Consider the following 83,251-nt stretch of genomic DNA (forward strand, 5'->3'; position numbering starts at 1 on the left):
GGACTACGAAACACCAGCTGATAGATTTAATGCCTGTGTTGCGTCGACCGTTTGAATCCGCAGGGGAAAGCGGACCATTTTGGCATCAGCCGGCCCAGAATCGTGGGAATGTCCGCTTTTACATCAGAGCAATGGTCGCTAAGGGCAGGTGAAGCTGTAAACGCAAAACAGTATGTTACGCGTTACAGCTCCGTTGACCTAAAATTCCTATTGCTGTGGAATGAGCACCTGCAGCACGCTGATACCGGAGTGGTCATAGTATTCTCGTGGCACACCGTCCAGGAAACCTGTGTTTCCAGTGTAAAACATGCCACCACGCCCGCCGTCCGTCGAAGTCAATACTGTGCCCGTATAGCTCAGATTAGCGACCCCAGATTCAGGATAGTTTGCAGGGCTCTTCGTTCCACCGCCCCCGGGTAAGAATTCTTCATTGGGGAAGAACGGTGAAGTACCGCCGCCAATAATTCTGAATCTAGTGCCCCCTATGGTCACTTCGTAATAAATTGGCACATGATTCGTTCCTGCAATAGCGTAGGACTGCCAGTCCTGGCATATAAGCATCTCTCCCACTTCCGGACCACGTTCCTGATCCATCCTGCCGTTTCGTTGGATGATATCCACGGCGTATACTTTAACTTTCAGGAAGTAGTTAGGATTAATACCATAGAACTGTCTATCTGCTAACCACTTAATACCCCGCTCGCACTCTTTCTGTGCATCTGCATCCTCGATGATATTTGATCCGTCGGGTAGGCCAGTGAACACATAAGTTTTTTGCTCATAGATAGTTTGTGCAAACGCACTGCTAGCAACGGCCACCATAGCCATGCCAAGTATTATCTTTCTCATCTCTCACATCTCCATATGATTAACGGCAGCACACCAGTCACTGCCATTTTCATGAAAAAAAGCACAAGCCAAAAAGCCTGCTTAACTCTAGGTTAACCAGGACGTGGGAAATTCCCATGATGAAGGTCAATTATCCTTACTTTTTTTATGGGTATAAAGAGCAGGCCGCCGAAGCAGCCGCAAGCAGACGATTGGCCGAGATTCACCATCCTGCTGACGGGCTCAGGCAAATTCAGAATCGAGTCGCATGTCCGAGATAATCGACTGTAAAGATGCAGTTCGAAAGAGCAATCTGGGGGCCCAATTCCCTCAAAGTAGGCGAAAGCGCCCGTGACCGCCTCCACCTCCGAACAACATCCAGTTTTGCGGTGTTGATCAGGCTGACGACGTCGTCCCCAGTAGGATCTCATCGTGATAAGACAGATAGTCGCCCTGGTGAACCACTCCAGAACTAGGCCAGCACGTTCAGTGGTCGTACGATACGAATCGTGGAAGCATACGTCCTTGCTTCAGACAGATGCGCCTTTTTCCTTGCTGATTCCAATTGTTAAAAGTTGATTGGTGCCATTCGACGCCAGCGCGTAGACTGTTTACTGGATGGGTAGATAATCAGGCGACCGTGACAACCGGGATATTCCTTAAACTTCTCACTATGCTTCTGGCGAGCAATGGCGCGCCGATTCTTGCCGCCCGCCTGCTTGGTTCCCGTGCCAGCATCCCGGTGGATTTCAATAAACGTCTTGGTGACGGTAATGCCATCTTTGGCGTGTCAAAGACCTGGCGCGGTATCTGTGCCGCGTTGCTCACCGCGTGTATCCTGGCCGAGTTATTCGACTTCGGCCTGACTTTCGGTCTGTTGTTTGGCTGCAACGTGATGCTTGGCGACCTGATTTCGAGTTTTATGAAACGCCGCTGCGGCCTGAGGCCCAGCGATCGAAGCATAGGGCTGGATCAGCTGCCGGAATCGCTGTTACCCGCGCTCTACAGTTGTTTTTCAATGGAACTGGTGTGGTGGTGGGCGGTAGTCCTTAGCCTGGCGTTCATGCTCCTGCAGTTGCTGGTGTCCAAGCCGCTATTCCTGCTAAATATTCGCAAGCGCCCCTACTAGGAAGAAGGCCTGCGAATGCATGACTTAGCGAACCAGCCTCAGGCGGTGTAAGGTTAATTCGGGAGGACAGTTAAATCGTGCGGGAACCACAGAGCTGCCAGTTCCGGCAGACGTATAGCCCTGCATCAGATCAAAGGACCAGGCACCGGCGCCTGTAAATCTGGGTGCGGATGAGTTGTAGGCCAGAGCGACAGATCCAGGTAGGCATATCTGTCCAGCGTGGGTATGACCACACATCATGAAATCAAACCCGGTGTAAGCTGCATGGCGGTATATTTCGGGTGAATGCGCCAAAAGCAGGGACACAGCATCATCAGGAATAGAGTCATAGGCGCTTTCAAGATTATCCGCCGCGTAATAGTGGGGGTCGTCAATCCCCGCCAGGTGAATTGAAGACTTCGCTCGCTCCAGGGCAATGTTCTCGTTGAGTAAAAGCTGGATGCCCAGGGACTCTATACCCCGTGCCATCAGAATGCTGTCGTGGTTTCCCAGTATGGCGTAGGTATCCCGATTGATCTCCTTACATATTCGTTCCAGGCCATGAAGAGCTTTCTCGTGGGGACCGTGGGTAAGAAAACGATAGTCCCCAGTGAGAACGCAGATATCGTATTCCAGCCCTTTCAGTACCTGGGCCAGTGCATCGGGAAATTCAGGCAAAATGTCCAGGTGCAGGTCACTCAGTTGCAGAATCGTAAATCCATCAAACTCTATAGGCAGATGTGGTAAGTCAACCGTGTTTTGCCTAACGCAAAAGTCGGTCACATTGGCTTTGCCCCGCGCCGACATCCGGGTGATTTTCAGTAGGAAGTGGATCACGCTGGCGGCGGTACTCCAGTTCTCTATATGAAATAAGGTCCGGCCCTGGCCAAACTTGTCGGCTACATGTTCAGTTTCAATCCCCAGGCGCCGCCGTAGTTGCGACTTCCCTACCCTTTGAACCAGGTAATCGTGGAGATCGGGGTCTGTCTTCAACCCGTCTATGGCGGACATGCTGTGATCTTTACTCATCGCTTCTCTGAATTTCGTTTGTTGACCTGCTCAGAGTTACTACTTTCGCTTACTCGCTGTTTGAGCGCATTTCGCAAACACCTTCAGTCACTCTCTGAAGCCAATAACAACAAGCCAACATCGGTAAATAACCAGGAGATCATGACATGCCCGGGTGTTCCCGGGCGCCTGAAGCCTGAGGCGCCAGCTAAGCTTCCGGTTACTATGAACCTCCCATTGTAGCGCAATAGCCCTCTCCCAGGCGAAGCCCACCGTTGAATCGCCCGAGGCACCAACAAAAAGGGCCCATCCGAAGATGAGCCCTTAAGCAGTAGCCTTTTGGTACCAGGCTTACCAGCCTGTGACTTCGCCCAGGGCGGAACCAATCTCCGCGAGGGAGCGAACGGTCTTCACACCGGCATCTTCCAGCGCAGCAAACTTCTCGTCCGCTGTGCCTTTACCGCCGGAAATGATCGCCCCGGCATGGCCCATACGCTTGCCTTTGGGCGCCGTGACGCCGGCAATGTAGGAAACCACTGGCTTGGTAACGTTGGCCTTGATGAAGGCAGCTGCCTCCTCTTCCGCCGTACCACCGATCTCACCGATCATCACAATCGCCTCGGTAGCCGGGTCATTCTGGAACATTTCCAGAATGTCGATGAAGTTGGACCCGGGAATGGGGTCGCCACCAATACCAACACAGGTGGACTGGCCATAGCCGGCGTCAGTCGTTTGCTTGACCGCTTCGTAGGTGAGCGTACCGGAGCGGGAGACAATTCCCACCTTGCCGGGAAGATGTATGTGACCAGGCATGATGCCGATCTTACACTCTCCCGGAGTGATCACACCGGGGCAGTTAGGGCCGATAAGACGCACGCCCAGCTCATCACACTTGACCTTGGCTTCCAACATATCCAGCGTGGGAATGCCCTCAGTGATGCAGACGATCAGCTTGATTCCACCATTAGCCGCTTCCAGGATAGAGTCCTTGCAGAACGGTGCCGGAACATAGATCACTGATGCATCTGCGCCGGTGGCGGCGACTGCTTCACTCACCGTGTTGAATACGGGAAGCCCAAGGTGTTCCTGCCCGCCTTTTCCAGGCGTAACACCGCCTACCATCTGCGTGCCGTACTCAATGGCCTGTTCAGAGTGGAAGGTACCCTGGGAGCCAGTGAAACCCTGACAGATGACTTTGGTATTCTTGTCTATAAGAACGCTCATTATGCCGCCCCTCCTGCTGCTTTAACTGCCTGCTGTGCAGCATCGGTAAGGCTGGTCGCAGCAATGATATTCAATCCACTGTCCGCCAGCACCTTACGGCCCAGCTCGGCATTGTTTCCTTCCAGGCGCACCACAACCGGGACCTCTACGCCAATTTCTTCAACCGCGCCGATCACGCCCTCGGCGATCAGGTCGCAACGAACGATACCGCCGAATATGTTGATCAATACGGCTTTGACGTTATCGTCGGAAAGAATAATCTTGAACGCCTCGGATACACGCTCCTTGGTCGCACCGCCACCCACATCAAGGAAGTTGGCGGGGAAGCCACCGTGCAGGGCAACGATATCCATGGTACCCATGGCCAGGCCAGCGCCATTCACCATACAACCGATATTGCCGTCCAGTGCCACGTAGTTGAGCTCCCACTGGGCAGCATGAGACTCGCGCTCATCTTCCTGGGACGGGTCGTGCATTTCGCGCAAGGCGTTCTGGCGATACAGCGCATTGCTGTCTACACCGAGCTTGGCATCGAGACAATGCAGCTTGCCCTCTTCAGTGATCACCAGGGGGTTGATCTCGATAAGCGCCAGGTCCTTGTCTACGAACATCTGTGCAAGGCCCATGAAGATTTTCACGAACTGCTTGATCTGGTCGCCGGACAAACCCAGCTTGAAAGCCAGCTCACGCCCCTGATAGGGCTGAGGGCCCACCAGCGGGTCAATAATTGCCCTGAGAATTTTGTCCGGGGTTTCTTCGGCGACTTTTTCGATCTCGACACCGCCCTCTGTAGAGGCCATGAAGACAATTCGACGTGTAGAGCGGTCGACGACTGCGCCAAGATAAAGCTCTTCGGCTATGTCAGTACAGGACTCTACCAGAATCTTGCTGACGGGCTGGCCGTTCTCGTCTGTCTGGTAAGTCACCAGATTTTTGCCCAGCCAGTTTGTTGCGAATTCGCGGATCTCGTCCTTGGTCTTCACCAATTTCACGCCTCCGGCTTTGCCGCGGCCGCCGGCGTGCACCTGGGCTTTTACCACCCACATATCGCCGCCAATCAGGTCCGCCGCTTCTGCCGCTTCGGTGGGATTATCGACTGCATAACCCTTGGAAACCGGCAGTCCGTATTCGGCAAACAGCTGTTTGCCCTGGTACTCATGAAGGTTCATGTGTTGTCCTGCTCTTTTCTAGTTGCTGTTGCTGCTTGTTTTAGCTGGCCCTGATAAGTCGGTTCCAGCCCCTTATAACGCACGCCGGCGATTGGAGTTATTGTATGCGCGCGTCGAATTCTACTTGCGTTTCTTACGGTTGGCGATATGTATGGCCTGACCGTCTACCGCCAGTGCAGCCTCATGGACTGCCTCGGAGAGTGTCGGATGAGCAAAGACTGTCAGCGCCAGGTCTTCCGTGCTGGAGCCGAACTCCATGGCGATAACCACCTGCTGCACCAGGTCTGCGGCGGAGGGACCAACGATATGGCAACCCAGTACCCTGTCGGTCTCTTCGTGAGACAGCATCTTTACCAGGCCGTCCGAATCATTCGCTGCCAGTGCTCTACCGCTCGCGGCGAAAGGGAAGGTACCTGATTTATAGGGCACCCCTTCGGCCTTCAATTCTTGCTCTGTTTTGCCGACTGCGGCCACCTCCGGATGAGTATAGATAACAGAGGGAATACAGTCGTAGTTCATTTGTGCGGGCTTGCCATGGATACGCTCTGCTACCATAACGCCCTCCTCCGATCCCTTGTGCGCCAGCATGGGACCACGTACCACGTCACCAATAGCATATACATTAGGCGCCTCGGTCTCGCAGAAGTCATTGACGAATATGTAACCGCGCTCGTCAAGGGTGATACCACTGTCCGAAGAGAACAGTTCCCCGGAACGCGGCCGACGACCCACCGCGACAATCAGTTTGTCGAAGGTTTCGCTATGCTCACCATCGGTGCTGCTGTAGGAGACAACGACTTTCCCATCCTTTATCTCGGTGCCGGTGACCCGCGCACCCAGGCGAATGTCCAGTCCCTGCTTCTTGAAGATCTTGCCCGACTCCCTGGCGATCTGCTGATCCATCATCGGCAAGAACTCATCGAGCGCTTCCAGCATCACCACTTCGGCGCCAAGACGACTCCATACACTGCCCAGTTCCAGACCGATCACGCCGGCACCGATCACACCGAGCCGCTCCGGTACCTGACGAAACTCAAGCGCCCCGGTTGAATCGACAATATACTCATCATCCACTGGCGCCGGTGGTATCTCTACCGGCACGGAGCCCGCAGCGATGATCACTTTTCCGGCTTCCACGATCTGGACATTGCCGTCCTTGTCGGTCACTTCAACGTTCGCGCCGGCAAGCACTTTACCGCTGCCTGAGATGGCGGTGACGCCGTTATGCTTGAACAGGCCGTCAATACCCCCGGTCAGCTGGTTAACGATCTTGTCTTTTCGGCCCAGCATCGCAGGCACATCAATTGTTGTATCACCCACGGCAATGCCGTGCACATCCAGCTCGGCTTTGGCCTCGTGATACTTATGGCTGGAATCGAGCAAAGCCTTGGAGGGAATGCAGCCCACGTTGAGACAGGTCCCGCCCAGGCGGACCTTGCCTTTGTCATCCAGCCATTGCTCGACGCAGGCCGTGGACAGACCCAACTGCGCTGCTTTGATCGCGGCCACGTAGCCCGCTGGGCCCGCGCCGATGACTACTACATCGTACTTGTCAGACATGTTCTTTCCCGTATAAGCGTTAAAAGCTCGCCGCAAACATTGCTTACGGCTAAAAAGTACAACCTACAGTTGCAGCAGAATACGCGCCGGATCCTCGATGAGGTCCTTCACCGCAACAAGGAATTGCACTGCTGTCTTACCGTCTATCAAACGGTGATCGTAGGACAGGGCCAGGTACATCATTGGCAGGATAACCACCTCACCATCTACCGCCATTGGCCGTTCCTGGATCTTGTGCATACCCAGAATGCCGGTTTGTGGCGGGTTGAGAATTGGCGTGGACATCAACGAGCCGAATACGCCACCGTTGGTAACCGTAAACGTGCCACCGGTTATGTCCTCTATGGTCAGTTTGTTATCGCGGGCACGCAGTCCCAGGTCACGAACAGCTGCTTCAACGTCAGCGATGCTCATAAAATCGGCGTCGCGAAGTACCGGCACAACCAGTCCACCCGGTGTCGAGACAGCAACGCCGATATCCTGGTAGCCGTGATAGACGACATCATTACCATCGATAGACGCATTCACTTCGGGGAAACGCTTCAAGGCTTCACAGGCGGCCTTCACGAACATGCCCATAAAACCCAGGCGAGTGCCGTTATGGGTCTTCTCAAACTGCTCTTTGTACTTGCTGCGCAGCGCCATCATCGGCGCCATGTTCACCTCGTTAAAGGTGGTGAGCATCGCTGTCTGTTGCGTCGCATCAAGCAAACGTTCGGCAATTTTGGCACGCATCCGCGTCATCGGGACACGCCGCTCGATACGCTCACCGGTTGGCCCCACCTGCTCCGCCTCAGGCTGCGCCGGAGCGACAGGCGCTGCCGCAGGCGCGGCCTGGGCAGCTTTCATAAAGTTGACCACGTCTTCCTTGGTGATCCGCCTATTTTTACCGGTACCGGTTATTTTACCGACGTCCAGTTTGTGTTCCTCTACCAACTGGCGAGCCGCCGGACCCAGCAGTGCTGAGGCCTCGTCGGCAGCATCATCATCGCCGGAAGCAGCAGGTGCTTCTGGCGCTGCTGCAGGCGCGCTGGCTGCCGCCGCCCCCTGCTCCAGCGTGGCCAGTAGCTGCTCACTTAAAACGGTATCGCCTTGCTGGGCGTGAATGCTGGTTAGCACCCCGTCCTCCGGCGCAACCACTTCCATGACCACCTTGTCAGTTTCGATCTCGACGATAAGCTCGTCGCGTGAAACCGCCTCTCCTTCCTGTTTATGCCAGACAGCCACTTCGCCATCTGCGACCGACTCGGGGAAGGCGGGAGCCTTGATTTCAATAGCCATTTCTATTCCTTGCGCTATTACTGCCAGGGCTCTTCGGGAGCCAGGGCCTTGTTGATAAATGCTTCCAGTTGCTCGAGGTGCAGAGCCATGTAACCAGCCGCCGGCGACGCCGAACTGTCCCTGCCAACGTAGTGAAGATAGACATCATTCTTGTGATTAAACAGAACCCGTCGCATGTGATGCTGGCTGGAATACCAGGCACCCTGGTTCATGGGCTCTTCCTGACACCAGACTGCATCGGTAATGGCGGGGTATTGCTTGAGCACGGCCAGCAGATCTTCCTCGGGGAAGGGATACAACTGCTCTATGCGCACGATCGCCACGTCGTCGATCTCCCGCTCGCGCCGGGCGGCACGCAGGTCATAGTACACCTTGCCACTGCACAGAATGACCCGGCGCACCTTTGCCTTGTCAAGATCGTCAGACTCGTCGAGTACATTATGAAAGCGTCCCTGTGCCAGATCCTCCAGCGTAGAAACGGCCTCTTTATGGCGCAACAGGCTCTTGGGTGACATCACGACCAGCGGCTTACGCAGTGGACGTATCGCCTGCCGCCTCAGCATATGGAAGACCTGCGCAGGCGTTGTGGGTACGCAAACCTGAATATTATGCTCGGCGCACAATTGCAGGAAACGCTCAAGGCGCGCGGAAGAGTGCTCAGGACCCTGCCCTTCGTAGCCGTGTGGCAGCAACATGGTCAGCCCGCACAGGCGCTGCCATTTATGTTCGCCGCTGGTAATAAACTGGTCTATCACCACCTGGGCACCATTGGCGAAGTCACCAAATTGCGCTTCCCAGATAACCAGACCCTTGGGCATAGTGGTGGCATAGCCGTATTCAAACGCCAGCACTGCTTCTTCTGAAAGCAGTGAATCGTGAATAACAAATGGCGCCTGTTCATCGCTGATGTGCTGCAGGGGTATATAGCAGCCCTCATCCTTCTGGTTGTGCAGCACTGCATGGCGATGAGAAAAGGTCCCGCGACCCACGTCCTGCCCGGTCAGGCGCACAGGGTACTCCGCATCCAGCAGTGTGGCGTAGGCCATAGTTTCCGCAAAGCCCCAGTTGACGGGTGCAGCACCTGCTGCCATTTTTCTACGGTCTTCAAGAATCCTGGACACCGTGCGCTGCAACGGGAAATTATCGGGAGCGACGTTGATCTCTTGTGCCAGTGCCTGCAATTTCTGCAGGTCAATAGTGGTAGTGGCCTGATCGGTCCACTTGTGACCGATGTAGGGAGACCAGTCGACAAACAGCGTCTTGTTAGGCTCCGACACCAGGCTACTGACCAGCGGCTCGCCCCGGTCAAGCGATTCGCGGAAGGTGTCCACGAGAAAGGCGTCCTGCTCTTCGCTGAGCACACCCTGTGCGACCAACCGGGCAGCATAGAGATCGCGGGTCGTTTTATGCTTGCGAATCGCCTGGTACATCAGCGGCTGCGTGACCGAGGGTTCGTCCGCTTCATTGTGGCCGCGACGCCGATAACAGATCAGATCAATTACCACGTCCTTGCGGAACTCGGTGCGGTAATCCACCGCCATCTGCGTTACAAAGAGTACCGCCTCAGGGTCATCGGCATTCACGTGGAAGATAGGTGCCTGCACCATCTTCGCAACGTCGGTGCAGTATTCTGTAGAACGTGCATCCTCGCGCAGGCTGGTAGTGAAGCCCACCTGGTTATTGAGCACGATATGGACTGTGCCCCCTGTCTTGTAGGCGCGCGTCTGGGACATCTGGAATGTTTCCATGACCACGCCCTGCCCGGCAAACGCCGCGTCACCATGAATGACGACAGGTGTCACCAGTTCGCCGACATGGTCCTCGCGCCGCTCCTGCCTTGCCCGAACCGAACCCTCCACTACAGGGGCGACGATCTCGAGATGTGAGGGGTTAAACGCCAGTGCGAGGTGAACTTCCCCGCCGGGGGTCATCACATTGGAGGAGAAACCCTGGTGGTATTTCACGTCCCCGGAGCCGTCGTACTCGGCCCTGCCCTCAAACTCATCGAACAGTTCTGACGGGTTTTTGCCCAGGGTATTGACCAGCACGTTGAGACGCCCGCGGTGCGCCATACCAATGACGATTTCTTTCACGCCCTGGGAGCCGGACCGCTGAATCATTTCCGCGAGCATCGGAATCAGGCTTTCGCCGCCCTCGAGACCAAACCGCTTGGTACCCGGGTATTTGGAAGCCAGGGACTTTTCCAGGCCCTCTGCCCGAATCAGGCGACGCAGCAGCGTCAACTGCACCTCCTCGCCAAAATCCGGTGCCCCGCGCACCGATTCCATGCGCGTCATTATCCAGTGGCGCTCGTCGGTGTTGACGATGTGCATGAACTCGGCGCCGATCGATTTACAGTAGGTGCGCTCCAGCACATCGTGGATTTCGCCCAGTGTGGCGTCGGCCTTGCCAATGTGCAGGCTGCCGGTCTGGAATACCGTGTCGAAGTCGGCCCGGGATAATTCGTGAAAGGACAACTCCAGGTCACGCACGTGTTCGCGCCTGGCAATACCAAGAGGGTCAAGCTCCGCTTTCTGGTGGCCTCGCTGACGGTAGGCAGAGATCAACTGCACCACCCTAACCTGCTTGCGCTCGTATTCGGTGGCCTGGGAATCGTGGGCTATCGTCGCTTCGGTGCGCACCCGCATCTTGCTGATCTGGGCAAAGCGGTCGCGAATGACAGAATGGGGAATGTCCTCATTGTGGACGAAATCAGATTCCACCCGGGGCAACTTGTTGAAATAGTCGCGCCACTGCTCCGGGACACCGTTCGGGTCCTTGAGGTAGGACTCGTACAAGTCCTCGACGTAGGTGGCATTACCACCCGCGATATGGGAACTCCGCCATAGGAGTTCCATTGAGCTCTCTTGCATTGCAGCCCTTCCGGAAGGGGTTAGCGCCCGATTAGGGGCATGTATACCCGAATTCTAGCAGTGACCTGTCCCGAGTGCTGATAAAACCCCGGCCGCTGCGCCTGACGTTACGACGCCACTCCAAAAGGATGGCGCCATGTGTATTCTATATTCCTGTTTTTCAATAAGTTGCAGGAACTACTTAAAGAAAAACATCCTGTTATCAGGTCGCCCGGGCAAGGAGCATATTACGGATGTGACCGATAGCCCGGGTGGGATTGAGCCCCTTGGGACACACATTTATGCAATTCTGGATGCCATGACAGCGGAATACGCTAAAGGGGTCATCCAGCCTGGACAGCCTCTCGTCAGTGGCCAGGTCACGGCTGTCAGCAAGGAAGCGGTAGGCCTGCAACAGACCTGAGGGACCGATGAAGCGGTCCGGGTTCCACCAGAACGAGGGGCAGGCAGTAGAACAACAGGCACAAAGGATGCACTCGTAGAGGCCATCCAGCTTCTCCCGGTCTTCCGGGGACTGCAGTCGCTCGATCGCCGGCGCCGGCGTATCATTAATCAGGTAAGGCTGCACTTTCTCATACTGCGCGTAGAACATGCTCATGTCCACCACCAGATCGCGTATCACCGGCAGGCCCGGCAGGGGGCGCACGACGAGTTTGTTCCCCTTGACCGTCTCCGAGAGCGGCGTAATGCAGGCAAGACCGTTTTTACCGTTCATGTTCAGGCCGTCTGAACCGCATACGCCCTCACGACAGGAGCGGCGGTAGGAAACGGTGGTGTCCTGACTCTTGATCAGTTCCAGAACGTCAAGAACCATCAGGTCTTTACCGCCTGTATCGACCTGGAAGTCCTGCATCGAGGGCTCACTATCGGTCTCGGGGTTATAGCGGTAGATACTAACTTGCAACATGTGTCCTGCTCCTTAGTAAGTCCGAATTTTCGGCTGGAAGGTATCAACAGTTTTCGGCTCGAAGTTCACCGCACGCTTCCCGACCCGCTTGTCGGCAGGGTAATACATGGAGTGGCAAAGCCAGTTTTCGTCATCCCGCTCCTGGAAGTCCTCACGGGCATGGGCGCCACGGCTTTCATTGCGTGCCTCTGCTGTGATTGCAGTCGCTTCAGCAACTTCGAACAGGTTGTGCAGTTCCAGGGCTTCAATTCGCGCCGTATTGTAGGCCATGCTTTTGTCACTGAGGTTCGCACTGTCGATACGACCACGCAGGTCATCCAGCTTCTTGATGCCCTCACGCATGAATTCACCGTTGCGGAATACGCCAAAGTGATTCTGCATCGTGTTCTGCAGTTCCTTACGCAGCTCGGCGACGTTCTCGCCACCGGTGGAGCTATTCAATTTATCGAGGCGGGCCATTCCCTGCTCGATGTCGCTTTCCGATGCGTCACGCAGTTCGATGCCGTCTCGCAGTGCGTTCTCGATGTACAGGCCAGAGGCGCGGCCGAATACCACCAGGTCCAGCAGCGAATTACCGCCAAGACGGTTGGCGCCATGAACCGAAACACAGGCGACTTCACCACAGGCATACAGGCCCGGAATGATCTGGTCATTACCGCTGGCATCTACTGTCAACGCCTGGCCATGCACATTGGTGGGAATTCCGCCCATCATGTAATGACAGGTGGGCACCACCGGAATCGGCTCTTTTACCGGGTCAGCATGGGCAAATGTACGAGACAGCTCACAAATACCCGGAAGTCGGCTTTCCAGCACTTCCTCGCCGAGATGGTCCAACTTGAGGAATACATGATCACCTTCGGGGCCACAACCGCGCCCTTCGATGATCTCCAGGACCATGGAACGGGCAACCACGTCACGTCCTGCCAGGTCCTTGGCATTGGGCGCATAGCGCTCCATAAAGCGTTCGCCATCCTTGTTGATCAAGTAACCACCCTCGCCGCGGCAACCTTCTGTCACCAGGGTGCCAGCACCGTGTATGCCGGTGGGGTGAAACTGCCACATCTCGATGTCCTGCACCGGAAACCCGGCGCGCAGAGCCATGCCGACACCGTCACCGGTGTTGATGTGTGCATTCGTGGTAGAGGCGTAGATACGTCCCGCGCCACCTGTGGCAAATACGGTGGCCTTGGACTTCACATAAACCGTCTCGCCGGTTTCCATGCATATGGCGATAACGCCGACGACAGCGCCATCCTGATTCTTGACCAGGTCAGTGGCGTACCACTCATTGAAAAACACGGTATTGTTTTTCATGTTGCCCTGGTAAAGGGTGTGCAACAGGGCATGACCGGTGCGGTCTGCCGCGGCACAGGTTCTAGCCGCCTGGCCACCCTCGCCGAAGTTTTTCGATTGACCGCCAAAGGGGCGCTGATATATGCGCCCTTCTTCTGTACGCGAAAATGGCAGCCCCATGTGCTCCAGCTCGAATACCGCCTGGGGACCTTCGCTGCACATATATTCGATAGCGTCCTGGTCGCCGATGTAGTCGGAGCCCTTGACGGTGTCGTACATGTGCCAGCGCCAATCGTCATTGGGGTCATCACTGGCAATCGCGCAGGTTATTCCACCCTGGGCGGAGACAGTGTGCGAGCGCGTGGGGAAAACCTTGGATATAACTGCCGTCTTGTAACCGGACTGCGCCAGCTGCAGTGCTGCGCGCATACCGGCGCCGCCACCGCCGACGATGACACCATCGAACGATATAGTACGAATTCCACTCATAATGCTTTAACCCCAGAGGATCTGGACACCCCAGATCACGTAAACAAATATCACCAGGCTGCACGCAATCTGGAAGGCTATGCGCAGTACGTTGCCCTTCTTGCCCATCAGCCGTTCAGTCATATAGTCCGTGCTGACGGCCCACATGCCTATCCAGGCGTGCGCCGCCAAGGAAAGAATGGCCAGCAGCGTGAACACGCGCATGCCGGTCCCTTCAAACATGTCCCGCCAGGATAGATAATCAACCCCGCCGACCAGCGCCGAGCCGATGCACAGGAAGTAAGCCAGAAGAATGACGCCGCTGACCCGCTGGAGAAGCCAATCGGAAACGCCCGAACGGCCAAAACTGGTTACAGACCTTACCATATCCATATCCCCGCAATAAGAATGAGCACGACCGACAGCGCGATGACGATGCGCGCACCCAGCACGCCCCCTTCCATGGTTTCACCTATTCCGAAGTCCATGATGAGGTGCTTGACGCCGGCCAGTGCGTGATAGATCAGGGCGGAGACGACGCCCCAAATGATCAACTTGGCGAGTACACTGTCCAGGCATTCCTGCACAGCGGCGAACCCCTCGGGTCCAGACAAGCTGCCGTCTAACAGCCACAGCAAAACAGCCATTCCGACAAATAAGGCCACGCCGGTGGCGCGGTGAGTAATGGACGCCCATGCGGTTATGGGGAGCCGCATGGTTCCGATGTCCAGGTTTACAGGACGATTGTCTTTCACATTGGATACCATCGTTGACGCCAACAGGCGGTTAGAGTATACGGCGCAGGGCCCGTTTCGGATGCACACCTCTTCGAGACAAACTACCAAAACGCGCGAAATTATAAGGACTTAGCCGCCTGATTACAAACCTGAGGCCGGTTTTGTCGCGATAATTTCATTTGCACCGAACTTCGCCGAACGTGCAGGATCAGCATCAACGATTTTAGCGCCCAGTTAGCCTAAAGATAGGCGACTTTAGGCTAAGGTCGATTGACAAAAACAGCACAGACTCTATAGTGATCGACCCACTGGTTTATCAAGCAGGATCCCCTCTATGAGCGACAAAAAAGCCACTCTTTCTATCGACGGGATAGACGAGGCCATCGAGCTGCCGATCTATTCTGGGACCCTGGGGCCCGACGTCGTCGATGTAGGCAGCCTGACCGGCAAGGGCATGTTCACCTACGACCCTGGCTTTGTTTCCACCGCAGCATGCGAGTCCCAAATCACCTTTATCGACGGCGGCAAAGGTATCTTACTGCACCGCGGCTACCCCATCGAGCAACTGGCAGAGCACTCTGACTACCTGGAGACCTGCTACCTCCTGCTCTACGGTGAACTCCCCAACGCCGAAGAAAAGGCCGAGTTCGTCAATACCGTGACCAACCACACCATGGTCCATGAGCAGTTGGTACACTTCTTCAACGGTTTCCGCCGGGACTCACACCCCATGGCCATCATGTGCGGAGTTGTCGGTGCCCTCTCTGCCTTCTACCACGACTCCCTGGACATCGCAGACGAACACAGCCGCCAGGTCGCGGCCTTCCGCCTGATCGCCAAAATGCCCACGATCGCCGCAATGTGCTACAAGTTTTCCATCGGCCAGCCCTTCATGTACCCCGACAACAGCATGAGCTATGCGGAGAACTTCCTGCACATGATGTTCGGTGTGCCCTGCGAGCCCAGCAATGTCAGCCCCGTGCTGACTGACGCCATGGACAAGGTTTTCCTGTTGCACGCGGATCACGAACAGAATGCTTCCACGTCCACCGTGCGCCTGGCAGGCTCTTCCGGTGCCAACCCCTTCGCCTGCATCGCTGCCGGTATTGCGGCCTTGTGGGGGCCGTCACACGGCGGAGCCAATGAAGCCGTTCTCAACATGCTTGAGGAAATTGGTGATGAGTCGCGAATTGAAGAGTTCGTCGCACGCGCGAAGGATAGAGATGACCCCTTCCGCCTGATGGGCTTCGGTCACCGCGTGTACAAGAACTTCGACCCGCGTGCCAAAGTGATGAAAAAGGCGGCAGACGAGGTCCTGGCAGAGCTGGGCCTGGAAGACGACCCGCTGCTGAAGATCGCCAAGCGTCTTGAGCAGATCGCCCTGGAGGACGAATACTTCGTGGAGAAGAAGCTGTACCCGAACGTCGACTTCTACTCCGGCATTATCCTCAAGGCTATTGGTATCCCGACCAGCATGTTCACCGTTATCTTCGCAGTGGGCCGCACCATAGGCTGGATCGCCCATTGGCATGAGATGATCAGCGGCAGCTACCGCATCGGTCGACCCCGCCAGCTGTACACGGGGCATACCAAGCGCGATTTCGTCAGCCTGGACGACCGCTAGACGTTTGCGACAGTACCGGCCAACGGGGAGTAGCACCCGGCCTCCCCGGGGCCACAGGGAAATAACAAAGCCGCCACGCGGCTTTTTTTATTGAGTCGAACAAAAAGGAAGCGATGCGGACGTGGATGCAAAGCGCCGCGATGGCTAGAATAGACACCTTCAAACAAGCAGAGTTAAAGCACCCATGACCGAAATTGTCATCAGCGGGACAGGATTGTACACGCCCAGGGATTCCATCAGTAATGAAGAACTGGTCGAATCGTTTAATGCCTTCGTCGAGCTCTACAACGCTGACAACGCCGACGCGATTGCCGCTGGCGACATGCCGCCTCTACAGCCCTCCTCTGCGGAGTTCATTGAAAAGGCCTCTGGCATCAAGTCACGGTTTGTAATGAACAAGGACGGCATCCTCGATCCGCTGCGGATGACCCCCAACCTCGCGGAGCGCCCCAACGAAGCGCAGTCGATACAGTGTGAAATGGCAGTAGCCGCAGCCGCCGAGGCACTGGAACAGGCCGGGAAACGCCCTGAAGACATCGACGCGGTGATTGTTGCCGCCTCCAATATGCAACGCGCCTACCCTGCGATGGCAGTCGAAATCCAGGAGGCGCTGGGGATCACGGGATATGGCTTCGATATGAACGTGGCCTGCTCCTCTGCGACATTCGGCATACAACAAGCCCGCGATATGGTTGCTACAGGCAGCGCCCGGTGCGTACTGATGCTAAACCCGGAAATTTGCAGCGGCCACCTGAACTTTCGTGACCGGGACTCCCATTTTATCTTCGGAGACGTCTGCACCGCTGTGATCATCGAACCGGCAAGCTCAGCTACATCTGCTGAGCAATACACCATAATCGACAGCAAGCTGCAGACAGTTTACTCCAACAACATCCGCAATAATTTTGGTTTCCTTAACCGCTGTGACGAGTCCGGCGTAGGCCAACCAGACAAACTCTTCGTCCAGGAGGGCCGCAAGGTATTCAAGGAAGTATGCCCTGCAGTGGCCAGCCAGATATCAGAACAACTCGCGAGACTCGATATCGCGCCAGATCAACTCAAGCGAATGTGGCTGCACCAGGCTAACCTGAGCATGAACCAACTGATCTCCAGGCGTGTATTGGGGAGAGATGCAGCACCGGAAGAGGCGCCTACCATCCTGGACGAGTACGCCAACACCAGTTCGGCTGGCTCGGTGATCGCGTTCCACAAACATCGTGCGGATATGGTGACGGGCGACCTCGGTGTGCTTTGCTCTTTCGGCGCGGGCTATTCCATTGGCAGCGTCGTATTGAAGAAACGCTGAGCCTGCTACACCAGCAAGACCGGCTCAGGCCAGTATGTCCTGCAGCGCAGCCAGTAGAGCGTCCATATCTTCATCTGTGCCGATGCTGATGCGAAGAAACTGCTCGATTCTTGGCTTGTTGAAATAGCGCACGATCACCCCGCGTTCACGCAAAGCGGCAAACAAATCGGCCGCATGCTGATTTTTATGGCGTGCAAAGAGGAAGTTGGCAGCGGAAGGCAATACATCAAAACCCATCTGTTGCAGCGCACTGGCAGTGCGTTCTCTTGTTGCCACCACGCGCTTGCAGCATGAATCAATCCACTCCTCGTCGGCCAGCGATGCCAGCATGGCCTGCTGCGCTACCACATCCAGCGGGTAGGAATTAAACGAGTCCTTTACCCGTACGAGCCCTTGTATCAGCTCCCGCTGGCCAAAAGCGGCACCCACACGCATGCCTGCCATCGAACGCGACTTAGAGGCGGTCTGAATCACCAGCAGGTTGTTATGGTCAGCCACCAGCGCGGTAGCCGAGTGCCCGCCAAAATCGATATAGGCTTCATCGATCACCACCACACAGTCACGGTGAGCGGTCAACAGGCGAGACACATCGTCCAGTGGCATTATCCTGCCGGTGGGGGCATTGGGATTGGGAATGATGATCCCGCCGCAGGGAGTATTGTAGTCGTCCACCTGCACGGAGAAGTCGTCACGCAAAGGGACTGCTTGAAAAGGGACCTGGTAGAGTTCACACCATACCGGATAAAAACTGTAGCTGATGTCGGGAAACAACAGCGGCTGCTCGTGTTTGAGCAAGGCAGCAAAGGCGTGGGCGAGCACCTCGTCGGAACCGTTCCCCAGAAAAACCTGGTCGGCCTGCAACCCCTCCCGGGCCGCCCAGGCGGCGCCCAGCTCGCTGGACTCGGGGTCTGGATAGCGGCGCAACTGGTCGGCACTGATATTTGCCAACGCCGCGAGCACACCCGGCGCAGGCCCATAGGGGTTCTCGTTGGTATTGAGCTTGATCAGGCGCGTTCCCCGGGGCTGTTCGCCCGGGACATAGGGTGTCAGCCTGGTTGCGAGGTCGCTCCAAAAACGGCTCATAAACGCTGTAATCCTTCGCCAAATTCCGCCGGCCAGTGTAACCCATGGGAAACTGCAGGCGTAAAAAAACCCGGCAGAGCCGGGTTCAGAATATGGCATCCCGTAGGGGGTTCGAACCCCTGTTACCGCCGTGAAAGGGCGGTGTCCTAGACCACTAGACGAACGGGACACAGTGTCTGGCTTTGCCAGAAGCGCGCATTATAAGGAACATAACGTGCAATGCAACCGTTACGGGCGTTTTTCAAGGCAAAAAAGAAGAAGCGCTACGAGCGCTTCTTCCCGGCCTCTTTCCCACTGCAGAAAGGACCGCCAGATCAGGTCTAATACTTGAACTTGGTGTCGATCTGTATTCGATCGTAGTCGAGAGGGCCACCCTGGTCGGCCAGGTTTTTCTCGCCAGCTTCATTGCGCAGGAACATCCTCAGACCCAGGCTCCATTGCTTATTGACGCCGTAGCCCAGAGCAACAAGGTGCCCTTTACCGTCGGTACCACCGCCGGCGAAGTCGGAATCACTCAACAATCCAAGTACGGCATCCGCTTCGAGGTCCTGATACTGATAGCCTATCGACCATGTGCCCTTGCCACTGGTCTTACCTAACTTCACACCCGCCAGCCAGCCAGTGTCGTAGTCGTCAGCATCCTGGTTCTGGACATAGTTACCATAAAGGCTGAGGGGCATACCGAACATGTTCATGGCCAGGTCGCCGCCCAACTCCACCATCTCGTAGTTGTAGAGGTAGCGCAGGCCGTCATCCGTGCTGCTGTTGCCAAAGAAGTCCGGGTCGTCTTTGTCGCCAAAAAACGGGGTAGCCCCGGCAGTCGGGAAATCGTAATACGCCAGAGATGCGGTCAGGCGAGCTTCGCCCAGAGCCAACCGTGCTCCACCCTGAAAACCCCATGCGAACTCATCGTTACCGCCACGAGTGTCACTTTCCAACCAATTACCAATCGCATTGACGAACAGGTGCTCCGACTGCCAACCCGCACTAACGCCCTCTGGTCTCCAGTCGCCGTCCCACAGCAGTCCGCTCTTCTGTGGTCGGTACAGCGGGTTGCTGAACTTTCCAGCCTGCAGGTAAAAACCGTCAGTCAGGTTCCACTTGGCATAGGCTTTGTCCAGGCGCAGTTCCTTGGAGCTACCGCCACCTCCCAGCGTCTGGTTGGTGGATACCGGGTCGTCTCCCCCGGTAGCGACGCCCATACCCACCTCGACATCGTTCGGTAGCCTGGCGGTAGCGGCCAGTCTCGCCCGAACCCTGTTCCGCTCCCTGGAGTCTGCATCTTCAACGTCTATGTATTCATAGCGATACCGGAAGTCACCGGCAAGACTCAGTTTGTCCGTCCAGGAAGAAGCGCTGTTCTGCTCCTGCAGCTTCACCACGTCGGCCTGCAACTGACTCAGGTCATCCACCGGTACCGAGACCCCTGCCTGCCTGAGCCGGGCGTTCTCCGTCTCCAGCGCCTCTAAACGCGCCGCCATATCGGCAAACTGCGTCTTGAACTGCTCCCACTCAGCCTCGGACACGGCTCCTTGTGCAGACCCGGTCCCTGCTAACACAGCCGCGGCAATCGCAGCGCTTAATATCTGTTTCATTTATCCCCCTATATGACATTTTGTAACAAAAGATCTCAGTAACCCGGCGAAGAATACGAGCTTTGTATGACATTATTATGACATTCGCGTAATGCTAAAATGGATACAACCCCGGGAGACTACTGTAGACGATGCACCAACGGTCAAAGGCTGCTGACGATTGCAGACAGTCTGAGCCTACAGGTAGCGTTCCTGGATCTCACTGAGACTGAGGTGGCGCACGTCTGAGCCCTTGACGAGATAAACGACCTCTTCACAGATATTGACCGCGTGGTCCCCTATCCTCTCCAGGGCGCGAGCACACCAGTTTACCTTGAGCAGGCTCTTGACTGACGCTGGCTCCTCCATCATATGGGTAATAGACAAGCGCGTGAGCGCCTCGAATTCGTCATCGATCTCAGGGTCCTTGGCGGCCGTCGCAATGGCGGCCGCTACATCCATTCGAGCGAAGGCGTCAAGCGCGCCATTAAGGATGCTCAGCGCGCTCTTGCCCAGGTGCTTGGTCTCGCTGCGAAAGGTGGTGCGGTCGCGCCCCTTCTCCAGCGACTTCACCAGGCGGCCTATTTTCTCCGCTTCATCGCCTATCCTCTCCAGATCAGCCGCCATCCGAATAATCGACACTACCACCCTCAGGTCACTGGCGGCCGGCTGGCGCAGAGCCAGAATGTCCGTACAACGGGCATTAATGGCAACTTCCATATCGTTGACTTTATAGTCCGAGGTCGCTACCTCCTCCGCCAGATCGATATCGCTCTTTACCAGCGCCTTTAACGCCTTGCGGCACTGGGCCTCTACAAGACCACCCATTTCCAGGACACGGGAGCGGATATCTTCAAGCTCTTCGTTATACTTCTGTGACGTATGCTGATTGAGGTGCAAATTGTCGTCCATCACCTATTCTCCACGATTAACCAAAGCGGCCTGTAATGTAATTTTCAGTGAGCTCATGGCGAGGCATGGTAAAGATCTGCTTGGTGTCGCCCACCTCGATAAGCTTGCCGAGGTGGAAGTATGCCGTGCGCTGGGAGACCCTTGCTGCCTGCTGCATGGAGTGCGTCACAATGGCAATGGTGAAACGCTCTTTGAGTTCATCTATCAATTCCTCGATGCGCGCTGTGGCGATAGGGTCCAGCGCGGAGCAGGGCTCATCCATAAGGATAACCTCTGGGCTGACGGCGATGGCCCGGGCGATACACAGTCGTTGCTGCTGGCCGCCGGATAAGCCCGTGCCCGGCTGCTCCAGGACGTCTTTCACTTCGTCCCAGAGACTCGCCCGCCGCAGGCTGGTTTCCACTATCTCATCCATTTCTGCCTTGCTGTGCGCCAATCCGTGTATGCGTGGCCCATAGGCCACGTTTTCGTATATGGTTTTGGGAAAAGGGTTTGGCTTCTGAAAAACCATGCCGACACGCGCACGCAGGAGGACGGTGTCCTGGTCAGAGCCGTAGATATCTTCCCCGTCCAACCTGATATCCCCTTTAACTTCGCAGATGGGAATAATGTCGTTCATTCGGTTCAGTGAACGCAGGAACGTGGATTTGCCACAGCCAGAAGGCCCGATCATCGACAGCACTTCATTCTCACCGATGTCCAGCGACACATCCATGATCGCCTGCTTGTCGGCATAGTAAACATTGACGTTACGCGCGGACATCTTCGCGTTATCAACGTAGGGTTCGCCTATCGTCTCATAGTGAGCTACATCCACGTGATCCTGCACATCCAGCCCGACGGCTTCGTCGGGAACAGCTCCGTGTGCGTTGGCATCGGCTGTACTCATGATTTTCGTTCCTTGCGTCGCATCTGCTTGGTCTATTTCACTTCAAAGCGTCGGCGTAGATAGATCGCCAGCGCATTCATCACAATCAGGAATCCCATCAGCACCATAATCGCAGCCGACGTCTTTTCGGTAAAGCCCCGCTCGGGGCTGTCGGCCCAGAGAAAAATCTGTACCGGGAGGACTGTAGAGGGATCAGTCACACCACCCGGAACCTCCATAATAAATGCCACCATACCGATCATCAGCAGTGGCGCGGATTCACCCAGTGCCTGAGCCATACCAATAATTGACCCTGTCAGTATGCCCGGCATGGCGACTGGCAGCACATGGTGAAAAACCGTCTGTATCTTGGACGCGCCCACACCCAGCGCTGCTTCACGTATCGAGGGAGACACTGCCTGAATCGATGCCCTGGAGGTAATGATGATAGTCGGCAAGGTCATCAATGAAAGTACGATACCCCCTACCAGAGGTGCTGACCTCGGTAACTCAAAAAAGTTGATAAACACGGCCAGCCCCAGCAAGCCGAACACGATAGAGGGAACGGCAGCCAGATTGTTAATGTTTATTTCAATCAGGTCGGTAATGCGATTACGCGGCGCAAACTCTTCCAGATAGACAGCGGCAAACACGCCTATCGGAAAGGCCAGAAGGAAGGTCACCACAAGGGTAAAGAAAGATCCCTGCAGCGCCGCGCGTATACCCGCCAGTTCCGGCTCTCGTGAATCCCCCTCCAGGAAGAAAAGGGTATTGAAGGAGGATTTGGTAAGGCCCTTGTCGCGGAGCTGGTCTAGCCAGTCCATTTGTATATCCTTGACCTTACGCTCTACTTCGGGCAGCTCCCTGGAAATCTGGCCCTTGAGGTATCCAGCCGCCTCGGAATGCGCCAACAGCCAGAAATCCTTGCGCTGGCCTATCAGTGAGGGGTCCTCGATCACACGATCCCGCAGTGCGTATTCCGCACCGATACTGACCAGGCGATAAAGACGTTTCTTGTCTCCCCTGCTGGTCACCTCGGGAAACATATCCCGTAGCGAAGACTTGATCACTGCATTGAAGTTCGCCTGGCGTAGTTGCTCCGCACTGGCGCTCGCATCCACACCGAGCTTGTCGGGATCAAAGTCTACTGCTATCTGTAACTGCTTCTGGGTGAAGGCAGGCGTGCCCTTGCTGACAATATCGAACAGCAGGATGAACAGAAATACAAAGCCCAGCAATACCGCCAACTTACCGAATAACTGAAAGCGACGCTCGCGCGCATAGCGCTTTTTCAGCGAAGCCTGGATGAGTTCAGTATTCTTGAATGCGTCCTTACTCATACTGCTCCCGATACTTGCGCACCACGTAGAGCGCGATCACATTCAACAATAAGGTGACAAAAAACAGCACCAACCCAAGCGCGAAAGCCGCAAGGGTTTTGGGGCTGTCGAACTCCTGGTCACCCACCAGCAGGGTGACGATCTGAACGGTGATGGTGGTCACGGCCTCCAATGGGTTAATCGTGAGCTTGGCCGAAAGGCCCGCCGCCATCACCACGATCATGGTTTCGCCGATCGCCCGGGAAACGGCCAGTAAAATACCGCCCACGATACCCGGCAAAGCAGCGGGCAACAGCACTTTGCGAATGGTCTCGCTCATGGTGGCGCCCATTCCCAGCGACGCCTCACGCAGGGTATTTGGTACTGCGCTGATAATGTCGTCTGACAGGGACATCACGAAGGGAATGATCATAATACCCATCACCAGTCCCGCCGCCAGCGCACTCTCCGACGCCACCGACAAACCGATACTTTCGCCCAGATTGCGAATAAACGGGGCTACCGTCAGCGCAGCGAAAAAACCGTAAACGACCGTGGGGACGCCAGCGAGAATCTCCAGTACGGGCTTGGTGACGGCGCGAAAACGGCGGCTCGCATACTCGGATAAGTAAATAGCCGACATCAGTCCGATGGGCACAGCAATGAGCATGGCGACCATGGAGATCAGCAGCGTTCCGACCAACAGTGGGATGAACCCAAAGGAGCCGGACGCGCCCACCTGGTCAGCCCGAATGGCCATCTGCGGGCTCCATTGCAGACCAAACAGAAAGTCATTCATCGGTATCACCTGAAAAAACCGGACCGCTTCAAACAACACCGACAGCACGATACCCAGCGTCGTGAAAACAGCGATGGAGGAGCAGGCGAAAAGAACCCAGGTGAAGATATCTTCTACATGATTACGTGCACGTAAATCCGGCTTGACTCGCATGACCGCCAGTAATCCACCGATCACCGCAACCAGACTGACCAGCAACATCTTCAGGCCGCGGCTTGCGGTAAGAAGCTCATTATAGCGGTGTGCCGCGGTGACCTGGTTTGCATCCACCACGCCGACATCGACACTTCCCAGTGCGACGCCGACGACCTGGTTGTAGTAGAGCCCCAATTCGTCCAGGCTCAGGGCGAGTACCTCAGCCGGCAGCTCCGCGATGACCAGATTACGGATAACCGGGGCTTCGACACCCAGCCAGACAATGAACACCAACAACGCAGGCAGACCGGCCCAAAGTGCGGCCATATAGCCGTAGTGGACTGGTAAGGAGTGGAGGGTTTGCAGCCCCCCACCCGCCATCCCGATCAACCGGGATTTGTGGCGCCCTATAAAGAAACTGACGGCACAAAGTGCCACCAGGGTCAGGAATACAGTTGATGTCTGCATTGTGAACTCTTTAAAGAACATCGCGCCGCGGTGAGCGGTGCAACGGATACAACAGGGACGATGGCATCACCGCGCGTGATATTTTTACATTTCCAGGCGCTTGAGTGACGCCACGTCTGCCTGGACCTGCTTCAGTTCAACTTCGTCCAGTGGGATCAACCCCCTTTCTGTGAGGTAACCGTCTTCACCCATGGCACGGTCCGAGGCAAACTCGATAGCGTACTCCCGGATACCGGGGATACGACCAACGTGCGCGGACTTGATGTAAAAGTACAGAGGCCGCGATACCGGATAGTCACCATCGGCAATGGAATCAAAGCTTGGTTCTACTCCGTTGATGAGAGAGCCCTGGACCTTGTCCCCATTCTCGTCCAGGAAACTGAAACCAAAGATACCCAGGGCATTGGGGTTGGCTTCCAGCTTCTGCACGATCAGGTTGTCGTTTTCTCCGGCTTCGATATATGCACCATCCTCGCGAACTGAATAGGCAATGGCTTTGAAGATGTCCTTACCTTTGGGTGCCTTACCACTGCTTTGCGAATAGCTTTGGTAAAACCCTTCAGGAATACCCAGTGCAGCCACGGCTGCCTTGATTTCATCGACCTGGTCTGCACCCAGCTCACGCAAGCTCTTCAGTGCGGGAATCGCTTGTGCACCGCCGCCTAGCGCGAGTTCTGCAAAGGCATCGCGAGTACCGGATGTGGGGGGCGGCCCCAGCACTTCGATAGTGCTGGCTGGCAGCGCCGGGTTGATATCTTTCCATGTCTTGTTGGGATTGGGGATGAGCTTTCCATCCGGGCCGGGAACATCCTTGGCAAGTGCCAGATACAGGTCCTGCAGACTCAAGGTCAATTGCGGCGCCTGCCGTGAATTAGCGATCGCGATACCGTCAAAACCCACCAGTACTTCGACCACGTCGGTAACGCCATTTTCCTGGCACTGGTCGTATTCGCTCTTCTTTATCCTGCGGGAGGAATTGGTGATATCCGGGGTGTTCGCGCCGAGGCCTTTACAGAACAGTTTAAGACCGCCGCCTGATCCGGTCGATTCAATTTTGGGGGCTTTGAAGTCCGTGGAACGGCCGAAGCGCTCTGCCACCACAGTGGCGAAGGGATATACAGTGGAAGACCCGACGATGCTCACATTATCGCGGCCCTGAGCCTGGGCAACAGCAAGGTTGCCCAGTCCGACAGTTAACACAATTGCGCCCAAAACATGCTTTTTCACGTGGTTCAATCTCCCCTTGATTAGCAATTCCGCAGTCTATGAGCGGTTGCGATACGGACCAGTCTATGGGGGAATTGTTACGGGAATATTACAGCCTCAACACATTGATTTAAAAACACTTATTGCGATGAAAGAGCGTTTTGGGCCTCAGCGCTCACCGACTTTATCGATGAACTCCTGAATCGACTTCTGATGACGGACGTCCTGCCCGCGCACCAGGTAAATCACGTGCTCAGCTATATTGGCAGCATGGTCACCGATGCGTTCCAGGCTGCGCAGCGCCCACATCTCATTGAGAATAGCGCCGATGTCGCGGGGGTCTTCCATCATAAACGTGACCAGTGACCGCAGCGCGCTACCGTATTCCTTGTCCACGCCGGTGTCTTCTTTAACGACTTCTACCGCCAGGTCCAGGTCCAGCCGAGCAAAGGCATCCAGCGCCTTGCGCAGCATGGACTCGACATGACTGCCAATATGGCGAATCTCTACAAAATTGGTTGGTGAAGCGCTTTCCTCTGCCAGGCGAATACCCTGGCGCGCGATTTTCGCTGCCTCGTCACCTATGCGTTCGATATCTGTATTCACCTTGATCACGGTCATCACCAGGCGCAGGTCGCTGGCGGTGGGTTGCCGCCTGGCAATGATCGTAGAGCACTCATCGTCGATGCGGATTTCCATCTGATTAACCTCGTGATCCCGGTTGATGATTTCCTCAGCCTCACCGGTATCGCCGGCCACCAGCGCTGCCACTGCGGCGTTGAGTTGCCTTTCCACCTTGCCGCCCATCTCCAGCAGATGGTTCTTGATGCTTTCCAACTCAGCGTTGAACCGCTCAGATATGTGGTGTTTGTGATCGTCCTGCTTCAGCATGGCCCTGATCTCCTGAACTCTGTTCTGTGGCCGGGAAGCGCAAGCTGAACGTGCTGCCCTGCCCGAGTGTGCTGTCAATGCCGAGGTCTGCGTCATGAGCGGCTGCCACGTGCTTGACGATGGCCAGACCCAACCCGGTCCCTCCAGTGGAAGCGGAACGGCTGTCATCGACTCGATAAAAGCGCTCCGTCAGTCGTGGAAAATGCACCGGGTCAATGCCGACCCCCTGATCACGAATGTCGAGGCGACAATACTCTCCTTCCTTACGCCATGCCGCAATGACGGGGCTTCCCTCCTTGCTGTACTTCAGGGCGTTATAAACCAGGTTAGATACAGCGCTATAGAGTTCGCGGTGATCGCCGCGGATTGTATCACTGCAAAGTAGCTCCAGGTTCAGCTCGCGCCCAGGAAATGTACCGGATACTTCATCCTGCAGTTCATAAAGCAACGCAGCCATGTCGACCAGTTCATGCTTCTCCTGTCCCTGAGTGGCTTCGATACGCGAGAGCCACAACAGGTCTTTGAGCAGGTTCTCCATGCGCGCCGCCTGCCCTTGCATCTGCTCCAGTGCGCGAACATATGTTCGCGGCAATTTCTCCGGATCGGTCAATAGCGTCTCCAGGTAGCCCGTTATTACGGTCAGCGGCGTGCGCAGTTCATGGGACACATTGCCAACAAAATCCCGGCGCATTTGTTCGGTGCGCACGCGGTCCGTCACTTCGCGGATGAACAGTAGCGTATCGCCTTCCGCAAATTGCGTGACAATCAACTGCAGGTGACGCTTCACCAGACCGCTACTGGCATAGACCAGGGGCTCAGCGTAGTCCCCGGAATGGATATAATCGCTGAACTCCGGTTCGCGCACGAGATTGGTAATGGCCTGGCCAACATCGTCCGGGTAACGCAGCGCCAACAATGTTTGAGCCGCCTCATTGCACCAGCGAATTCCGCCACCTGCCTCAACAATCACCACGCCGTCGCGCATGGCCGCAAAAGACTGCAGCAAATAATCGACTGTAGACTGCAAACGCTCTTCGGACGCTTTCGCTTCACGTTGCTGTTTATAGATACGGGCGACGATATCGCCCCATACGCCATGCACGTCGGGTGGCGGCGTTGAGCTGTCTCGCAGCCAGTTCTCTACCCGCCAGATCTGCCAACTCCAAAACAGCAACACCAACACTGAAGCACCGGCAATACCTGCAAGAGCATCACCCAGGTACCAGCCGACAAGACCACCCGCTGCAACTACAGAAAAAATTCGCGATACCGCCGAGCGCCAGTCCATTGTCTTATCGATTATGCGCTGCTAGAGGCCACGGGATGAAAACCGGTAACCGGTGCCGCGGACGGTTTGAATCAGGCCGCTATAGTCTGCGGCCTCCGTTTGCAGCGCTTTGCGCAGGCGCCGGATGTGCACATCAACCGTGCGCTCCTCCACATAAACGTTGCCACCCCAGACATGGTCGAGCAACTGACCGCGGGTATAGGCACGCTCTGGATGGGACATGAAAAACTGCAGCAGGTTGAACTCCGTTGGGCCCATATCGATCGCATCGTCTCCAGCAATAATGCGCCTGCTCTCACCATCGAGGACCAGTCCGCCGACTTCCATGCGTCCCTGCTCTTCTCCACCGCTGGCGCGCCGCAGCAGTGCCCGTACTCTCGCAATAAGCTCCCTGGGGGCAAACGGTTTGGTCATGTAGTCATCTGCACCCACATCCAGGCCCTGAATAACGTTATCTTCAGCCGTCTTGGCGGTGAGCATAATGACCGGCACTTCACGAGTACTCTCTTCACGCTTGAGCCTGCGCATCAGTTCCAGACCGCTACCACCGGGAAGCATCCAGTCCAGGAGAATAATGTCAGGGCGCTCGTCGAAAATCAGTGCATGTGCCTGCTGTATATTTTCCGCCTCAATGCACCGATACCCGGCCATCTCCAACGCCATGCGCAGCATATCGCGTATGGCAAGCTCGTCATCTACTATTAAAACCGTGCGTTCGGACATGGGGACGGAACTTCCTCTGTGAAACGAATGCAGGTATTAGACGGTGAAATTATGACAAATTAATGACAAATGAGGAATGAGCGGTATTTTCTACAGCGCTGGCGGCGCTGACGGTGACCTGGGGGACTGCCCACGGGCGTGGGCAGTCCCGGTGCCCTTAGGGCCCGGGACTGTTTGAGGGACGATCAGCGTAGGCTGGCGTTGATATTTTTCAGCATCTGATTCCCGGGGCATAGGTCTTCGGCGCCCAGCGTATTGAGGGGCCGGCTGGACGTTTCCATCACATCGTGCAGGTCGCGTGAATCCTTGTCCATATAGATGAGCCCGGTGAGAATATCACCGGCAACACGATGCTTTTCCATCGAAATCAGCGCGGAGGTACGGTCAAACGGGTCAAGGTTCTCCTCCATCTTGTAAAGGTGAATGGAGGAACCGTCATGCAACGTCACCTCATGGCTGAAGCCGGCCTCGTAGTCTGTGGTTATCTCCTTTTGCATGGGCACAAAATCAACGGTACCTGTCGCTTCTGCGTGCTCACGCACGAACTCATAGCTCTTGGTGGAGCCTGGATTATTATTGAATGTGACGCAGGGTGACACCACATCAATAAAGGCGAAACCGCGATGCCGGGTCGCCGCCTTGATCAGGGGTACCAACTGCTCCTTGTCACCGGAGAAACTGCGGGCAACAAAGGTAGCCCCCATTTGCAGAGCGGTGGCGCAGAGGTCAATCGCACTGTAGATATTGGCGTCGCCTTTCTTGCTTACCGAGCCCTCATCGGCGGTAGCGGAATCCTGTCCCTTGGTCAGCCCGTAACAGCCATTATTCATGACGATATAGACCATATTGAGATTGCGTCGCGCAACGTGCGCGAACTGCCCCATACCGATGGACGCGGTGTCACCGTCGCCGGATACGCCGAGATAAAGCAGATCCCTGTTGGCCATAGCCGCCCCTGTTACTACCGAGGGCATGCGACCGTGAACAGAGTTAAAGCCATGGGATTTACCCAGGAAATAGGTAGGTGACTTGGAAGAGCAGCCAATCCCGGACAACTTGGCGATCTTATGCGGCTCGATAGACAACTCGTGGCAGGCACGCACAATAGCGCCGGAAATCGAGTCGTGACCACAGCCAGCGCACAACGTGGAGATGGAGCCTTCATAGTCTGCCCGGGTATAACCCAGGTCATTGACCGGCAAATCCGGATGGCGAAACTTTGGAATCTGGTAACTCATGGCTTATTCTCCGCCTGAACTGGCGACCTTGGTGCGATGCAGGGGTTCTACTGCCCCGCCGTCCAGGTGCTGATTAATCTGCTTCTTGATATTGCGAGCGCTGATCGGGGTACCGTCAAAACACAACACCGATTTCAATTTGTCCGGGCCGAATTCAAACTCTGCCATCAACAGGGTACGCAGCTGCGCATCACGATTCTGCTCGATCACAAATACCTGATCATGTTCTTCGATGAAGGCCTTCACCTCATGGTTAAAGGGGAATGCACGCACGCGCATCGCGTCCATGTGCACACCTTCCTCTGCCAGGTAATCCAGCGCTTCCCGCGAGGACTGCTCACTGGTGCCGAAATACAGTACCGCTATATCGGTTTCTTGCGCAGCTGAAATAGTCTCGGGGCCGGGAACGTATTCCTTGATGGTGTCCCACTTGCGCATCAGGCGCAGCATGTTCTCCTCATACTCTTCGCCTTTCTCCGTGTACACCGCCTTCTCGTCACGCGAAGTACCCCGCGTGAAGTATGCGCCGCGGCTTGGGTGCGTGGCGGGATAGGTGCGGTAACAGATGGCATCGCCATCCACATCGGTGTAACGGCCGAACTCCATTCCGGCCTCAAGCTGCTCCGCAGTCATCACCTTGCCACGGTCGTATTCCCGTCCGTCTTCCCATTCCAGCGGTGGGGACATGTTGTCATTCATGCCCAGGTCCAAGTCTGTCATCAGTATGATGGGCGTTTGCAGGCGTTCCGCCAGGTCAAAAGACTGTGCGCCGAAATCAAAACACTCTTTGGGCGTCGATGGAAACAGCAGAACTTGTTTGGTGTCACCGTGCGAGGCATAGGCCGTGGAAAGAATATCCGATTGCTGCGTCCGTGTCGGCATGCCTGTAGATGGGCCGGCGCGCTGAACATCGAAGAGCACCGTGGGTATCTCGGCAAAATAAGCCAGGCCCAGAAACTCGCTCATCAGTGAAATGCCGGGGCCGCTGGTAGCGGTGAAGGCACGCGCGCCATTCCAGCTGGCACCAATAACCATGCCAATCGCCGACAGTTCGTCCTCTGCCTGCACGATCGCATAGTTCTTTCGCCCCGTGCCCGGGTCGATGCGAATTCGACGAGCGTACTTTTCAAATGCATCCACCACAGACGTGGAGGGTGTGATCGGGTACCAGGCAGCGACAGTAGCTCCCCCGTATACCGCACCCAGACCCAACGCAGTGTTCCCGTCGAGCAAAATCTGGTCACCTACCGCATCGGCCGACTGCACACGAATGCCTATGGGGCACTCTACATTGTTACGCGCATACTGGTGGCCGAGTTCCAGGGCATGAATGTTCGGCAGTATCAGCTTTTCCTTACCCTTGAACTGGTCGGCGACCAGATCGGTGAGTACCTTGAAATCCATGTCCAACAGCGCTGCCAGGGCGCCTACATAGATCACGTTCTTGAACAGCTGTCGTTGCCGTGGATCCTTGTACTCATCATTACAAATACGCGTAAGCGGGATACCAATGATATTGACATCGTTGCGCACCAGTCGCAGGTCCAGCGGCTTGGTGTTGTCGTAGATGAAATAGCCGCCCGGCTCCACTTCCCGTATGTCCTGGGCCATGCTCTGCGGGTTCACCGACAACGCGATATCGATACCGCCGCGCCGCCCCAGGTAGCCCTTCTCACTAACGCGCACTTCGTACCACGTCGGCAGCCCCTGTATGTTCGAGGGGAAGATATTCTTGGGGCTGACGGGCAGACCCATGCGGAACAGCGCCTTGGCAAACATATTGTTGGCGCTGGCAGAACCGGTGCCATTAACGTTGGCAAATTTAATGACGAAGTCGTTGACGGATTCCAGTTTTTTCATTTGTTAGAGGCCCGCCTTGGTGACGTTATAGAGAAACTTCTGCATATCCCAGGCAGATGTGGGACAGCGCTCAGCGCAGAGCCCGCAGTGCAGGCAGACGTTCTCGTCCTTTACCATCACCCGGGAGGTAGGCAGAACGTCAGATACGTAGAGGTCCTGGGACAGGTTGCGCGCTGGTGCGGTCAGCCTGGTACGCAGGTCGTCTTCTTCGCTCTTCACAGTGAAGGTAATGCAGTCCGTGGGACAGATGTCGACACAGGCATCGCATTCAATGCACCGGGTCTCTTCAAATACTGTTTGCACATCGCAGTTGAGGCAGCGTTCCGCCTCCTTGAAGCCGGTAGCCCGGTCAAAGCCCAGTTCCACTTCCATCTTGCGGTCAGCGAGGGTTTTTTCCAGCGGCGCCAGCGGTACGATATAGCGCGGGTCATTTTCGACTGCGTTATCGTAGCTCCATTCATGCACGCCCATTTTCTGGCTGGCCAGCGTGACACCCGGCGCTGGACGATCACTCACAGCCTCGCCACGACAGTAAAGGTCAATACTGATGGCGGCCTGGTGACCGTGGGCTACGGCGGTAATGACGTTCTCGGGACCAAATGCAGCATCACCACCGAAGAACACTTTCTCATTAGTGGACTGGAACGTGACCGGGTCGACAACCGGCATGTCCCACTTGTCGAAGTCGATATTGAGGTCACGCTCTATCCACGGGAAAGAGTTTTCCTGGCCAATGGCCATCAACACCACATCCGCTTCCATGAATACCAGCGGTTCATCAGTAGGCACCAGTTTACGTTTGCCGTTCTCGTCATAAACCGCTTCTACTTTCTCGAAGTGCATCCCTTTGAACTCGCCGTCCTCGAGCACAAATTCCTTGGGAACGTGATTGTTATAAATTGGTATGCCCTCGTGCATGGCATCCTCTTTCTCCCAGGGTGATGCTTTCATGTCCTCGAAGGGACTGCGCACGACAACGCGCACGTCCTTACCACCCAGACGCATGGATGTTCGGCAGCAGTCCATTGCCGTGTTGCCGCCGCCAAGCACCAGCACCTTCTGTTGAATTTCATGGGTATGCTCAAAAGCGACACTGGCGAGCCAGTCAATGCCAAGATGCACGTGCTCCGCCGCCTCCTCCAGACCGGGCAGATTCAAGCCCTTGCCTTTGGGTGCGCCGGTACCGACAAACACTGCATCGTAACCCTTGGCCAGAACCTCTTTCAGGCTGTCTACCTGTATGTCGAAAGTTGCATTGATGTCCATATCGAGGATGTAATTCACTTCCTCGTTCAACACTTCTTCAGGCAAACGGAAGGAAGGAATCTGGCTGCGCATCATGCCGCCACCGGCAAACTGGTTGTCGTAGACATCGATGCTGTAGCCCAGCGGGGCGAGATCGCGGGCAACCGTGAGGGAAGCGGGACCCGCACCAATCAGCGCGATACGCTTGCCGTTTTTTTCGCTGGGAATCTGCGGCAGCAGGTGAGTAATATCGTCCTTGTTATCCGCCGCCACCCGCTTCAACCGACAGATCGCGACGGGTTCATCCTCTATTCGGCCACGCCGGCAAGCAGGCTCGCAGGGTCGATCACAGGTCCGGCCCAGAACACCGGGGAACACATTTGATTGCCAGTTGACCATGTAGGCATCGGTGTAGCGCTCGGCCGCAATCAGGCGGATGTACTCCGGCACTGGCGTGTGCGCGGGACATGCGTACTGGCAATCTACGACTTTGTGGAAATATTCGGGATCTTGAATGTCTGTCGGTTTCACGTTACGGCTCGCCTTCGGCTTGGGTGCAGCGGGAAATCACGCGGCACAAACGCCCCGAATTGTGGCACATGTCTACGACTTTTACATTAGGGTTGCAGTATAAAAACGTTACTTATCTGTTACTTATGCGCGTTTTCGGATAAACAGGCGCAATTCCCCAAATGTGTTCGGAGCTAACTTTCACCAGCCGAAGAACCAGCCTTTCTTTTTCAAAGAGCTTTCACAGCCCAAAAGCTGCTGGCGGTAATTGACCGCTCGTTGTTCAACCTTGCGCGCGACTCTACGCAGCCATTCTTTGGACCGATAGGTACCGCGACTATAGCCACCTTGCCCCTCGTGGTAAGCGAGATAGAGTCCGTAGCTATCCTGTTTACTGATGCCATTGCGCCGATTCGACTGATGGTTGTACCAGCCGATAAAGTCAATGGCGTCGGAAAAATCATCCCGATCAGCGCCGTAACGCCCGGCGCTGCGCTTGTACTCTTTCCAGGTAGACTTTTTAGCCTGACTGTAGCCGTAGGCATCAGAGGGCCGCGGGCCGGGAATAAAACCAAAAATCTTCTTGCGCGGCGGCCTTGCCTTGGCGACGAAGCGTGACTCCTGGTGCATGATCGCCATCATCACCGAGATAGGACTACCCCAGTCCTTCCGTGCGTCGGCGGCATCGTCATACCAGCCGCGCTTCTCTTCGAAAATGGCGCAGATATTGTCGACATTTACGGGTGGCGATGTGGTGCAGGCAGCAACAAGCAACAGCGGGGCCAGCAGGCCCAGCCGCTTCACAACTGCACACCGTAATCTCGTATTAGCTTGATAAACGCATCCTCGTCAATCACTTCAAGGCCCAACTCAGTCGCCCTGGTTAACTTCGAGCCGGCGCCGGGCCCGGCCACCACACAGTGAGTCCTGGCAGAGACACTTCCCGCCACTTTCGCTCCCAGCCCCTGCAATATCGCCTTGGCATCGTTGCGGCCCATCTGCTCCAGCTTACCGGTCACCACCCAGGTCTGCCCTGTCAACGGCAGAGCCACCTCCTCCTGCACTTCCAGGTCAGGCCAGTGCACGCCTGCATCACGCAGGGACTGCGCCACCGCCATACTGCTTTTGGAATCAAAGAACTGGCGCAAATGATCAGCGACAACAGGCCCCACATCGTCCACCGCCAATAGCTGCTCTTCTGACGCGGCGATTAGTTTTTCCCACGACCCGAAATGACGTGCCAGGTTCAGGGCCGTCGCCTCACCGACCTCTCGAATACCCAGCGCAAAAATAAACCGCGGCAAACTTGTCGCCTTGCTGTGCTCCAGTGCTTTGAGCAGCTTATCGGCAGACTTTTCGCCCATGCGTTCCAGCCCAAGAAGCTGCTCCTTACGCAGGTGGTAGAGGCCGGCTACGTTTTCTACCAGGCACTGGTCCACGAGTTGCTCTACCAACTTGTCGCCCAGACCATCCACGTCCATCGCCCGCCGCGACACAAAATGCCTGATTGCTGCCTTTTGCTGGGCTGCACATACCAGGCCGCCCATGCAACGAACAACCGCCTCCTCCTCCGCACGTTCTGTGGCAGAGCCACAGACAGGACACCTGCCCGGAAAAACTACCGGCCGCGCATCCGCCGGGCGCTTGCCGGACACCACCGAGACCACCTGTGGAATGACATCGCCGGCCCTGCGCACGATCACGGTATCACCAATCTGCACGCCCAGGCGTTCGATTTCATCGCTGTTGTGCAGAGTGGCATTACTTACCGTGACACCACCGACGAATACAGGTTCCAACCTGGCTACCGGAGTAATCGCCCCGGTGCGGCCCACCTGGAACTCAACATCCAGCAGTCGGGTCATTTGCTCCTGCGCGGGAAACTTGCGGGCGATTGCCCAGCGTGGTGCCCGGGAGACAAAGCCCAGTTTTTTCTGCAGCGCTATGCTGTTGACCTTGTAGACGATACCGTCGATGTCATACGCCAATGCGTCACGTTTGCCGGCAAGCAGATGATAGTAGTCCTCGCAGGCTGCAATGCCAGTAACGACCCGCGACTCACTGTTGATACGCAGACCCCATTCGTGAAGCCGCTGCAGAATCGCATCATGCTCCGCCGGCAGCTCTCCCTCCTCAACCAGGCCCACACCGTAGCAACACATCTCCAGATTGCGCTGCGCTGTGATCCGCGCGTCCAGCTGGCGCAGGCTGCCGGCTGCCGCATTGCGGGGGTTCACGAAAAGCTTGGAGCCCGCGTCACGCGCCTGCTGATTGAGCCGTTCAAAACCTTCCCGGGGCATGTAGATCTCCCCCCTGACCTCGAGCACCCGGGGATACCCCTCACCGCGCAGCTGCAGGGGGATTGAGGGAATGGTACGCACATTATGGGTGATGTCTTCACCGGTACGGCCATCACCGCGGGTCGCGCCACGCGTCAGTCGCCCTTCGCGATAAAGCAGGCTTACGGCAATACCGTCCAGTTTCGGTTCACAGCTGTACTCTACCGCACCTGTGTCCTCTCCCAGTCGATCAAGCACCCGCCGGTCAAACGCGGCCAACTCATCGGCGTCGAAGGCATTGTCCAGAGACAACATGGGGATTTCATGCGCTACCTGATTGAACTGCTCCAGGGGCGCTGCACCAACGCGCTGGGTAGGTGAATCAGCGGAAACCAACTCAGGATGCGTGCTTTCCAGTTCCTGCAGTTTACGCAGGGCGAGGTCATAGTCGGCATCGGGGACGCTGGGATCATCGAGAACGTAGTAACGATAGTTCCACTCCCGCAATTGCTCTCGCAGCTGCAGGACTTGTGCTGTTATCTCAGAAGCTGCCAAGAGCGAACCGCCGGAACATCAAGTCCTGGCCAGCAGGCGCCGCTCCAGGTCGCGAATTTGCTGCCGGCTATGATCCAGGGTCTGCTTGGTGAGAACACTACGAGACTCATCAAGCACATCGCCGCCAAGATTCCGGGACACCGCTTGCGCCGTTTCGAGCATGTAGTCGAAGGCCTTCATCATGTCTTCAGGGCCCGGTAACGTAAGAAAGAACACCAGGCCCGGGGTTGTGACACCTGACATGTTATCTATATCGAAAACGCCAGGCTGCATCATGTTGGCAACGCTGAACTGAATAGCGCCCTTTCCTGCCTCAAACTCGTGCCGGTGGAAAAAGTTCATATCGCCGAAACGCAGGTCGCAGGCAAGCAGGATGTGCAGAATATCTTCACCCTTGAAACCGCGAGGGTCCCGGGCAACCACATTGAGCATGAACACTTCCGGATCTATGTCCCGGGGCAGCACGCCGGGCGCTGCCGGATCGGGCTGTTCCGGCAACGTACGGTCAGCGCCCATGCCGTCCAGCCAATCCAGGTTTTCGGTGTTATCGTCCTCCGCTGAGAAGCTGGCCATCGCCGGCTCCCGCTCCTCATCACCCGCGGCATCGGCCTGATCCGCCACAGATGGTGCATCGACAGAAGCAGGTTCAGCAACCGCATCAGGTACATCGTGGCCGGCGGCCTTGAGCAGGTCTCCGCGCTGCACGACGCGCGCACCACCATTGGGCAACTCCTTGAGCCAGGAAATATCCTCCACTTCCGCTGGCGACACACTCTCTTCCTGGTCGGCCAACTTCACCTTGATCCGGGAATACTTGTCGCTGCGCACACGGCGCCATGCATCGAGCAGTACCGCCGTTATCAGCAGTACACCAATGATGACCATCCAGTCCCGTATAGTTAACTCCGACATCCCCTCGACCTATCAGCTTGCTGCCAGCTCTGCGGCTTCGTCCACATCGACAGTCACCAGGCGAGAAACGCCGGGCTCGTGCATGGTAACACCCATCAGTTGATCCGCCTGCTCCATGGTGATCTTGTTGTGGGTGATAAAGATAAACTGCACCTTCTCCGACATCTCCTTGACCATACGTGCGTAACGCCCCGTGTTGGCATCATCCAGCGGCGCGTCCACCTCGTCCAACATACAGAATGGCGCGGGGTTGAGCTGGAAGATGGAGAATACCAGGGCAATGGCCGTCAGGGCTTTCTCACCGCCCGATAGCAGGTGAATGGTGCTGTTCTTTTTGCCCGGCGGGCGCGCCATGATGGCGATGCCGGTATTGAGCAGGTCGTCGCCGGTCATCTCCAGGGAGGCGCTGCCACCGCCAAATACACGGGGGAACAGTTCCTGTAGGCCGCTGTTCACCTGGTCAAAGGTCTCCTGGAAGCGATTGCGCGTTTCCTTGTCGATTTTGCGGATCGCGTTCTCCAGGGTTTCCAGCGCGGTCACCAGGTCCTCGTTCTGCGCGTCAAGGTAGTTCTTGCGCTCCGACTGCAAACTGTACTCGTCAATCGCGGCGAGGTTGATCGGGCCCAGCCGCGCAATGCGGTTGGCGATCCGTTCCAGTTCAAGTTGCCAGGCGGACTCTGAGGCCTCTTCGGGCATGCTTTGCAATACTTCCTGCACGTCCTGGCCTGATTCCTGTAACTGCTTGTGTACGTTGTCCCGCTGTACTTGCAGCGTCTGGTTGCTGATGCGCTGGCGCTCAAGGTCACCCCGCACCGCCTCTGCACGATGCTCTATAGCTGCTCGCTGCTGCTCACACTCACGCAGCTTGTGCTCGACCTCTGCTACCGCCTGGCGGGCTGCGCCCAACTCGGATTCGGACTGCAGTCGCAACTCCAGCTGGGATTCCAGCTCCGCCTGCAGGCCGTCCAGGGGGTTGTCGTTATCATTCATGCTGCGCTGCAGGGCGTCCTTGCGTTCGCGCATCTGCGCCACCTGGCTATTGGTGCGGTCTATAGACGCGCGCATGGAGGCCAGCTGCGTTTGCAGGGACTGGTGACGCATCGCGCTCTGGTGTGCAGTGTCCTTGTCGTGACGCGCCTTTTGTCGGCAGCTATCCAGCGTGCCGCGGGTCTCATCACGCACGGAAAGCAGCTCTTCGCGGCGACGGGAGTCTGATTCCATACTCTCAATGGCCATGGATAAAAGCTGGCGCGCCTCGGCCACCGCTTCCTGCTCCTGCCGGAACTGCTCACGGGCCTCGTCCATGTCGGCATGAAGCCGTTCGCGACGCGCAGTAATCTGCTCTATCCGTGCCTGCAGTGCGGACATCTGCGAACTGTATTCCGCGTGCAGACGGGTGGCGGCCTGCAGCTCGCGCTGCGAAACCTGACGCTGTTCCTCCAGTTGCCGCAGCTGCTCCTGCGCCCGCTGCTGCTCCAGTTCAAGCGCCTGCTCACGGGCCACAGCTTGTTCCAAATCAGCTTCCAGTTGCTCCAGCTGCTGTTGGCGCTGGATCACACCACCCTGCTGATCTGCCAGCCGGGTGACACGCAGCCAGTTCGGGCCAAGCCAGACACCCTCGCGGGTAATGATTGATTCGTTGGGGGCGAGCGCGGCACGCATTGTCATGGCCTGTGAGAGGTCCTCTGCGACCTTTACACCCTGCAATAGCTGATCTGCCCGGCCCTGACTACGTACCTTGGCCGCCAGGAACTCCGGTGCTGCAGGCATCGCCTGCGTCGTCTCCACCAGCGCCAGCTGCCCCTGTTCCAGAGTGCCCAGCATGCCTCCCAGGGCGCCCAGGTTATCGACGCAGACCGCCTGCAAGTAGTCACCGAGTACTGTTTCCACCGCCAGCTGCCAACCGTCGTCAACCTGCAACTGCTCAAGCAATCGCGGCTTGTCGGCTAATTGCTGCGCTTGCAGCCACTCGCCCACGTCGGCACTGCCATCTTCCATGGCGGCTTGCTGCAGCGCTTCAAGCGAGGCCTGCCGACCACGCAGCTGCTGCAATGATGAACGCACTTCGTTCAGTTCTGCAGAAAGTTCACTGGTGCGTTCGCGAGTGGCAGATATCTGCTCCACTACCTGTTCCGCCCCACCTTCATGCTCCGCCATCACCATTTCGGTCTCGGCCAGCTGTTCGCCCAGTTCTTCCATCTCACCCTGGTCGGGGCCGGGAGCCAATGCCGCCTGCTCCTCCTCCAGCTGAACCGTGCGCGACTGGATGCGCTTAAGCACCTGTTCCAGATGCTGTATGCGCGACTGCTGGACCTCTGCCTGCTGGCGCGGCTCAGCGGCGTGCTGGTTGAACTCATCCCATTGCTGCTGCCAGGCATGCATGGCCTCCTCCGCCTGCAGCAAGGCCTCGGCACTGGACTCTTCCAGCTCCTGCAACATTTCCAGCTCGGGTGTCAGGGCTTCAACTTCCTGCTCCCAGGTCACCAGTTTGTCGCGGTCATCGCCAAGGTGGCTCTCCGCCTGGCTGAGCGCATCGCTGGTTTGCTGCAGATCATCAGCCAACTGACGGCTGCGTTCCTGCTGATGCTTGATCGTCTGCTCAATGCGCGCCACTTCCGAGCCAAGCGAGTAATAGGTGCCCTGCACGCGGTTGAAGGCATCGGTGCGGTCGGTGTGCTCGACACGATGCTGCTCGATTGCCGTGTCCACCTGCTGGTGCTCGGCGTGAACAGCTTCCAGCTTCACTTCCAGCTCACTGATTCCCTGGGTTACCGCTTTCACCTGCTGGTCCAACGCCTGCCATTGCAGGCCATGCAGCTGTGCTTTAAAGCGCCGCTCTTCCTCTTTATATTGACTGTACTTTTCAGCGGACTGGGCCTGGCGCTGCAAATGCTGCAGCTGACGCTCCAGCTCTTCACGCAGGTCAGTCAGTCGCTCGAGGTTCTCCAGCGTGCGCCGCATGCGGCTCTCGGTTTCCTTGCGCCGCTCCTTGTACTTGGAGATTCCCGCTGCCTCTTCAATAAAGACCCGCAGCTCTTCGGGCTTGGACTCAATCAAGCGCGAAATCATGCCCTGTTCAATAATGGCATAGCTGCGCGGCCCCAGGCCGGTGCCGAGAAAAATGTCAGTAATATCGCGGCGGCGGCAGCGCGTACCGTTGAGGAAGTACTCAGATTGCCCCTCGCGGGACACCAGGCGCTTGATAGAGATTTCTGCGTAGCTGGCATATTCGCCGCCTACACCGCCGTCAGCGTTGTCGAATACCAGCTCGATAAATGCCTGACCGACCGGCTGGCGATTGACCGAGCCATTGAAGATCACGTCGCTCATCGACTCACCGCGCAGATTCTTGGCGGAGCTCTCACCCATTACCCAGCGCACGGCATCAATTACGTTGGACTTGCCGCAGCCGTTGGGTCCAACGACGGCGCACATATTACTGGGGAAGTTGACGGTGGTCGGGTCAACAAATGACTTGAAACCGGCCAGCTTGATAGACTTTAGTCGCATTTAACTTTAACTACCCGCTATATCTTGCTGTTTTTTATAGGTTTATCCGGGATAAATGGCAAAAAGCCGTCACCTGGAAACACAAGATATAGTGTATAGACTTTGAACAGACAACACTATGCCCTGACTAAAAAAACCGCGAAATTTAGCTTTTGCTAGCGCCGCTCACGGGTGCCAGAACAATATTAACGATATCCCCGCCCTCGGTAGGGGCCAAAGGACCGGCACTGCCCAACCAGGTGGCATTCGCCTCGCCGGGGCGACCGTCGGGGGACACCTGCACCACGACCATTACCGACTCTGCCTGCGAGAGTTTCTGCCCCGCCATGGAATTACTGTCATCCAGGCGCAGGGTCAGGGGCAGGTCCGACCCGCGCAGACGCTGCACCGCTATAGGCATGCGGCTATCACTCTGGGCATTACGCGCAAGTACAAACACGGTATCGGCAGCGGCGATAGCCACACCAACAGGAAGGGCAACGGATATGGTGACCCCCGGCGTGGTGCCACTGACTGCCGCGGGTGCGGGTGCCGTTACAGTCGCGGCCACGGGTTCGCCCAGCCTTTCCCGGGCACTGTTGATAATACCCGAGATCATCTGCTGACTCTCAGATCCCGGCGGCTCGACCGCCAGCAAACGCTGCCAGTAGCCGATAGCGGCGCGATATTGTTCCTGTTCGAAAGCCGCCATGCCCAGCAATCCCAGCGCCGTGCGCTGATGAGGGTCGATTGCCAGGGCTTTCTCTGCACGCACTTTGGCACCGTCATCCAGTACGCGACCCGCAGCGAGATATCTCGCCTGCGCCGCGTAGGCCAGTCCAGCGGCATCTTCAGGGGCGGCGAGAGTCAATTCATCATAGACGCGTGCGGCCTTGGCATAGTCCTGGGAGCCCATGTAAAAACGACCCAGCATGGCGATATAGTGCAAATTATCCGGCCGCTGCGCTGCCCGCTTTTCAATCGTCCGCATGAGCGCGTCCATCTGCTGTGGTGTGCTGGTCTCATCCAGGGATTGCAGCTGCCGGGAGATCACCACATCTTGTGCACCGCCCAACTGGTAGTACATCGCAACACTGAAAAGCGCCACAAACGGCAGTAACAACCACGCCGGAAAGCCTCGTCCACTCGCCTGCCTGGCGTGAATAGACTCGGGCACCTGCTCATCTTCCAGTAATCGAAGTTGCGCATCGGCAGCCAGCGAGTCGTCACCCTCCTCCGCCAACTCCTGCTGACGCAGCTGATACCATTCCAGGTTCGCTCTCTCCAGGTCCTGGTCGGTACTGCCACCACGTTTCTTCATCGGTATCAGGAAGAAGACGCCGGCAAGCGCCAGTAGCAAGGCGCAAACGGCAATAAATACAGTCATGGTTTTTCAGCCTTAGCTATCAGGTCGCGCAAACGCTGTTGATCATGCTCCGTCAACGCCTGTTCACCTGTACCGGGTTTAGCCCGGCCACGCAGTGTCATCACCACGATCAGCAGGCCCAGAACAAGCAGAATGCCGGGTGCCAGCCACAGCAGTAAGGTGGCACCGCTGAAGCGCGGCCGATAGCGCACAAACTCGCCATAGCGATCGGTCATGTACTCGAGAATCTCGTCATCACTGGCACCTTTTTCCAACTGCTGGTGCAGCAGCTTGCGTAAGTCCTGGGCGATGGGTGCGTTGGAATCGGCAATATTCTGGTTCTGGCACTTGGGACAACGCAGCTCACCACTGAGGTCCTGGTAGCGTGCCTCCAACTGTGCGTCGCTGAATTCGTAGGTTTCAATAACTGCCTGGGCAGCAGTGGAAGCGAGCCCCCATGCAATAAACAGTAACACCGCGCATACCTGCCGCATTATCCTTCACCCCCATCCTGCAACTGTGCATAGATCGGCTGCAGTAAAGTAGTCCACACCCGTTCATCCACCACACCGACGTGACGATAGCGAACAACGCCCTGCGCATCGACCAGGTAGGTCTCCGGCGCACCGTAAACGCCCAGGTCCAGCCCGAGGGTGCCCTCCCTGTCAGCGATATTGGCAATATAAGGATCGCCCAATTGCTGCAGCCACTGCAGTGCGGCGGCATCTTCATCCTTGTAGTTAATGCCATAAATGGCCACACCCTGCTGCGCGAGCTCGGTCAGGTAGGGGTGCTCCACGCGACAGGACACACACCAGGTAGCCCAGACGTTGAACAATGCGACACGCCCACTGACCGCATCCTGGTTGAGCATCTGCTCAGTGCCCAGTGCGGGCAGTGAAAACGCGGGGAAAGGCTTGTCTATCAGCGCCGAGGGTAGTTCCTTGGGATCCAGCGACAGGCCGCGCAGGAGGAACAGCGCGAGGACGCCGAACAGTATCAGCGGTATGAAGAGTTTTAGCCTAGCGGGCATATTCAGCCCCATCTGCGGCACTGGCTGCACGGCTGCGCTGTCGGCGGTAGCGCTTGTCCAGAACCGTGGTGAAGGCACCAAACGCCATAAAGATCGCACCTACCCACATCCAGCGGATCATCGGCTTATAGTGCAGACGAATGGCCCAGGCGCCGCTGTCGCCTATAGGCTCGCCCATGGCAACGAACAGGTCGCGAAATACACCGGGATCAATCGCGGCCTCGGTCATTATCGAACCACTCGCCAGGTAACGGCGCTTCTGCGGTGCCATGAAGGCGACAAACTCACCATCACGGGTGACTTCAAAGCGCGCCTCATCGGCAAGGAAATTAGGTCCGCGCACCGGTGCGACTTCAATAAAGCGGAAATCATAGCCGGCCAGTGAGTCAGTATCCCCCGGGCTCATCTTGAGATCGTGCTCAATCGCATACTGGCTGGTTGCCACGACACCGATAATACAGGCGGCAAATCCCAGGTGCGCCAGCACCATACCCCAGTAGCTTGGTGTGATACGACGCAGCCCCCTGGGGAAACCCGCGGCTCCGCCCATGCGGAACCAGGTATCCCGGAGCAGGCCAAAGACCAGCCATGCCGCGAGTAATACTGCCAGTGCCACCCACAGGTTGTAATCTGCCTGCAGCATGGGGAGTGTAATCGCGCACAGCACCGCAGCGACCCCCGGCAGCAGCAGTTCAGCTTTCCAGCGCTGTGTGCTGTCGCGCTTCCAACGGGAAATCGGACCAAACGCCATCACTGGCGCCAGCAGCGCCATCAGCGGCACAAAGACGGCGTTGAAATAAGGCGGGCCCACAGAATACTTGCCCATACCCAGTGCATCCACGATCAGTGGGAACAGCGTGCCGAAGAGCACGGTCAACGTAGCCACTGTGAACACCACATTATTGAAAAGCAGCAACGACTCTCGCGAAACCCAGGAAAAGCTCACGCGACTACTGACAGCGGGCGCACGCAACGCGTAGAGGACCAGGGATCCACCTACAACGATGGCGAGAAAAACCAGAATAAACATGCCTCGCGCAGGGTCCGTGGCGAACGCGTGAACCGAAGTCAACACGCCGGAGCGCACAAGGAATGTTCCCAGCAGACTCAGGGAAAACGCAAAAATCGCCAGCAGCACTGTCCAGCTCTTGAACAGGCCGCGTTTCTCGGTCACCGCCAGCGAGTGCACCAACGCAGTACCCGCCAGCCAGGGCATAAAAGAAGCATTTTCAACCGGGTCCCAGAACCACCAACCACCCCAGCCCAATTCGTAATAGGCCCACCAGCTACCCAGCATGATCCCCAGCGTAAGAAAGGCCCAGGCCACGTTAGTCCAGGGTCGCGACCAGCGTGCCCAGGATGCATCCATTCTGCCGCCCAGAAGCGCGGCAATAGCAAACGCAAACGCCACGGAAAAACCGACATACCCCATGTAGAGCAGCGGCGGGTGAATAATCAGGCCGGGGTCCTGTAACAGCGGATTCAGGTCGTTGCCGTCGGCCGGAATGCTGGGCAGCAAGCGAGCAAAAGGATTGGAGGTGAGCAGCGAGAAGGAGATGAAACCCACGCCTACGCCACCCATTACCGCCAGTACCCGCGAGAGTACCAGCAGGGGGAGCTGCGGACTGAAGATTGCGACCGCCGCGGTCCACATGCACAGAATCAGCGCCCAGAGCAGCAGGGAACCTTCATGATTGCCCCATACGGCAGAGAATTTATAGATCACCGGCAGCAGGGAGTTGCTGTTGGCCGCCACCACGGACACTGAGAAATCGTCCTGCAGAAAAGCAACAGTAAGACAGCCATAGCTGATCGCCACAAAGACCAGCAAACCGATCGCCAGTCGCGGCGCAAGGGCCATGGCATAGGTATTGCGCCGCCAGGCACCCCAGGCCGGGACGGTTGCCAGCAGGAAAGCCAGCGCAAGACCGATAATCAGGGCAAAATGACCCATTTCAGGAATCATTGTTTCACCCCTTTGTGATCGTAGCCTGATTGTTCCAGTGCATCCATTATCTCTGGGGGCATGTAGTTTTCATCGTGCTTGGCAAGCACTTCTGAGGCCTGCAGTACACCATTTGAATCGAGTTTTCCTGAGGCTACCGCCCCCTGGCCTTCATCAAACAGGTCGGGCAGGATTCCTACATAGACGACTGCCACCGACGCCTTGTAGTCGGTGACTTCAAAACGCGTCTCCAGACTGTCATCGGCACGCTTCACGCTACCTTCTACGACCATGCCACCTACACGGATGGGCTGCCCTGCAGGCGCCTTGCCCTCTGCAACTTCAGCGGGCGCGTAAAAAAGATTGATGTTACCGCGCATCGCATAAGTAACCAGGCCAACGGCAGCACTGGAAAATACGATAATAAAAAGAACCAGGTAGAGTCGTTGTTTACGTACCGGATGCATGACTGTCCTCTTCCTTAACGGATGGGCCCTGGCTTGGAGCGCCGCGGTTACGGCGAAGTTCCCCGGAGAGTTCGGTCAGCAGGCGGCGCTGGCGGCGCAGTGGCACCAACAATAACGCGCCCACTACCACCAGGGTAATGGCGTAGGCGGACCAGACGTAAGCACCGTGACCGTCCATACTCAACATCGCGGCAAAGCTGTCGAAATACATCAGCGCGCCTTGTCCTCCGCCAGTTTTCGCACCCACTTGGTGCGTCGTTCACGGGCCAGCATCTCCCCGCGCATATTCATCAACAGCGCGCAGGTAAACAGCGCATAAAAGCTGATGATCATCAATAACAGCGGATACAGCATGCTGGCATGAATTGTCGATTCGCCCGTAAACTTGATGGAAGCAGGCTGATGCAGGCTGTACCACCAGTCCACCGACTTATAAATAATGGGGATGTTCACCGTACCCACCAGGCTCAAAACCGCGCAGGCTTTAGCGGCGGCCTCCTTGTTGTCGTACGCTTCGTAAAGTGCAATCACGCCCAGGTAAAGGAAGAGCAGGATCAGCATGGAGGTGATACGCGCGTCCCACACCCACCAGGTACCCCAGGTGGGCTTACCCCAGACTGCCCCGGTCACCAGCGCAACGAAGGTGAGGGCTGCGCCAATGGGCGCACAGGCCTTCATGGCAATATCTGCCATTTTCATCTTCCAGATCAGGCTGACGGCACCCGCCGTTGCCATCACATAGTACCCCGCAAGTGCCACCACGGCCGCCGGCACATGAATATAAATAATCCGGTAGCTGTTGCCCTGGCGAAAATCGGGCGCAGTGAACAACAAGCCCCAGGTCACACCCACGGCAAGTCCAATCAGTGTCAGCGGCACCAGGTAGCGCAGGATGGTACCGGAGATACCATACAGCCAGGGGGGGGAGCCGAGTTTATGGAAGAAGGTCCACATAGCGGCGCCGATTATACAGTGACGCCACAGGCGAACAACCAGTTACGCTGTGGGGGAATAATTATCGCTAACACTTTCTCAGGCATCCACACTAATCCTCAGGCCGGCTGCGGTGGCTATCGGCGCCAGTGCCACGGCCAGTGACAGCATTGCACCCAGTATTGCCAGATATGGCGCGGCAGGACTGCCGCTCACTGCCGCCTTCACCGCCGCACTACCAAAAATAAGTACGGGCATATAAAGAGGAAGGATCAGCAGCGAAATCAGCATGCCACCGCGGCGCAGACCCACTGTCAATGCGGCGCCGATACCCCCGACCAGACTGAGCACCGCCGTCCCCAGCAAAAGACTGAAGAAAAGCGCGACTATGCCTGTCGCCGGCAGGTTGAGCATCAACGCAAAAACGGGCGATACCAGCGCCAACAGCAGCCCCGTCACCAGCCAGTGAGCGCAGACATAGGCAAGAACCGAGAGATACAACGGTTGAGGCGACAGCAACAACTGCTCCAGGCTGCCATCGTCAAAGTCGCTGCGAAACACGCCGTCAGATGTCAGCAGATTGGACAACAGGGCAACAATCCACAGAATTCCGGGGGCGAAGTCCGCCAGGGTATCCGGCGCTGGCCCGAGGCCCAGTGGGAACAGCGCCACCACCATGGCAAAAAACAACAGCGGATTACCAATGTCTACGGGACGACGCGCTGCCAGGACCAGTTGCCTGCGTAACAGGCGAGCACAGAACAATGCGGTGCCGGGCGTGTTCACGGCAGAACCCCGGCGCTCAGGTCCAGACGGCTAACCTGGTGATCTATATTCAGCGCCTGGTGTGATGTCAGCACCACCGCCCCGCCCTGCTTCACATGCGCAGCAAACAAAGACTGAAGTTCAGCAACGCCGCTGACGTCGATCGCGGTAAAGGGCTCATCCAGCAACCATAAGGGACTGCGCGAAAGATACAGCCTCGCCAGATTAACGCGACGATGCTGCCCAGCAGACAGGGTATGACTGAGCACGTCCTCGTAGCCGTGGAGGCCTACCCGGGACAGCGCCGCCTCAATCTCGTCGTCGGTGTACTGACTCTCTCCGGACACGTGCCAGGCCAGGTTTTCGCGCGGCGTGAGCAGGGCTTTCACCGCGCTGTGATGACCCAGGTAAAGCATTGGCCCATGGCGCGCCACCCTGCCTTCAAATCCATACCGGGACAATCCGGCGAGAATACGAATCAGGCTGGTCTTGCCAGCGCCGTTGGCTCCCTCTACCAGGATGACCTGCTGAGGACGCACGGCAAATGACAGGCCGGTAAACAGCTGGCGACCGCCCCGCTCCAGGGACAAATCCTCTGCCACCAGCAGCGGCGCACTGTCGCCAGAATCGGTCAGAGGTTCACCACGTTGACCACCGGGATGTGCAGGTCCTGGTCTACCTGGTCTGCGCGCAGGCTGTTAAAGTCGAACAGTGCGCCGTCGGCAAGCTGGGAAGGCGATACGTTGCAGATGCTGCGGAAAATTGTCTCGGTGCGCCCCGGGTACTCGCGCTCCCATTGCGTCAGCATATTCTTGATCTGCACACGCTGCAGGTTTTCCTGCGAGCCGCACAGGTTACAGGGAATAATCGGAAACTCTTTGTACTCGGCCAGGCGGGCAAGGTCTTTCTCCTTGCAGTATGCGAGCGGACGAATCACCACGTTCTTTTTGTCATCCGCAAGCAGTTTGGGGGGCATGGCCTTGAGCTTGCCGCCAAAAAACATATTCAGGAACAGGGTTTCAACGATATCGTCGCGGTGATGACCCAGCGCAATCTTGTTGGCTCCGATCTGTTGGGCAAAGCCATAGAGGTTACCGCGTCGCAGTCGTGAACACAGGCCACAGGTCGTCTTCCCCTCTGGAATGACTTCCTTGACGATGCTGTAAGTGTCTTTCTCGAGTATGTGGTAGGGAACATTAAGGCCCTCGAGGAACGCGGGCAGGACGCCTTCGGGGAAGCCGGGCTGCTTCTGGTCGAGATTGACCGCAACCAGCTCAAAGCTGATGGGGGCTGCTTGCTGCAGACTGAGAAGCACATCCAGCATGCCATAGGAGTCCTTGCCGCCGGACAGGCACACCATCACCTTGTCGCCCTCCTCGATCATATTGTAATCGACGATGGCATTGCCCACGTTACGCCGCAGTCGCTTCTGCAGCTTGTTGAACTCGGTTTTTTCCTTGCGGGACAGCTCGCGCACGTTATCCTGACCGTTAGTGCTTGATTTGGCGCGCATTTTACTTGCTTCTCGGGCTTACAGTCCACCTGTGTCGCCAGCTTTGGGGCCTTCTCTTTATGAATCCGGATTCGCCTGTGTTGATTGTTCCGGGGTTCACGGCCCCGTAACAGGCAGCTGCGGGCTGGAGAGCGCTAACCACAAGCGGTGCACAGACCCGCACCGCACCGGGCCAGCACCCCATTCAGCCAAGCGGGCCATTTCCCGGCCGTATGCCGACCATAGTCGAGCCACCCTTGTATTTTGTGTGGAATGCTAACAAAATGTCGGCCCCAAACGACCCCACTACACCGTCTACGAGGAACACACCGAGATGACTACACCTGTACGAGTGACCGTTACCGGCGCTGCGGGCCAGATTGGCTACGCACTGCTCTTCCGTATTGCTTCTGGCGCCATGCTGGGCGACGACCAACCAGTTATCCTGCAACTGCTGGACATCACTCCGGCCATGGACGCACTGCAGGGTGTGAAGATGGAACTGGAAGATTGTGCCTTCCCGCTGCTGGCTGACATTGTTTGCACCGATGACCCCAATGTGGGCTTCAAGGACACCGACTACGCATTGCTGGTTGGCGCACGCCCCCGTGGCCCCGGCATGGAACGCAAGGACCTGCTGGAAGCGAACGCGGCGATCTTCTCCGTGCAGGGCAAGGCCATCAACGACAACGCCAGCAAGGACATAAAAGTACTGGTCGTGGGCAACCCGGCCAACACCAACTCATTGATCGCCCAGCGCAACGCGCCGGACATCGATCCGCGCAACTTCACGGCGATGACCCGCCTGGACCACAACCGTGCCAAGACCCAGATTGCGCAGAAGACCAACAAAACAGTCAACGATGTCACCAACATGACTATCTGGGGAAATCACTCCGCAACACAATACCCCGACCTGTTCAATTGTAAGGTGAGCGGCGAGAGCGCAATCAGCCTGGTGGACCAGGAATGGTATGAAGGCGAGTTCATCCCCGTGGTACAACAGCGTGGTGCGGCAATTATCAAAGCACGCGGCGCTTCCTCTGCCGCCTCCGCTGCCAATGCGGCCATTGACCACATGCGCTCCTGGGCGCTGGGTACTGAAGGTGACGACTGGGTATCCATGGGCGTCTATTCCGATGGCTCCTACGGTATCACCGAAGGCCTGATTTACTCCTTCCCCTGCCGTTGTGCCAACGGCGACTGGAGCATCGTTCAGGGTGTTGAAGTCGGCGAGTTCAGCCAGGCGAAGATGTCTGCTACCGAGCAGGAACTCTGCGAGGAACGTGACGCGGTTCAGCACCTGCTTCCCTAAACTCACCAACCGCTACTTCACACAACGCCAGCCTGCCAGCTGGCGTTTTTTTACGCCCGGTGACGCGCAGTTCGTTTCGAGAGCTGTGGCTGTCCTGGTTCGACATTTCGCTGGGAATGCGGCCGGTGTTGAACACCATGTCAGGCGCGAACCCGAAGCGTGGTCGCCGTGGACCTGTCCCCGAATTACTGATCTAATGCCTTGCTATGACTGAAACCAATAACACTCCATCGCAAAAGTCCTACCACCACGGCAATCTGCGCGCGGAATTACTGGATACTGCCCTGGAGCAGTTGCGCAATACGGGTGCCGAGGAGTTGAGCCTGCGTGCACTGGCACGTGCAATCGGCGTGTCGCAAACCGCGCCCTACCGTCACTTCGCCGACAAAAGCGAGCTGCTGGCTGCCATGGCAACCCGCGGCTATCGCGGCCTGTTCCTGGCCCTGCGAGAGGCAGTTGCAGCAGCCGGCGATGACCCGGACGAACAGATGCTGGGGGTGGCTCACGCCTACGTGGACTATGCAGCGGAAAATCCACAGCTATTCAAATTGATGTTCGGTCCGGCAGTACAACCTGCCGCGCGCTACCCTGAGTTGCGCGAGGCCAGCCGGGAGACACTGCACCTGGTACAGGAAATCATTCAGCGCGGTATCGACATGGGACGCTACCAGACGGAAGAGAACGTGATTTACCTGGCCAATGCAGGCTGGTCGGGAATCTACGGCCTGGCAACGCTGCGCATTGATACACCGGAGCTGTTCGAACGCTATATCGACCTGCATAAGCAGGTTGAACTGGGTGCGCGCACCTTTCTTGCGGGCATTCGCAAGAGCGGCACCTAGACACTGACGGGCAGGCCAGAAAAACCTGGCACTGCAGACTTATAGCTCGCGCAACACGGCAACCGGCGGATGTGACACCACCCGCCGACAACTGAATACTCCCAGCCCCGCGATCAAAACCACGCCTGCACCAATCCCCAGGGGCCACAACCAGGGTGTTGGGGAGTACTGCATGTCCATGGCTGTTACCTGCAGTATCGCCACGGAGATTTCTGCCGCTATGGTTGCCAGCAGTCCGGCAAACAACCCCAGGGCGGCGAACTCAATCAAAAGCCCGCCCAGGATCAATTGCTTGCGTGCACCCAGCGCACGCAGGATAGAACTCTCGTGCAGGCGTTCATCCACACTGGCCTGCACTCCGGCGATCAGAACCAGCGCACCCGTGGCCAGGATCACCACGAGCACCAGTTCAATAGCGCCTGAAACCTGCTGGATGATGCTGCGGATCTGCTCGATAACCAGGTCCATCTCGATAACCGTGACCGTGGGAAACTCGCGGATAAAGTCGTTGAGAAACACCTTGTTATCCGGATCCAGGTGAAAGCTGGTCATAAACGTTGCCGGATAGCTGGCCAGCACCTCGGGCGGAAATACCATGAAGAAGTTTGGCCGCATGGACTGCCAGTCAAGGCTGCGCAGGCTACTCACCGTCACGTCCAGTGGCTGGGCACCCACCAGCATGGAGAGGCGGTCGCCGACCTCTATTCCCATGCGCTGGGCAAACTCGAGTTCCACCGAAACCATGGCGGCATCCGTACCCGGTTGCCACCAGTCACCGGCTACCAGTTCATTGCCCTCGGGCAGGGTTTCCGACCAGGTGAAGTTGACCTCACGTTGACGCGGGCCATCCATGTCGGCCTGGTCGCGCGTGGGCAGATCTACCCCCTGCACCGCCATGATACGGCCACGAATCATCGGATACAGCGCCTCACTGCTGATACCCTCCTCGCGCAACCTCTGGTCAACCGCCTGCACGTCGCCCGGACCAATGTTGATCATAAAGTGATTCGGTGCGTCCTCCGGTAGCTGGGTCTGCCATTCGTCTACCAGCGAAGTCCGCACCAGCACCAGAACCAGTAACAGCATTATCGCCATGGCAAAGATCACCACCTGCAGCGCATTGGCTGCGCCTCGCCGCTGCAGACCGGCCAGCGCCAGCCGCCAGATGCTGCCCGCACTCATCCCCACCAGGCGCCCACCCTTAAGCAGAGTCATCGCGAGGCCCATCCCGAGGGTGACGGTGACCGCAAGTCCCGCCAGCAATGCCAGCGTCAACCGCCAGTCTCCGCTGTACCACAGCATCAGCAATGACACCGCGACCAGGCCGAACAAATAATCGCCGGAGGTACCGCGGGTGAATACAGCGACATCTTTACGCAACACACGCAGCGGACTGGCCTGGCCCAGCCGGCGCAGCGGCGGCCAGGCAAAACTCAACAGACAGGTCAGGGCTGTCGCACTGCCGATCAGGTATGGTCGCGGCCCGCTGGGGCCCGGTTCAACCGGGAGCTGGTCGGCAAACAGGGTAAAAAATAAGGCCTGAATACCCCATCCCAGCAGACAACCGCAAACCGTGGCCACAGCGCCCAGCAGCAACAGACTTTTGCCATAGAGCTGGTTGATCGCGCCGGAGGTCGCCCCCAGGCTCTTCATCACCGCCACGTAATCATTGTGCCGCTCGCTGAACCGACGGGCCGCCAGTGCGATAGCAACGCCCGCCAGAACCACTCCCAGACTGCCGGCGAGCAGCAGAAAGCGTTCGGCCCTGTCCAGCGCGTTGCTGATACCGGGCTGCCCGTCACTGACCGTCATCAGTCGCTGGCCGGGGGCGAGCTGCGGTTCCAACCACTGGGTGAAATCCGTCATATCACCCACGTCTCCGGCATAAAGCTGCCTGAATTCGACGCGGCTGCCGGGCTGGATCACCTCCGTCGCGGCGATATCCTCGTAGTGCATAAGCAGACGCGGTCCATAACCGAACATGCCCGCCGCCTGGTCAGGCTCGCCGCGCACCGCCCCGGTTACCTTGAGCTGCGCTTCTCCGACCTGCACCGCGTCGCCCAGCGTGACATCCAGTAGCGGAAAGAGTCGTGAGTCCAGCCAGACCGTGCCGCGCCGCGGGCCATTGGTGATCGTTACTGCATCGCCAAACGGCTGCTCACTGAACTTGAGGTCCCCGCGCAATGGATACGCATCTGACACGGCCTTGATGGACGCCAACTGCATGGCGTCTCCCTGGGCATAGACCATGGACGGAAAGGTGAGAGTGGTGGCTACGCGCAGCCCCGACGCCTGCGCCTGCTGCAACCACTGAGCGGGCATCTCGCGCCCGCTGCGCACGACAGTGTCGGCGGCCAGAAAGCGATGGCTCTCCAGTTCCAGCGCGGCTTGCAGTCTGGTAGTGAACGCACTGATACCCGAAACCACGCCCACCGCCAGAATGAGGGCCATCATCAGAACACCCAGTTCACCGCCGCGCCAGTCCCTGGCGAGCATACGTGTGGCAGTGACAGACACGCTCAGTTCCCCTCTACCAATTCGCCCGCTTCCAGCACCAGTCGACGCTGGCAGCGCTGTGCCAGAGTCATGTCATGGGTTACCAGTACCAGGGTCGTCCCCTCCTGGTTGTTGATCTCAAACAGCAGGTCGATAATATGTCCGCCCGTGCGGGTATCGAGATTACCGGTGGGCTCATCTGCAAACAGGATGCGGGGTCGCGCTGCGAATGCCCTCGCGATCGCCACGCGCTGCTGTTCGCCGCCGGACATCTGGCGCGGATAGTGATCCATCCGCTCGCCCAGTTCCACACGCTCAAGGTAGTGCCGCGCCTGTTCTCGGGCATTTGCCTCACCCTTGAGCTCCAGTGGCAGCATCACGTTTTCCAGGGCCGTCAGTGCGGGCAATAACTGGAAGGATTGAAACACAAAGCCCACTTCCCTGCCCCGAAACAGCGCCCGGCCATCTTCGTCCAACTGGCCCAGGTCAGTATCATTGATAATGATACGTCCGGCGCTGGTCTCATCGAGTCCGGCTAGCAGTCCCAATAGCGTGGATTTGCCCGAGCCAGAGGCTCCGACAATGGCCACGGACTCTCCCGACTTGATTTCCAGTGAAATCCCTTTCAGTATCTCCAGCTCGCTCCCAGCCATCGGGACCCTTTTCTGGACATTTTCGGCTTTGATCATGCAACGATTCCTTTACCCCTTCCTACGCTATGCCGCGACGCTTGGTTTACTCGCCCTGTTTACATCGGCTCCCGTCCTGGCCATGGAGCAGCGGCTGCTGGTGCTGGGCGATAGTATCAGTGCGGCCTACGGTATGTCTTTGCAAGAGGGCTGGGTAGCCAAACTCGGTGAACAGCTCACGGCACGAGACCAACCGGTCGCCGTGATCAACGCCAGTATCAGCGGTGAAACCACAGCCGGCGCCCTGCGGCGGTTGCCGGAGCTGCTCAGTGAACACCGGCCTGACGTGGTATTGATAGAGCTGGGGGGCAACGACGGCCTGCGCGGCTTTCCGGTAACAGAATTTCGCACGAATCTGGCACAGCTGGCCACGCTGTCCGCCGACAGCGGCGCTCGCGTGATCATTGTGCCGATGGAGATACCGCCAAACTACGGAGCACGTTACACCGCCAGTTTCCGCGAGGCATTTCCCGAAGTCGCCCACGAAACCAATAGCCTGCTCAGTGCATTTATCCTCGATGGCGTGGCCACCGATCCGGGACTGATGCAGGCCGATGGCATTCACCCCACGGCAGACGCGCAAACCGCGATGCTGCAAAACCTGCTGCCCACCATAGAACGGGCACTGCAGTGAGCACACCGTCAATGTGGGACAAGTTGCTGGCGGAAGATCACGCCCATGTCTGGCACCCCTATGCAGCTGCCAGCGACCCGGGCGTTATCGTCCCTGTCACCAGTGCCAGCGGCGTTCGCCTGCAACTGGCGGACGGCCGTGAACTGATTGATGGCATGGCTTCCTGGTGGTGCGCAATACATGGCTACAATCACCCGGTGATTAACCGTGCCGTGTCTAAACAACTGGAAAAAATGTCACATGTGATGTTCGGTGGCATCACCCACCCGCCGGCAGTGAAACTGGCGAAGATGCTCACCGACCTCACGCCAGCCTCACTTAACCGTGTCTTTTTCAGCGACTCAGGGTCAGTGGCGGTCGAAGTCGCCCTGAAGATGGCCATACAGTACTGGCACGCCAGCGGCCGGCCGGAAAAACAGAAAATGGTTGCCCTGCGTAGTGGCTATCATGGTGACACCTTTGGTGCGATGTCTGTCTGTGACCCGGTAACCGGCATGCATCACCTGTTTGGCGACGTGCTGCCCAAACAGTTTTTTGTTGCCGCTCCCGATGCCGCCTTTGATGCCGAGTGCCCTGAATCCGAGCTGCACGAGATCGGTGACCTGCTCACCGAACACCACAATGACATTGCGGCGGTTATCGTCGAGCCCGTGGTGCAGGGTGCCGGGGGAATGCATTTTTACTCGCCTGACTACCTGCGAAAGCTACGGGCACTGTGTGACGCTTTCGATGTACTTCTGATATTCGACGAGATTGCCACTGGTTTTGGCCGCACCGGAAAGCTGTTTGCGCTGGAGCACGCGCAGGTAGAGCCGGATATTCTCTGCCTCGGCAAGTCACTCACCGGCGGCTACATGACCCTTGCTGCCACACTGTGTAATAGCCGGATAGCAGAGGGTATCAGCGACGGCGAAGCCGGGGCATTCATGCACGGGCCAACGTTCATGGGTAATCCGTTAGCCTGTGCCACCGCGATCGCCAGCATCAAACTGTTGCTGTCACAACCCTGGCAGCGCACCGTGGAGCGCATAGGCAGCGAACTGGCCGCCGGCCTGGCCCCCGCCAGGGAGCTGGACCAGGTCGCGCAGGTGCGCTCCCTGGGCGCCATCGGGGTGATCGAACTCAACAGTCCGGTAGATCTCAGGCAGGTTACGCCGATGTTCGTGGAGCGCGGCGTCTGGGTTCGCCCGTTCGGCAAGCTCATCTATGCCATGCCACCCTATGTCATGAACAGCGAAGATGTGGCCACCCTGACCGCGGCGATGGTCGACGTCGTCGCACAGCTTTAGCGAGGCCAGTGGACCTCCCCCTGCATGAACGTGACACAGCCACCGGTCATCAACACGCGCCCGGCCTTCAATTCACACTGCAGTTCACCACCACGCCTGGAAATCTGTCGGGCATCAAGCCGGGGGCGACCCAGCCGGCCGGCCCAGTAAGGCACCAGCGCACAGTGTGCCGACCCGGTGACCGGGTCTTCATCAACGCCCACAGCAGGCCCGAAAAAACGCGACACAAAGTCAACGCTGGTCCCCGGAGCAGTGACGATAATGCTCTGATCACAGGCCGCCAGCAGTGCTGCAAAATCAGGTGACAGCGCCGCCACCTCCTCTTCACTCTCGAACACATAGAGCCGCTTGGCCGCGCCCTCAACCTGCAGTGCCTGCTGCGGCACGGCACCCAGCGCGGCGCACACCGCCGCATCCACTTCCATTTCAGCGAGTGCGTAGGCTGGAAAATCCAGTGTATATGCACCGTTTTCTCGCCTCACCTGAAGATCACCGGACCGGGTGTTGAAGCGAACCGAGTCGTCGGCGTAGCCCAGATGCTGATAGAGGACGTGTGCACTGGCCAGGGTGGCGTGACCACAGAGATCAACCTCCACCTCCGGCGTAAACCAGCGCAGTGCATACCCCCCTTCGCCAGCGACCAGGTAGGCTGTCTCGGAAAGGTTGTTTTCGCTGGCGACAGCTTGCAGTAGATGGTCTTCGGGCCAGGCATCCAGGGGCATCACCGCGGCGGGATTACCGCGAAAAAGCTCAGTGGTGAAGGCATCGACCTGGTAAATGGGCATTTTCACGTTTCTGACTCCATGGTGGCGTTGTACCGCTTACAGCGCTCTAATATAGTGGTTACTGCGCTCAGCCGACAGGGATAACAATTAAAGAGCATGACCAAGCGAGAACTCACATCGCGGCAGGCCGTTTTTTATCGCGTCATTTTCGGCACGGAAACCAGCGCCGGCAAGTGGTTCGATATCTGCCTGATCCTTGTCATCCTGGCCAGCGTACTCATTGTCATGCTCGATTCTATCGAGTCCTACCATTTGCGCTACGGTGTCCTGCTGCTGCAGATTGAGTGGGGATTTACGCTGCTGTTTACGCTGGAGTATGCCGTTCGACTGTGGTGTTCTCCCAACCGCAAGGCCTATGCCCTCAGCCCCTATGGCGTCGTCGACCTGCTTGCGCTACTGCCGACTTATCTCTCCCTGTTGCTGCCACAGACGGCGCCACTGCTGATCATTCGCATGCTCCGGCTACTGCGCATTTTCCGTGTGCTACGCCTGCTCTCCCTGCTCAATGAAGCCAACATACTCGCCGAGGCCCTGCATCGGGCCGCACGTAAAATTCTCGTCTTCTTCATGATGATGATCATACTGGCAACGATATTCGGCTGCCTCCTGTACGTCGTCGAGGGCCCGGAACACGGATTCAAGAGCATTCCTCACAGCATTTACTGGGCCATTGTGACCATCACCACTGTCGGCTATGGAGACGTGGTACCCATGACAGCGATGGGGCAGTCGATTGCTGCTGTAGGCATGCTCATTGGCTACATGGTTATTGCCATACTGACCGGCATAGTCATTTTTGAGCTGAACAAGCGCGAGAGCCTGGAAGAGCAGACGGAGAAGGAAGAGGCCATAAGGAAGTCTCGCAACTGCACCACCTGCGCCACTGTTGAACACGACCCGAGTGCTCACTACTGCCGTCAGTGTGGCAGTTCACTGCCCGCTCCGGGTCATGCGCCAGAAGACGAGTAACCTCAACGACTCTCCTGCAAGGAAACGTGCAATGAAGCTGCATTCGCTATCACCCCTGCCACTCACCGTTGCCGGACTTTGCGTCGGACTGGCAGCTAACGGCTCCCTGGCACAGCAGGTCCTGGAAGAAGTTGTAGTGACCGCGCAGAAACGCGAACAGAACCTGCAGGACGTACCTGTCGCCGTTTCAGCCTTCAACCAGGCGATGCTGGAGCAATCCGGGGTCAAGGACATGTTCGACCTGCAGACCAACGCACCCAGCCTTGTCGTCACCCAGAGCCAGACCTCGACCACCACGACTTTTTCCATACGCGGCATTTTCACCAGCTCACAGAACTTCGGTCTTGAACCCTCTGTCGGCCTATACGTTGACGGCGTATACAGAGCGCGCCAGGGTTCGATGATCAATAACATGGTTGACGTGGCCAGCGTGGAAATTCTGCGCGGTCCCCAGGGCACGCTGTTCGGACGTAACACGCCGGCGGGCGCCGTCACACTTGCCACGGTCGCGCCTGATTTCGACGGCAGCGGCTTTATTGAGGGTACCGCAGGCAGTTACGGCTTATGGGGTATATCCGGCGGCCAGTCACTCACCGTCGCCGAAGACCGGCTGGCAATGCGCGCTACCGGCTTCATCATGGACCGCGACGGCTACGTGGACATTGTTAACGGCGATCACAACGTCATCAATGACAGGGATCGCTGGGGCGCACGGCTACAGGCGTTGTGGACCCCCTCTGACGACCTCTCCGTTCGCCTTATCGCTGACTATTCGGAGGTTGATGAAGTCTGCTGTGCTGCCGGTTCGTACAAGAATAACTTTGTCGCCCAGAATCTTCCCACCGGATCAGCGGAGAAGTTTGGCACCGATACCAATATCGTTAATCTGGGTGGCACGGTAGTCGATCAACGGGATTTCTTTGATTACGAAGTCAGCGTGGCACGACCACCCCGCTCCAGTAACGAAGACGGCGGACTGTCCATGCAGCTGGACTGGCAGACCAGCAATTTCCTGCTAACCAGCGTCACCGCGTGGCGCCAGCATGACGCTTTCGACGATGCCGATATCGCCTTCACTGACCTCGATGGTGCGTTTCGCATTAACGACGCGCAGCAGAGCCAGTTCACCCAGGAACTGCGTGTCAGTCACAGTTATGAAACCTTCAATTACGTTGCCGGGCTTTACTATTACCAGCAGGACCTGGACAACAACCGGCAGACGATCGTCGGCAGCGACCTGGTCGGCATTGTGGGGCTACCGGCCAATGCGTTTATCGATGGCAGCGGCGCGCTGGACGTCAATAGACAGGAGCACACCAGCTATGCCGCATTCGGGCAGGTGGACTATAACCTGTCCGAGTCACTGGTGCTGACCGCAGGCCTGCGCTGGACCTACGAAGACAAAGACCTGGCCAATACCTACACACAGGACGCGCCAGACGCCTTCAACCCGCTGCTACCCAACTGGGGCTTCTACCTGTTTCCGCCCCTTTCCCCGCAGCCAGACATCAGGGAGAGCTTCGACGACGACCAGGTTACCGGCACTGTCAAGCTGAGCTGGTTCGCCCGGGATGCACTGCTTTTCTACGCCTCCTACGGAACTGGATACAAGTCAGGCGGTATCAACAGCGATCGCATCTCATCGGAGTTTGATGTGGCCTTTGGAGCCGAGTCGTCGGCGTCCTACGAGTTGGGCATGAAAGCGGAATTTCCCCAGCAGGCACTGCGCCTGAATGTCGCCCTGCACAGGACCGATACTGACGACCTGCAAACCAACTCGTTCCAGGGCGGGGGGTTTTTCCTCAGCAATGCCGGAACGGCGGAGACCTATGGCGCCGAAATTGACCTTTTCTGGTTGCCCACGAACAGCACCACGCTGACCCTTGCCTATGCCTACAATCATGGGGAGTACGCGGACTTTGAGAACGGCCCCTGCTGGACGGGCACACCCTGGCACACTAACCAGGCAGACCCCGGACAACAGCAAGATGGCAGTTGCGACCGCAGCGGCGGCGATATCTCCACCAACCCTGAAAATGTGCTGGTACTCACCCTCAACCAGGACATTCGAGTCAGTGCAGACATCAGTGCCTTCCTCTACGGCGAGTATGTTTACACCGATGAGCGCATGACAGACGTCAACAATGACCCGGTGAAATACGACGATGCGTATCACACGCTGAACCTGAGGGCCGGGCTCCTGTTTGAGCAGTACGACACGCTACTGACGCTTTGGGGACGCAACCTGACCGACGAGGACTCCACCGACACCATTGCTGACGCTGTGGCCCAGTCCGGACGCTTTGTTGCCTATTACAAGGAGCCGTTGACCTGGGGAATCTCGTTGCGCAAAGACTTCTAAGCAGCGCCGCTGGCGCCAACTGTCTGAACCGCGGCGCTACTGCTATAATGCGCGCCCTTTTGAGTAGTTGACCGGCGGACGCCATGCCAACCCCAATACACAGTTATCGCAAATACTGGGCCGAGTGCTTCGGCCCGGCGCCGGAACTGCCCACTACCCGGGCGGAGATGGATGCGCTGGGATGGGACAGCTGTGACATCATCATTGTCACCGGTGACGCCTATGTGGACCATCCAAGCTTCGGTATGGCGGTCATTGGTCGCCTGCTGGAAGCACAGGGTTTTCGCGTGGGCATCATCGCCCAACCCGACTGGACCAGCGCCGAGGCGTTCCGGGCACTGGGCAAGCCCAACCTGTTCTTTGGCGTCTCTGCTGGCAACATGGACTCCATGATCAACCGCTATACGGCGGACCGCAAACGCCGCCATGACGACGCCTATACGCCCAATAACGAGGGAGGCAAACGCCCTGACCGGGCCGTGATCGTGTACAGCCAGAGAGTTAGAGAGGCCTACCGTGATGTTCCCCTGATTGTAGGAAGTATTGAAGCCAGTCTTCGACGTATCGCCCACTATGATTACTGGAGCGACAAGATTCGCCGCTCGATTCTCCTCGATAGTCGTGCGGATCTGCTGCTGTATGGCAATGCCGAGCGCGCCATCGTCGATGTCGCACACCGACTGGCGAAGGGAGAACCCGTACAACAGATACGCGACCTGCGCGGCACGGCTTTTGTCTGCAAACGCATTCCCGAGGATTGGAGAGAGATCGATTCCACCTCAATCGACCGCGTTGGTCCTGTGGACAAACTGGTCAGCCCCTATCAGCAGAACAGCCCCGCCGAATGCTCACCTGAGGAAGTGGTCGTCGAACAGGGCGAGGATGTTGTGCGCATCCTGGACCGCGTAGACGATACCCGACCTGCCGTCATACGCATCCCCTCCTATGAACAAGTCAAAAGTGACCCGGCCCTGTATGCACACGCCTCACGCATACTCCACAAGGAAACCAACCCACACAACGCCAGACCGCTGGTACAGGCCCATGGCGACCGGGAGGTGTGGTTGAACAGCCCGCCCATTCCCCTGGAGACGGATGAACTGGACTGGGTATTCGAACTGCCCTTCACCCGCCTGCCGCATAGCCGCTACGGTGATGCCCGCCTGCCGGCCTACGAGATGATTCGTCACTCGGTAAATATCATGCGCGGCTGCTTTGGCGGCTGTACCTTTTGTTCGATCACCGAACATGAGGGACGCATCATCCAGAACCGCTCGGAGGATTCCATTCTCCGCGAGGTCGAGAGGATTCGCGATACCTCCCCCGCTTTCACCGGTGTCATTTCCGACCTCGGTGGCCCCACGGCCAATATGTGGCGCCTGGCCTGCAAAAGCAGGGAAATTGAAGCCAAGTGCCGCAAGCTGAGCTGCGTGTATCCGGGTATCTGCAAGAACCTGAATACTGACCAGAAACCACTGGTGGAGCTTTACCGCAAAGCGCGCGAACTCCCCGGTATCAAGAAGATCCTTATCGCTTCCGGACTGCGTTACGATATCGCCGTGGAGACCCCGGAATACGTAGAAGAGTTAGTTACCCATCATGTGGGTGGTTACCTGAAAATTGCGCCAGAGCATACCGAGGACGGCCCGCTGGACAAGATGATGAAGCCTGGCATAGGGACCTATGACCGCTTCAAGGCCATGTTTGAAAAGTATTCTAAAGCCGCGGGTAAAGAACAGTACCTGATCCCCTACTTCATCGCAGCGCACCCCGGTACCTCTGACCGGGACATGATGAACCTCGCGCTGTGGCTGAAGCGCAACAAGTTCAGGGCTGACCAGGTACAAACTTTCTACCCTTCACCCATGGCAACCGCCACGGCAATGTACTACAGCGGCAAGAACCCCCTGAAACGCATTACCCGCGACAGTGACACCATGCCCACCGTGAGGGGACTGTCCCAACGCCGCCTGCACAAGGCGTTCCTGCGCTACCACGACCCTGAAAACTGGCCGGCACTGCGCAAGGCGTTGAAAAAAATGGGCCGGATTGACCTCATCGGCAATGGCAAAATGCACCTGGTGCCGCCTCGTCAGCCCGGCAAACGCCACGCGGTGGTCACCCAGGGCCGGCCTTTCGCGACCCAGCACAACGGCTTGCCGCGCACGCCCTCTAACCGCTCTCGGCGTAGCAAGCCGCGCTGAGCCCCCGCAGCCGGGGCCGCTGCACCCGGCTGTGACCGTGCGCCGCGGCTTCGATGAAACTTCCTTAACAAACGCCCAACCCACGCGGCGCTTCCAGTATCATACGCTCCAGCCACGGAGACACCATGAACAAGAAATTTCTATACACCACTTCAGCCCTGGCTCTGGGGCTGATACTGGCCTATCTACTTGCCAACAGTGCGCCTGAACGCGAAGTACTGGCCAGCGAACGCAGCTTGCGCACCGTAAGGGCAACCACTGTCAGCGCACAGAGCGAATATCTACAGGTTTTCTCACAGGGCAGTGTGCAACCGCGGACCCAGAGTGAACTGATACCCGAAGTATCTGGTCGAGTTGAGTGGATGTCCCCCTCGCTGGTTGGCGGCGGGTCGTTTCTTACTGGCGATGTGCTGCTGCGCATTGACAGCGCCGACTACAGGAGCGCATTGCAGCGCGCACAGGCCACCAGGGACAGAGCGCAGGTTGAGATGGAATACAGCCGTGATGAGCTCAGGCGCCTGGAAAAGCTGCGAGTAAAAAACCTCGCCAGCCAGTCGCAGCTGGACGACGCCAGCAGAAAAGCACGTATAGCTGAGGCAAACCTTGCTGATAGCGATGCTGCGCTGGCGCAGGCACAGCGAGATCTCAGACGCACTGAGCTGATCGCTCCCTTCGACGGACTCGTGCGTTCGGAAAGCGTTGACCTGGGCCAGTTTGTAGCGCGTGGCACCAGCGTGGCAACCATCTATGCCACAGATTATGTGGAAGTACGCCTGCCCATTGCTGCCGACCAGCTGGATTACCTGGGGGTGGACATTTCTCATCGCGGCACCCTTGCAGCAGGTGGCCGACCAGAAGTCACTCTCTCAGCGCAGTTTGGCAACACACGCAAGATATGGAACGGCGAACTGGTACGCATGGAGGCAGAGATCGATGAGCGCTCGCGAATGATATACGGTGTTGCACGCGTCGACCTGTCCCGGAGTGCGGACGGCACATCGCTTCCCGTGGGGCTGTTTGTACACGCACAAATACAGGGGCAGCGCGTGGAAAACGTGATTCGCCTGCCGCGCTCCGCAATGCGTGACAACGACCAGATCCTGGTTATTGATGATGACAACAGGCTACGTTTTCGCAGGGTTTCAGTACTGCGGCTGGAACATGACGATGTACTGATCAGCAGTGGTCTCACCGGTGGCGAGCGAGTTTGTATCTCTGCCATACAAACGGTGGTTGACGGCATGCACGTCAATCCACTGCTGCAATAAGGCACGCACATGCCAAGAATAATTGCATGGTTCGTATACAACCCGGTAGCCGCCAATCTGCTGATGATGATCCTGGTGGTAGGCGGCCTGCTGGCGCTGCCAAGAACTCACCAGGAAGAGTTCCCCAACATCGAAGTGGATGCGGTACATGTGAAAGTTCCCTACCTTGGCGCCGCACCGGAGGAGGTAGAGTCGGCAGTTTGCGTCCGCATTGAAGAAGCCGTGCAGGGCAGCGAGGGTATAGACACTATTCGTTCCACTGCCTCGGAAGGGTTTTGTTCCGTCATCATCGAGTTAGTGGATGGCGTCGACAAAAACAAGGTCGCCAACGACATAAAGAGTAAGGTCGACGCTATCGACGCCTTTCCTGCAGAGACGGAGAAGCCGGTCACAGCCGAGGTCGCTATATTGGCGACGGTCATGCAGATCGCCGTTGCCGGTAATGCGGATGAGCGCACCCTGAAGCTGGTGGGGACAAAGTTACGCGATGATATCGCCGCCCTGCCCGGCGTATCCCAGGCAACGCTGCTGTATGCGCGCCCGTACGAGATATCTATCGAGGTTTCGGAGCGGACCCTGCGTCGCCATGGCCTGACCCTGCAACAGGTGGGCGATGCAATAGGCCGCAGTTCGCTGGATATCCCGGGTGGCTCTGTGCGCACCGGGGAAGGCGAGATCCTGTTACGCACCATAGGCCAGGCCTATTCGCGCCAACAGTTCGAGGACATCGTGGTGCTGACGCGCAACGATGGCACGACCCTCACCGTGGGTGAACTGGCCACAGTGGTAGACGGCTTTGAAGAGGCCGAGCTTTACTCACGACTGGACCAGCAACCGGCGGTGGGCATCAAGGTATCCAGGGTTGGCAAAGAGGACGTACTGAAAATTGCCGAGCAGGTAAAGGCCTACCTCGATCAGGCGCGACTTGAAGTTCCAGAGGGAATCGACCTGTTGATCTGGCAGGACGAGTCCCAGGACCTGGTTGACCGTCTGGACACGCTTACCAAAAACGCTCGCAGCGGATTGCTGCTGGTGCTATTGATCCTGACCCTGTTCCTGCGCTTTCGACTGGCACTCTGGGTCGCCGCCGGCATCCCTGTTGCCATGTTGGGGACAGTAGCTCTGTTCCCGCTATTTGATATCTCCATCAGCACCATGTCGGTAATGGGCTTTATTCTTGTTCTGGGTATTCTGGTTGACGATGCCATCGTCATCGGCGAGCGCGTTTACACTCACGAGCAGATGGGCAAGGACCGCAACACCGCAGCGATCGACGGCGCGAAGGAAGTATCGGTGCCAGTCATTTTTGGCGTACTGACGACCATGGCGACCTTCCTGCCGATCGTCAACATTCCGGGTGAGATGGGCGACTTCTTCGTAGCAATCGGGCTTACCGTGATCATCGCGCTGTTTTTCAGTGTGGTGGAGTCCCAAATGATTCTTCCTGTACATCTGGCACACCGCAAGGCAGAGAAAACCAAGGGAGACAATGCCCTGTTAAATCGCTGGCTGGACTTGCAGGATACGCTGTCCAACAGCCTGCAGGTGGTGGCCGTTCGCTACTACCAGCCAGCCGTGGAGAGAGCACTCGCATGGCGCTACCTTACCGCAGTGATCGGTATTATTGTTCTTGCCCTCACCCTGTCGCTGTTCGCCAGCGGGCGCATGGTATTCCAGTTTTTCCCCGATGTTGAGGGAACGCGACTCTATGCCGTGGTGACCCTGCCGGAAGGCACCCCCATAGAGCGCACCGAATCGGCGGTAAGACAGTTGGAAGACGCCGCAGAGACGCTGCGTGCAGAGCTGGATGCAGAGCTGCAACCCGGTGAAGCCAGCAAGATCAACCACATTTTCGCGGTATTGGGCGGCCTTATTCCCAAGGGTTCGCTGAACCTGTCTGCGGGCGGCCAAAGTAATATTGCCGAAGTCGGCATCGAATTGAACCTGCCGGCTGACTACAGCGGCTACTCTACCAGCCATTACGCAAATCGCTGGCGAGAACTCACCGGCAGCATTCCCGACGCTATTGAACAGCGCTTTGATGCCTCCGCATTCGCGGCAGGTGATGCCATCGATATTGAACTTTACGGCAAGGATTTCGACGAACTGCGTTCAGTGGCAGCGGAGTTGCGCGCAGCACTGGAAACATACAATGGCGTGGTGGACATCACCGACACGTTCCGCGCTGGCAAGCAGGAAGTGCAGCTTCAGCTGTTGCCTGAGGCACGTAGCCTGGGCCTGACACTGCACGACCTTGGCACACAGGTACGCCATGCCTTCTATGGGTATGAAGCGCAGCGCATCCAGCGTGGCAAGGACGACATAAGGGTAATGGTGCGCTATCCCGAGGAACAACGTCGCTCATTGGGCGACCTGGAGGCCATGCGCATACGTACCAGCGAAGGTGTCGAAGTGCCGTTCAGCAGCGTTGCTAGGGTCAACCTTGATCGTGGATACACCACCATAAACCGCGTGGATGGCCAACGGGTCGTGCGGGTCATTGCCGACGTCGACCGATCGGTAACCACTCCGGAAAGCGTGCTCGACTCCCTGGCCAAGCGTGAACTGGCCGACATCCTCGATCGTCACCCCGGCGTCACCTACAGCCTGGCGGGCGAGGCAGAATCACGCAGTGAATCCATGGGCGGATTAGTCGCTACTGCGCTGCTTGCACTGCTGGTCATCTATGCGCTGCTGGCCATTCCGCTGCAATCCTATCTGCAACCACTGGTGATCATGAGTGTGATTCCCTTCGGTGCCGTTGGGGCAATAGTGGGCCACCTGATAATGGGCATAGACCTGGTATTCTTTTCGCTGCTGGGCATTGTGGCTTTATCAGGGGTGGTGGTGAACTCCAGCCTGGTGTTGGTTGATTACATCAACAAGCAGCGGCAATCCGGGCAGGACCTGCTTTATGTGGTCAGTCATGCTGGCAGCGTGCGCTTTCGCCCGATAATCCTGACCAGTGTCACCACTTTTATCGGTCTGGCACCAATGATGATGGACAACACCATTTCGCTGACCATGTTCGTGCCGATGTCCGTATCCCTGGGCTTTGGTGTATTGATGGGTACCGCCATCACACTATTCCTGGTGCCCTGCCTGTACCTGATTCTCGAGGATCTTTTACACCTGGCGGGGCGGCGTCCTGCCCCCGGCGACGAGACCACAACCTACATTGGGGGTATAGAGACCAACTAATACCTGCTCAGCAGCATGTCACGCGTCATCTCGCGCGGCCTGGCGACCCGCCCGGCGGCGGGTGTGAGCCGTTGCCGTCGCGACCAGCGGATCATCCGGCCAGGGATGCTTTGGATAGCGCCCTTTCATCTCCTTCTTGACCTCCTGGTAGCTGCTGCGCCAGAAGCCGGCCAGGTCCTGGGTGACCTGCAGGGGACGCTGCGCCGGTGACAGCAGGTGCACCTGCAACGGCACTTGACCACCAGCCACCGTGGGCGTCTGCTCACAACCAAACATTTCCTGGAGTTTGACTGCCAGCACCGGTGGGTCCTGGGCATAATCAACGACGATGTTGGAACCCGAGGGTACGCTGAGTCGTTCCGGGGCCAAACGCTCAAGTTCCAGTGGCAGCGGCCAGGCCAACTTCGCATGCAAAATTTTCTTGAGGTCCAGTTTGCGAAAGTCATCCAGCCGATTTACATCGCCCAGGTAGGGTAGCAGCCAGTCTTCCAGCGAATCCAGCAGGTGGTCGTCGCCCAGGTCCGGCCAGGGGTTGTCTATTTCACCCAGGTTGATCCGATGCAGCAATTGCACCCTACTGCGCCACTGGCGGAGAGAGTCCGTCCAGGGCAGCATATCCAGGCCCTTGCGGCGGACAACGCCCAGCAAAGCGATGCCACGGGCTTCTTCAGAAATCTCAGTCAGCGGCTCGCTGCCAATCTCGATCATACCCACGAGTCGACGACGCTGTGCGGTAAAACGTTCCAGTCGCACATCCCACTCCACCCTATCCTCTTCGTTCACCAGAGGCGCCAGCGCCTCGCTGAAGCAGGACGGGTTAAGGGCGGCGGCGCTATAGATTCGATCCGCAGAACTGCCTGCCTGCCCGCCAATTTCTGCCGTTGCCAGCCACTCCTCACGAGCGAGTTCGTCCCCTGACGGCACACGCGCGGAGCGCCCGTTTGCCAGTTGATAGTCTTCACTGCTAGCGGCGCGCCGACGGGCTATGCGATCCGGGTAGGCACTTGCCAGTAACACTCCCATCACGTCATCGCTGTCCAGGCCCATGGCGAAACGCTTTGGCTTGTGTACCTCGGAGGCAATGCGCGCATAACGCCGCGCCAGTTGCCAGGTGCGACGAAACCAGCCCTCTGCGCTCGCCGGACACGGCTGCTCGCCCATCAGCACAGCAATGATCTGGCCCAGGTCGATACCAGTGCCGGCCAGCGGATGACGTTCCGCGAGTACAGCAGCCAGCAGGCACGCCGTTTCCGTGGCATGAATGTCGCAGGCAACCAGCAGCATGTGCGCGAGGCGGGGATGCAGCGGCATCTGTGCCAAACGAACCCCGTGCGGTGTCAATTGCGGCCTGCCATGCTCATTACTGTACATGGCGCCGATCTGCCCGAGGATGTCCAGGGCCTGGTTCCAGGTTGCCGCGGGTGGCGGGTCAAGCCAGGCCAACTCTGCAGGATCACTGACGCCCCAGGCGAGCAGTTGCAGGACCATGGGGGCGAGATCTGCATGCAATATCTCCGGGGCAGCCTGGGCACTGAGGCGCCCGTGCTGCTCCTGCGACCAGAGTCGATAGCAGTGGCCTGGGCCCAGCCGGCCCGCCCTACCCTGGCGCTGCTCAGCGGAAGCGCGCGAGACACGCCGGGTTGTCAACCGGGTCATACCGGTAGCGGGGTCAAAGAACGCCTCTCGTACCAGACCTGAATCGACCACCGCCGAGATGCCCTCAATGGTCAAACTGGTCTCTGCTACATTGGTAGAGAGTACAACTTTGCGTTGTCCCGCCGGAGCGGGCGCGATGGCCCGCGACTGCTTTGCCATACTCAGACCACCATACAGTGGCGCCAGCAGCACGCCTTCATGGTGATCATCATCAAGGGCGCGGGCCAATTCGCGCCCCACGTTATTGATCTCGCGTTGACCGGGCAGGAAGACCAGTACACTGCCCTCCTGTTCGCGCAGAGCCTTGCGCACCGCCGAGACAACTGCGGGCGCCAACGGATCTTGCAGGCGATGCGTTCTTCCGTAATGCGTTGTAACGGGATACTGCCTGCCTGCTGATGTGATTAACGGCGCATTGGCCAGCAACCCGGAGACCGCGTCGCCATCCAGGGTCGCCGACATCACCAGTAGTTTCAGCGCCGGCCCTTCCCTGAACAGTTCGCGACCTTGCAGGCAGAGGGCGAGGCAGAGGTCAGAATCCAGGCTGCGTTCGTGAAACTCATCGAAAATAACCAGACCAACCCCTTCCAGGCCTGGATCGGACTGCAGGCGCCGGGTGAGGATACCCTCGGTAATCACTTCGATACGGGTTGCGTCGCTGGTACGGGTATCCAGGCGGATACTGTAGCCCACCGTCTGGCCGACCTCTTCGCCCAATAACTGCGCCATACGCCCCGCAGCAGCCCGGGCAGCCATTCGCCTGGGTTCCAACATCACGATCTTGCGACCCTGTAACCAATCCTGGTCCAGCAACGCCAGCGGCACGGCGGTGGTCTTACCGGCTCCCGGAGGCGCCTGCAGCACGGCCTCGTCAGCGATCTGCAGGCTGTCCTGTAATTCTGTGAGAATGTCGCTGACCGGCAGGTCCTGGAACGTTTTTTCGTACATCGGCAGATATTAACTTAGGGCGCGTGTGCAGGCCATGAAAACTAGTGCTACCTGCGTCCCGCAGCGCCGTGGCTGCTCAAGAAATGACCGCTATCCTTGCGCGCAGCAATTATGCGTCACCAATACACCGGTACCGGCCACGGGCAGGCTGCTGCGCGGTACCGGGCGCATCGCCCGGCGCAGCACCAGCCTACCGATGGCGCCCCTGTATCTTTACCAGCGCACGCCGGCGGGGGGTTGGTAGCTGTCCAGCACATTGACGTAATTGGCGCGTAGAAATGCGGCTGAATCCGTGGCATTACGCTGACTGACACTTCCCTTCATCTGCTCTATCGAGGTGTATTCACGTTCATCAAGCCACTCTTCCAGGGACTTGAGCACCATCGCCAGGTGACCCGGGCCACTGCGCAGCAAGGCGCTGCACATATGCGTGACATCGGCGCCGGCAAGCAGCGACTTTAGTACATCGTGCAAGTCGTGCACGCCACCGGTAATGCCGAGTGAGCAGTCAGTGCGCCCGAAGAGTATAGCCAGCCAACGGATTCGCATCAGTGACTCCTCCGACGTGGACAGCTCCAGTTTGGGTACGACCTCCAGCGTATCCAGCTCTATGTCGGGCTGATAGAAACGATTGAATACCACCAGTCCATCCGCCCCTGCCTGCTCCAGCCGTTTTACAAAGTTAACTGGCGAGGAGAACTGAGCAGAGAGCTTCATGGTGATGGGGATGCTCACCTCGGCACGGACCGCCTGCAGCACATCGACGTAACGATTTTCTACCTGACAGCAATCCTCGTCAGGTCCGGCAGGAATATAGTAGACATTTAGTTCCAGTGCATCTGCCCCGGCCTGCTGCAGCGCCTGGGCGTAGCTAACCCAACCCCCGGTGGTGGTGCCATTGAGACTGGCGATCACCGGGACCTCCAGCGCACTCTTCAGTGCCTGCAGGTGCTCAAGGTATTGTTCCTCATAGCTGGTGTAATTATCGGGCACGGGATGAAAGCTCTCCGCTTCACCGTGGCCCAGCGATTGGTGGTGAAAGAAACGGGCCAGGCGCGCATCCTCTTCCTCTATTTTTTCCTCGAACAGGGAGTGCATGACCAGTGCGGAGGCACCGGCGTCCTCCAGCCGTCGGGCAGAGTCGAGGTGCTTACTCAGTGGAGAAGAGGAAGGTACCAGCGGGTTTTTCAGCTTCAGCCCCAGGTAATTCGTGCTCAGATCTGCCATCTTATTGCCCTCCCTCTGTTACCGGGGCCACTCCCGGTTTCTGCTTGCCCGCCTTGGCCTGGGCCAGCTCTTCACCGTCAGTCCAGTCCAGCTCCGAAAGCTGTTTATAGTAGTGATAGCGATTGTTGACGAACTGCTGCTCTTCTTCCACCAGCGTCTCGGCCACCTCGGGATGAGTGTGCCAGAGCATGCTGAAGCGGGTCTCGGTCTGCACGTAATCGCGGTAGGGAATGCTGGGCGCCCGCGAATCGATCTTCATCGGTGGCTTGCCCTGTGCAATGTTCGCCGGGTTAAAGCGGAACAGCGGCCAGTGCCCGCTCTTCACGGCCATATCCTGCTGCTGATGGTTGCGCGACATATCCACCCCGTGGGCGATACAGGGCGACAGCGCCAGGATCAGGCTCGGCCCCGGGTGTGCCTCAGCTTCAAGAAACGCATTCAGCGTCTGGGTATCCTTGCCACCGTAAGCAATCTTTGCCACATAAACGTTTTCGTATTCCATCGCCAGCAGGGCCAGGTCTTTCTTGGGCGTGGTCTTGCCGGCGGAAGAGAACTTGGCGACTGCACCGCGCGGCGTCGCCTTGGATGTCTGGCCACCCGTATTGGAGTACACCTCGGTATCCAGCACCAGCAGGTTCACGTCTTCCCCGGATGCCAGCACATGGTCGAGGCCTCCATAGCCAATATCGTAGGCCCAGCCATCGCCGCCAACTATCCACACACTCTTGCGACACAGGTTCTCGCTCAGGGTCAGCAGCTGTCGGGCCAGTGGCGAGTCGATACCCCGCAGCGCGACGTCAAGCTGGGCAACGCGTTGCCGCTGCTCGTAGATACCGGCCTCGCTGGACTCATCGGCTTCGAGAATGGCCCGCACCAATTCCTCATCCAACTGCCCGTGCAGGGCCTGCAGTGATTCGCGCGCCATGTCCCGTTGTTTGTCCACGGCCAGCCGCATACCCAGGCCAAACTCGGCGTTGTCTTCAAACAGCGAGTTATTCCATGCGGGGCCACGGCCGTCGGGCGACGTGGTGTAGGGCGTGGTCGGGAGGTTGCCACCGTAGATGGAGGAACACCCTGTGGCATTAGCCACGAGCATGCGGTCACCAAACAGCTGGGTCGCCAGCTTCACGTAGGGCGTCTCGCCACAACCTACGCACGCGCCGGAGAACTCAAACAGCGGCTGCATAATCATCGAGCCGGCAATCGTGTTGTTCTTTATCGCCCCGCGATCATACTCGGGCAGGGTCTCAAAAAACTGCCAGTTGTCCCGCTCCGACGCACGCAATGCCGGTTGCGGCGCCATATTCAGTGCCTTGCGGCTGACATTGGACTTGTCACGGATCGGGCAGATATCCACACACAGCGTACAGCCGGTGCAGTCCTCTGGCGCCACCTGGTAACTGATGTGATATCCCTCGGGGAAACCCTTTGCCTTAACCGGTGCAGACTTGAAGCTGGCAGGCGCATTCTCCAGCGCAGATTCATGGAAAACCTTGGAGCGGATCGCACTGTGTGGACAGACAAAAGGACACTTGCCGCACTGGGTGCAGATGTCCGTCTCCCAGACGGGAATCTCCAGGGCAAGGTTGCGTTTCTCATAAGCGGCCGTTCCCAACGGAAAGCTGCCGTCTTCAGGCATGTGACTGACCGGGATCATATCACCGCGCCCGGCAATAATTTCTGCAGTGACCCGGCGCACAAACGCCGGCGCATCATCGAGCAGAGAGGCCTCCTCCTCGACTGCGGCACCCACTGCCCCCAGCGGAATCTCGTGCAGGCACGCTAACGTTTCGTCGATAGCCTTGAAGTTAAGCTCGATAATCCTGCGGCCTTTACGCCCGTAAGTTTTCTCCACAGCCTGCTTGATCGATGCGATGGCATCATCCCGGGGCAGTATGCCGGAGATAGCAAAGAAACAGGTCTGCATGATGGTGTTTATGCGTTTCCCCATACCACTGCGGTTGGCCACGTCATAGGCGTCTATGCTGTAGACTTTGATTCCTTTGTCGATAATCTGCTGCTGCATTGTTGCAGGCAGGCCGCCCCAGACCATATCCGCTGCAAGCGGTGAATTGAGCAGGAAAACCGCTCCGGGACTTGCGTAGGAGAGAACGTCGTACTTGTCGAGGAAGTTAGGCTGGTGACAGGCAACAAAGCGCGCATCTCCCTCGCCGATCAGGTAACTGGAACGAATACGATCCGGACCGAAGCGTAGGTGGGAAATGGTAACCGCGCCTGACTTTTTCGAGTCATAGACGAAGTAGCCCTGGGCGAACAGGTCAGTGCTCTCGCCGATGATCTTGATACTGTTCTTGTTGGCGCTAACGGTACCGTCGCTACCGAGACCATAAAAAACAGCCTGAAAGGTTTCATCGTTGGCACGGGTGCGGAACGACGCGTCCCAGTCAAGGCTGGTGTGACTGAGGTCATCGTGAATGCCTATGGTGAATTGATTGCGTGGCTTCGGCTCGCCTATCTGGTCGAATACCGCCTTGATCATCCCCGGGGTAAACTCCTTGGACGACAGGCCGTATCGACCGCCAACCACAACCGGCATCTGCGCAAAGCGCCCCTCCCCGCTCAGTACGTCCTGGGCGATGGCAGTCACTACATCCTTATACAACGGCTCGCCATCGGCTCCGGGCTCCTTGGTGCGGTCCAGCACAGCGATGCGACGCGTGGTTGCAGGCAGCGCCTGCAACAGTGCCGCCGCATCAAAAGGCCGGTAAAGCCTGACTTTCAGCACGCCCAGCTTTTCGCCCTTCTCCACCAGGCAATCAACAGTTTCGTGGACAGCCTCCGCACCGGAGCCCATTAGAATAATGACGCGTTCAGCATCCTCCGCGCCCTCGTACTGGAAAAGGCGGTATTGGCGCCCGGTAAGCTCAGCAAACCGGTCCATCGCAGCCTGCACTATTCCCGGTAATGCCGAGTAATAGGGATTGACCGTTTCCCGGGCCTGGAAATACACGTCCGGGTTCTGCGAACTGCCGCGCAATACCGGGTGAGCCGGCGACATGGCCCGGCCACGGTGCGCGTGCACAGCCTCGTCGTCCACCATACTGCGCACGATTTCTGCAGGCACCTGCTCTAGTTTGGCTACTTCGTGGGAGGTGCGGAAGCCGTCGAAGAAATGTAGAAATGGCACGCGGCTTTGCAGGGTTGCCGACTGGGCGATAAGCGCCATGTCCATCACCTCCTGCGGGCAGTTGGATGAGAGCATGGCGAAGCCGGTCTGGCGGGTAGACATAACATCGGAGTGGTCGCCAAAAATAGACAGGCCCTGACAGGCAATAGACCGAGCGGCGATATGAAACACCGTGGGTGTCAGTTCCCCGGCAATCTTGTACATATTCGGGATCATCAGCAGCAGGCCCTGGGAGGCGGTGAAGGTGGTGGCCAGGGCACCTGCCTGCAAGGCACCATGGATCGCCCCGGCCGCCCCACCCTCACTCTGCATTTCGACAACTCGCGGTATGCTGCCCCAGAGATTGGTCTGCCCGTTGGCAGACCATTCATCGGCGAATTCGCCCATATTGGAAGAAGGCGTGATCGGGTATATGGCAATCACTTCATTGGTTAAGTGGGCAATGCTTGCGGCGGCCTGATTACCGTCGATGGTGACTGTCCTGGCTTGCGACATAATGAACCCCTGATCCCGTGGCGACCAATAACAGTGCTACAGAATAGACGGCTTTGAGGATTGGTTAATTGATCCGTATCAGTCTTGCAGGAGCGGAGTGTCCTCGATGCCGCGCACAGCGATCATTACGGCGCGACTGCAGTTTTTGCGCTGTTTTTCCAGTGCCCGATAGGCGTCACTGGCATAGAAATCGGTGAGCGTATCCATGGAGGGGAAAGCGATGAGCAATAAACACTGCGGGGTAACGGGCCCTTCCAGCACCTCAATCTGGCCACCGCGCACAAGGTAGTGCGCCCCCACCGCTTCGAGTAGCGGACGCAGCGCCTTCTGATACTGCAGGTAGTCCGCTATATCGAATATGTCGACATCGATAATGGCGTAGGCCGTCATTCCCAATCCCAGGCGACTGATAGGTTCTCCCAGTAGGTCACGTTACGCCTGCTAGCGGAAATTTAGTTGTCCTGTGTCAATTTTTCCCCATTTGAAGAATCTCAGGCTTTAGATGGCGGGTGAATCGGTGTTCAGCAAACGATAGGAAAAGCGAGTTTCCAGATCCACTTTCCAGGGCACTCCAGCGACCTCTACGTAAGGGTATACCAAATAGTTAAGCGGCTGTGACTCGCTGGCGGGGCTCAGCACCAGGTCCCTGCCCGTACTTAAATGCACCCTGTCGGCGGGCTGGCTGCCGTAGTAGCGCTCCCTGTCCTGCGGGTGTTTCGCGGCTTCGGATGCATCCACGGGTAGCCAACCGGTGCCGGGCACATACATTTGAACCCAACAGTGATATCCCGACACGGCTCCTTGGAGACGATCAGTGGGCACGGGAAAGCCCATCTCGAATCTGGCGGGAATGCCTTCAGATCGCGCCAGCGCGATGAACAAGGCATGAAAATCCGTACAGTTGCCATAGCGCTCACTGCAGGCCCAGAACGTATCCCCGTTGCCCCAACCGGTACCCACTTTTTTGTACTCCACGTTATCCACCACCCAGTCATAGATAGCTCTCGCGGTGGCCTGCGGCGACTCATCAGCGCGCAGCGCATGCACTTCGGCGCGAATGGGGTCCAGCATCTCATGACCGACAGGGACCAGATTGTTGGACTGCAGATAGCGTTCCCGATCTGTTTCGTCAAGCACCCCCTCCTGAGCCAACACCCTGGAACGCGTCACCGTCCAGGTGAGATCCACGCTGATGGGGCCGTTCACATTGGCCGGACGATGCACACGGTAGTAGCGATTCCCGTAAACCGGCTCCACGCCAATCTCTCCCGGTATGGAAGATTCGATTCGGGTATCGAGAATTTGCTGATGCGCATCTTCCACCGGCAATGGCACATACAGGTCAACCGCGCCATGATTGGGAAACTCGCCTGCCAGCACGCTGTAGGTGAACTCAAAACGGTGTTCAGCCGGCTCCACCGCGGCCGTGGGGGTTGCCATGAGCAGAGACAGAATAATCAAACCGATGTGAAGCACGTTTGGACTCCCTGGATAAAAAGCGACGATTCTAAAGTAATTATCAAACGGCGCGTAGCCCCGCAGCGACAAGCAGCTATAATGCGTGCTTTACACTGTAGCCCCAGAGACAAACATGTCCCTCTTCGACAAAGACAACCAGCCTCTCGGCGAAAAAGAAGCACTTGCGCAGCATATCCAGATGGCGCTTGATACACCGGAGCCAGGTGGGCTGCAGCTGGAGTTTTTTTACCGCATCATTAAAACGCTGTTCAACCCGGTTATCCTCGGCGAGGAGAACCTGCCCGACAAGCCCTGCCTCTTTGTCGGCAACCATTCCCTGTTTGCCCTGGACGGCTGGGTACTCGGGCCCATGTTCTTGCGCGAGCTGGGCCGCTTCCCCCGGGCCATGGGGGATAAATTCCTGTTCACCAATCCGCGTGTAGGCGACCTGGTTCTGCGCAGTGGCGGAGTAATGGGTCATCCCGATGTATGCTCTGCCCTGATGGCGGACGGACGCGACCTGCTGGTGTTCCCCGGCGGGGCTCACGAAGCGGTAAAGTCCGCCCGCGATATGTATGAACTGCAGTGGAAGGAGCGCTATGGCTTCGTCAAGCTCGCTGCAAAAAACGGCTATACCATCATGCCCTTTGGCATGGTTGGTCCCGATGAGTTCTACGGGCATCTCATGGAAGGCGAGGACCTGCCGGAGTCCCCCATAGGCCAGCTACTGAAACGACTGGGGCTGCTCACCGAAGATACGCGCAAGGATATGCTGCCGCCGATCCCGGTTGGTGCGCTGGGCACTCTTTTTCCAAAACCACAGCGCTGTTACATCGGTTTCGGCGAACCGATAGACCTGGCAGCCATGAAAGGCAAGACCCCCACCAAGCGCCAGCAGCAGAGCATTCGCAGCCAGGTTGCAGAGCAGATAGAAACCCAGTTGGCGGAGTTGCTGTTTACCCGCGCGCAAAACCGGGGCCGGGACGGACTACTGCGACGCCTGCTCACGATCTGACAACGGCTACTCCTGCATCACCCTGGCCAGCCGTTCCGGATGCCGCCAGCGACCGCGGTATAGTCTGACAGCGTAGGCCGTGGAGATTGTCAGGAGCATGGCCACGAACACCCACCAGGACACCAGCGGATCCATCTTCCAACGCACGATAACGAAGTACTGTGCCACCAGCATCAGCCAGTGCAAGGAAGTGGAGGTAAACATGATCCAGCGGGTGTCACCCGCACCGCGCAGCACTCCGCTCGCTATAAGGATCACCGCATCGGCCATCATGTAGGTGCACAGGCCGATCATCATCATCGGCGCGAGCGTACGAATCTCATCGAAATAGGCGTCATCGGTGGCAAAGACTTCCACCAGTTCAACGCGAAATATCAGGAAAAGAAGCGCCAATAGACCGGAGTAGGACAAGGCGAGGATAAAACCCGAGGAAATCACCTGATTGGCGCGCTCCATGTCTTCGGCGCCCACGAAACGCCCGATGAGCGTCATTACACCGATACTCAGCCCCATCATCGGTACAAAAGACAACATGTCCCAGTTAAACACGATGGCCATGGACGCCCCCTGCACCACCCCATAACCCTGGAACATCAGCAGGAAAATATTGAAGGTTGCCGTATTCATGAAGCTTTCCAGGGCAGAGGGTGTGCCAAGGCGCAGGTAGCGCCGCATGACCCCCTTGTCCAGGACGAAGGAATCCATCACCGCAAAGCGCAGGCGATGCTGACGGTGAAAGTAGATCGTCAGGTACAGGCCAATAACCAGAAACTGCGCAACAATGGTGCCCAGCGCAGCACCGACGATACCCAGTTCCGGCATTCCCATACGGCCAAAGATCAGCGTCCAGGTGAGCGGTATATTCAGGCAGATACCGGCTATATTCACAGCCATAACCACCTGGGTACGGCCAATCCCGACAAAATATGAAGCCAGGCAGATCTTGATCAGTTGGAAGAAGCTGCCGGCCATCAGCGTATAGTAATAGGCTCGCTCCAGCGGCACCTGCAGCGGATCATGGCCCAGGTGAGGAAACGCCTGCCCCATACCGATGCCTATCAGCGCCAGCAGCGGCAGAGCACATACCGCGATGATAACGCCCTGGGTGACTACCCGGGGGCAACGCTGCATCTGCCCCGCACCATGATACTGCGCGACCAGCGCATTAGCGTAACTGATCAGCCCGATAAATAAGGACATGGAGAAAAAAGCCGCCACGCCGCCGCCCATCGCCGAAGCGACGTGCACCGCATCGATCTGGGCAAGAAACCAGCGGTCGGTGAAAACCATCACCGCAAATGCACCCTGGGAAACCACCATTGGCAGGGAGAGTCGGATCAGTTCCCGCAGGGTTGTCAGGGAAAGCGTGCGCACGCGGTACATGCCTCTATGGCGTTGGTGAAAAAAAGGGGCGCGATTATACCGCCTGACGCACCCTTAACATCCCCCGGGCCGGATTAACGGTAGTATTCACCGCCATTGGCTGCCAGGTATACGAATGAGACCCAGGCCGCCACGTTGTGGGCCAGGTCCTGTGGATCGATTTTATCCAGGGTATCGTTGGGTGTGTGATGCAGGTCGAAGTAGTCCCAACCATTCTGCCTCAGGCCCACCACGGGCACGCCCGCCTCGCGCAAGTACTTCATGTCCGGACCACCCGTGGCGTTATTGTCTCCCGGGCCCGCCCCCATCTGGCGAATCCAGACACCCAGTTCCTGCGCTGCAGCGACGCGCGCCTCGTCCACACCGGTATCAAAACGCCAGATACGCCCCGCACCAAAATCTGACTCCGAGGCAATAATGTGTTGCGACAAAGTCTGAGCATGCCGCTGGGCGTAGGCTTTCGCGCCTACCAGGCCGACTTCCTCCGCACCGAACAGGACAATACGCACCGTGCGCCGCAGACCCCCGGGCCCGGCTACGAGCAAGTGGCGGGCCGCCGCTATCACAATCCCTACCCCGGCACCGTCATCGATAGCGCCTGTGCCCTGGTCCCAGGAATCGAGGTGGGCGCCAATGAGCACAATTTCTCCAGCTGCCTCGGTGCCGGGAATTTCTGCGACCACGTTGCCGGAAGTGCCGGCCGGGCGCTGCTCAGGCGTAAGCAATATGCGCAGGCGCACGCCGTCATGTGCGCGCAGGATGCGCTGTAGCTGGTCCGCGTCTGGCGCCGACAATGCCGCCGCCGGCACTCCCGTGTCAGCGGCTGAATCAGTAAGCCGGCGCATCTGGCCGGTGTGAGCGAAGCGGTGACTACTGGTACCCACAGAGCGGATCAACACGGCAAGCGCGCCTTTCTGCTGCGCCGTATAAGCCGCATTCCGTCGCTTGACGGCAGCGACGCTGTAACCAGAGCCGTCCTGGGTACGAGTCATAACCTCGTCGATGAAAACGATTTTGCCCTGCACCGCCGATACCGGTGCAGCGGCGAGATCCGCAAGACTGGTAAACGCCGCGACTTCGCCTTCAACGCCGTCGGGGCCGGTGGACGTACTGCCCCCCAGCGCTGCAATCACCAGGGGCTGGGGGAAAGGCGCGGTGATCGCCGCTTCTTCCAGGCCGCGTACCCAGACCGGCAACTCAAAGGGTTCAACCCGCACATTGGCAAAACCCAGCGCCGACAACTTCCGCACCGCCCATTGCCGCGCACGCTTCTCCGCCTCGGTACCCGCAAGCCGCGGGCCTACCTCGGTTGTCAGGGATTCCACCAGCCGATAGGCGAGGTCATCAGCAAGGGCTTCGCCAGCCAGTTGTGCGGCCTTTTCCTGCATCTGTGGTGAGATGGTCTGGGCTATCGCGGTCGACATAGAGGCGGCAACCAGCAACAGGGTCACCATCAACCTGTTAACAAACATGGGGAAATCTCCGGATCAAAACAACATGGTAACCGCTGCGCTTTTATGACGACATGTACACATCCAGTACAGGTTTGCCTATACTGGCATGAAACTTTGCCCGGATTGGAAAGATGACTGACGCACCCGCCAAATGGCCTTTTCGCTGGGACCTGTTGCTACGCTATCGTTATATCGAGACCATCGCCTTATGGGAGGGCCGGCTTACCACCCGTCACCTGTGCGATACCTTTGGTATCGGTCGCCAACAGGCCAGTAAAGACATCAACACCTACCTCAGGGAAGTCGGTGTCGGCAATCTTGAGTACGACAAGTACCTCAAGGGATACAAACCTACCGGGGCATTTCATCCGCAGGTCACTCGCGGATTGGCTGACGAGTACTTGCACCTGATGGCACGCAACAACGAACTGATGAACATGTTCGAATCGCTCTCTCTCAACGTTGGCAACGTGGAGGTGCTCAGCCAACCGTTGCGCGACGTGAAGCCGGAGGTACTGCGGCCCATCATGCAGGCCGCGCGCCAGCAGAAGCGTCTGGACTGCGACTACGTCTCCCTCAATCATCCTGACCGTGAGGGACGTATCATCGTCCCGCATACCCTGGTGTATACCGGGCTGCGCTGGCACGTTCGCGCCTGGTGTGAAAAAAACCAGGAATACCGTGACTTTGTGCTCAGTCGCTTCCGCGATATCCCTGAGATCATGGACGAGTCCACGCATGGCGGCTCTGGCGACTCCGAGTGGAACACACAGGTAACCTTGCGCATCACTGCAGACCCACGACTGCAGCCGGCACAGCGCGAGGTCGTGGAAAGCGACTACGGAATGCACGATGGCGTGCTGACGGTCAGCACAAGAGGTAAACTGGTGCCTTACGCACTGAAGCTATTACACATCAACCCCAGGGAAGAACTCGACGACCCCACGGCGCAGCAAATCGTGGTGGCCAACCGCGAGGAAATCGAGCACTGGCTATTCGGGTAAACACCATGAGCAGACATAACCAGTACGAGGATGCCTTCAGTGAACAGGGCTTCTGGAATAAACTGAAAAAGTACGCGAGTGCTGCGGGCCGTGAAGTGGTTGAGAAAGCACTGCTGCTGTTCTATGCCATGCAGGAAGAGCAGGCGCCCGCCTGGGCGAAGGCCACTATTGCCGGCGCACTGGGGTATTTTATCGTGCCCCTGGACGCCATAACCGATCTGACACCTGCCGTGGGCTATGCAGATGACCTGGGCGTACTGGTGCTGGCGCTCGCCGCCGTAGCAAGCTACATCAATGATGATGTCCGCCAGAAAACCGCAGCGCGAATGGAGGCATGGTTCGGCAGCGAAGAAGATGAGCAGCCAGCGGATGGCTGATCCATATCAAGGGACACCGGAGAGATAACTCTTAAGCTCTACCTGTTTCCCGCAAGGAAGGTTCATGATGCGCAAGATCTATACCGTGCTTTCACTGATTACCTGCGCTGTTGCCGCCAATAGTAATTTTGCCGCAACGCCAGACCAGGAAGTATTAATCGCTGAGGCCCAGGGATTAGTTAACGCTTTCGCCGGCAGGCTGAAGCCAGAACTGAAGCAGGCACTCAGCGACGGTGGACCTACCCTGGCCATCGAAGTCTGTGCCAGTCAGGCGCCGAAAATTGCGGACGCTCTCGCCGCCGAATCAGGGTGGTCCGTTAGCCGGGTAAGCCTGAAGGAGCGCAACGCCACCCGCGCAAAAGCGGATGACTGGGAACGGGCAGTACTGGAGGAGTTCGACCAGCGCGCCGCCGCCGGGGAGCCACCGCCTGCAATCAATACCAGCGATATACGCAATGGGCAATTTCGCTACATGCAAGCCCAGGGGGTAGAAGGCGTCTGCCTGCTGTGTCACGGCGAAGAACTCAGTGAAGAAGTGCGCACCTCCCTTGAGCAGTACTACCCGGATGACATGGCCACTGGCTACAGCCTGGGCCAGGTTCGTGGTGCCATCAGCCTGTCCAGAGAGTTTTAATTATGAATCAGAAGTATCTGCGACCCAGCCGGTTCATCGACAGCGATCACCCGGACATTGTTGAACTTGTCCGCTCCCTGGTGGACTCCACTGCCAGCGACCAGGCGAACGCCGTGGCGCTGTATTATTGGGCCCGGGATGAGATTCGCTACAACCCCTACTCTGTTGGTGGCAAACCCGATGATTACCTGGCTTCTACCACACTCCGCACCGGCGAGTCCTGGTGCGTACCCAAGGCGTTGCTTCTGGCCGCCATGTGTCGGGCAGCGGGTATACCGGCAAGGGTAGGCTTTGCCGATGTGCGCAATCACCTCTCGACCGAGCGCATGCGCGAGATGATGGAAACCGACCTGTTTTATTTTCATGGTTACACGTCTGTCTTCCTGAATGGTCAATGGGTCAAGGCAACGCCCGCATTCAACATAGAGCTGTGTGATCGCTTTGGTTTGCTCCCGCTGGAATTTGACGGGACCCAGGACAGCCTTTACCACTCATTTGATCGCGCTGGTAACCGGCACATGGAATACGTTAATGATCGCGGAGAACACCTTGACCTGCCCTACGACGAAATGATGGGCGTATTTCGCCTCCACTACCCGAAAATGATGCAGGCACTGGGCGCCGCCGACATGCAGCCTCAGCAGTGGAACGATGACGTCGACAGCGAGGTACAAAAGCAGCCTCTGCCAGCCTCGTAAACGATGGTGACTGGCTTCAGGGGCCCACGACCCCGGTCTGGTAGGACGTCAGGTCTATCAACTCCAGTTCATCCAGCCCGACCGGCTGACCACTCAACCACATCACCAGACGGCTCCCGTCGGTGAAATAAGGGTCACCGGTCAGGTTCCCGCGGGGTTGTTCGTAGGCTGCAGCGCCGACTCCGCCTATGTAGCCAAAGGCCTTCAGTGCCTGATTGAACCCGAGATCCTCCAACAGAAACTCACGGGTTTCATCGACGTCAGGGTCAATCTTGTGGGTAGTGATCGTTTTGCGGGTAAAGCGCACCCCAATATCACGACTGATCTGGCCCAGCCACACCGGCTTGCCCTGGTGCAACAGCGGCGTCATCCAGAGACGCAGGTGATTGCGCTCGTGGATACTGCTGCGCGCACGTTGGAAGGCAGCATCCTGCGGTCTGCCGAATACGTACAGTGCACTCACCGGGGAGTAGCGATACCGCCCGCCACTCAGCGCGGAGACTGCCGTTTTCCACAGCGACGCGCCGTAAATAGTTTCGGTTTCATCCCAGCCTGCCCGCATAAAGGCATAGTACAGCTCCTCTGGCTCGCCAATAATAACCAGGTTCAGCGGGTCACCCTTGTCACGACCCGCGGCGTCGCGCACGCAGCAGGGCATGGACTCGAGTTCAGCCACCAGTTGCGCCGTGCTGACTTCACGCAGTTCACCCGGTGAATAAAGGCGCTGCGCATCCAGTTCATAGTGATCTATCTTCAACCCTGGCACGGGCACAAAGAAGCTCATCAGATGGACTTCACCCTGACCTACCACGTCAACATTAAAGGACTTGGTACCCTCGTCCACGCGACTGAAAACATAGCCCGACTGTATACTGTGCGGTGGCACCGCCAGGGTCTTGTGACCCGTCTGTTCATATTGCTGGGCTACAGCCTCCAGTGGATTGTTGCGACTGCGA

66 protein-coding genes and 1 tRNA gene are annotated in these 83,251 nt (G+C 57.6%); 17 read left to right on the forward strand and 50 right to left on the reverse strand.

Annotated features, from left to right (window positions below; all coding sequences use genetic code 11):
* Nucleotides 1-207 precede the first annotated feature (207 nt).
* A complete protein-coding gene (locus C0039_RS17235; RefSeq protein ID WP_101518781.1) occupies nt 208-849 on the reverse strand; it encodes a hypothetical protein in 642 nt (213 codons plus the stop codon).
* Between the two features lie 619 nt (nt 850-1,468).
* Here C0039_RS17235 and C0039_RS17240 point away from each other — a divergent pair.
* Nucleotides 1,469-1,957 (forward strand): CDP-archaeol synthase, encoded by a 489-nt coding sequence (locus C0039_RS17240; protein WP_165787177.1) that lies wholly within the window; start codon nt 1,469-1,471, stop codon nt 1,955-1,957.
* A gap of 24 nt (nt 1,958-1,981) precedes the next feature.
* Here C0039_RS17240 and C0039_RS17245 read toward each other — a convergent pair whose 3' ends face one another.
* The 10 genes from C0039_RS17245 to sdhC form a co-directional block, all read right to left on the reverse strand.
* Complete coding sequence (locus C0039_RS17245; protein ID WP_198171640.1) at nt 1,982-2,965, reverse strand: metallophosphoesterase; 984 nt, start codon at nt 2,963-2,965, stop codon at nt 1,982-1,984.
* Between the two features lie 330 nt (nt 2,966-3,295).
* Nucleotides 3,296-4,168 carry a succinate--CoA ligase subunit alpha gene (gene sucD / locus C0039_RS17250; protein ID WP_076001147.1) on the reverse strand — a complete coding sequence of 291 codons (873 nt, stop codon included), beginning with the start codon at nt 4,166-4,168 and terminating at the stop codon, nt 3,296-3,298.
* Complete coding sequence (sucC, locus tag C0039_RS17255; protein WP_076001146.1) at nt 4,168-5,337, reverse strand: ADP-forming succinate--CoA ligase subunit beta; 1,170 nt, start codon at nt 5,335-5,337, stop codon at nt 4,168-4,170. The genes sucD and sucC overlap by 1 nt, the downstream gene beginning before the upstream one ends.
* A 120-nt stretch (nt 5,338-5,457) precedes the next feature.
* Nucleotides 5,458-6,897, reverse strand: coding sequence for a dihydrolipoyl dehydrogenase (gene lpdA / locus C0039_RS17260; protein ID WP_076001145.1), 1,440 nt, complete (start codon nt 6,895-6,897; stop codon nt 5,458-5,460).
* Nucleotides 6,898-6,960: 63 nt separating this feature from the next.
* On the reverse strand, nt 6,961-8,178 hold the full coding sequence (gene odhB / locus C0039_RS17265; protein ID WP_101518783.1) for a 2-oxoglutarate dehydrogenase complex dihydrolipoyllysine-residue succinyltransferase: 1,218 nt from the start codon (nt 8,176-8,178) through the stop codon (nt 6,961-6,963).
* 17 nt (nt 8,179-8,195) lie between these two features.
* Nucleotides 8,196-11,036, reverse strand: a complete 2,841-nt coding sequence (locus tag C0039_RS17270; protein WP_101518806.1) for a 2-oxoglutarate dehydrogenase E1 component — start codon at nt 11,034-11,036, stop codon at nt 8,196-8,198.
* A 217-nt stretch (nt 11,037-11,253) separates the two neighbouring features.
* Nucleotides 11,254-11,958, reverse strand: a complete 705-nt coding sequence (locus C0039_RS17275) for a succinate dehydrogenase iron-sulfur subunit (protein WP_076001142.1) — start codon at nt 11,956-11,958, stop codon at nt 11,254-11,256.
* Between the two features lie 12 nt (nt 11,959-11,970).
* The gene (gene sdhA / locus C0039_RS17280) at nt 11,971-13,743 is read right to left on the reverse strand and encodes a succinate dehydrogenase flavoprotein subunit (protein WP_101518784.1); all 1,773 of its coding nucleotides are present in this window, start codon (nt 13,741-13,743) and stop codon (nt 11,971-11,973) included.
* A gap of 6 nt (nt 13,744-13,749) precedes the next feature.
* Nucleotides 13,750-14,109: a succinate dehydrogenase, hydrophobic membrane anchor protein gene (gene sdhD, locus C0039_RS17285; RefSeq protein WP_076001140.1), complete on the reverse strand. Its 360-nt coding sequence runs from the start codon at nt 14,107-14,109 to the stop codon at nt 13,750-13,752.
* Nucleotides 14,103-14,477 (reverse strand): succinate dehydrogenase, cytochrome b556 subunit, encoded by a 375-nt coding sequence (sdhC, locus tag C0039_RS17290; RefSeq protein ID WP_133126044.1) that lies wholly within the window; start codon nt 14,475-14,477, stop codon nt 14,103-14,105. The genes sdhD and sdhC overlap by 7 nt, the downstream gene beginning before the upstream one ends.
* Nucleotides 14,478-14,793: 316 nt before the next feature.
* On the opposite strand from sdhC, the gene gltA reads away from it, so the two are divergent.
* Both gltA and C0039_RS17300 read left to right on the forward strand, forming a co-directional pair.
* Nucleotides 14,794-16,083, forward strand: coding sequence for a citrate synthase (gene gltA, locus C0039_RS17295; RefSeq protein ID WP_076001138.1), 1,290 nt, complete (start codon nt 14,794-14,796; stop codon nt 16,081-16,083).
* Nucleotides 16,084-16,267: 184 nt separating this feature from the next.
* Nucleotides 16,268-17,389 carry a beta-ketoacyl-ACP synthase III gene (locus C0039_RS17300; protein ID WP_101518785.1) on the forward strand — a complete coding sequence of 374 codons (1,122 nt, stop codon included), beginning with the start codon at nt 16,268-16,270 and terminating at the stop codon, nt 17,387-17,389.
* Nucleotides 17,390-17,413: 24 nt separating this feature from the next.
* Here the strand turns inward: C0039_RS17300 and hisC are convergent, their stop codons facing one another.
* From hisC to ttcA, 28 genes are all read right to left on the reverse strand, one after another.
* Nucleotides 17,414-18,472 carry a histidinol-phosphate transaminase gene (gene hisC, locus C0039_RS17305; protein WP_101518786.1) on the reverse strand — a complete coding sequence of 353 codons (1,059 nt, stop codon included), beginning with the start codon at nt 18,470-18,472 and terminating at the stop codon, nt 17,414-17,416.
* 93 nt (nt 18,473-18,565) lie between these two features.
* Nucleotides 18,566-18,641: transfer RNA gene (locus tag C0039_RS17310), tRNA-Glu, on the reverse strand.
* A gap of 151 nt (nt 18,642-18,792) precedes the next feature.
* Nucleotides 18,793-20,067, reverse strand: a complete 1,275-nt coding sequence (locus tag C0039_RS17315) for a putative porin (RefSeq protein WP_101518787.1) — start codon at nt 20,065-20,067, stop codon at nt 18,793-18,795.
* 177 nt (nt 20,068-20,244) lie between these two features.
* Nucleotides 20,245-20,958, reverse strand: coding sequence for a phosphate signaling complex protein PhoU (gene phoU / locus C0039_RS17320; RefSeq protein WP_101518788.1), 714 nt, complete (start codon nt 20,956-20,958; stop codon nt 20,245-20,247).
* Nucleotides 20,959-20,974: 16 nt separating this feature from the next.
* Nucleotides 20,975-21,847, reverse strand: coding sequence for a phosphate ABC transporter ATP-binding protein PstB (gene pstB, locus C0039_RS17325; RefSeq protein ID WP_101518789.1), 873 nt, complete (start codon nt 21,845-21,847; stop codon nt 20,975-20,977).
* Nucleotides 21,848-21,879: 32 nt separating this feature from the next.
* A complete protein-coding gene (pstA, locus tag C0039_RS17330) occupies nt 21,880-23,166 on the reverse strand; it encodes a phosphate ABC transporter permease PstA (protein WP_101518790.1) in 1,287 nt (428 codons plus the stop codon).
* Complete coding sequence (gene pstC, locus C0039_RS17335) at nt 23,159-24,547, reverse strand: phosphate ABC transporter permease subunit PstC (protein ID WP_101518807.1); 1,389 nt, start codon at nt 24,545-24,547, stop codon at nt 23,159-23,161. Before pstC ends, pstA begins: the two co-directional genes overlap by 8 nt.
* Before the next feature lie 84 nt (nt 24,548-24,631).
* Nucleotides 24,632-25,774 carry a substrate-binding domain-containing protein gene (locus tag C0039_RS17340; protein WP_076001133.1) on the reverse strand — a complete coding sequence of 381 codons (1,143 nt, stop codon included), beginning with the start codon at nt 25,772-25,774 and terminating at the stop codon, nt 24,632-24,634.
* A gap of 147 nt (nt 25,775-25,921) precedes the next feature.
* A complete protein-coding gene (phoU, locus tag C0039_RS17345; RefSeq protein ID WP_076001132.1) occupies nt 25,922-26,644 on the reverse strand; it encodes a phosphate signaling complex protein PhoU in 723 nt (240 codons plus the stop codon).
* Complete coding sequence (gene phoR / locus C0039_RS17350; protein WP_076001131.1) at nt 26,607-27,932, reverse strand: phosphate regulon sensor histidine kinase PhoR; 1,326 nt, start codon at nt 27,930-27,932, stop codon at nt 26,607-26,609. The genes phoU (C0039_RS17345) and phoR overlap by 38 nt, the downstream gene beginning before the upstream one ends.
* 21 nt (nt 27,933-27,953) lie before the next feature.
* Nucleotides 27,954-28,655, reverse strand: a complete 702-nt coding sequence (phoB, locus tag C0039_RS17355) for a phosphate regulon transcriptional regulator PhoB (protein WP_076001130.1) — start codon at nt 28,653-28,655, stop codon at nt 27,954-27,956.
* 185 nt (nt 28,656-28,840) lie between these two features.
* On the reverse strand, nt 28,841-29,893 hold the full coding sequence (locus C0039_RS17360) for a 2-oxoacid:ferredoxin oxidoreductase subunit beta (RefSeq protein WP_076001129.1): 1,053 nt from the start codon (nt 29,891-29,893) through the stop codon (nt 28,841-28,843).
* Between the two features lie 3 nt (nt 29,894-29,896).
* Complete coding sequence (locus C0039_RS17365; RefSeq protein ID WP_076001128.1) at nt 29,897-31,753, reverse strand: 2-oxoacid:acceptor oxidoreductase subunit alpha; 1,857 nt, start codon at nt 31,751-31,753, stop codon at nt 29,897-29,899.
* Nucleotides 31,754-31,756: 3 nt separating this feature from the next.
* Nucleotides 31,757-33,529 carry an FAD-dependent oxidoreductase gene (locus tag C0039_RS17370; protein WP_076001127.1) on the reverse strand — a complete coding sequence of 591 codons (1,773 nt, stop codon included), beginning with the start codon at nt 33,527-33,529 and terminating at the stop codon, nt 31,757-31,759.
* 180 nt (nt 33,530-33,709) lie between these two features.
* Nucleotides 33,710-34,312 carry a transglycosylase SLT domain-containing protein gene (locus C0039_RS17375; RefSeq protein ID WP_076001126.1) on the reverse strand — a complete coding sequence of 201 codons (603 nt, stop codon included), beginning with the start codon at nt 34,310-34,312 and terminating at the stop codon, nt 33,710-33,712.
* On the reverse strand, nt 34,309-36,342 hold the full coding sequence (gene ligA / locus C0039_RS17380) for an NAD-dependent DNA ligase LigA (RefSeq protein WP_101518791.1): 2,034 nt from the start codon (nt 36,340-36,342) through the stop codon (nt 34,309-34,311). The genes C0039_RS17375 and ligA overlap by 4 nt, the downstream gene beginning before the upstream one ends.
* Before the next feature lie 18 nt (nt 36,343-36,360).
* Nucleotides 36,361-37,254 (reverse strand): cell division protein ZipA, encoded by an 894-nt coding sequence (gene zipA / locus C0039_RS17385; protein ID WP_101518792.1) that lies wholly within the window; start codon nt 37,252-37,254, stop codon nt 36,361-36,363.
* A 12-nt stretch (nt 37,255-37,266) separates the two neighbouring features.
* Nucleotides 37,267-40,764, reverse strand: a complete 3,498-nt coding sequence (smc, locus tag C0039_RS17390; protein ID WP_101518793.1) for a chromosome segregation protein SMC — start codon at nt 40,762-40,764, stop codon at nt 37,267-37,269.
* Nucleotides 40,765-40,909: 145 nt separating this feature from the next.
* The gene (ccmI, locus tag C0039_RS17395) at nt 40,910-42,130 is read right to left on the reverse strand and encodes a c-type cytochrome biogenesis protein CcmI (protein ID WP_101518794.1); all 1,221 of its coding nucleotides are present in this window, start codon (nt 42,128-42,130) and stop codon (nt 40,910-40,912) included.
* On the reverse strand, nt 42,127-42,603 hold the full coding sequence (locus tag C0039_RS17400) for a cytochrome c-type biogenesis protein (RefSeq protein ID WP_101518795.1): 477 nt from the start codon (nt 42,601-42,603) through the stop codon (nt 42,127-42,129). Before C0039_RS17400 ends, ccmI begins: the two co-directional genes overlap by 4 nt.
* A complete protein-coding gene (locus C0039_RS17405) occupies nt 42,603-43,142 on the reverse strand; it encodes a DsbE family thiol:disulfide interchange protein (protein WP_076001121.1) in 540 nt (179 codons plus the stop codon). The genes C0039_RS17400 and C0039_RS17405 overlap by 1 nt, the downstream gene beginning before the upstream one ends.
* Nucleotides 43,132-45,108: a heme lyase CcmF/NrfE family subunit gene (locus C0039_RS17410; RefSeq protein WP_101518796.1), complete on the reverse strand. Its 1,977-nt coding sequence runs from the start codon at nt 45,106-45,108 to the stop codon at nt 43,132-43,134. The genes C0039_RS17405 and C0039_RS17410 overlap by 11 nt, the downstream gene beginning before the upstream one ends.
* A complete protein-coding gene (gene ccmE, locus C0039_RS17415; protein WP_076001119.1) occupies nt 45,105-45,554 on the reverse strand; it encodes a cytochrome c maturation protein CcmE in 450 nt (149 codons plus the stop codon). Before ccmE ends, C0039_RS17410 begins: the two co-directional genes overlap by 4 nt.
* Entirely contained in the window at nt 45,538-45,765 is a 228-nt protein-coding gene (gene ccmD, locus C0039_RS17420; protein ID WP_076001118.1) for a heme exporter protein CcmD, read from the reverse strand. Before ccmD ends, ccmE begins: the two co-directional genes overlap by 17 nt.
* On the reverse strand, nt 45,765-46,508 hold the full coding sequence (locus C0039_RS17425) for a heme ABC transporter permease (RefSeq protein ID WP_101518797.1): 744 nt from the start codon (nt 46,506-46,508) through the stop codon (nt 45,765-45,767). The genes ccmD and C0039_RS17425 overlap by 1 nt, the downstream gene beginning before the upstream one ends.
* A gap of 78 nt (nt 46,509-46,586) precedes the next feature.
* Nucleotides 46,587-47,273, reverse strand: coding sequence for a heme exporter protein CcmB (gene ccmB, locus C0039_RS17430; RefSeq protein ID WP_076001117.1), 687 nt, complete (start codon nt 47,271-47,273; stop codon nt 46,587-46,589).
* Nucleotides 47,270-47,854, reverse strand: a complete 585-nt coding sequence (ccmA, locus tag C0039_RS17435; protein WP_341476655.1) for a cytochrome c biogenesis heme-transporting ATPase CcmA — start codon at nt 47,852-47,854, stop codon at nt 47,270-47,272. The genes ccmB and ccmA overlap by 4 nt, the downstream gene beginning before the upstream one ends.
* A 29-nt stretch (nt 47,855-47,883) precedes the next feature.
* Entirely contained in the window at nt 47,884-48,765 is an 882-nt protein-coding gene (ttcA, locus tag C0039_RS17440) for a tRNA 2-thiocytidine(32) synthetase TtcA (RefSeq protein WP_076001115.1), read from the reverse strand.
* A gap of 313 nt (nt 48,766-49,078) precedes the next feature.
* Here ttcA and C0039_RS17445 point away from each other — a divergent pair, with 313 nt between their 5' ends.
* Nucleotides 49,079-50,059, forward strand: a complete 981-nt coding sequence (locus C0039_RS17445) for a malate dehydrogenase (protein WP_076001114.1) — start codon at nt 49,079-49,081, stop codon at nt 50,057-50,059.
* Nucleotides 50,060-50,265: 206 nt separating this feature from the next.
* Nucleotides 50,266-50,901, forward strand: coding sequence for a TetR/AcrR family transcriptional regulator (locus C0039_RS17450; protein WP_076001113.1), 636 nt, complete (start codon nt 50,266-50,268; stop codon nt 50,899-50,901).
* 39 nt (nt 50,902-50,940) lie between these two features.
* On the opposite strand, the gene C0039_RS17455 is transcribed toward C0039_RS17450, so the two are convergent.
* Entirely contained in the window at nt 50,941-53,418 is a 2,478-nt protein-coding gene (locus tag C0039_RS17455) for an ABC transporter permease (RefSeq protein ID WP_341476656.1), read from the reverse strand.
* A 2-nt stretch (nt 53,419-53,420) separates the two neighbouring features.
* Nucleotides 53,421-54,086, reverse strand: a complete 666-nt coding sequence (locus C0039_RS17460; protein WP_101518798.1) for an ABC transporter ATP-binding protein — start codon at nt 54,084-54,086, stop codon at nt 53,421-53,423.
* Here C0039_RS17460 and C0039_RS17465 point away from each other — a divergent pair.
* Both C0039_RS17465 and bioA read left to right on the forward strand, forming a co-directional pair.
* Nucleotides 54,085-54,720, forward strand: coding sequence for an arylesterase (locus C0039_RS17465; protein ID WP_076001111.1), 636 nt, complete (start codon nt 54,085-54,087; stop codon nt 54,718-54,720). The genes C0039_RS17460 and C0039_RS17465 overlap by 2 nt on opposite strands.
* Before the next feature lie 11 nt (nt 54,721-54,731).
* Entirely contained in the window at nt 54,732-56,009 is a 1,278-nt protein-coding gene (bioA, locus tag C0039_RS17470) for an adenosylmethionine--8-amino-7-oxononanoate transaminase (protein WP_101518799.1), read from the forward strand.
* Here the strand turns inward: bioA and C0039_RS17475 are convergent.
* Complete coding sequence (locus tag C0039_RS17475; RefSeq protein WP_243391652.1) at nt 56,006-56,794, reverse strand: PhzF family phenazine biosynthesis protein; 789 nt, start codon at nt 56,792-56,794, stop codon at nt 56,006-56,008. The two genes, bioA and C0039_RS17475, sit on opposite strands and share 4 nt — an antisense overlap.
* A gap of 96 nt (nt 56,795-56,890) precedes the next feature.
* Here C0039_RS17475 and C0039_RS17480 point away from each other — a divergent pair, with 96 nt between their 5' ends.
* The 5 genes from C0039_RS17480 to C0039_RS17500 all read left to right on the forward strand — a co-directional run bounded on the left by C0039_RS17480 (nt 56,891) and on the right by C0039_RS17500 (nt 66,798).
* On the forward strand, nt 56,891-57,763 hold the full coding sequence (locus C0039_RS17480; RefSeq protein ID WP_076001108.1) for an ion transporter: 873 nt from the start codon (nt 56,891-56,893) through the stop codon (nt 57,761-57,763).
* 31 nt (nt 57,764-57,794) lie between these two features.
* Nucleotides 57,795-60,125 carry a TonB-dependent receptor gene (locus tag C0039_RS17485; protein WP_076001107.1) on the forward strand — a complete coding sequence of 777 codons (2,331 nt, stop codon included), beginning with the start codon at nt 57,795-57,797 and terminating at the stop codon, nt 60,123-60,125.
* An 83-nt stretch (nt 60,126-60,208) separates the two neighbouring features.
* A complete protein-coding gene (locus C0039_RS17490) occupies nt 60,209-62,329 on the forward strand; it encodes a YgiQ family radical SAM protein (protein WP_076001106.1) in 2,121 nt (706 codons plus the stop codon).
* A gap of 125 nt (nt 62,330-62,454) precedes the next feature.
* Nucleotides 62,455-63,597 (forward strand): efflux RND transporter periplasmic adaptor subunit, encoded by a 1,143-nt coding sequence (locus C0039_RS17495; protein WP_076001105.1) that lies wholly within the window; start codon nt 62,455-62,457, stop codon nt 63,595-63,597.
* Between the two features lie 9 nt (nt 63,598-63,606).
* Nucleotides 63,607-66,798 (forward strand): efflux RND transporter permease subunit, encoded by a 3,192-nt coding sequence (locus tag C0039_RS17500; RefSeq protein ID WP_076001104.1) that lies wholly within the window; start codon nt 63,607-63,609, stop codon nt 66,796-66,798.
* Nucleotides 66,799-66,816: 18 nt separating this feature from the next.
* Here the strand turns inward: C0039_RS17500 and hrpB are convergent, their stop codons facing one another.
* From hrpB to C0039_RS17525, 5 genes are all read right to left on the reverse strand, one after another.
* Nucleotides 66,817-69,402 carry an ATP-dependent helicase HrpB gene (gene hrpB / locus C0039_RS17505; RefSeq protein ID WP_101518801.1) on the reverse strand — a complete coding sequence of 862 codons (2,586 nt, stop codon included), beginning with the start codon at nt 69,400-69,402 and terminating at the stop codon, nt 66,817-66,819.
* 213 nt (nt 69,403-69,615) lie between these two features.
* Entirely contained in the window at nt 69,616-70,629 is a 1,014-nt protein-coding gene (locus C0039_RS17510) for a dihydroorotate dehydrogenase-like protein (protein WP_101518802.1), read from the reverse strand.
* Between the two features lies 1 nt (nt 70,630).
* Nucleotides 70,631-74,272 (reverse strand): pyruvate:ferredoxin (flavodoxin) oxidoreductase, encoded by a 3,642-nt coding sequence (gene nifJ, locus C0039_RS17515; protein ID WP_101518803.1) that lies wholly within the window; start codon nt 74,270-74,272, stop codon nt 70,631-70,633.
* Nucleotides 74,273-74,350: 78 nt separating this feature from the next.
* Complete coding sequence (locus tag C0039_RS17520) at nt 74,351-74,662, reverse strand: DUF1330 domain-containing protein (protein ID WP_076001100.1); 312 nt, start codon at nt 74,660-74,662, stop codon at nt 74,351-74,353.
* 108 nt (nt 74,663-74,770) lie between these two features.
* Nucleotides 74,771-75,748 (reverse strand): transglutaminase-like domain-containing protein, encoded by a 978-nt coding sequence (locus C0039_RS17525; RefSeq protein ID WP_101518804.1) that lies wholly within the window; start codon nt 75,746-75,748, stop codon nt 74,771-74,773.
* 115 nt (nt 75,749-75,863) lie between these two features.
* Between C0039_RS17525 and C0039_RS17530 the strand changes: the two genes are divergently transcribed.
* Nucleotides 75,864-76,745: a lysophospholipid acyltransferase family protein gene (locus C0039_RS17530; protein WP_076001098.1), complete on the forward strand. Its 882-nt coding sequence runs from the start codon at nt 75,864-75,866 to the stop codon at nt 76,743-76,745.
* Between the two features lie 6 nt (nt 76,746-76,751).
* On the opposite strand, the gene C0039_RS17535 is transcribed toward C0039_RS17530, so the two are convergent.
* A complete protein-coding gene (locus C0039_RS17535) occupies nt 76,752-78,119 on the reverse strand; it encodes an MATE family efflux transporter (protein ID WP_243391649.1) in 1,368 nt (455 codons plus the stop codon).
* Nucleotides 78,120-78,202: 83 nt separating this feature from the next.
* The gene (locus C0039_RS17540; RefSeq protein ID WP_243391650.1) at nt 78,203-79,600 is read right to left on the reverse strand and encodes a M20/M25/M40 family metallo-hydrolase; all 1,398 of its coding nucleotides are present in this window, start codon (nt 79,598-79,600) and stop codon (nt 78,203-78,205) included.
* A 113-nt stretch (nt 79,601-79,713) separates the two neighbouring features.
* On the opposite strand from C0039_RS17540, the gene C0039_RS17545 reads away from it, so the two are divergent.
* The 4 genes from C0039_RS17545 (at nt 79,714) to C0039_RS17560 (ending at nt 82,295) form a co-directional block, all read left to right on the forward strand.
* Nucleotides 79,714-80,586: a helix-turn-helix transcriptional regulator gene (locus C0039_RS17545; protein ID WP_076001097.1), complete on the forward strand. Its 873-nt coding sequence runs from the start codon at nt 79,714-79,716 to the stop codon at nt 80,584-80,586.
* A gap of 5 nt (nt 80,587-80,591) precedes the next feature.
* The gene (locus tag C0039_RS17550) at nt 80,592-80,963 is read left to right on the forward strand and encodes a YkvA family protein (protein ID WP_076001096.1); all 372 of its coding nucleotides are present in this window, start codon (nt 80,592-80,594) and stop codon (nt 80,961-80,963) included.
* Nucleotides 80,964-81,027: 64 nt separating this feature from the next.
* A complete protein-coding gene (locus C0039_RS17555; protein WP_084179809.1) occupies nt 81,028-81,597 on the forward strand; it encodes a Tll0287-like domain-containing protein in 570 nt (189 codons plus the stop codon).
* Nucleotides 81,598-81,599: 2 nt separating this feature from the next.
* Nucleotides 81,600-82,295, forward strand: coding sequence for a transglutaminase-like domain-containing protein (locus C0039_RS17560; protein ID WP_076001095.1), 696 nt, complete (start codon nt 81,600-81,602; stop codon nt 82,293-82,295).
* 16 nt (nt 82,296-82,311) lie between these two features.
* Here C0039_RS17560 and C0039_RS17565 read toward each other — a convergent pair.
* The coding region (locus C0039_RS17565) for an LssY C-terminal domain-containing protein (RefSeq protein ID WP_101518805.1) at nt 82,312-83,251 on the reverse strand (940 nt) is incomplete at its 5' end.

This window comes from Pseudohalioglobus lutimaris (assembly GCF_002866825.1).
Lineage (GTDB): Bacteria > Pseudomonadota > Gammaproteobacteria > Pseudomonadales > Halieaceae > Halioglobus > Halioglobus lutimaris.

Coding starts and splice junctions, on each gene's coding strand:
- phoB (WP_076001130.1), bottom strand. CDS start 28,655: ATGTCCGAACGCACGGTTTTAATAGTAGATGACGAGCTTGCCATACGC.
- C0039_RS17270 (WP_101518806.1), bottom strand. CDS start 11,036: ATGGAACTCCTATGGCGGAGTTCCCATATCGCGGGTGGTAATGCCACC.
- C0039_RS17360 (WP_076001129.1), bottom strand. CDS start 29,893: ATGAGTTACCAGATTCCAAAGTTTCGCCATCCGGATTTGCCGGTCAAT.
- bioA (WP_101518799.1), top strand. CDS start 54,732: ATGTGGGACAAGTTGCTGGCGGAAGATCACGCCCATGTCTGGCACCCC.
- C0039_RS17365 (WP_076001128.1), bottom strand. CDS start 31,753: ATGAAAAAACTGGAATCCGTCAACGACTTCGTCATTAAATTTGCCAAC.
- C0039_RS17425 (WP_101518797.1), bottom strand. CDS start 46,508: ATGTGGACCTTCTTCCATAAACTCGGCTCCCCCCCCTGGCTGTATGGT.
- C0039_RS17545 (WP_076001097.1), top strand. CDS start 79,714: ATGACTGACGCACCCGCCAAATGGCCTTTTCGCTGGGACCTGTTGCTA.
- C0039_RS17465 (WP_076001111.1), top strand. CDS start 54,085: ATGCAACGATTCCTTTACCCCTTCCTACGCTATGCCGCGACGCTTGGT.
- pstA (WP_101518790.1), bottom strand. CDS start 23,166: ATGAGTAAGGACGCATTCAAGAATACTGAACTCATCCAGGCTTCGCTG.
- smc (WP_101518793.1), bottom strand. CDS start 40,764: ATGCGACTAAAGTCTATCAAGCTGGCCGGTTTCAAGTCATTTGTTGAC.
- phoR (WP_076001131.1), bottom strand. CDS start 27,932: ATGGACTGGCGCTCGGCGGTATCGCGAATTTTTTCTGTAGTTGCAGCG.
- C0039_RS17550 (WP_076001096.1), top strand. CDS start 80,592: ATGAGCAGACATAACCAGTACGAGGATGCCTTCAGTGAACAGGGCTTC.
- C0039_RS17495 (WP_076001105.1), top strand. CDS start 62,455: ATGAACAAGAAATTTCTATACACCACTTCAGCCCTGGCTCTGGGGCTG.
- pstC (WP_101518807.1), bottom strand. CDS start 24,547: ATGCAGACATCAACTGTATTCCTGACCCTGGTGGCACTTTGTGCCGTC.
- zipA (WP_101518792.1), bottom strand. CDS start 37,254: ATGTCGGAGTTAACTATACGGGACTGGATGGTCATCATTGGTGTACTG.
- ttcA (WP_076001115.1), bottom strand. CDS start 48,765: ATGCGCGCCAAATCAAGCACTAACGGTCAGGATAACGTGCGCGAGCTG.
- odhB (WP_101518783.1), bottom strand. CDS start 8,178: ATGGCTATTGAAATCAAGGCTCCCGCCTTCCCCGAGTCGGTCGCAGAT.
- gltA (WP_076001138.1), top strand. CDS start 14,794: ATGAGCGACAAAAAAGCCACTCTTTCTATCGACGGGATAGACGAGGCC.
- C0039_RS17445 (WP_076001114.1), top strand. CDS start 49,079: ATGACTACACCTGTACGAGTGACCGTTACCGGCGCTGCGGGCCAGATT.
- C0039_RS17315 (WP_101518787.1), bottom strand. CDS start 20,067: ATGAAACAGATATTAAGCGCTGCGATTGCCGCGGCTGTGTTAGCAGGG.
- sucD (WP_076001147.1), bottom strand. CDS start 4,168: ATGAGCGTTCTTATAGACAAGAATACCAAAGTCATCTGTCAGGGTTTC.
- C0039_RS17275 (WP_076001142.1), bottom strand. CDS start 11,958: ATGTTGCAAGTTAGTATCTACCGCTATAACCCCGAGACCGATAGTGAG.
- C0039_RS17460 (WP_101518798.1), bottom strand. CDS start 54,086: ATGATCAAAGCCGAAAATGTCCAGAAAAGGGTCCCGATGGCTGGGAGC.
- sucC (WP_076001146.1), bottom strand. CDS start 5,337: ATGAACCTTCATGAGTACCAGGGCAAACAGCTGTTTGCCGAATACGGA.
- C0039_RS17475 (WP_243391652.1), bottom strand. CDS start 56,794: ATGCCCATTTACCAGGTCGATGCCTTCACCACTGAGCTTTTTCGCGGT.
- C0039_RS17540 (WP_243391650.1), bottom strand. CDS start 79,600: ATGTTTGTTAACAGGTTGATGGTGACCCTGTTGCTGGTTGCCGCCTCT.
- nifJ (WP_101518803.1), bottom strand. CDS start 74,272: ATGTCGCAAGCCAGGACAGTCACCATCGACGGTAATCAGGCCGCCGCA.
- phoU (WP_101518788.1), bottom strand. CDS start 20,958: ATGGACGACAATTTGCACCTCAATCAGCATACGTCACAGAAGTATAAC.
- sdhA (WP_101518784.1), bottom strand. CDS start 13,743: ATGAGTGGAATTCGTACTATATCGTTCGATGGTGTCATCGTCGGCGGT.
- phoU (WP_076001132.1), bottom strand. CDS start 26,644: ATGCTGAAGCAGGACGATCACAAACACCACATATCTGAGCGGTTCAAC.
- lpdA (WP_076001145.1), bottom strand. CDS start 6,897: ATGTCTGACAAGTACGATGTAGTAGTCATCGGCGCGGGCCCAGCGGGC.
- C0039_RS17405 (WP_076001121.1), bottom strand. CDS start 43,142: ATGCCCGCTAGGCTAAAACTCTTCATACCGCTGATACTGTTCGGCGTC.
- C0039_RS17235 (WP_101518781.1), bottom strand. CDS start 849: ATGAGAAAGATAATACTTGGCATGGCTATGGTGGCCGTTGCTAGCAGT.
- C0039_RS17520 (WP_076001100.1), bottom strand. CDS start 74,662: ATGACGGCCTACGCCATTATCGATGTCGACATATTCGATATAGCGGAC.
- hisC (WP_101518786.1), bottom strand. CDS start 18,472: ATGAGCCGTTTTTGGAGCGACCTCGCAACCAGGCTGACACCCTATGTC.
- ccmD (WP_076001118.1), bottom strand. CDS start 45,765: ATGTATTTCGACAGCTTTGCCGCGATGTTGAGTATGGACGGTCACGGT.
- C0039_RS17485 (WP_076001107.1), top strand. CDS start 57,795: ATGAAGCTGCATTCGCTATCACCCCTGCCACTCACCGTTGCCGGACTT.
- hrpB (WP_101518801.1), bottom strand. CDS start 69,402: ATGTACGAAAAAACGTTCCAGGACCTGCCGGTCAGCGACATTCTCACA.
- C0039_RS17560 (WP_076001095.1), top strand. CDS start 81,600: ATGAATCAGAAGTATCTGCGACCCAGCCGGTTCATCGACAGCGATCAC.
- C0039_RS17245 (WP_198171640.1), bottom strand. CDS start 2,965: ATGAGTAAAGATCACAGCATGTCCGCCATAGACGGGTTGAAGACAGAC.
- C0039_RS17555 (WP_084179809.1), top strand. CDS start 81,028: ATGATGCGCAAGATCTATACCGTGCTTTCACTGATTACCTGCGCTGTT.
- C0039_RS17480 (WP_076001108.1), top strand. CDS start 56,891: ATGACCAAGCGAGAACTCACATCGCGGCAGGCCGTTTTTTATCGCGTC.
- pstB (WP_101518789.1), bottom strand. CDS start 21,847: ATGAGTACAGCCGATGCCAACGCACACGGAGCTGTTCCCGACGAAGCC.
- C0039_RS17410 (WP_101518796.1), bottom strand. CDS start 45,108: ATGATTCCTGAAATGGGTCATTTTGCCCTGATTATCGGTCTTGCGCTG.
- C0039_RS17510 (WP_101518802.1), bottom strand. CDS start 70,629: ATGGCAGATCTGAGCACGAATTACCTGGGGCTGAAGCTGAAAAACCCG.
- C0039_RS17300 (WP_101518785.1), top strand. CDS start 16,268: ATGACCGAAATTGTCATCAGCGGGACAGGATTGTACACGCCCAGGGAT.
- C0039_RS17500 (WP_076001104.1), top strand. CDS start 63,607: ATGCCAAGAATAATTGCATGGTTCGTATACAACCCGGTAGCCGCCAAT.
- C0039_RS17450 (WP_076001113.1), top strand. CDS start 50,266: ATGACTGAAACCAATAACACTCCATCGCAAAAGTCCTACCACCACGGC.
- C0039_RS17400 (WP_101518795.1), bottom strand. CDS start 42,603: ATGCGGCAGGTATGCGCGGTGTTACTGTTTATTGCATGGGGGCTCGCT.
- sdhD (WP_076001140.1), bottom strand. CDS start 14,109: ATGGTAAGGTCTGTAACCAGTTTTGGCCGTTCGGGCGTTTCCGATTGG.
- C0039_RS17530 (WP_076001098.1), top strand. CDS start 75,864: ATGTCCCTCTTCGACAAAGACAACCAGCCTCTCGGCGAAAAAGAAGCA.
- ccmI (WP_101518794.1), bottom strand. CDS start 42,130: ATGACTGTATTTATTGCCGTTTGCGCCTTGCTACTGGCGCTTGCCGGC.
- ccmE (WP_076001119.1), bottom strand. CDS start 45,554: ATGCATCCGGTACGTAAACAACGACTCTACCTGGTTCTTTTTATTATC.
- C0039_RS17490 (WP_076001106.1), top strand. CDS start 60,209: ATGCCAACCCCAATACACAGTTATCGCAAATACTGGGCCGAGTGCTTC.